Annotated in this window: 93 protein-coding genes (2 of these 93 running past the window's edge); 47 read left to right on the plus strand and 46 right to left on the minus strand. The window is 62.7% G+C overall.

All coding sequences use genetic code 11. The annotated features are described in order from the left end of the window. Window positions 1-153, minus strand: partial view of an aconitate hydratase AcnA gene (gene acnA / locus PFEN_RS09490; RefSeq protein ID WP_191486582.1) — the beginning only. It extends 2,589 nt beyond the left edge of the window; only the first 153 of its 2,742 coding nucleotides appear in the window; its start codon is at window positions 151-153; its stop codon lies beyond the left edge, outside the window. A 162-nt stretch (window positions 154-315) separates the two neighbouring features. Between acnA and rlmM the strand changes: the two genes are divergently transcribed. Further along, on the plus strand, window positions 316-1,383 hold the full coding sequence (rlmM, locus tag PFEN_RS09495) for a 23S rRNA (cytidine(2498)-2'-O)-methyltransferase RlmM (RefSeq protein ID WP_191486583.1): 1,068 nt from the start codon (window positions 316-318) through the stop codon (window positions 1,381-1,383). 26 nt (window positions 1,384-1,409) lie between these two features. Beyond that, on the plus strand, window positions 1,410-1,661 hold the full coding sequence (gene tusA / locus PFEN_RS09500; protein ID WP_191486584.1) for a sulfurtransferase TusA: 252 nt from the start codon (window positions 1,410-1,412) through the stop codon (window positions 1,659-1,661). 119 nt (window positions 1,662-1,780) lie between these two features. Here tusA and PFEN_RS09505 read toward each other — a convergent pair whose 3' ends face one another. Continuing rightward, window positions 1,781-3,193 carry an MATE family efflux transporter gene (locus PFEN_RS09505; RefSeq protein ID WP_191486585.1) on the minus strand — a complete coding sequence of 471 codons (1,413 nt, stop codon included), beginning with the start codon at window positions 3,191-3,193 and terminating at the stop codon, window positions 1,781-1,783. A gap of 304 nt (window positions 3,194-3,497) precedes the next feature. Between PFEN_RS09505 and pdxB the strand changes: the two genes are divergently transcribed. After that, the gene (gene pdxB / locus PFEN_RS09510; RefSeq protein WP_191486586.1) at window positions 3,498-4,637 is read left to right on the plus strand and encodes a 4-phosphoerythronate dehydrogenase PdxB; all 1,140 of its coding nucleotides are present in this window, start codon (window positions 3,498-3,500) and stop codon (window positions 4,635-4,637) included. 166 nt (window positions 4,638-4,803) lie between these two features. Here pdxB and PFEN_RS09515 read toward each other — a convergent pair whose 3' ends face one another. Continuing rightward, window positions 4,804-4,977, minus strand: a complete 174-nt coding sequence (locus PFEN_RS09515) for a PA1571 family protein (protein ID WP_191486587.1) — start codon at window positions 4,975-4,977, stop codon at window positions 4,804-4,806. Window positions 4,978-5,241: 264 nt separating this feature from the next. Between PFEN_RS09515 and PFEN_RS09520 the strand changes: the two genes are divergently transcribed. Beyond that, entirely contained in the window at window positions 5,242-7,014 is a 1,773-nt protein-coding gene (locus PFEN_RS09520; protein ID WP_191486588.1) for an ABC transporter transmembrane domain-containing protein, read from the plus strand. 111 nt (window positions 7,015-7,125) lie between these two features. On the opposite strand, the gene PFEN_RS09525 is transcribed toward PFEN_RS09520, so the two are convergent. Both PFEN_RS09525 and PFEN_RS09530 read right to left on the minus strand, forming a co-directional pair. After that, complete coding sequence (locus tag PFEN_RS09525; RefSeq protein ID WP_191486589.1) at window positions 7,126-7,407, minus strand: pyrimidine/purine nucleoside phosphorylase; 282 nt, start codon at window positions 7,405-7,407, stop codon at window positions 7,126-7,128. A 107-nt stretch (window positions 7,408-7,514) separates the two neighbouring features. Further along, complete coding sequence (locus PFEN_RS09530; protein ID WP_191486590.1) at window positions 7,515-8,057, minus strand: exonuclease domain-containing protein; 543 nt, start codon at window positions 8,055-8,057, stop codon at window positions 7,515-7,517. Between the two features lie 287 nt (window positions 8,058-8,344). Between PFEN_RS09530 and PFEN_RS09535 the strand changes: the two genes are divergently transcribed. Then, window positions 8,345-9,322: an IS5 family transposase gene (locus tag PFEN_RS09535; RefSeq protein WP_191486049.1), complete on the plus strand. Its 978-nt coding sequence runs from the start codon at window positions 8,345-8,347 to the stop codon at window positions 9,320-9,322. Window positions 9,323-9,508: 186 nt separating this feature from the next. After that, window positions 9,509-10,318, plus strand: coding sequence for a substrate-binding periplasmic protein (locus tag PFEN_RS09540; RefSeq protein ID WP_191486591.1), 810 nt, complete (start codon window positions 9,509-9,511; stop codon window positions 10,316-10,318). A gap of 94 nt (window positions 10,319-10,412) precedes the next feature. Here the strand turns inward: PFEN_RS09540 and dsbG are convergent, their stop codons facing one another. From dsbG to dsbD, 3 genes are read right to left on the minus strand one after another with little or no spacing between them, the layout of a single operon-like run. Then, window positions 10,413-11,192 (minus strand): thiol:disulfide interchange protein DsbG, encoded by a 780-nt coding sequence (gene dsbG / locus PFEN_RS09545; RefSeq protein ID WP_191486592.1) that lies wholly within the window; start codon window positions 11,190-11,192, stop codon window positions 10,413-10,415. After that, entirely contained in the window at window positions 11,168-12,037 is an 870-nt protein-coding gene (locus PFEN_RS09550) for a TlpA disulfide reductase family protein (RefSeq protein WP_191486593.1), read from the minus strand. Before PFEN_RS09550 ends, dsbG begins: the two co-directional genes overlap by 25 nt. After that, window positions 12,037-13,782 carry a protein-disulfide reductase DsbD gene (dsbD, locus tag PFEN_RS09555; RefSeq protein WP_191486594.1) on the minus strand — a complete coding sequence of 582 codons (1,746 nt, stop codon included), beginning with the start codon at window positions 13,780-13,782 and terminating at the stop codon, window positions 12,037-12,039. The genes PFEN_RS09550 and dsbD overlap by 1 nt, the downstream gene beginning before the upstream one ends. Before the next feature lie 330 nt (window positions 13,783-14,112). On the opposite strand from dsbD, the gene PFEN_RS09560 reads away from it, so the two are divergent. From PFEN_RS09560 to PFEN_RS09575, 4 genes are all read left to right on the plus strand, one after another. Next, a complete protein-coding gene (locus tag PFEN_RS09560; RefSeq protein ID WP_191486595.1) occupies window positions 14,113-14,793 on the plus strand; it encodes a response regulator in 681 nt (226 codons plus the stop codon). Further along, window positions 14,790-16,115 carry an ATP-binding protein gene (locus tag PFEN_RS09565; RefSeq protein ID WP_191486596.1) on the plus strand — a complete coding sequence of 442 codons (1,326 nt, stop codon included), beginning with the start codon at window positions 14,790-14,792 and terminating at the stop codon, window positions 16,113-16,115. The genes PFEN_RS09560 and PFEN_RS09565 overlap by 4 nt, the downstream gene beginning before the upstream one ends. Before the next feature lie 193 nt (window positions 16,116-16,308). Next, window positions 16,309-17,025 carry an MgtC/SapB family protein gene (locus PFEN_RS09570; RefSeq protein ID WP_191486597.1) on the plus strand — a complete coding sequence of 239 codons (717 nt, stop codon included), beginning with the start codon at window positions 16,309-16,311 and terminating at the stop codon, window positions 17,023-17,025. 311 nt (window positions 17,026-17,336) lie between these two features. Continuing rightward, complete coding sequence (locus PFEN_RS09575) at window positions 17,337-17,960, plus strand: response regulator transcription factor (protein WP_191486598.1); 624 nt, start codon at window positions 17,337-17,339, stop codon at window positions 17,958-17,960. Window positions 17,961-17,981: 21 nt separating this feature from the next. On the opposite strand, the gene dkgB is transcribed toward PFEN_RS09575, so the two are convergent. Both dkgB and PFEN_RS09585 read right to left on the minus strand, forming a co-directional pair. After that, a complete protein-coding gene (dkgB, locus tag PFEN_RS09580; RefSeq protein ID WP_191486599.1) occupies window positions 17,982-18,785 on the minus strand; it encodes a 2,5-didehydrogluconate reductase DkgB in 804 nt (267 codons plus the stop codon). Window positions 18,786-18,975: 190 nt separating this feature from the next. Further along, a complete protein-coding gene (locus PFEN_RS09585) occupies window positions 18,976-19,515 on the minus strand; it encodes a PaaI family thioesterase (RefSeq protein WP_191486600.1) in 540 nt (179 codons plus the stop codon). 261 nt (window positions 19,516-19,776) lie between these two features. On the opposite strand from PFEN_RS09585, the gene PFEN_RS09590 reads away from it, so the two are divergent. From PFEN_RS09590 to PFEN_RS09605, 4 genes are all read left to right on the plus strand, one after another. Then, on the plus strand, window positions 19,777-20,646 hold the full coding sequence (locus tag PFEN_RS09590) for a pirin family protein (protein WP_191486601.1): 870 nt from the start codon (window positions 19,777-19,779) through the stop codon (window positions 20,644-20,646). 123 nt (window positions 20,647-20,769) lie between these two features. Then, the gene (locus PFEN_RS09595) at window positions 20,770-22,212 is read left to right on the plus strand and encodes a mechanosensitive ion channel domain-containing protein (protein WP_191486602.1); all 1,443 of its coding nucleotides are present in this window, start codon (window positions 20,770-20,772) and stop codon (window positions 22,210-22,212) included. Window positions 22,213-22,315: 103 nt separating this feature from the next. Further along, window positions 22,316-23,533 carry an AAA family ATPase gene (locus PFEN_RS09600; protein ID WP_191486603.1) on the plus strand — a complete coding sequence of 406 codons (1,218 nt, stop codon included), beginning with the start codon at window positions 22,316-22,318 and terminating at the stop codon, window positions 23,531-23,533. Window positions 23,534-23,538: 5 nt separating this feature from the next. Continuing rightward, window positions 23,539-24,288, plus strand: a complete 750-nt coding sequence (locus PFEN_RS09605) for a hypothetical protein (RefSeq protein WP_191486604.1) — start codon at window positions 23,539-23,541, stop codon at window positions 24,286-24,288. Between the two features lie 85 nt (window positions 24,289-24,373). Here PFEN_RS09605 and PFEN_RS09610 read toward each other — a convergent pair whose 3' ends face one another. Genes PFEN_RS09610 through PFEN_RS09620 form a run of 3 tightly spaced genes read right to left on the minus strand, consistent with a single transcriptional unit; the run spans window position 24,374 to window position 27,355 of the window. Further along, window positions 24,374-25,198 carry a sulfite exporter TauE/SafE family protein gene (locus tag PFEN_RS09610; RefSeq protein WP_191486605.1) on the minus strand — a complete coding sequence of 275 codons (825 nt, stop codon included), beginning with the start codon at window positions 25,196-25,198 and terminating at the stop codon, window positions 24,374-24,376. Next, entirely contained in the window at window positions 25,195-26,454 is a 1,260-nt protein-coding gene (locus PFEN_RS09615; protein WP_191486606.1) for an FAD/NAD(P)-binding oxidoreductase, read from the minus strand. The genes PFEN_RS09610 and PFEN_RS09615 overlap by 4 nt, the downstream gene beginning before the upstream one ends. A gap of 16 nt (window positions 26,455-26,470) precedes the next feature. Beyond that, complete coding sequence (locus PFEN_RS09620; protein ID WP_191486607.1) at window positions 26,471-27,355, minus strand: MBL fold metallo-hydrolase; 885 nt, start codon at window positions 27,353-27,355, stop codon at window positions 26,471-26,473. 367 nt (window positions 27,356-27,722) lie between these two features. On the opposite strand from PFEN_RS09620, the gene PFEN_RS09625 reads away from it, so the two are divergent. Further along, on the plus strand, window positions 27,723-29,042 hold the full coding sequence (locus tag PFEN_RS09625) for a sigma-54 interaction domain-containing protein (protein WP_191486608.1): 1,320 nt from the start codon (window positions 27,723-27,725) through the stop codon (window positions 29,040-29,042). A gap of 59 nt (window positions 29,043-29,101) precedes the next feature. Here PFEN_RS09625 and PFEN_RS09630 read toward each other — a convergent pair whose 3' ends face one another. Beyond that, the gene (locus PFEN_RS09630; RefSeq protein ID WP_191486609.1) at window positions 29,102-30,088 is read right to left on the minus strand and encodes a threonine/serine dehydratase; all 987 of its coding nucleotides are present in this window, start codon (window positions 30,086-30,088) and stop codon (window positions 29,102-29,104) included. Window positions 30,089-30,183: 95 nt separating this feature from the next. Here PFEN_RS09630 and PFEN_RS09635 point away from each other — a divergent pair, with 95 nt between their 5' ends. Continuing rightward, the gene (locus PFEN_RS09635; protein WP_191486610.1) at window positions 30,184-31,056 is read left to right on the plus strand and encodes a LysR family transcriptional regulator; all 873 of its coding nucleotides are present in this window, start codon (window positions 30,184-30,186) and stop codon (window positions 31,054-31,056) included. A gap of 123 nt (window positions 31,057-31,179) precedes the next feature. On the opposite strand, the gene PFEN_RS09640 is transcribed toward PFEN_RS09635, so the two are convergent. Further along, window positions 31,180-32,580: a VOC family protein gene (locus tag PFEN_RS09640; protein ID WP_191486611.1), complete on the minus strand. Its 1,401-nt coding sequence runs from the start codon at window positions 32,578-32,580 to the stop codon at window positions 31,180-31,182. 256 nt (window positions 32,581-32,836) lie between these two features. On the opposite strand from PFEN_RS09640, the gene PFEN_RS09645 reads away from it, so the two are divergent. Next, complete coding sequence (locus PFEN_RS09645) at window positions 32,837-33,736, plus strand: LysR family transcriptional regulator (protein WP_191486612.1); 900 nt, start codon at window positions 32,837-32,839, stop codon at window positions 33,734-33,736. A gap of 30 nt (window positions 33,737-33,766) precedes the next feature. On the opposite strand, the gene PFEN_RS09650 is transcribed toward PFEN_RS09645, so the two are convergent. From PFEN_RS09650 to PFEN_RS09660, 3 genes are all read right to left on the minus strand, one after another. Continuing rightward, a complete protein-coding gene (locus PFEN_RS09650) occupies window positions 33,767-34,918 on the minus strand; it encodes an MFS transporter (RefSeq protein WP_191486613.1) in 1,152 nt (383 codons plus the stop codon). A gap of 13 nt (window positions 34,919-34,931) precedes the next feature. Continuing rightward, a complete protein-coding gene (locus PFEN_RS09655; RefSeq protein WP_191486614.1) occupies window positions 34,932-36,083 on the minus strand; it encodes a M14-type cytosolic carboxypeptidase in 1,152 nt (383 codons plus the stop codon). Window positions 36,084-36,410: 327 nt separating this feature from the next. Next, window positions 36,411-36,770, minus strand: coding sequence for a DUF6124 family protein (locus PFEN_RS09660; protein ID WP_191486615.1), 360 nt, complete (start codon window positions 36,768-36,770; stop codon window positions 36,411-36,413). A 129-nt stretch (window positions 36,771-36,899) separates the two neighbouring features. Between PFEN_RS09660 and PFEN_RS09665 the strand changes: the two genes are divergently transcribed. Then, a complete protein-coding gene (locus PFEN_RS09665; protein WP_191486616.1) occupies window positions 36,900-37,550 on the plus strand; it encodes a LexA family protein in 651 nt (216 codons plus the stop codon). Between the two features lie 246 nt (window positions 37,551-37,796). Here the strand turns inward: PFEN_RS09665 and PFEN_RS09670 are convergent, their stop codons facing one another. The 8 genes from PFEN_RS09670 to PFEN_RS09705 all read right to left on the minus strand — a co-directional run bounded on the left by PFEN_RS09670 (window position 37,797) and on the right by PFEN_RS09705 (window position 51,974). Beyond that, a complete protein-coding gene (locus tag PFEN_RS09670) occupies window positions 37,797-39,743 on the minus strand; it encodes an acetyl/propionyl/methylcrotonyl-CoA carboxylase subunit alpha (protein WP_191486617.1) in 1,947 nt (648 codons plus the stop codon). After that, window positions 39,743-40,558: a gamma-carboxygeranoyl-CoA hydratase gene (locus tag PFEN_RS09675; protein ID WP_191486618.1), complete on the minus strand. Its 816-nt coding sequence runs from the start codon at window positions 40,556-40,558 to the stop codon at window positions 39,743-39,745. The genes PFEN_RS09670 and PFEN_RS09675 overlap by 1 nt, the downstream gene beginning before the upstream one ends. Before the next feature lie 122 nt (window positions 40,559-40,680). Next, on the minus strand, window positions 40,681-42,288 hold the full coding sequence (locus PFEN_RS09680; protein ID WP_191486619.1) for a carboxyl transferase domain-containing protein: 1,608 nt from the start codon (window positions 42,286-42,288) through the stop codon (window positions 40,681-40,683). A gap of 11 nt (window positions 42,289-42,299) precedes the next feature. Continuing rightward, complete coding sequence (locus tag PFEN_RS09685; RefSeq protein ID WP_191486620.1) at window positions 42,300-43,463, minus strand: isovaleryl-CoA dehydrogenase; 1,164 nt, start codon at window positions 43,461-43,463, stop codon at window positions 42,300-42,302. A gap of 100 nt (window positions 43,464-43,563) precedes the next feature. Next, window positions 43,564-48,558: a dermonecrotic toxin domain-containing protein gene (locus tag PFEN_RS09690; protein WP_191486621.1), complete on the minus strand. Its 4,995-nt coding sequence runs from the start codon at window positions 48,556-48,558 to the stop codon at window positions 43,564-43,566. 755 nt (window positions 48,559-49,313) lie between these two features. Beyond that, window positions 49,314-50,213, minus strand: coding sequence for a hydroxymethylglutaryl-CoA lyase (locus PFEN_RS09695; protein ID WP_191486622.1), 900 nt, complete (start codon window positions 50,211-50,213; stop codon window positions 49,314-49,316). Window positions 50,214-50,395: 182 nt separating this feature from the next. Next, entirely contained in the window at window positions 50,396-50,797 is a 402-nt protein-coding gene (locus PFEN_RS09700) for a MerR family transcriptional regulator (RefSeq protein WP_191486623.1), read from the minus strand. Window positions 50,798-51,044: 247 nt separating this feature from the next. After that, on the minus strand, window positions 51,045-51,974 hold the full coding sequence (locus PFEN_RS09705) for a LysR family transcriptional regulator (protein WP_191486624.1): 930 nt from the start codon (window positions 51,972-51,974) through the stop codon (window positions 51,045-51,047). A gap of 151 nt (window positions 51,975-52,125) precedes the next feature. Here PFEN_RS09705 and PFEN_RS09710 point away from each other — a divergent pair, with 151 nt between their 5' ends. Next, the gene (locus PFEN_RS09710) at window positions 52,126-53,355 is read left to right on the plus strand and encodes an acyl-CoA dehydrogenase (RefSeq protein ID WP_191486625.1); all 1,230 of its coding nucleotides are present in this window, start codon (window positions 52,126-52,128) and stop codon (window positions 53,353-53,355) included. A gap of 204 nt (window positions 53,356-53,559) precedes the next feature. On the opposite strand, the gene PFEN_RS09715 is transcribed toward PFEN_RS09710, so the two are convergent. Together PFEN_RS09715 and xthA are read right to left on the minus strand one after the other, a co-directional pair. After that, window positions 53,560-54,894 (minus strand): substrate-binding domain-containing protein, encoded by a 1,335-nt coding sequence (locus PFEN_RS09715; protein ID WP_191486626.1) that lies wholly within the window; start codon window positions 54,892-54,894, stop codon window positions 53,560-53,562. 170 nt (window positions 54,895-55,064) lie between these two features. Beyond that, window positions 55,065-55,877 (minus strand): exodeoxyribonuclease III, encoded by an 813-nt coding sequence (gene xthA / locus PFEN_RS09720; protein ID WP_191486627.1) that lies wholly within the window; start codon window positions 55,875-55,877, stop codon window positions 55,065-55,067. 136 nt (window positions 55,878-56,013) lie between these two features. Here xthA and PFEN_RS09725 point away from each other — a divergent pair, with 136 nt between their 5' ends. The 3 genes from PFEN_RS09725 to PFEN_RS09735 all read left to right on the plus strand — a co-directional run bounded on the left by PFEN_RS09725 (window position 56,014) and on the right by PFEN_RS09735 (window position 62,127). Next, entirely contained in the window at window positions 56,014-56,664 is a 651-nt protein-coding gene (locus PFEN_RS09725; RefSeq protein ID WP_191486991.1) for a GNAT family N-acetyltransferase, read from the plus strand. Window positions 56,665-56,752: 88 nt separating this feature from the next. After that, a complete protein-coding gene (locus tag PFEN_RS09730; protein WP_412071420.1) occupies window positions 56,753-58,462 on the plus strand; it encodes an autotransporter assembly complex protein TamA in 1,710 nt (569 codons plus the stop codon). Beyond that, the gene (locus PFEN_RS09735) at window positions 58,459-62,127 is read left to right on the plus strand and encodes a translocation/assembly module TamB domain-containing protein (RefSeq protein WP_191486629.1); all 3,669 of its coding nucleotides are present in this window, start codon (window positions 58,459-58,461) and stop codon (window positions 62,125-62,127) included. Before PFEN_RS09730 ends, PFEN_RS09735 begins: the two co-directional genes overlap by 4 nt. Before the next feature lie 156 nt (window positions 62,128-62,283). On the opposite strand, the gene PFEN_RS09740 is transcribed toward PFEN_RS09735, so the two are convergent. Further along, on the minus strand, window positions 62,284-63,279 hold the full coding sequence (locus PFEN_RS09740) for an aldo/keto reductase (protein WP_191486630.1): 996 nt from the start codon (window positions 63,277-63,279) through the stop codon (window positions 62,284-62,286). Window positions 63,280-63,385: 106 nt separating this feature from the next. Here PFEN_RS09740 and PFEN_RS09745 point away from each other — a divergent pair, with 106 nt between their 5' ends. After that, window positions 63,386-64,297 (plus strand): LysR family transcriptional regulator, encoded by a 912-nt coding sequence (locus PFEN_RS09745; protein WP_191486631.1) that lies wholly within the window; start codon window positions 63,386-63,388, stop codon window positions 64,295-64,297. 156 nt (window positions 64,298-64,453) lie between these two features. Here PFEN_RS09745 and PFEN_RS09750 read toward each other — a convergent pair whose 3' ends face one another. Beyond that, window positions 64,454-64,594: a hypothetical protein gene (locus PFEN_RS09750; RefSeq protein ID WP_191486632.1), complete on the minus strand. Its 141-nt coding sequence runs from the start codon at window positions 64,592-64,594 to the stop codon at window positions 64,454-64,456. A 167-nt stretch (window positions 64,595-64,761) separates the two neighbouring features. Between PFEN_RS09750 and PFEN_RS09755 the strand changes: the two genes are divergently transcribed. After that, entirely contained in the window at window positions 64,762-64,950 is a 189-nt protein-coding gene (locus tag PFEN_RS09755; protein ID WP_191486633.1) for a hypothetical protein, read from the plus strand. 2 nt (window positions 64,951-64,952) lie between these two features. Here the strand turns inward: PFEN_RS09755 and PFEN_RS09760 are convergent, their stop codons facing one another. After that, on the minus strand, window positions 64,953-65,360 hold the full coding sequence (locus PFEN_RS09760) for a fe2+ zn2+ uptake regulation protein (RefSeq protein WP_191486634.1): 408 nt from the start codon (window positions 65,358-65,360) through the stop codon (window positions 64,953-64,955). 317 nt (window positions 65,361-65,677) lie between these two features. On the opposite strand from PFEN_RS09760, the gene PFEN_RS09765 reads away from it, so the two are divergent. Continuing rightward, entirely contained in the window at window positions 65,678-66,604 is a 927-nt protein-coding gene (locus PFEN_RS09765) for a carbon-nitrogen hydrolase family protein (protein WP_191486635.1), read from the plus strand. On the opposite strand, the gene PFEN_RS09770 is transcribed toward PFEN_RS09765, so the two are convergent. Continuing rightward, a complete protein-coding gene (locus PFEN_RS09770) occupies window positions 66,605-67,147 on the minus strand; it encodes a GNAT family N-acetyltransferase (protein ID WP_191486636.1) in 543 nt (180 codons plus the stop codon). A gap of 158 nt (window positions 67,148-67,305) precedes the next feature. On the opposite strand from PFEN_RS09770, the gene PFEN_RS09775 reads away from it, so the two are divergent. From PFEN_RS09775 to zapE, 4 genes are all read left to right on the plus strand, one after another. Then, window positions 67,306-68,121, plus strand: a complete 816-nt coding sequence (locus tag PFEN_RS09775) for an OmpA family protein (RefSeq protein ID WP_191486637.1) — start codon at window positions 67,306-67,308, stop codon at window positions 68,119-68,121. 15 nt (window positions 68,122-68,136) lie between these two features. After that, on the plus strand, window positions 68,137-68,778 hold the full coding sequence (locus PFEN_RS09780; RefSeq protein WP_191486638.1) for a hypothetical protein: 642 nt from the start codon (window positions 68,137-68,139) through the stop codon (window positions 68,776-68,778). A gap of 82 nt (window positions 68,779-68,860) precedes the next feature. Further along, the gene (locus PFEN_RS09785; RefSeq protein ID WP_191486639.1) at window positions 68,861-69,202 is read left to right on the plus strand and encodes a nuclear transport factor 2 family protein; all 342 of its coding nucleotides are present in this window, start codon (window positions 68,861-68,863) and stop codon (window positions 69,200-69,202) included. A 49-nt stretch (window positions 69,203-69,251) separates the two neighbouring features. Beyond that, window positions 69,252-70,382 (plus strand): cell division protein ZapE, encoded by a 1,131-nt coding sequence (zapE, locus tag PFEN_RS09790; protein WP_191486640.1) that lies wholly within the window; start codon window positions 69,252-69,254, stop codon window positions 70,380-70,382. On the opposite strand, the gene PFEN_RS09795 is transcribed toward zapE, so the two are convergent. Beyond that, complete coding sequence (locus PFEN_RS09795) at window positions 70,354-71,607, minus strand: MgtC/SapB family protein (protein WP_191486641.1); 1,254 nt, start codon at window positions 71,605-71,607, stop codon at window positions 70,354-70,356. The two genes, zapE and PFEN_RS09795, sit on opposite strands and share 29 nt — an antisense overlap. A gap of 258 nt (window positions 71,608-71,865) precedes the next feature. On the opposite strand from PFEN_RS09795, the gene PFEN_RS09800 reads away from it, so the two are divergent. Beyond that, the gene (locus PFEN_RS09800) at window positions 71,866-72,780 is read left to right on the plus strand and encodes a universal stress protein (protein ID WP_191486642.1); all 915 of its coding nucleotides are present in this window, start codon (window positions 71,866-71,868) and stop codon (window positions 72,778-72,780) included. A 52-nt stretch (window positions 72,781-72,832) separates the two neighbouring features. On the opposite strand, the gene PFEN_RS09805 is transcribed toward PFEN_RS09800, so the two are convergent. Continuing rightward, on the minus strand, window positions 72,833-73,402 hold the full coding sequence (locus PFEN_RS09805; protein ID WP_191486643.1) for a GNAT family N-acetyltransferase: 570 nt from the start codon (window positions 73,400-73,402) through the stop codon (window positions 72,833-72,835). Window positions 73,403-73,581: 179 nt separating this feature from the next. Continuing rightward, window positions 73,582-74,340: a cyclic nucleotide-binding domain-containing protein gene (locus PFEN_RS09810; RefSeq protein ID WP_191486644.1), complete on the minus strand. Its 759-nt coding sequence runs from the start codon at window positions 74,338-74,340 to the stop codon at window positions 73,582-73,584. Between the two features lie 179 nt (window positions 74,341-74,519). On the opposite strand from PFEN_RS09810, the gene PFEN_RS09815 reads away from it, so the two are divergent. Next, window positions 74,520-75,422, plus strand: a complete 903-nt coding sequence (locus PFEN_RS09815) for a universal stress protein (RefSeq protein WP_191486645.1) — start codon at window positions 74,520-74,522, stop codon at window positions 75,420-75,422. A 46-nt stretch (window positions 75,423-75,468) separates the two neighbouring features. Here the strand turns inward: PFEN_RS09815 and PFEN_RS09820 are convergent, their stop codons facing one another. Continuing rightward, window positions 75,469-76,542, minus strand: coding sequence for an NAD(P)-dependent alcohol dehydrogenase (locus PFEN_RS09820; RefSeq protein WP_191486646.1), 1,074 nt, complete (start codon window positions 76,540-76,542; stop codon window positions 75,469-75,471). Between the two features lie 283 nt (window positions 76,543-76,825). Here PFEN_RS09820 and PFEN_RS09825 point away from each other — a divergent pair, with 283 nt between their 5' ends. Next, window positions 76,826-77,746, plus strand: a complete 921-nt coding sequence (locus PFEN_RS09825) for a universal stress protein (RefSeq protein WP_191486647.1) — start codon at window positions 76,826-76,828, stop codon at window positions 77,744-77,746. 59 nt (window positions 77,747-77,805) lie between these two features. Then, window positions 77,806-78,693 (plus strand): universal stress protein, encoded by an 888-nt coding sequence (locus PFEN_RS09830; RefSeq protein WP_191486648.1) that lies wholly within the window; start codon window positions 77,806-77,808, stop codon window positions 78,691-78,693. An 86-nt stretch (window positions 78,694-78,779) separates the two neighbouring features. On the opposite strand, the gene PFEN_RS09835 is transcribed toward PFEN_RS09830, so the two are convergent. Next, entirely contained in the window at window positions 78,780-80,255 is a 1,476-nt protein-coding gene (locus tag PFEN_RS09835; RefSeq protein ID WP_191486649.1) for a basic amino acid/polyamine antiporter, read from the minus strand. Between the two features lie 265 nt (window positions 80,256-80,520). Between PFEN_RS09835 and PFEN_RS09840 the strand changes: the two genes are divergently transcribed. The 8 genes from PFEN_RS09840 to nudC all read left to right on the plus strand — a co-directional run bounded on the left by PFEN_RS09840 (window position 80,521) and on the right by nudC (window position 91,555). Further along, window positions 80,521-81,012 carry a GNAT family N-acetyltransferase gene (locus PFEN_RS09840; protein WP_191486650.1) on the plus strand — a complete coding sequence of 164 codons (492 nt, stop codon included), beginning with the start codon at window positions 80,521-80,523 and terminating at the stop codon, window positions 81,010-81,012. Window positions 81,013-81,269: 257 nt separating this feature from the next. Then, entirely contained in the window at window positions 81,270-86,000 is a 4,731-nt protein-coding gene (locus PFEN_RS09845) for a dermonecrotic toxin domain-containing protein (RefSeq protein WP_191486651.1), read from the plus strand. Between the two features lie 59 nt (window positions 86,001-86,059). Next, window positions 86,060-86,311, plus strand: a complete 252-nt coding sequence (locus PFEN_RS09850; RefSeq protein WP_191486652.1) for a hypothetical protein — start codon at window positions 86,060-86,062, stop codon at window positions 86,309-86,311. Between the two features lie 116 nt (window positions 86,312-86,427). Continuing rightward, complete coding sequence (gene gnd / locus PFEN_RS09855; RefSeq protein WP_191486653.1) at window positions 86,428-87,408, plus strand: phosphogluconate dehydrogenase (NAD(+)-dependent, decarboxylating); 981 nt, start codon at window positions 86,428-86,430, stop codon at window positions 87,406-87,408. After that, window positions 87,405-88,928 (plus strand): glucose-6-phosphate dehydrogenase, encoded by a 1,524-nt coding sequence (gene zwf, locus PFEN_RS09860; RefSeq protein WP_191486654.1) that lies wholly within the window; start codon window positions 87,405-87,407, stop codon window positions 88,926-88,928. Before gnd ends, zwf begins: the two co-directional genes overlap by 4 nt. Next, window positions 88,925-89,749, plus strand: coding sequence for an HAD family hydrolase (locus tag PFEN_RS09865; RefSeq protein WP_191486655.1), 825 nt, complete (start codon window positions 88,925-88,927; stop codon window positions 89,747-89,749). Before zwf ends, PFEN_RS09865 begins: the two co-directional genes overlap by 4 nt. A gap of 146 nt (window positions 89,750-89,895) precedes the next feature. Then, window positions 89,896-90,708 (plus strand): crotonase/enoyl-CoA hydratase family protein, encoded by an 813-nt coding sequence (locus PFEN_RS09870; RefSeq protein WP_191486656.1) that lies wholly within the window; start codon window positions 89,896-89,898, stop codon window positions 90,706-90,708. Between the two features lie 16 nt (window positions 90,709-90,724). Beyond that, window positions 90,725-91,555 carry an NAD(+) diphosphatase gene (nudC, locus tag PFEN_RS09875; RefSeq protein WP_191486657.1) on the plus strand — a complete coding sequence of 277 codons (831 nt, stop codon included), beginning with the start codon at window positions 90,725-90,727 and terminating at the stop codon, window positions 91,553-91,555. 151 nt (window positions 91,556-91,706) lie between these two features. Here the strand turns inward: nudC and PFEN_RS09880 are convergent, their stop codons facing one another. Both PFEN_RS09880 and PFEN_RS09885 read right to left on the minus strand, forming a co-directional pair. Continuing rightward, entirely contained in the window at window positions 91,707-92,483 is a 777-nt protein-coding gene (locus tag PFEN_RS09880; protein WP_191486658.1) for a TSUP family transporter, read from the minus strand. Between the two features lie 242 nt (window positions 92,484-92,725). Beyond that, complete coding sequence (locus PFEN_RS09885; protein WP_191486659.1) at window positions 92,726-93,967, minus strand: acyl-CoA dehydrogenase family protein; 1,242 nt, start codon at window positions 93,965-93,967, stop codon at window positions 92,726-92,728. 390 nt (window positions 93,968-94,357) lie between these two features. On the opposite strand from PFEN_RS09885, the gene sfnG reads away from it, so the two are divergent. Both sfnG and PFEN_RS09895 read left to right on the plus strand, forming a co-directional pair. Then, window positions 94,358-95,458: a dimethylsulfone monooxygenase SfnG gene (gene sfnG, locus PFEN_RS09890; protein ID WP_191486660.1), complete on the plus strand. Its 1,101-nt coding sequence runs from the start codon at window positions 94,358-94,360 to the stop codon at window positions 95,456-95,458. 248 nt (window positions 95,459-95,706) lie between these two features. Then, a complete protein-coding gene (locus PFEN_RS09895; protein ID WP_191486661.1) occupies window positions 95,707-96,453 on the plus strand; it encodes a sulfite exporter TauE/SafE family protein in 747 nt (248 codons plus the stop codon). A 27-nt stretch (window positions 96,454-96,480) separates the two neighbouring features. On the opposite strand, the gene soxR is transcribed toward PFEN_RS09895, so the two are convergent. Continuing rightward, a complete protein-coding gene (soxR, locus tag PFEN_RS09900; protein ID WP_191486662.1) occupies window positions 96,481-96,942 on the minus strand; it encodes a redox-sensitive transcriptional activator SoxR in 462 nt (153 codons plus the stop codon). 94 nt (window positions 96,943-97,036) lie between these two features. Here soxR and PFEN_RS09905 point away from each other — a divergent pair, with 94 nt between their 5' ends. Then, window positions 97,037-97,402 carry an antibiotic biosynthesis monooxygenase gene (locus tag PFEN_RS09905; RefSeq protein WP_191486992.1) on the plus strand — a complete coding sequence of 122 codons (366 nt, stop codon included), beginning with the start codon at window positions 97,037-97,039 and terminating at the stop codon, window positions 97,400-97,402. On the opposite strand, the gene PFEN_RS09910 is transcribed toward PFEN_RS09905, so the two are convergent. The 4 genes from PFEN_RS09910 to msuE all read right to left on the minus strand — a co-directional run bounded on the left by PFEN_RS09910 (window position 97,399) and on the right by msuE (window position 101,498). After that, complete coding sequence (locus PFEN_RS09910; RefSeq protein ID WP_191486663.1) at window positions 97,399-98,499, minus strand: sigma-54 interaction domain-containing protein; 1,101 nt, start codon at window positions 98,497-98,499, stop codon at window positions 97,399-97,401. The two genes, PFEN_RS09905 and PFEN_RS09910, sit on opposite strands and share 4 nt — an antisense overlap. Before the next feature lie 8 nt (window positions 98,500-98,507). Continuing rightward, window positions 98,508-99,695 (minus strand): acyl-CoA dehydrogenase family protein, encoded by a 1,188-nt coding sequence (locus tag PFEN_RS09915; RefSeq protein ID WP_191486664.1) that lies wholly within the window; start codon window positions 99,693-99,695, stop codon window positions 98,508-98,510. 84 nt (window positions 99,696-99,779) lie between these two features. Further along, window positions 99,780-100,925, minus strand: a complete 1,146-nt coding sequence (gene ssuD, locus PFEN_RS09920; RefSeq protein WP_191486665.1) for an FMNH2-dependent alkanesulfonate monooxygenase — start codon at window positions 100,923-100,925, stop codon at window positions 99,780-99,782. Between the two features lie 9 nt (window positions 100,926-100,934). Further along, on the minus strand, window positions 100,935-101,498 hold the full coding sequence (msuE, locus tag PFEN_RS09925) for an FMN reductase (RefSeq protein ID WP_191486666.1): 564 nt from the start codon (window positions 101,496-101,498) through the stop codon (window positions 100,935-100,937). Between the two features lie 401 nt (window positions 101,499-101,899). Between msuE and PFEN_RS09930 the strand changes: the two genes are divergently transcribed. From PFEN_RS09930 to PFEN_RS09940, 3 genes are all read left to right on the plus strand, one after another. Continuing rightward, window positions 101,900-102,169: a hypothetical protein gene (locus PFEN_RS09930; protein WP_191486667.1), complete on the plus strand. Its 270-nt coding sequence runs from the start codon at window positions 101,900-101,902 to the stop codon at window positions 102,167-102,169. Window positions 102,170-102,399: 230 nt separating this feature from the next. After that, window positions 102,400-103,569, plus strand: coding sequence for an aminotransferase class V-fold PLP-dependent enzyme (locus PFEN_RS09935; RefSeq protein ID WP_191486668.1), 1,170 nt, complete (start codon window positions 102,400-102,402; stop codon window positions 103,567-103,569). 67 nt (window positions 103,570-103,636) lie between these two features. Beyond that, window positions 103,637-105,445, plus strand: coding sequence for an aminopeptidase P family protein (locus PFEN_RS09940; protein ID WP_191486669.1), 1,809 nt, complete (start codon window positions 103,637-103,639; stop codon window positions 105,443-105,445). Between the two features lie 205 nt (window positions 105,446-105,650). On the opposite strand, the gene PFEN_RS09945 is transcribed toward PFEN_RS09940, so the two are convergent. Then, a complete protein-coding gene (locus tag PFEN_RS09945; protein WP_191486670.1) occupies window positions 105,651-105,974 on the minus strand; it encodes a hypothetical protein in 324 nt (107 codons plus the stop codon). Window positions 105,975-106,141: 167 nt separating this feature from the next. Then, a protein-coding gene (rhtA, locus tag PFEN_RS09950; protein WP_191486671.1) for a threonine/homoserine exporter RhtA crosses the window boundary here: on the minus strand, window positions 106,142-106,167 show its final stretch. 862 nt of this gene lie beyond the right edge of the window; 26 of the gene's 888 nt are visible here — the last part of the coding sequence; its start codon lies beyond the right edge, outside the window; the stop codon is at window positions 106,142-106,144.

Raw genomic sequence — 106,167 nt, forward strand, 5'->3', positions numbered from 1 at the left:
GCGCAACAGGTTTTCCAGCAGCACCTTGAGCGACATCGGCAACTTGTCCAGGTTGCCGAGGGACTTGGCGGCATCCGGGAGACTGAAATAGTGGTAGGTCTTGGTGCCTACCGCCAGGGTTCTAAGGGTTTTCAGGCTATCGAGGGAGGACATGAAATGACTCCTTGAGGCCCGCACGGCACGGGCCGGGTGGAACGAACAGAGCCTTAAACCTAGCTCCAATTGGGAAAACTGGCTAATTACTGGACTCTATGGGCAGGTCCAGGGTTCCGAACTCGGCTATGATGCGCCGGTTTTCGTGACAGGCTGAATCCAATGAACACCCTCTTTATGCATTGCCGACCTGGCTTCGAAGGTGAAGTCTGCTCGGAGATTTCCGAGCACGCCGCGCGCCTGGACGTCCCGGGCTACGCCAAGGCCAAGGCCAACAGCGCCTGCGCCGAATTCGTCTGCAGTGACGACGACGGTGCGAGCCGCCTGATGGCCGGGCTGCGCTTCGCCGAGCTGATCTTCCCCCGGCAATGGGCGCGGGGACGGTTTATCGACCTGCCGGAAACCGACCGTATCAGCGTGATCCTTGCTGAGCTGGCGGCCTGGCCGACGTTCGGCAGTCTCTGGCTGGAGGTGGTCGATACCAACGACGGCAAGGAACTGTCGAACTTCTGCAAGAAATTCGAAGGTCCGCTGCGCAAGGCCCTGATCCAGGCCGGCAAGCTGCTGGAGGATGGCCAGGGACCGCGCCTGCTGTTGACCTTCAAGAGCGGTCGAGAAGTGTTCCTCGGCCTGGCCGAGGCGGACAATTCGGCGATGTGGCCGATGGGCATTCCCCGGCTCAAATTCCCCAGGAGCGCCCCGAGCCGTTCGACCCTCAAGCTGGAAGAGGCCTGGCACCACTTCATTCCCCGCGACCAGTGGGATGACCGCCTGCACAGCGACATGACCGCTGTCGACCTCGGCGCCGCGCCTGGTGGCTGGACCTGGCAACTGGTCAACCGGGGCATGCTGGTGACCGCCATCGACAACGGCCCGATGGCCGAAAGCCTGATGGATACCGGCCTGGTCCAGCACTTGATGGCCGATGGCTTCACCTTCAAGCCGAAACAGCCGGTGGACTGGATGGTCTGCGATATCGTCGAGAAACCGGCGCGTAACGCCGCCTTGCTGGAAACCTGGATCGGCGAGGGGCATTGCCGCGAGGCGGTGGTCAACCTCAAGTTGCCGATGAAGCAGCGCTACGCCGAGGTCCGCCGCTTGCTGGATCGCATCGAAGAGGGCTTCAAGGCCCGCGGCATCCGGGTAGCGGTCGGTTGCAAGCAGCTGTACCACGACCGCGAGGAAGTGACTTGCCACTTGCGTCGACTGGATGTGAAAAAAGCTAGATAATGCCGGCCTGGTTTCAGGAGTGAAGAATGACCCAGTCCCACGACCCCGCCGTTGACGGCACCCTTGATGCCACCGGGCTCAATTGCCCGGAGCCGGTGATGATGTTGCACCAGCATATTCGCGACCTGCCGCCCGGAGGGCTGCTCAAGGTGATCGCCACCGATCCCTCGACCCGCCGTGATATTCCCAAGTTCTGCGTGTTCCTCGACCATGAACTGGTGGAGCAACGGGAAGAGGCCGGTACTTACCTGTACTGGATTCGCAAGAAGCTCGACTAGGAACGCGGAGCGCTTGTCGTGGGAGCGGAGCTTGCCCGCGAAGAACGATAACGCGGAGTTTCTGTAAAGTCGCGGCGTCCCCTTCGCGGGCCAGCTCCGCTCTCACAGATGCCCCGCTTCTACAGAGAGTGCGACTGATGCAGCCGGATCCGCCGGCGCGCACTGCGCACCAGGCGGATCGAGAGCATCACCGCCGCGCACGACAGCCCGACGATCAAGCCCTGCCACAGCCCGCTCGGCCCGCTCGGCGCCCCCAGCCAGTCGGTCAGGCCGAGAGCATAGCCCACCGGCAAGCCGATGCCCCAATAGGCGAACAGCGTCAGGATCATGGTCACCCGGGTGTCCTGATAGCCGCGCAAGGCCCCGGCCGCGGTGACCTGGATCACATCGGAAAACTGGAACAGCGCTGAATATATGATCAGCATGGTCGCCACCTGGATCACCACCGGATCATTGGTGTAGAGGGTCGCCAGATGCTCGCGAAACAGCAGCATCAGGCTGGCCGAGACACAGCCATAGACCATCGCCGTGGCAATCCCCACCCCTGCGGTGAAGCGCGCCGCGCGCGGCTGTTCGCGGCCCAGGGCCTGGCCGACCCGCACGGTGATGGCCATGCCCAGGGAGTAGGGGATCATGAACACCAGTGAACTGATATTCAGGGCAATCTGATGCCCGGCCACCACCGTGGCGCCGAGGCTGCCGATCAGCAGGGCGATGACCGAGAAAATGCTCGACTCGGCGAACACCGCAATGCCAATCGGTAGGCCAATGTTCAGCAGACGCTTGATCATTGCCCATTGCGGCCACTCGAAATGGCTGAATACCTGGCTGGGTCGGTACACCTTGGCCCAGCGTACCCAGCCGGCCATGCCGAACAGCATGCACCACATCACGATCGCGGTCGCCCAGCCGCAGCCCGGTCCACCCATGGCCGGCACGCCGAAATGCCCATAGATGAACACGTAGTTCAACGGAATATTCAGCGCCAGCCCGCACAGACCCAGGACCATGCTCGGGCGGGTACGGCCCATGCCGTCGCTGCAGCAGCGCAGCACGTGATAGAGCGCCACCGTCGGCAGGCCGCTGCCGATACCGCGCAGGTAGTCCATGCACGGGCCGATCAGCTCGGGGTCGACCTTCATCAGGTGCAGCACCGGTTCGGCATTGTAGAGGATCACACCCGCCGCCAGGCCCACCAGCAGCGCCAGCCACAGGGCCTGGCGCACCAGCGGGCCGATCTCGGCGGGGGTTCCGGCACCGTGGCGCTGGGCGACCTTGGGCGTGGTTGCCAGGAGGATGCCGGTCATCAGCAGGAACACCGGCACCCAGATCGAATTGCCCAGCGCCACCGCCGCCAGGTCCCGCGGTCCCACCCGGCCGGCCATCACCGCGTCGACGAAGCCCATGGCGGTATGCGCCAGTTGGGCAATGATGATCGGCAGGGCCAGGCCCAACAGGTTGCGCAATTCCAGGCGCACCCGGGCCGGGCGACTCAGAGGTGGAGTGGCGGATGTTGCAGTGGAGCTGTTCACCGATGAGGTATCCCGGTATGCCGCGAAAAACCGCGAATTCTACCTGTTGACGCAGTAGTCAGGAAATTTCCGCTTGTAGCTCATTTGTAAGGGGGTGGATCTAACATAGGCGCGAGCTGGCTCCGGGCGGCGTTCCGAGGATGGCCGTCAACGATGAGACGGGGCCGCTGGAAACACGGCGCTCCTGCGCTGATCATAGGCAGCCGAGTGTCGACCGGTTGCTCCGAAGGCACCGCGGCCCGACGCTTGACTGGCTCTCGGACGCCGCTGCGCCTACACTGCGCCCTCGCCAAAGGAGCCTGCCATGCTGATTGTTGCCGATGAAAATATCCCCCTGATCGATGCCTTCTTCGCCGGTTTCGGCGAGATCCGCCGCTTGCCGGGGCGCGGTATCGACCGGGCGGCGGTGGCCGAGGCGGATGTGTTGCTGGTGCGCTCGGTGACCCAGGTCAGCCGGGAGCTGCTGGAAGGCAGCGCGGTGCGCTTCGTCGGCACCTGCACCATTGGCACCGACCACCTGGACCTGGACTATTTCGAGCAGGCCGGCATTCACTGGGCCAGCGCCCCCGGCTGCAATGCGCGAGGGGTGGTCGACTATGTGCTGGGCAGCTTGTTGACCTTGGCGGAAATCGAAGGGGCCGACCTTGCCACACGCACCTATGGGGTGATTGGCGCGGGTGAAGTCGGCAGCCGGCTGATCAAGGTCCTGCGTGGCTTGGGTTGGCGCGTCCTGGTCTGCGATCCGCCGCGTCAGGCGTCAGGCGCCGACTATGTCAGCCTGGAGCGGATCATCGAGCAGTGTGATGTGATCAGTTTGCACACGCCCTTGACCCGCACGGGGCCCCAAGCCACCTGGCATCTGCTGGATCGCCAGCGACTGGAGCAACTCAAACCGGGTGCCTGGCTGATCAATGCCGCGCGCGGCCCGGTGGTGGATAACGCCGCCCTGCGTGAAGTGCTGCTGGCCCGTGAAGACCTGCAAGCGGTGCTGGATGTCTGGGAGGCCGAACCGGAGGTGGATGTCGCCCTGGCCGAGTTGTGTGTGCTGGGTTCACCGCATATCGCCGGTTACAGCCTCGATGGCAAGCAACGTGGGACCGCGCAGGTCTACCAGGCATTCTGCGCCTTCCTCGGACAGACCGCCGAGGTCCGTCTCGATGAGCTGTTACCCGAACCCTGGTTGGCGCAGGTCACCCTCAATGCCGGCAGCGACCCGGCCTGGGCGCTGGCGATGCTCTGTCGCGGTGTCTACGACCCGCGGCGTGACGATGCGGATTTTCGCCGCAGCCTGAGCGGCAGCGTCGCCGAGCAGAAAGTGGCGTTCGACCAATTGCGCAAGAACTACCCCGAACGCCGGGAAATCGAAGGCTTGCCGGTGAAGATCAACGGCGACGACCCGGCACTGCGCGAGCTGGTCCTGGCCTTGGGCGCCGTGCTGCTGTAGATGGAACATCGCCGCTCTTTGTGTGGCGCTTGCCGGCGTGAGGCCCTGGAGTCTTGTGGCGCCCATCCAGATGCCATCGCCAGCAAGCTGGCGCCCACAGGTTGGCCAATGTCGGCAGGGATAAAAAACCCGGCAGCAGGGCCGGGTCAAGGAAGAGTTCGGGCTGTCAGTCTTGCTTGGCAGGCTTGACCAATCGTTGTTCCAGTTCGCGGCAAGCGTCCTGGATCATTTCTTCAGTGATTGGCACCTCGCGACCCTGGGCGTCGATAATCGCGCAGCCCAATTTCTGGGGGCAGGGACGAATCACTGGAATCTGGTTGCTGCTGTTTTGCAAGTCCATGGCCTGTCTCCTCGCTCAGGTTTCGTCATCAGTTTCAGTCAAAGATTATATTCGCCGCATGACCAGCCTGTTACAACGCGCTGCAAACCAGCTGGCAGCACCAGTGCAACAGAAACCGTTCGTCACCGCCAGAGAGGCTTTAGATCAATGCTCTCTAGGGATTAGCATGCACGGTCATAATTAAACCGATTGATTGCGTTTTGCATAAGTTCCCTCCCTGTTCGGTGTAGGCTCTGTCTTCATCGTCTAACGGACTCATCGCCCATGCTCTCTGCACGCCATCGCCGCGCAATTCGCCTGGCCAGTCGTTTTGTCGCCCCTTATCGCTGGCAGGCGGCCGGTGCCCTGGTCGCGCTGATTGTCACCGCCGGCATTACCTTGTCCATGGGCCAGGGTATCCGCCTGTTGGTGGACAAGGGCTTGATGACTCAGTCGCCGCAGTTGCTCAACCAGTCCATTGGCCTGTTCATGCTGTTGGTCCTGGGTCTGGCGGTGGGCACCTTCGCGCGCTTCTACCTGGTGTCCTGGATCGGTGAGCGGGTGGTCGCCGATATTCGTCGGCAGGTGTTCAACCACCTGATCTACCTGCACCCCGGGTTCTACGAGAACAACCGCAGTTCGGAGATCCAGTCGCGGCTGACCGCCGACACCACGCTGTTGCAATCGGTGATCGGCTCGTCGCTCTCGCTGTTCCTGCGCAATGCGCTGATGGTCATTGGCGGGGTGGTGCTGCTGTTCATCACCAACCCCAAGCTAACCAGCATCGTGGTCGTCGCCCTGCCGCTGGTGCTGGCGCCGATCCTGATCTTCGGACGGCGGGTGCGTGGCCTGTCGCGCCTGAGCCAGGACCGTATCGCCGATGTCGGCAGCTACGTCAGCGAAACCCTCGGTCAGATCAAGACCGTGCAGGCCTACAACCACCAGTCCCAGGACGAAAAACGCTTCGCCGAGACCGTCGAACAGGCTTTCTTGACGGCCCGCAAGCGTATCGTGCAACGCGCCTGGCTGATTACCCTGGTGATCGTGCTGGTGTTGGGCGCGGTGGCGGTCATGCTCTGGGTCGGCGGCATGGATGTGATGGCCGGGAAGATTTCCGGCGGTGAACTGGCGGCCTTCGTGTTCTACAGCCTGATCGTCGGCGGCGCCTTCGGTACCCTCAGCGAGGTGATCGGTGAGTTGCAGCGGGCCGCGGGGGCGGGGGAGCGCATTGGCGAACTGTTGCAATCGAGCAATGAGATTACCGCGCCGGTTGGTGGCGGCGTGAAGTTGGCCGAGCGGGTCAGTGGCAACCTGGTGCTGGAGAATCTGCGTTTCAGCTACCCCTCGCGCCCGGACAGCCATGCCATCGACGGCCTGAACCTGACGGTCAGGGCCGGAGAGACCCTGGCCCTGGTGGGACCGTCGGGAGCGGGAAAATCCACCGTGTTCGACCTGTTGCTGCGCTTCTATGATCCGCAACAGGGCCGGCTGCTGCTCGACGGCCAACCCCTGACCGAACTGGATCCGCAGGAGCTGCGTCGTTGCTTTGCGCTGGTCTCGCAAAGCCCGGCGCTGTTTTTCGGCAGTGTCGAGGACAATATCCGCTACGGCAAGCCGAGCGCCACTGACGCCCAGGTCCGGGACGCGGCGCGTATCGCCTACGCCGATGAGTTCATCGAGCAAATGCCCGATGGCTACCGCACGCATCTGGGGGACGGCGGCCTGGGGCTGTCCGGCGGGCAACGACAACGCCTGGCGATTGCCCGGGCGTTGCTGGTGGATGCGCCGATCCTACTGCTGGACGAGGCCACCAGCGCCCTCGATGCGCAGAGCGAACACCTGATCCAGGCGGCCCTGCCGAGCCTGATGCAAGGCCGCACCACCCTGGTGATCGCCCACCGCCTAGCCACGGTACAGAATGCCGACCGTATTGCGGTGATGGATCAGGGCAAGCTGGTGGCGATTGGCACCCACGCCGAGTTGATCGCGAGCAACCCGCTCTATGCCCGGCTGGCGGCGCTGCAGTTCAATGCGCGGGAGCCTGTGGTGCAAGCGTGATGTGCTTGAACTTACGGGTTCGGGCATTAGACGGCCTTCGCCAGCAAGCCGGCGACAACGGCGCGCGCGCGTCCTTGACTGCCGGGCATCCTGACAGTCAGCGTTGCGAACTCAGCGGTATTCGCACAGGTAAGCGGTGTCCACGGCGACCTTCAGCTGGAACTTGCTGTTGGCCGGAACGTTGAACTGGCTGCCGGTTTCGAAGGTTTCCCAGGTATTGCTGTCGGGCAGCTTGACGGTCAGGCTACCCGCGACCACGTGCATGATCTCGCGTTGGGCGGTGCCGAACTCGTATTCGCCAGCGGCCATGACGCCGATGGTGGCGGCACCTTCGGCTTGTGCGAAGGCAATCGACTTGACGGTGCCGTCGAAGTACTCGTTGACTTTAAACATGGGCGATTCCTCGAAATGAGCTGAAAAAAAGGGGTCGGCCAGTATGCCCAAATTCCTGTGGGCGCGGCAAACCCGGATGGCAGGATGCTGCCACCCCTGGCCGGGCATTACAGGGGCAGGCTCAATGGCAACAGGCGCGCGGTATTGCGTGCATCCTCCAGCGCCCGGTGCTGCTGGCCATTGAATTGCAGTCCGGCCAGTTGCAGGGCGCCGTTCAGGCCCAGCGGTCGCTCCAGGCGCCGCGCCTTGGCGAAGCGCTGCTTGAGGTTGATATGCGGCACCAGGCCCAGGGCGCTGGACACGCCGAGTTGCCGCCAGTCCTGCTCCAACTGCCGACGGTCGTAGTCGCCCCAGCTGGCCCAGCCTTCCAGGCGCTCCCGATGTTGGCCCAGCCAGCGCTCGAACAGCGGCCAGACCTCGCCCAGTGGCGCGGCACTGTCGATCTGGGCCTGGCTGATATGGGTCAGTTCGCGGCAGAAGAGGGTCAGCAACGGTCGGCGCAGGGGCCTGACAAAGCGCTGGAAGTGGTCCAGCTCCCGGCCTTCACGGTTGACCAGGGTGGCGCCGATTTCGATGATCTCCATCTCCGCCAGCGGCCAGCCCCCATCATCCGTCGTGGCTTCCAGATCAATCACCAGCCAGTGGGGCATCGCAAGCTCCGAATACAGCATCCTAGTCGGACTCAAGCGTAGCCAAAGGCGCTTGATCCGCCTAGCGGCTTATTCGACTTCCAGCAGGATCGGGCAGTCTGCCCCTGGATCGGTTGGCTGAGGAGGCGTTGCTTCTGATTCTCAAAAATGACTGATGGAGCTGTGCAAGTCATTAATTAACGGGCGAAAAGTTGTTTAAATCAATAAAAACGCCTAGGGAAACTCTGAAAAACACTTCCAAATTTGGTGAAATACCCGTCTCGTCCACACTGAACGGTTGAGCCCCGATGAAACAGATGTCCTTTGCCGATGCTGAGTATGCCGGTAAACGCAAACAGACCCGGCGTGAGCGCTTCCTGATTGAGATGGATCAGGTCGTACCCTGGAAGGGCCTGATTGCCTTGATCGAACCGCATTATCCAAAAGGTGAAGGCGGCCGTCCGGCGTACCCGCTGATGGCGATGTTGCGGGTTCATCTAATGCAGAACTGGTTCGGCTACAGCGACCCGGCGATGGAAGAAGCGCTCTACGAAACGACGATCTTGCGCCAGTTTTCAGGACTTCACCTGGACCGGATTCCCGATGAAACGACGATTCTCAACTTCCGTCGGCTGCTGGAAAAACATGAGTTGGCCAGTGGGATCTTGCAGGTCATCAACGGTTATCTGGGTGATCGTGGCCTGATGCTGCGCCAAGGCACGGTGGTCGATGCCACGATTATTCACGCGCCGAGTTCGACCAAGAACAAAGAGGGCAAGCGCGACCCTGAGATGCATCAGGCGAAGAAAGGAAACCAGTATTTCTTTGGGATGAAAGCGCACATTGGCGTCGATGCCGACTCCGGCCTGGTCCATAGCCTGGTGGGCACGGCGGCGAATGTGGCGGATGTCACGCAGGTCGATCAGTTGCTGCAGGGTGAGGAAACGTACGTCTGTGGCGATTCGGGTTACACCGGTGTGCAGAAGCGTCCTGAGCACCAGGGACGCCAGATGTATTGGTCGATTGCCGCCCGGCCCAGCACGTTTAAGAAACACGGCAAGAAGAGCCTGATCACACAAGTGTATCGAAGAATAGAACGTGCGAAGGCTCAGATACGGGCCAAGGTCGAGCATCCGTTTCGAGTCATCAAACGCCAGTTCGGCCATACGAAAGTACGTTATCGCGGGTTGGCGAAAAACACAGCACAACTGACCACACTGTTTGCCTTATCGAATCTGTGGATGGTGCGAAAACGGTTGATGAATGCGGGAGAGGTGCGTCTGTAATGCGGACCGTACGCCTTGAAACAGTACGATCAGAGGTAAGAACCGTGAGTTAAAGACAGGAAGGGTCTGCTGCTCGACCGACTCAGAATTTTTTGAGCCTCAGCCAATGAGGGCATCAGAAATCGGTGGGTATTTCAGACCTTCCCTAGTTTGGAGGCCACGAGTTTTTTCCTGAGGTGTGTGCCTTTGAACGTCCTGCCTGTGCGCACGGTTTCCCGGATCCTGTTGTCGGCGCTCGCCGTGCTGGTGGTCTTGCCGGTTTCCGCGGCCCAACTGGTTCGGATCGGCGCCGCGCATTTCCCGCCCTATACCATCCGTCCCGAGCAGGGTGCCGATACCGGCTTGTTGCCGCAATTGGCCGATGCGCTGAACAAGTTGCAGAGCGACTACCAGTTCACCCTGGTGCCGACGTCGATTCCGCGGCGCTTCGGCGACCTCCAGCAGGGGCGTACCGATATGGCGATCTTCGAGAATCCGGCCTGGGGCTGGCAGGGGATCCCGCACACCGCGGTCGATATGGGCCTGGAGGATGCCGAGGTGTTTGTCACCGGGCGTGAGCCAGGTCGCGACGAAAGCTATTTCGCCGATCTCAAGGGCAAGCGCCTGGCACTGTTCAGCGGTTACCACTACGAGTTCGCCAACTTCAACGCGGATCCCAAGTTCCTGGCCGATACCTATAACGCCACCCTGACCTATTCCCATGACGCCAACCTGCTGATGGTGCTGCGTGGGCGTGCCGATATCGCCCTGGTGACCCGTTCCTACCTGTTCGATTACCTGATCCGCAACCCGGATGTGGCCAAGGAACTGCTGATTTCCGAGCGGATCGATCAGGTCTATCACCACTATGCGATCCTGCGCCCGCAAGCGCCGATCAGTGGCGAGGCGTTTGGCAAGCTGTTGCAACGCCTGCACGATAGTGGCGAGTTGCTGAAGATCTTCCAGCCTTACCGCATCAAGGTGATGCCGGCGGCCAATGTGGTGGCGGGTCAGTAGCCAGCCAATGGGAGCGTCGACTGGCGCTCCCACGGATACACTGTTTCAGCGCAAAAAATAGCCTCGGGCCCCGCGCCTGTCAGCTGCGCGCAAGTCATTTCGGCCCGAGAATTTTCACCAGCTTGTCCGGGCTCGGTGCTCCCTGTTGCTGTTGCAGGTCACCGTTCTCATCGAGATAGAAAATCGCCGGCGTGGCCGACAGCTCCAGGTCTTCCATCAACTTCATATTGGCATCGAGTTTGGCCTGGATCGGTGCCGGGATCTTGTCCAGCGGCTTGAGCGAGCTGCCCTTGCCGGCCTTTTCATGATCATGCAGGGCGCTTTGTGGATCCTTGGCGCTCAACAGCGCGGCGGACTTGGCCGCGCTGTCCGCGCGGATGATACCGACCATGATGTGCCGTAGTTGCACCTTGCCGGACTCGACCCATGGGCGCGCCTGTTCCCAGAACATGTTGCAGTACGGGCAGTTCGGGTCGCTGAACAGATAAACGATACGTGGTGCATCGGCCTTGCCATCGGCGATCCAATTGCTTTTTTCCATCTGCCCCCAGACCTGCTTGGCCATCGGCGCATACACCAGCTTCTGCAATGGGGCCTGGCTCAGGTCCTGGCCGTCGGCGTCATACAGGTTGCCGGCGATCACGTGCTTGCCATCCGGCGTGAGGTATAGCGCCATGCCCCGGTTCTGGTACTGGGCGGCATAGCCGCGCAGGCCATCCGGCGCGTCGAAGCTGCCGATGATCTTGGCGCCCTTGGCTTCGATGCTCTTGATCGGCGCGGGCAGTTCTTCGGCCTGCAATGCAGGCGCTTGGAGCAGCACCGCGCCCAGCGCGGCGCTCAGGCTCAGGTTCAGCAGGTGGCGGTTGAAGGGCATAGCGGTTTCCTTGCAGGGGCCGGTGCGGCCGAGGTGGGTTTGGGCGGACCGAAGTTTTCCAGGGCCCGGGCCAGGCTGGCCTCGGACAATTCACCCAGGTGAGTGCCGAGCAGGCGACCGTCGGCGCTGTACAACAGGGTCGTGGGCAGGGCCATGGAGCCGACGCTCTGGGCCAGTTGGCCGGTACCGTCGAACAGTACGTTGTTCAGGTTCAGGCCCTGGGTCATGAGGAAGGTGCTGACGCTCTGCATGCTTTCGGCCTGGTTGACGAACAGGAAGGTCACGTCCTGGCGTTCGTGCTGGGCCTTTTGCAGCACTGGCATTTCCCGGCGGCACGGCGGGCACCAGGTGGCCCAGAGGTTGATCACCAGCGGGCCGCCCTGGTAGCTGCTCAACTGCACCGATTGGCCCTGGGCATTGCGCAGGGTCAGTTCCGGCAGGCGCGTGCCTTGTTCATAGAGGGTGCTCGACAGGGTGGTCAGCAACCAGAATGCCAGGCCGCTGCCCAGGCCAAAGCCCAGTGGCCGGCGCAGCGCCGGGCGTCGCCAGCAGAACAGCGCGCTGCCCAGCAGCAGCGCCAGCAGCCCCGCCCAGGGCAGGAAGCCGCCATCGCGGATATCGAGCATCTGCAACGGGTCATCGCGAAAGTACGCCCAATAGGCAATGACGAAGCTGATCCGCGCCACCAGCAGGCCGAGCATGAACAAGCCGAACAGCACCGACTCCGGGTTTTCACCGCTCCTTTTGGCCACCCGCCAGCCCACCAGCGTCGCCAGGGCGAGGGCCAGCAGCAGTAACAAGTGGTTGATCGACAGGGCGAAGGTCCCGAGGGTCAGGGTGAGCATCAAAGAGCGTCCCGTGTACTGTTCCAGTTCTGGAGAAAAACCTTGGCGTCGACCTCGCCAGTGATGCGGCTGGCCCGACGTTCCTGGCCGTCGGGCGCGATCCACAGCAGGGTCGGCGGCCCCGGTACCTGATAGCGGCCCAGCAGCTCGCGGCTGGCGGCATTGTCGTCGGTCACGTCCAGGCGCACCAGTCGTACGTCGCGCAGGGCCGCCTGGACGTCGGCCCGGGAGAAGACCTGCTGCTCCATGATCTTGCACGACACGCACCAGTCGGCGTAGTAATCCACCAGCAGCCATTGGCCCTGAGCCCGGGCCGCGTCCAGCTCGCGCTGCAAGGCGGCCGGGTCGTTGACGGTGACGAAGGGCGCATGGGCCGCTGCATTACCATTGGTGGCAGTCGTGCCGGTATACACATGCAACGGTCGCCACAGCTCGGTACTGCCGCCCGCCGCACCGACCACCAACAGCGTCCCCCAGAGGCCGAGCAGGGCGCCGGCGCAGCCGCTCAGCAAGGCGCCGTGCCCCGGCTGGCGGGACTGTTGCCAGGCGCAACCGGCAATGATCAGCAACAAGGCGCCCCACAGGCCGATCCACAACGACTCGCTCACCAGCGGACGGATCATCAGCACGGCGGTGCCAAGGAACAGGAAGCCGAACACCGCCTTGACCCGGTCCATCCAGGCCCCTGGTTTGGGCAGGAAACGGTTGCCCACGGTCACCAGCAGCAACAGCGGCAAGCCCATGCCGATGCCCATGGTGAACAGCACCAGGCCGCCTTCGACGATATTGCCGCTCTTGGCGATGTAGAGCAGGGCACCGGCCAGGGGCGCGGTCATGCACGGGCCGACCAGCAGGCCGGAGAGCGCGCCGAGCACCCCGGCACCCACCAGGCTGCCGCCGCGCTGGCGACTGCCGGCCTGTTCCAGGCGATCGCGCAGGGCCGCCGGCAATTGCAGTTCGAAGAAGCCGAACATCGGCAGGGCCAGCACCACGAACAGCGCGGCGAAGCTGCCCAGCAGCCAGGGTTGTTGCAGCAAGGCCTGCAAGTTGCCGCCGAGCAGGGCCGCGAGCATGCCCAGCGCGGCATACACCAGCGCCATGCAGATCACATAGCTGCCGGCCAGGGCAAAACCGCGCCGCGCATTGGCGCCGCTACCGACCACCAAGCCGGCGAGGATCGGCAGCATCGGCAACATGCAAGGGGTGAAGGCCAGTAGCAGGCCGAGGCCGAAGAAGGCCAGCAGGCTCCACCCCAGGGCATTGTGTTGCAGACTGGCGGCCAGGGATTGATCCTGTGCCTGTACCGGGCCTGGAAGCGTGGACACGCGGCTGTTGTCGCCCAGCTTGACGGCCTGGCTTTGTGGCGGGTAGCACAGGCCGGCGTCGGCGCAGCCTTGCCAGCCGACAGTGAGCGGACCGCTGGCACCCGCCGGGATCAGCAGTTCAAGCTCGCCGCGATGGACCTGCTGGTCGCCGAAGAACTCGTCGCTGTGCTGCTCGCCCTCGGGCAGTTCGGGTTGCTGGGCGGGGGGCAGGCCATCGAACTTCAGGCGTTTCTGATAGAGGTAGTAGCCGTCGGCGATCTGCCAGGACAGCCGGGTTTGCCCGGACGGCAGGGTTTCGCTGCTGAAGGCGAACGCCTGGCCGACGGGTAGGAAGTCCGGCTTTTTCACCGCGAATGGATCGTTGCCGGCCTGGACGAGGCCGGCGAAAAGGACAAAGACAAAGGTCAACAACCAACGCATAAAAAAACCTTAAAAACCGTAGCGAGTCGAGCTAGCCTGCAAGCAGGCGATTAACCGATCATTAACCCGATCCCATCCCTGGTTATATGCGGCCCCTGTCGGAGCCAGCTTGCTCGCGAAAGGGCCCTTGAGGCTGCTAAAAGCTTGGCGGCGGTGCGGCGATCCGGTCAGTACCCACATCAGTTCGGTGGCGCTTTCAATCTCGTGCTCGAGCTCGGGGCCAGCCTGGTTACCAGCGCCCGCGACGATTAACTACTCTGGATACATTGGCGGCATAATCGTCGCTTAATCCACTTGCGTTTCAATCGGCACATTTGCACAGGTGTCCCCATGCACGTACTGGTTTGCGAAGACGACGAACTGATCGCCAGCGGCATCAAGGCCGGCCTGAGCGCCCAGGGCATGATTGTCGAGCATGTCGCCACCGCCGCGGCCGCGCGCGCCATGTTGCGCGCGGCGGAGTTCGACGTGATGGTGCTCGACCTCGGCCTGCCCGACGAAGACGGTCTCAAGTTGTTGGCGCAGTTGCGCCAGAAGGGCCTGGAACTGCCGGTGCTGATCCTCACCGCCCGCGACTCGGTCACCGACCGGGTCGATGGCCTGCAGGCCGGTGCCGACGACTACCTGCTCAAGCCCTTCGACCTGCGTGAACTTTTCGCCCGTCTGCAAACCCTGTTGCGGCGCGTGGCCGGGCGCAGCGTCAACCTGATCGAACACGGCGCGCTGAGCTACGACCCGAGCAGTCGCGTGACCCTGCTCGGCGGCCAGCCGGTGGACCTCTCGCGTCGCGAACAGGCGCTGTTGCAGGCCCTGCTGCACAACCGTGGCCGGGTATTGTCCAGTGAGCAACTGAAAGACAGCGTCTACGGCTTCGGCGATGAACTGGAAAGCAATGCCTTGAACGTGCATATCCACCACCTGCGCCGCAAACTGGGCAATGGCATCGTCGAGACCGTCCGTGGCCTGGGCTATCGCCTGGGACCGGCGGGTAGCGAGGACAGTCGGGCATGATGAGCCTGCGTTTGCGCCTGAGCCTGACCATCGGCTCGGCGTTCATCCTGATCTGGGCCCTGGCCGCGACCTGGATGCTCAGCGACCTGCGTCACCAGATGATGTTTTCCCTCGACCAGCGGCTGGTGGCTTCGGCCCGCATGGTCGCCGGGCTGCTGGAGCAATTGCCACCGATCTCGAGCAAGGGCGACGGTACCCATTTCAGCGCCGAACAGCTTAATATTCCCGGTGGCATGGCCTGCCAGGTCAGTTCGCTGCGCGGCGAGATCCTCGCCCGTAGCCACAACAACCCGGAACAGGCCCTGGAGGACCAGACCGCCGGTTTCCACGACCAGATGATCGACGGCGCGCCCTGGCGCAGCTTCACCCTGGTGCGTGGCGATGTGCATATCACCACCGCCGACCGCCAGGTGGAACGCGAGGCGCTGAACCTCTCGGTGTTACTGGCGGCCTCGGTGCCGGTCGGCGTGGCCCTGATGGGCTGCCTGTTCCTGCTCTGGCTGGGCATCGGCCGGGGCCTGGCGCCGCTCAACCGTATGCGCGACGCTTTGATGCGCCGTAGCGCCGATTCCCTCGAACCCTTGCAGGTACAGCCGTTGCCCCGCGAGTTGCAGCCGTTGCTGGACACCCAGAACCAACTGCTCCAGCGCATCGGCAAGACCATCGAGCGCGAGCGCCGCCTGACCGGCGATGCCGCCCATGAGCTGCGCAGCCCGCTGACCGCGATCAAGACCCACCTGCAAGTGGCGCGCATGACCGAAGGCGCCGCCCGTGACCAGTCCCTGGCCCACGCCGAGGCCGGTGCCGACCGCCTGCACCGGACCCTGGAGCAGTTGCTGTTGCTGGCGCGGGTCGAAGGCAGCCTGTCGTTCGATGACGGCGTGCAGTGCAATGCCGAGCAGGTGGCGCGCCTGGCCATCCAGGATTCGGCCAACGGCAACCGTGACCGCATCGCCTTGCACCTGTCGGAGAACTACTCCCCGGCACCGCTGGAAATGCCCTCGACCCTGTCCATTGCCGCCTTGCGCAACCTGCTCGACAACGCTCTGCGCCACACTCCTGGCGATGCGCCGGTGGAATTGAATGTGGAAACCATCGGCAATCGTGTGCGCTTCCAGGTTCGCGACCACGGCCCGGGTATTGCCGCGGACGATCTGCAGCATCTGACCCAGCGCTTCTGGCGCCACAGCGCGAGCAGCGGTTGCGGCCTGGGGTTGGCGATTGTCAATGCCATCGTCCAGCGCTGTGGCTGCGTCCTGCATTTCGACAGCCGTCCCGACGGACTGCGGGTCGAGCTGACCATGCCGTTGCAGGTGCTCTGAAACCCATCTCTCGGCGCCTGCTGGCCAGGCCTGGAGCGCTGGCTTCCAGGTCGCGTCAATGGGCGGCGGATCCAGTTGCGTTCTCTGACATCATCCCGTGCATCTTGATGTGCTATGTCTGCGTCACCAGTGCTCCCTTGTAGGAGCAAGCTTGCTCCTACAAGGGGCTTGTACCGTAGATATGAGAGCCTCCATGCAAGCCCTGAACAATATCAACTTCGACTCCCTGATCGACACCTTCGTCAGCCTCAGCGCCGCCTTCATCCTCGGCGGCCTGATCGGTCTCGAGCGGCAATACCGCCAGCGTACCGCCGGCCTGCGCACCAATGTGCTGGTGGCGGTGGGGGCGGCGATCTTCGTCGACATGGCCAACCGCCTGGGCGGCGTCGAAGGCGCGGTGCGGGTGGTCGCCTATGTGGTCTCCGGTATCGGCTTTCTCGGTGCCGGGGTGATCATGCGCGAGGAGGGTAATGTCCGTGGCCTGAACACCGCCGCGACCCTCTGGGCCTCGGCGGCGGTCGGCGCCTGCGCCGGTGCCGACCTGATCCTTGAAGCTCTGCTGGGGACCCTGTTCGTCCTGGCGGCGAACACCCTGCTGCGGCCGATCGTCAACAACATCAACCGTCAGCCGCTGGATGTGGTCTCGGCGGAAGTGACCAACATCATTTATCTGATTGCCCTGCGCAGCCAGCAGAAGGCCGCGTTGTCCTTGCTGGAGAAAGAGCTGGAGCGCAGCAACTACCCGGCCAGCGATGTCGATGTGCGCCCCTTTGGCGACGAAGAGGTGGAAATCGAAGCGACCCTGGCGATCACCTCGGTGGACGGCGACGAACTCGATGCCCTGGTGGCGCGGCTGTCCACCTCGAGCATGGTGCAGCAGGCGTTCTGGAGCCCGAGTACCACTGATTGACCAGGATCTCGCCGGCGGTGCCCAGTTGCCGTGGCGGGAGATGGGGCGATTGCGGGCTTCCTGGAAACGACGAGTATCTTGGGATTTTCCCTACAGATGCTTCTGAGGTCTCTCGATAAAGTGACCGACCTGGTTCAGCCCTCACGCCCTGAACGTTACATCCACGGGCCGGCATGGGCTGAGTTCCACCGTTCAGCCACAGCAGAAATTGAGACTTTTCCTATACTGTATTTCGCTTTCCCTACCTGTTTTTTCGATACAAGCACGTTCCCGTCTCAAGCAGTGGCTGGCGTACTTCTTGAGGATTTGTAATGCGCACAGCTCTGATAGTTGACGATCACCCGTTCATTCGCATGGCCATCAAGGTCTTGCTGGAGAAGGAGGGGTTCGAGGTCGTCGCCGAGGCCGACAATGGCGTCGATGCGGTGCAGCTGGCTCGGGAGTTGGCGCCCAGCCTGATTGTCATGGACCTCAATATTCCGCGGCTCGATGGCCTGGAAGCGATCAAGCGCCTCAGCGACCTGCAACTGCCGAGCAAGCTGGTGGTGCTTACCGAACAGGCTCCCGAGTTCTACTCCGAGCGCTGCATGCGCGCCGGCGCCATGGGCTATATCTCCAAGACCGCCGAGTTGGTCGAGCTGCGCCTGGCGATCCAGGCGGTGATGCTCAACAAGAGTTTCTTTCCGCGCCTGGAAGGGCACGTTCAAGGGCAGGCTGGCGGTGTCTCGGAGCCGGTGCTGATCGACAGCCTGAGCAATCGTGAGCTGAGCATCCTGCGCTACATCGCCCGGGGGATGAAAAACAAGGACATCAGTGAACTGATGCTGCTCAGCGACAAGACGGTCAGCACCTACAAGACCCGCCTGATCGACAAGCTCAACCTGAAATCGGTGGTGGCGCTGGCGGAGTTCGCCAAGCGCAACCAACTGATCTGAGGTGCCCTGGTGGGGCAGTCATCAATCCCACTGCGGCGCGAGACCTGGCGGGTTGGTCAGGCGCTGGGCGCGCTCGAGGCTGGCGATCTTCGCCATGTCCTCATCGCTCAAGCGCAGGTCGCGGGCCTTGAGGTTACTCGCCAGGTTCTCGCGCCGGGTTGACGAGGGGATCACCGCGTAACCCAGTTGCATGGCCCAGGCCAGGGTCACCTGCGCCGGTGTCGCCCGGTGCTGCTCGGCGATTTGCCGGATCAGTGGGTCCTTCAGCACTTCGCCATAGGCCAGGGTCATGTAGGAGGTGATCTGGATGCCTTGGTCCTGGGCGGCCGCGACCACGTTGCGGTTCTGCAGGTAGGGGTGCAGTTCGATCTGGTTGGTGGCGATCTGATCGGCACCGACGGCGGCAATTGCCTGTTGCAGCAGTTCGGTGGTGAAGTTGGAGACGCCGATCCGACGGGTCAGGCCCAGTTGCTTGGCCTCCAGCAGCGCGCCCATGAATTCAGCGACTGGCACCTGGTCCTGCGGCGATGGCCAGTGGATCAGGGTCAGGTCCAGGTAGTCGGTACGCAGTTTGCGCAGGCTGTCCTTGAGGCTGGGGATCAGGGCGTCCTTGCCGAGGTTGGCGACCCAGATCTTGCTGGTGATGAACAACTGGTCACGGGGAATGCCGCTGGCGCTGATGGCCTGACCGACTTCGGCCTCGTTTTCGTAGATCTGTGCGGTGTCGATGACCCGGTAGCCCAGTTCGAGGCCGCTGCTGACCGAATCGATGACGACCTGGCCTTGCAGGCGGAAGGTGCCGAGGCCGAAGGCGGGAACAGACATGAGGGACTCCTGAAGTGACAGTGGGAATGAGCAGGAGTATCCCCATCCCGATCTTTGAGAAAAAGTAAGGGAGGGGAAAATGACTCTTTACCAGTGCGCACGAATAAGCGGAGTTTCGAAGCTCGGTCCGTGGGAAGGGGCGCGCGCTCTTGGAGCTGGCAAGCCAGCTCACAAAAAGCCTATCGGTTGTTCAGCCTCGCGGTTCGAGGATCATGCAGGTGGTGGAACCTGTGGCATAAAGCCGTCCGTCGGCGTCGTAGATCCGCCCTTCGGCCAGGGCCGTGGAGCGACCGAGGTGGACCAGCGTGCCCTCGGCGCGGATCGGCCCGCTGCTGCTGGTCAGGGCCCGCACATAGCTGATGCGCAGGTCCAGAGTGGTGTAGCCCTGGCCCTTTTGCAGGCGGGTATGGATGGCGCAGCCCATGCACGAGTCGAGCAAGGTCGCGGCATAGCCGCCATGGACACTGCCCAATGGGTTGTAATGACGGGTGTCCGGGGTGCCCTGGAAGACGAACCGCCCCTCGGACCATTCGATGGGGATGAAGTCCAGCAAGCTGCCGATCGGCGGCGAGGGCAGTTCGCCGTTACCGATGCCGTTGAAGAACTGCGCCGGGGTCAACTGGCTGACCTCGGCCAGGGTCAGGCTGCCGGGGCCTTGCAAGCGCTCGCGCATGGCCTGCTCCTCGGCGATCCATTGGGCAAGCGTGACGTCGCGATTTGGGGTCTGCATGGGGCGCCTCCTGACTGAAATAAAAAATTATTGTCGTAATATTTTACTCGATATTATGTCCGAAATATAAATTAATCCAGCCCCTGCGCAGATCCTTGCCGTGCAGTAATACAAGGAATGGCCACGTTGAAAAGCCGACTTGCCCATGAGCACAAGGGCATCGATGATTGTCTCATTGGTAGAACACTGAAGCTGTTTCATGCGGTCTAGCGCTAAAAACCGGTTGAATCTAAGCTGTGCCCATGAATGACGGAGGTACCCATGAAAAAGATTCTTGGTCTCTACACCAGTCCCCGTGGCCATTGGGTCGGTGACGGTTTTCCGGTGCGCACGCTGTTTTCCTATGACCACCTGGGCCAGCACATCAGTCCTTTTCTGCTGCTCGACCATGCCGGACCCGCTGAATTCACCGCGACCACGCAACGCCGTGGTGTCGGCCAACATCCCCATCGCGGTTTTGAAACCGTGAGCATCGTCTATGACGGTGAAGTGGAGCACCGTGATTCCACCGGCGCCGGCGGCGTGATCGGCCCGGGTGACGTGCAATGGATGACCGCCGGGGCGGGAATCATCCATGAGGAGTTTCATTCCGCGGCCTTTGCCCGGAGCGGCGGCCGCTTGGAGATGGTCCAGCTATGGGTCAACCTGCCGGCGCGGGACAAGTCCGCCGCGGCTGGTTACCAGGGTATTCTCGATAGCGATATCCCCCGGATCGCCCTCAAGGACCAAGCCGGCAGCCTGCGCCTGATTGCCGGTGAGTTCGACGGACAGCGCGGGCCGGCGCGGACCTTCACGCCGATGGATGTCTGGGATATCCGCCTGGCTGGCGGGAAAACCGTGGCGCTGGACCTGCATGAAGGTCGCAGCACGGTGCTGGTGGTCCTGCGCGGCAGTGTGCGGGTCAATGACGAGCAACTGGCGCAGCCAGGGCAACTGGTGGTGTTCGAGCGTGCCGGCAGCGCGGTGTCGTTGCACGCCGGTGACGGCGAAGCGCTGGTGCTGCTTCTCAGCGGCGAGCCCATCGACGAACCGATTGTCGGTCACGGTCCCTTCGTGATGAACAGCGAAGCCGAGATTCACCAGGCCTTTGCCGACTTCCAGGCCGGACGGTTCGGGCAGATGCGCGACTGACCCCGCTACGCGGTTCTCACGCTCGCGGAGCCGCGCCGCGGCCTCGAATATAAAGCTATAACTCCATGAAGCCGTTCTGTGCGATCTTCGCGCCGTGACGGTTTCTTTTCATGGAGTGGCTCGATGCTTGACCTGTTGTCTGAACATCCCTTGTCGTGCGCTTTGCTGCTGATCGTGATCGATTTGCTGCTGTGGCACCTGATCGGCGGCAAGAGCGGCACCTGGAAACTGGCCGTGCGCCTGACGGTGTTTTCGCTGTTCAGCCTGCTGCTGTTCAACGAGGGCATGAACCCCTTGCAGACCGCGCCGTGGCCGGATGACATCCCCCGGCACCTGGCGGCCACCGGCTTGCAGATCGGTTGGTGGCTGTTCGGCGCGCGGACCCTGACGGTGCTGCTTGGCACGGTGATGATGCAGCGGGTCGGGCATGCCGGCCGGCTGGTGCAGGATGTGCTCGGGGCGATCATCTTCCTGATCGCCATCGTCGCGGCGGCGGCCTATGTGCTCGACCTGCCGGTCAAGGGCGTGCTGGCGACCTCCGGTGCCCTGGCGATCATTGTCGGCCTGGCCTTGCAGAGTACCCTCAGCGACGTGTTTTCCGGGATTGTCCTGAACGCCACCAAGCCCTATCAGGTCGATGATTGGATTTCCATCGACGGCACCGAAGGCCGGGTCGTCGATATCGACTGGCGTGCTACCCGCTTGCAGACGTCCCAGGGCAGCATGGCGGTGGTGCCCAACTCCCTCGCGGCCAGGGCCAAGATCGTCAACTTCAGCCGGCCCAGCGATATGCATGGCCTGTCCATCAGCGTGCAGGTCAGCCCGCATTCGCGGCCCCAGGTGGTGATCGAGGCGTTGGAGCGGGCCATGCTCGGCTGTCGCGCCTTGTTGCCGAGCCCGGCGCCCTGCGTGACGCTGAAAAGTTCCAGTGCCGAGGGCGCGGAATACGAAATCAATGGTTTCGTGGTGTCCATGGACGAGAAACGCGGAGTTCGCAATCAGCTCTACGACCTGGCATTCCGGCATTTGCGCGCTTCGGGAGTGAGCCTGCTGTCCAGCGGGGAGAGTGCCACCCCGGTGAATTTATCGCGCCCGCGAAGGTTGTTGGAAAGCTCTTCGATTTTCTCCACCTTGCGTTCGGAGGAGAAGGACACGTTCAGCGAGAATATGCAGGCGCAGACGTTCCGTGCCGGCAGCGAGATCATGGCGCGGGGCGAGGTCAGCGATCATCTGTTCATCATCGAGTCGGGGGTGGTCTCGGTCACGCTGTTGCGCGGCGGTGTGCCGCTGGAGGCCGGACGCATGGGACCCGGCGAGGTGATCGGCGAGGCCGGGGTGCTGGCCGACCTGGCGGTGGTGGCGGATTTCACCGCCAAGACCGACTGTGTGCTGTATCGCATTGAAAACGAGTACCTCAAGCCGTGCCTGGAGGCCCGGCACGATATCGGCGAGGCGATGAAAAACCTGCTCGACCATCGCTTGAGCGCGGTGCAGCGGTTCACCCGCGAAGTGCCCAAACCGGTGGAAAAGCGCGGGTTTATGCAGTGGTTGCGCAATCGGGCCTAGTGCTTCCGATGTTACAGAATGAAGCAGGCAATCAGCTTGAGAGGTCAGCCCGGCTGACCTATATTGGCCGCCTTTGGCCGCGATTTCAGATCAAGGAACAGTCATGACGGGTGAGCGCAATATCGACAAGGAACGGCCGGAAGATGTCTTCCGGGTCGAGGACGGTATACGTCTTTGTGAGTTCTGGATCGATAATTTCAAGTCACTGGTCGCTTTCAGAATGCGGCTGGCGGACTTCACCTGTCTTGTTGGTTTGAATGGTGCGGGTAAGTCCACGATTTTGCAGGCACTGGATTTTCTTTCCCAGCAAATCAAGGGCGACCTGTCCGGCTGGCTGAAAAACCGTGAATGGAAGCCTGTCGACCTCAAGTCAAAACTCAGTAAAAACAGCAATATCAGTTTTGAGATTAAATGTGAGTTTGCCGGCAAGCTGGCGACCTGGAATGGCAGCTTCAATCGGACATTATTGCGCTGTACTGAAGAGTCGTGGATCGTTGATCAGGATGCTATTCGCGTTTCAGATGGTCGTGTCTACATTCATGAAACGAATGTGCATGGCAGTGGCCGAGGCAATACGGGCAGTCTCATCAACTTCGAATATCAAGGCTCTATTCTCTCTGCATTGAAAGAGTCGCTGCTTCCAAAGAGCTTTTTGGCGTTCAAGCGTTTTATCGCCGGCATCACCTCGCTGGATGCACTGTCCCCTCAGTACTTGCGTAAGCAGGCGCGCGGCAGTCAAGGCGGCTTGGGTTTTGCGGGTGAGCAGCTATCTGCGTTTGTGCATCAACTGAGTCCCGATCGGCTCACCACGCTTGTTGCGATGCTGAAGAAAAACTACCCGCATCTTCATTCAATCGAAATCAAGTCCCTCAATTCCGGCTGGAAGTCCCTGGGGATACAGGAAACCTACAGCTCAGGTAGCTTCAGTACTCAAGCCCGGCATATGAACGATGGCATGTTGCGCTTGATGGCGATTCTGGCGGAAACCTTGTCGGCGCATGGGTTCATGCTCTTCGACGAGGTGGAAAACGGCATCAACTCCGAGCTCATCGAATTTTTGCTGGATTATCTGGTGGGGCTCGATCGACAGGTCATGGTGACCACCCACAGCCCGATGATTCTGAATTATCTGGAGGACGACATCGCCCGGCGGGGGGTTCAACTGATCTATAAAACCGAAGACGGAAGAACCCGGGCTATTCCTTTCTTTTCCATTCCATCGATCGCGGAGAAATTGACGGTGATGGGGCCGGGAGAGGTGTTTGTCGATACCGATCTTGTTCGTCTGCCTCAGGAAATTGGCCGGCTGATGGCGAGGTAACACGGATGTTGCTTCTGGTTAGTGGAGAGGGCCCTTCCGATATAGGTCGCTTAGCGCCGGGTGAGCAGGGACCTGAGTTTTTCCCGGGGCCGATGACGCTGGTTCTGGACAAACTGGTCGAGGAGGTTATGCAGTACTCGTTGCTCGACCTTCACACCGTGCATTTTATTCATAAAACAGAGTTGTTGGCTGTGGAGCCGAAACATAGTGGGCGCCGACTATCGGCGCCTGGAAAGCGAACAGCCAAGGAAACCGGTTACTACTACCAGAACGCTCGACGCCTGGCGCTCAAAGCTGCTGAGTTGGCGCGGGAGTCTGACGATACGGTGGTACCTGTGCTGTTCCGGGATGCGGACGGAACGCAGTCCTCGGGTCGTGGTGAATGGCTGGATAAATGGACGTCGATGATCAACGGTTTTGAGGAAGGAGGCTCTTTGCTGGGTGTTCCGATGTTACCGAAACCCAAGTCTGAAGCCTGGTTGCTGTGCGCATTTCGGACGCCGGCTTATCAATACTGTGCTGTGCTTGAGTTGGCTTCAGGTAACGACGACTCGCCTGACTCTCTCAAGGATCAGCTTGACCGCGTACGCAATGGATCATCGACAACTGAGGATATCAACCAGGCGATACGCGAGGGGGAAGTGGATCCCCGGCGAATCGATATGGCCAGTTTCAATGCGTTCAAGACACGATTGGCTGAAGTCATGCAAGGGGTTATCGGTCCTGCAGCACTGGAGTCAGGCAACCAACACTAGCGATTAGTCACTTGGGCTCAGTTGCTGCAGAATCTCCTACAGGTTCGTGTTGAGCATTATGATGAGTCAAGGCGCGGGATACGGGTCAGAAAGACAACCCCAGCGCCCCCAGTGCCAGTAGCACCGCCGCCATCACCCCGACCACTGCGAACAGTTGCTGCAGCCTGGGTCCGGCCAGGCGCCCGGCGACCTGGCGACCCAGGATCAACCCGACCACCGCCCCCGCCGCAAACGGCCCGCCCACCGACCAGTGCATGACCCCGGACAGCGTCGCCGTCACCACGCTTCCCAGTGACACCAGCGCGATCACCGCCAGGGAGGTGGCGACGATGCTCCGGTTGTCCAGGTTGGTATAGCGCGTCAGCGCCGGAATGATGACAAAGCCGCCACCGACTCCGAGCAACCCCGAGAGCAACCCCGAGAGCATGCCGGTAACGGTCAGCGCGCGGGCGCAGGGCAGGGTCCAGCGCAGTCGGCCCTGCTGGGGATTGAGCACGCAAGGCAGGAAATCGGGTCGTGGTGCCGGCTGTCCGTGCCGCAATTCCCGGTGCGCCTTGAGGAAGATCCGGCTGCAGGCGTAGACCATCACGGCGGCAAACCCCAGGGCCAGCGGTGCGTTGGGCAGGCGATGGGCGAGCCACAGGCCCAGGGGCGTGAGCAGTACGCCAATCCCGGCGATGTAGGCCGCCGCCCGATAGCGCACGACGCCCTGGCGCAAGCCGAGCAAGGCGCCGACGCCCGCCGCCAGGCCCACCGCGAGCAAGCCGATGGGTGCGGCCTCGACGATCGACAAGCCCAGCCCGAACACCAGCAGCGGCACCGCGAGGATGCCACCGCCGGCCCCGGTCAGGGCCAGGATCGCGCCAATCAGTGTCCCCAATCCCGCGCCTAGCAACAGATGTTCATTCATGGTTGCGTTCTGACCGCGGTCAAGGTGGGGCGCGCCAGCCATTCACGGCCCTTGAGCATGCCGCGCCAGTACAGTGGCGGCAGGATCCGTTCCTTCAGCCACCAGGCCAGGCGCGTCGGTTTGCGCCCATCGAGGAACCAGGGGGCGAACGTCGGTGCCAGCTTGCCGCCATAGGTGAATTCGGCGAGGACGATCTTGCCGCGTTCCACGGTCAGCGGGCAGGAGCCATAGCCATCGTAGGTGGCTTGCGTGGGCAGGCGTCCGAGGGCCACCAGAACATTGTTGGCCACCACCGGCGCCTGCTTGCGCGCCGCGGCGGCGGTCTTGGCATTGCTGGTGTTGGTCACGTCGCCGAGGCCGTGGATATTGGCGAACTGGCGGTGCCGCAGGGTGGCCGGATCAACATCGACCCAGCCGGCCGCATCGGCCAGGGGGCTGGAACGGATAAAGTCCGGGGCCACTTGTGGCGGCACCACATGCAACATGTCGAAGGGCCGGACCAGGATTTCACGGCTGCCATCGGCCAGGGTGCGGGCAAAGGTCGCCTGCTTCGCCGGGCCATCGACCGCCACCAGGCTGTGACCGAACTGCAGGTCGACGGCGTACTTGTGGATGTATTCCATCAGCGCCGGTACATAGTCGGGCACGCCGAACAGCACCGCGCCAGCGTTGAGGAAGCGGGCGTTGATTCGCCCCAGGCGCCCGCTCTTGAGCCAGTGGTCGCAGGACAGGTACAGGGCCTTCTGCGGCGCTCCGGCGCACTTGATCGGCATCGGCGGCTGGCTGAACAGGGCTTCGCCCTCCTTGAGTTCCTGCACCAGTTTCCAGGTGTAGGGCGCGAGGTCGTAGCGGTAGTTGGAGGTCACGCCATTGCGCCCGAGGGTCGCCTCAAGGCCGTCAATGGCCGCCCAGTCGAGTTTCAGGCCGGGACAGACGATCAACTGTTCGTAGCCGACCCGGCTCTGGTCGGTGAGCACGACTTCGTGGCCGTGGGGCCCGAAGGCGCTGACCGCCGCCTTGATCCAGCGCACGCCACGGGGAATCAGTGATGCCATGGCGCGGGCCGTCGACTCGGGGCGAAACACCCCGGCCCCGACCATGGTCCAGCCGGGTTGATAATAGTGGGTGTCGGCCGGGTCGATAATCGCGATATCCAGGCCCGGGGCCCGGGCCAGCAGGCTGGAGGCCACGGCGATGCCGGCCGCGCCGGCGCCGATGATCAGGATCTGGTGATGGGAAACAGCAGTCGAAGACATGGGGTCGGGTCCAGGTTCAGAGGGCATTGAGCGGGATTTTCAGGTAGCGCACGCCGTTGTCTTCCGGCTCGGGCAGGTGGCCGCTGCGCATGTTGACCTGCACGGCCGGCAATATCAGGACCGGCATGTCGAGGGTCGCGTCACGGGCCTCGCGCATGCTCACGAAGGTGTCTTCGTCGATGCCGTCATGGATATGGATATTGTCCGCGCGCTGTTCGGCGACGCTGGTCATGTAGCGCAGTTCACGGCCACCTGGCAGGTAGTCGTGACACATGAACAAACGGGTCTGCGGCGGCAGTGCCAGCAGCCTGTGGATCGAGCGATAGAGGGTACGCGCATCGGCGCCGGGGAAGTCGCAGCGGGCGGTGCCGTAGTCGGGCATGAACAGGGTATCGCCGACGAAGGCGACCAGCTCGTCGCCGGACTCGACCAGGTAGCTCATGCATGCCGGGGTATGTCCCGGTGTGTGCAGGGCCCGGGCCTTCAAGGTGCCAATGCTGAATTCGGCGCTGTCGTCCAGCAGTATGTCGAACTGGCTGCCGTCGCGGCGGAAATCGCTGCCGGCATTGAACAGCTCGCCGAAAACCTGCTGGACCACGGTGATATGGCTGCCGATGGCGACCTTGGCGCCGAGCTGCTCCTTCAGATAGGCCGCCGCGGAGAGGTGGTCGGCGTGCACGTGGGTTTCCAGGATCCACTCTGCCTGGGCGTCCAGTTCGCGGACCCGGGCGATCAGGCGGTCGGCCGACCCGGTATGGGTACGCCCGGACTTGGGGTCGTAGTCGAGCACACTGTCGATCAGCGCGCAGCGGCGAGTGCTGGTGTCCATCAGCAGATAACTGATGGTCCAGGTGTCGGGGTCGAAAAAGGCTTCTATGGCCAGCTTGTCGCCAAAGGTCATTGCGTACTCCAGACGGCTTCTTGTTGGCGCCGCCGGTCGACGCGCTTGCTTGCGATAAATGTGCGGCGTCAGATTCCCCGCGTTATCGTTCACGTCCATCGCAAGCAAGCGCGTCGACCGGCGGCTCCTACAGGTGTAGTTGACGGGTATGGATCCATCCTTAGTCTGGCAGAGAGATCAATAAGCATGCCAAACCGGCATTTTTGATTTTCGCGCAAGATAACTGACTTATATCAACGCGTTCTTCGACGTTTTCTGATCCGGGGTGGTTTTTCAGAAGAATTGGCAGTCATTTTGGCGGTCGGTGGCAGTCAATGGCAGAAAATACCGATATGCATTAAGCTGCTGCTTCCATCCGGGAGTTGCCATGACCATCCTTGCCACCGACTTTGCCCGGCCCGACATGCGGGCCCTGGTGTCTTATCTGGAACACGACCCGCGGCCGACCATCGTCCTCGATACCGACTACAACATCGTTGCCGCCAATACCGCCTACCAGCGCCAGTTCGGCGTGGAGGGCCGGCCCCATGTCGGGGCGAAATGCTTTCGGGTCTCGCACCAGTTCGCGGTGCCCTGTGATCAGGCCGGCGAGCATTGCCCCATGCGCAAGGCCCACGAAACCCGCTTGCCCGAACGCGTCCTGCATATTCATCACACCCCACGCGGCCCCGAGCATGTCGATGTGGAGCTACGCCCGTTGCTCGACGCGCAGGGCGAAGTGGTGGGCTATGTCGAGTGCTTGAATACGGTCGCCGTGGCCTCGGCCCAGCCACAGCATCAGGGCCTGGTCGGCCGCTCGGCAGCGTTCAAGGAAGCACTGGGCGCCTTGCGGCGGGCGGCCCCGTCGCCGATTCCGGTGTTGCTGCAAGGTGAGTCCGGCACCGGCAAGGAACTCTTTGCCCGCGCCTTGCACGAGGGCAGTCCGCGGGCCGGCGGACCGCTGGTGGTGGTCGACTGCACTGGCCTGACCGAAACCCTGCTCGAGAGCGAGCTGTTCGGCTACGAAAAGGGCGCCTTCACCGGGGCCTTGCAGCGCAAGATCGGGCTGGCCGAAGCGGCCCATGGTGGCACGCTGTTCCTCGACGAGATCGGCGAGGTGCCGCTGGCGATGCAGGTCAAGCTGCTGCGTCTGATCGAGTCCGGCAGCTTTCGTCCGGTGGGCAGCCTGCGCACCGTGCACTCGGACTTCCGCCTGGTCTGCGCGACCCACAAGCCGCTCAAGGACATGGTCACGGCCGGTAGTTTTCGCCAGGACCTGTTCTACCGCATCAGCGCCTTTCCGATCCGCTTGCCGGCCTTGCGTGAGCGCAGCGATGACCTGCCGTTGCTGATCGACAGCCTGTTGCAGCGGCTGGCACCGACCGCGATGCCGCGTATCGATCCGGCGGCGATGAAGGTCCTGGGGCTGCATGACTGGCCGGGCAATATCCGTGAACTGCGCAATGTGCTGGAGCGGGCCCGGCTGTTTACCGACGATGGGGTAATTCGCGTATCCGATCTACCCGCCGAACTGCGCCGTGAAACACCGATGGCGCCCCCCCAGCGGCGGCATGGGCGCAACGAGCTGGAGCAATTGGCTCACGCGCTGGCGGTGTTCGACGGCCCGCGCAGCGAGCTGGCGAAAACCCTGGGGATGAGCGAGCGCACGCTGTATCGGCGGTTGCAGGCGTTGGAAGAGAAGAGCTGATGGTCGCCGATCCGCCCAGGCCGAGGCATTGTCGAGCCAGGCCTGGGCACAGGCGCTGTTCAATCGGTGCTTAGCAGCACCTTGGCGAAGAATGCCGGATCGGCATTGCCCCCCGACAACACCACTACCGCGCAACGTCCGTCCAGCGCGATACGTCCGGCCAGCAGCGCCGCGAGGCCGACCACGCCGCCCGGTTCGACCACCAGCTTGAGGTTCTCGAATGCCCATCTCAGGGCGACCCGGACCTCGGCGTCGGTCACCGTCAGCCCGCCGCTGAGCAGTCGGCGATTGATCTCGAAGGTCAGCTCGCCCGGTGCCGCGGTGAGGATCGCGTCGCAGATCGAGTGGCCGCCCGGCGCAATACTTTGCCGGCTGCCGGCGGCCAGGGAGCGCCCGGTGTCGTCGAAGCCGTCCGGTTCCACCGCATACACCGCGATCTCTGGAAACTGGCTGTGCAGGGCCACGCTGACCCCGGCAATCAGGCCGCCACCGCCGCAGGGCACCAGCACCACTTCAGGCCGCAGCTCCAGCATCCGGGCTTGCCGGGCGATTTCCAGTCCCAGGGTGCCCTGGCCGGCCATCACCCGTGGATCGTCATAGGGTTTGACCAGCACCGCGCCGCTTTCGGCGATCAGCGTCGCGGCGAGGGCTTCGCGATCCTCCGTTTCGCGGTCGAACAGCACCACCCGCGCACCCTCTTCGCGGGTGCGGCGGATCTTTAATGCAGGGGCATCCCGAGGCATCAGGATCGTTGCCTGGATACCCAGCAGCCTGGCCGCGCAGGCCACGCCCTGGGCGTGGTTGCCGGAGGAGAAGGCCAGCACGCCACGGGCGCGTTCTTCGGCGCTCAGGCTGGCGAGGGTGTTGTAGGCGCCACGGAACTTGAACGAGCCGGTTCTTTGCAGCACCTCCGGCTTGACCAGCACCCGGCCCTGGCAGTGTTCATTCAGGCTGTGGAATTCCAGCAGGGGTGTTTCCACGGCGTGTCCCTGGATACGCCGGGCGGCCTGTTCGATATCGGCCAGTTGAATGGGGTGTGAGGTCATGTCGTGCTCCTGGATTCGCAAAGGCCTTAATCTGCGGTTTTATATGACCATTGAAAAGCGCTTGTTCGTGGTGTTGAACAACGTAAAATCCGTGGATGGACACTCGATTTCTCGAAACCTTCCTGGCGGTGATCGACTGCGGTTCCATCGCCGCGGCGGCGCGCCAGCTGGATCTGGCGCCGACCACCGTGGCCCAGCAGATCAAGGCCCTGGAGAAACAGCTCGGCAATGCCTTGCTCAGGCGCAGCGGGCATACCGTGCAGCCGACTCCCGCGGCCCATCGGATCGCCGAGCGGGCCCGGCTGATTGTCCGCGAAGCCCGCGACCTGTGCGCCAGCGCCTCCAGTGGTGTGCTGCCGGTCGGGCCCTTGCGGTTGGGGGCGACCCAATATGCCTTGATGCGCTTGCTGCCGCCGGCGCTGCATGAGTGGCGTCGCTGTTACCCCGAGGTCGAGATCTATATCGAGCCCGGCAACTCCCAGGAACTGATGGAACAGGTGGTGGGTGGCGACCTGGATGCGGCGTTGATCGTGCATCCGTTGTTCGCCTTGCCCAAGAGTTGCGAGTGGATCGCGCTGGTGGAGGAACCGCTGGTGCTGATCACCCCGTTGACGCTGCAGGTCGACGATGTGCTGGCGACTATCGCCCGGGAACCCTTTATCCGCTTCAGTCGCAAAGTGGTCGGCGGCAAGCTGGTGGAGAGCTATCTGCAAGGTCACGGTCTCAAGCCCAAGGCCCAGTTCGAGCTGGACGGCATCGACATCATCGTCAAGTTCGTTGCCGAAGGACTGGGGGTGGCGTTGGTGCCGGACCGACCAGCGGCCAATCATGAGGCGCAAGGCGTGCGCCGCTGGGAGATCCCGGGGCCCAGGCTGTTCCGCACCCTGGGCATCGTCTGGCAACGCGCATCGGTAAGGGCGCCGTTGGTGCTGGCGCTGAATGAGTTGATGGCGCGGCAGGCGACCTGACCCGCCAGGCCTGGACACGCTCCTTGAGCCAGCTTGCTGGCGACAGCGACTTTTCAGGCGACATCAATATTGGCTACTCGATCGCATCGCCAGCCAGCCGGCTCCTACCAAGTCATAGCGCGTTCAGACCAATGGCGCAATATTCAACCGGGTCGAACACGTCAGCAGCGAGCGTCGCTGCGTCGCGGCATACAACTGCAATTCATCGATGGTTTCACGCCCCAGCGCCTGATGGAACTGCTCCCGGTTGGCGTTGCCGATGTAATGCGCTTGCGCGTCATCCCCCAGGTTCGACTGGAAGATCCCCGCCGCGCTCACCGGCAGGAAGTCCTCGTACACCAGCGGCTCGAAACTGACCTGGCCGGCTTCGATCAGGGCTTCCAGCTCACGCAGCGGCAATTCGCTGCTGCGCGCCGCAATGCCTTTTTCGGTCGGGAAGTAGCGGAAGTACGCCAGGCCCTGCTTGCGCATTTCGCTGTAGCTGTCGGGAAAGGCCTTGAACGTATTTTCCATTATCTCGTTATAGCGCGCGGCATTGGCCTCGCTGGGAAAGTCGCCGAGCTCCTCGCGGGCGGCGTTCAGCAAACGGTCGTACAGCGCGCGCCCCTTGGGCGTCAGCGCGGCGCCACGTTGCTCGATTTCGCCGAACCGGGCCGAGTGGCTGCCGACTTCAGTAGCACCCTGACCGACAAAGGTGATGGCTTCCTCCAGCGCCTTGAAGCTGGTCTGACGCAGCAGGATCGGGCACTCGCGGCGGGGCGGACCTTCGATGACCGCCTTGGGGGTGATGCCCTTGCCCGGCATGGCGGCTTGTACGGCATCGATGTCCAGGGTACGCGGGGTCAGGTGGTTGATATGTGGCCCCTTGAACGCCACCACATCGGCGATCAGGCGGTGCTGGGCGTTGAGCTTTTTGTACTCGTCCAGCGAAACCGTGGCGCTGTTGTGCCAGCGAAAGGTCTCCAGCGCCTGCTCGACGAACTCGCCGGCATCGGCGCGGTCGAGGCCGCCATTCATTTCGGCTTTTTCGATCAGCTCGATGGTGCGCGGAGTGAAAATTTTCCGCCGGCTCAAGATCCATTCGGCGAATTCGCGCAAACCTGCTTCCTCGATCAGCTCCAGGCGCAGCAGCGAGGTGAAGACGCGGAACGGGCTGACCTGCAAGGCCGTTTCATGCACGGCACGAAAGGCCGTGGAGTGGACCGGGACGCCGGCTGGCGTCAGGTCGTAATAACCCACCGGCGCCATGCCCATCACCGCGAACAGCCGGCACAGGGTCGCCAGCTCCGCCGCCGTGCCGACGCGAATGGCGCCGTGGCGCTCCATGTCCAGGCGCTGGAGCTCGCCGGTTTGCCTGAGACTGTCGGCCACTTGGGCGTTGTGGCTCAGCACCTGCTCGTTGATCTGCGCGACCAACGCCATCAGCGCACCGTAGAGCGGCACTTCGGCCTTGTACATCTGCGACATGGCACGGGAAAAGTTCGCGCGGATTTCGTCAGGGGGGGCGAAGGCAACGGTGCTCATCGGGGGGTTCTCCGCAAAATCGGGATGACTGGACTTGGGCTGGATTCTGCGGCTGCCCGGCTATGGGTTCAAACGAATTAAGGTCCAGGCATCATTCCAAAAAGGACTGAACTGTGCACCCAGCTCCTTGCGGGCATCCAGGATCTCGGCTTTGCCTGCGCGCCAGATCTGGTGTGCCGCTTGGAGAGCGTGGCCAGTGACAGGAGGATTTGATGTATTAATCTAGTTGCTTGCATTTTCAGGTGGTACAAACGGGATGAATATCAATAATACCGACCTCAACCTGCTCAAAGTGTTCGAGGCCTTGCATGACGAGGGCAGCGCCAGTCGCGCGGCCTTGCAGCTCGGGTTGACCCAATCGGCCGTCAGCGCCGCCTTGAATCGCCTGCGGGCGATGTATGCCGATCAACTCTTCGTCCGTACCGGCAGGGGCTTGTCACCGACCCTGATCGCCAATCAGCTCAAGCCGGTGATCTCCGACGCCCTGAACAAATGTCGGCAGAGTTTTTCGCTGGTCCAGCCGACCCTGGCCAGCTATGAAGGACGTTCGGTGACCCTCGGCCTGTCCGACGACTTCGAGATTTCCCTGGGCCGGACGCTGATTGAAACCGTGGCGCAACGGGCGAAAAACCTGCGGCTGATCTTTCGGCAAACCCATAGCCAGATTGCGGTCAATGCCTTGATGGAGCGCCAATTCGATTTGACCATTACCGCCGGCGGCGTATCGAATCGCTTGCTGGGTCGACATCTGCTCGGGGAGGGGGGGTATGCCTGCCTAGTGGATCGCGGCAGTCTCGGCGCCAGCGCGCTACTCGATCTGGATGACTACGTCGCCCGCGAGCACATCCTGATCTCCTCGGGTGGCTTTATCGGCATTGTCGATGAGGCGCTGGCCGCCAGGCGGTTGAGCCGGAGGGTCGCCAGCGCGACGACGCATTTCGCGACCTTGCCGTTCTTGCTGAAGGGGACCGCCGCGGTCGCGACCTTGCCTACCCATGCCGCCCGGGCGATCGCCCAATTGTGCGATATCCAGATGCTGCCTTGCCCCATTGACCTGCCGCACTATCCCATCGAGCTGGGCTGGCGCACTCATGCGCAGACGGATGGGGCGGTGCTTCTGGTCAGGCAGGCCATTATCGACAGCTTCGCGCCTTAGAAGCGCGACACGGACGGGCGCGCGGGGCTTTCAGACCCGCAGAATCCTTCCGCCGACCGCCACGCCGAGCAACATCCCGGCGATCACCATAAAGGCCAGGCTCAACGAACTGGCATGGGCGATGAAGCCGATCGCCGCCGGCCCGGCCAGAATCCCCGCATAACCCAGGGTGGTAATCGCCGGTACGGCGATGCTTTCCGGCATGACCTTCTGCTTGCCCACGGCGGTGTACAGCACCGGTACGATATTCGAGCAACCGACGCCCACCAGCGCATAACCGATCAGGGCTGCCTCCCAGGCCGGCGCGAGCGTGGCCAGGGCCAAGCCGGCCGCGGCGATGAGCCCGCCGAACACGATCACGCGTTGTGCCCCCAGACGTCGCACGATAGCGTCGCCGGTCAGTCGCCCGAGCGTCATGGTCAGGGCGAAGGCCGCATAGCCGAGGCCCGCATAGGCATCCGCGACCTGGCGCTCGGCGCTGAGAAATACCGCGCTCCAGTCGAGCATCGCGCCTTCGGCGAGGAACACCACGAAACACAACAAGCCGATAAACAGCACCACGCCATGGGGCACGGCGAAGGGCGGCCCCGAGCTTTCGCTGCCATAGGGCAGCAGGTGCGGTGCGGCCTTGAACAACGCCAGCAGCAGAAACACGATCACCACCGCAATCGCCCCCAGCGGCGACAGCCCCAGGCCCAGCAACGCACTGACCCCGGCGGCCCCGGCGATCCCGCCGAGGCTGAACAGCCCGTGAAAGCCGGACATCATGGTCTTGCCGCTGGCGCGTTCGACGATCACCGCTTGCAGGTTGACGGTGGAGTCCACCGAACCGAGTCCGGCGCCGAACAGGAACAGGCTGGCCACCAGCCAGGGCAGCGAGCTGACCGTGGCCAGCAGCGGCAGCGCGATGCAGATCAGCAAGGTGCCGATGGTCAGCACCCGCCGGCAGCCGAAACGCGAGGCGAGGGCGCCGGCCACTGGCATGGCGATGATCGAGCCGACCCCGAGGCACAACAGCAGCAGGCCCAGGGTGCCTTCATCCAGTCCGGCCCGGGTCTTGGCGTAGGGCACCAGCGGCGCCCAGGCGGCAACGCCGAAACCGGCGATAAAGAAGGCGATGCGGGTCGACATCTGTTCCAGGCGCCCTGGTTTGACCGGGGCATGGAGGGTGAGGGCTGTCATGAACAATCCATTTTCAGCGCAGTTGATCGACGATATCCGCCACACTGCTGAGTACGTCCTTGGCCAACTGTTTCGAGCGCTGGCCGGACCAGCCAGTGCGTGGGTCGGGGGCATCGTCGTTGTCCTTGAAGGGCATCTCCAGGGTCAGCGACAGACAGTCGAAGTGCTGGCCGACACTGTTGCAGGCCAGGGTCATGTTGGCCTGGCCGGGCAGGTCGCGGGTGTAGCCGTGGGTGGTCTGGAAATCCACGGTGAGGGCACTCAGGTGACTGCGAAAGCGGCTTTCCAGCTCGGCGATACGCGGCGTGTAGCCGGGGTTGCCTTCGCAGCCGGCGGTGAACACGTAGGGGATTTCCTCATCGCCGTGGATATCCAGGAACAGATCGACGCCATACTTGGCCATCTGCTGCTGGACGAACAGGACTTCGGGGCTGATTTCCTGGCTGGCGTTTTGCCAGGCGCGGTTGAGGTCCTGGCCCATGGCGTTGGTGCGCAGATGCCCGTGGAAGGCGCCGTCCGGGTTCATATTGGGCACCAGGTACAGGTCGGCGCGGGCCAGCAGGTCCCGCAGCTCGGCATCGTTCTGCTGCTGCAGGCGCTCGATCAGACCTTCCATGAACCATTCGGCCATGTGCTCGCCCGGATGCTGCTGGGCGATGATCCAGACCTTGCGCCGGCCTTCGGCACCGTTGCCTTTGCGCAACAGCTGGATGTCACGGCCTTCGGCACTTTTGCCGACCGCCAGCAACTCGCTGCCGGCGTGCGTCAGGGCCTGTTCGATCAACCAGTCATGGCGCTCGCGGCTGTAGGGTTCGAAGTAGGCGAACCAGACTTGTGCTTGTTCGGCCGCGAGACTGATGTGCAGGCTCTCGCCGTCGAAACGGGTGTCGACGCGAAACCAGCTCTGGTGATCGTACGAGGCGACGGCGCGATAGCCGGTCCAGGCCTTGTTGTAGGAAGACTGACTGGCATTGCTCAATTCAAAGGCATAGGTCTCGCCCGGTAGCAGGCCTTCGACCTTGAAATGAAACCACTGGAAATGCTGGCTGCGGGTATCCGGTTCCATGGCCAGGAGCAGGTGGCGCGGGTTGCTGGCGTCCAGCGCCTGGATATTGCCGCTGTCGAAGTCGCTGCTGATTTTGAGGGAAGGTAGAGCCACGGACATCGTCTGAGTACCTGAGGAAGCTTTTTGTGGTTGCTACTGTACACCCCGTTGGGGCATTCGCCGAGGCATGAGGTCGTGGCTGCGCCAGCCAAATCGGACGCAAAAAAAGACCCGGCAAAAAGCCGGGTCAAAAACCGTGATTAGCCTGATGAGGAGATAATCCAGGAGTCCGACCTAAGGTCTCCAGGTTATCGACCGATCTCGCGATCAGTTGACTGCAATAATAATCATTATCATTTGAAGGTCAAGTCTTTCTTGTCGAATGGCATTTTCCGACGGCCTCTCTGGATCCGCTCGCCCCTTGGCGAGTAGCCGGGCCGGGCATGCTCACACCGCACCGGCCTGTACCTGCACGGCGCGGTCTACCAGGGCCTTGGCCATGTCGATCATGTACACCACCGAAAACCCCAGGTCGCGGTTCGAACCGTTCGCCGCTTCGTATGCCGCCGCCGCCGCGCAGCGCAGCAGGTCCGAGGCATGGATCATGGCCTCCTCGACGTCCAGGTCATCGCGCACGGCAAACAGCTTCTGCTGGAGGGGGTCGGTGGAATTCGCCGTGCAGGCGGCTGTTGAAATGGATGGTTTCAAATAATAGTCGAGTGCGCGTTGGGCGGCGGCGCGATCCTTGAGGGACGCGAACGGGTTTTTCGAGTCGGGTCGAGGGCTTTCTGTCGTGATGGAAGTCATGAAGGGCCTGCCTTTCAGAGGATGTTCAAGTCAGTTCCCGCAGATTAGTACTATTGGTACTGTGATGCTTGTCACAAACAATACATTTTGTGTATTGAGTGGTGAAGTACCGCCCGTATTGTTCTGTCCATGGATAAATGGATAGCGTTGGTGAAAGCCAAGCTCGAAGAGCTCGGTCTTTCGCAGGAAAAACTTGGCGAACGCCTGGATATCACCCAGGGCGGCGTCGGTCATTGGCTGAACAAAAGGCGCAAGCCCGACCTTGCGATGATGAACAAGGTCCTCCAGGCGCTGGGCCTCGCGCATCTGGAGGTGGTGCTGGTGATTCGCGACCGCGCGGTGGCGGCCCAGGCCCCCGAGGAGCAGGACGAGCAGGTCTACGACATTACCTCGGCGTTTCGCTACCCGGTCAGTGACTGGCGTTCGGTCGCTCCCGTGCAGGACTCGGCCAAGGGCGAATATGTCGGGCGTTACGAGGTGACCGATCATTACGCCCCGGCGGCGTTCTGGTTACAGGTGATGGGCGATGCGATGACGGCGCCTTCCGGCACCAGCGTGCCCGAGGGCATGATGGTGCTGGTGGATCCGGATCGGGAGGTCGAGGTCGGTAGCCTGGTGATCGCCCGCTTGCACGAGGGCGAGGAGGCGATTTTCCGCCAGTGGATGGAGGAGGGCGGGCAGCCCTACCTCAAGCCGCTGAACCCGACCTGGCCGAAGCTGGCGGTCGATGAGGATTGCTGCGTGATCGGCGTGGTGGTACAGGCAACGGCGAAGTTCTGAAGGCTGACCTACTGTGGGAGCCGGCAAGCCACGCAGTGGGGGGCCACGAGTTTGCAGGCAATCGAATACCCTGTGGGAGCGGAGCTTGCCCGCGAAGAACGATGACGCGGTGTACCTGATGCACCGCGGCGCATTCTTCGCGGGCAAGCTCCGCTCCGACAAAAGCCCTGTTCCCACAAAAGTGAACTGCTTCCACGGAAGTCCTTCTCCCACAGAAGCCCAGCTCCCACACAAACCTGGCCCCAATCAGGATTCCAGTTCCACCAAGGCACTGCCTTCGCTGACCATTTCGCCTTCCTGGCAATACACTGCCTTGATCACCCCCGCCTGCGGTGCGCGAATGCTGTGCTCCATCTTCATCGCCTCCAGCACCACCAACTGGGCCCCGGCCTCGACGCTTTGCCCGACTTCCACCAGTACCCGCACGATGCTGCCGTTCATCGGCGCGCTCAGGCCGCCCTGGTGCCCGTGACCGCTGTCGACGGCGGCAATCGGATCGAAGCGGGTGATCTTCTGGCACTCGCCCCGCCAGTGCAGATAGAGCCCCTCGACAGTGCGAATCAGACGATGCCGACGGCGAATGCCGGCGTGCTCCGTCGACAGGTATTCCCCGTGCAGTTCAAATCGGCTGTCCGCGGCCAGGGTCACGGCCCGGTCCTCGCCCGCGCAGCTCAGGTGCACTACGGTTTCCGCCGGCAGCCCGCTGCGAAAGCCGCTGCCCTGGGCCCAGGGGGAAGCGGGGTCGTCAGCCCGTATGCCGGGAGCCTGGCTCTGGATGAAGGCCTGGGCGGCAGCCTGCCAGAACCCCTCCGTCAGGGCCCCGGCAGCCGGCAGCAGCTCGTCCTGATAACGCGGAATAAAGCCGGTATCCAGCTCGGCCGCGGCAAACGCCGGGTGGGCGACGATCCGCCGGAGGAAGCCGAGGTTGGTTTTCAATCCGCCAATCACGAACTCGTCGAGCATCGCCAGCAAGCGCAGGCGTGCCTGCTCGCGGGTTTCGCCCCAGGCGATCAGCTTGCCCAGCATCGGGTCGTAGAACGGCGAGACACTGTCGCCCTCGGCCACGCCGCTGTCGACCCGGCGTCCCGGTCCCGGGGCGGATTCGCGATAGAGCTCCAGGTGCCCGGTGGCCGGGAGGAAATCATGACTCGGGTCTTCGGCGTACAGGCGCACTTCGATGGCATGGCCCTGCAACGGCACCTGCTCCTGGCTGATCGGCAGCGCTTCACCACGGGCGACGCGAATCTGCCAGGCCACCAGGTCGAGGCCGGTGATGGCCTCGGTGACCGGGTGTTCGACCTGCAGGCGGGTGTTCATTTCCATGAAGAAAAACTCGCCGCGAGCGTCCAGCAGGAACTCCACGGTGCCGGCGCCGACGTAGCCGATGGCCTGGGCCGCGCGTACCGCCGCCTCGCCCATGGCTTGGCGCAGTTGCGGGCTGAGGCCGGGAGCGGGGGCTTCCTCGACGACTTTCTGGTGGCGGCGCTGGATCGAGCAATCGCGTTCGTTGAGGTACAGGCAGTGGCCGTGCTGGTCGGCGAACACCTGGATCTCGACGTGGCGTGGCTTGAGCAGGTATTTCTCCACCAACATCCGCGAATCGCCGAAGGACGATTGCGCTTCGCGCTGGGCCGAGGCCAGGGCTTCGGCCAGTTGGCTGTCCTCCTCGACCACTTTCATGCCCTTGCCGCCACCGCCGGCGGTAGCCTTGAGCAGCACCGGGTAACCGATGAGCTCGGCGGCCTGGCGGAATGTCTCCAGGTCCTGGTTCGCGCCGTGATAGCCGGGCACCAGCGGCACACCGGCGGTTTCCATCAGGGCCTTGGCGGCGGACTTGCTGCCCATGGCGTCGATGGCGCTGGCGGGCGGGCCGAGGAACACCAGTCCGGCGGCCTCGATGGCCCGGGCGAAACCGGCGTTTTCCGAGAGGAAACCATAACCGGGGTGGATCGCCTGGGCACCGCTGGCCTGGGCGGCGGCGATCAGTTTGTCGATTTGCAGGTAGCTCTCGGCGGCCTTGCTGCCACCCAGGTCGACGCGGATATCGGCTTCACGGCTGTGGCGCGCGTCACGGTCGATGGCGCTGTGCACGGCGACGGTGGTCAGGCCCAGGGCCTTGGCGGTGCGCATGACCCGGCAGGCGATTTCACCGCGATTGGCCACCAGGATGGAAGTGATTACAGGGGCGTTCATCAACGGGGCTCCTTGGCGTTCGACTCGGCTTGCCAGCTCGGCGGGCGTTTTTGCAGGAAAGCCCGCAGGCCCTCCTGGCCTTCGGGACTGACCCGGATGCGGGCGATGGCGTTTTCGCAATAGCGCCGCCGTGCCGGGCTGAGTTCGCCGCCGCCGACTTCGCGCAGCAGTTCCTTGCTCACGCGCATCGCTTGCGGGCTGTTGAGCAACAGATTGTCGATCCAGGCCTCGACCTGCCGATCGAGTTCACTGGCCGGGTAGCTTTCGGCCAGCAGACCCAGCTCGCGGGCGCGCACGCCGCTGAAGCGTTCGGCGGTCAAGGCGTAGCGGCGGGCGGCGCGTTCGCCGATGGCCTGGACCACGAACGGGCTGATCACCGCCGGGGCCAGGCCGATGCGCACTTCCGAGAGGCAGAACTGCGCGTCGTCGGCGCCGATGGCCATGTCACAGCAACCGATCAGGCCCAGGGCGCCGCCGTAGGCCGCGCCTTGCACCACGGCCAGGGTCGGGATCTTCAGGCGGGCCAGGTTGTACATCAGCTCGGCCAGTTCGCGGGCGTCGTCGAGGTTGGTGTGGTAGTCCAGCTCGGCCGATTGCTGCATCCAGGCCAGGTCGGCCCCGGCGCTGAAATGCCGGCCACGGGCGCGCAGCAACAGAAAGCGCGGGACGGGGTTGGTCTGGACCTGGTCCAGCGCGACGATCAGTTCGCGGATCATTTCGGCGTTGAAGGCGTTGTTCTTTTCTTCGCGACTGAGCCACAAGGTGGCGAAGCCGCGTGGGTCGGTCTGCAGTTCGAGGGTGTTGAAATCGGTCATGGTCGGGGCTCCGATTGGAGAGGGGCGGCGCTCGGGCGGTCGTCATCGCGAGCCAGCTCGCTCCTACAGGGCGCTCATGGCGCTACTGTGGGAGCGCGCTGGCTCGCGGCAGGGTCTCAAGGTCACATCCGGAACACGCCGAAGCGGCTCGCTTCGATCGGTGCATTGAGGGCGGCCGAGAGCGCCAGGCCGAGTATGTCGCGGGTCTGGGCCGGATCGATCACGCCGTCGTCCCACAACCGGGCGCTGGAGTAATACGGGTGCCCCTGGTGTTCGTACTGGTCGAGGATCGGCTGCTTGATCGCGGCTTCCTGCTCTGCGGAAAAGCTTTCGCCATTGCGCTCGTGTTGCTCGCGCTTGACCTGCACCAGTACCCCGGCCGCCTGTTCGGCGCCCATCACGCCGATCCGCGCGTTCGGCCACATCCACAGGAAGCGCGGATCATAGGCACGCCCGCACATGCCGTAGTTACCGGCGCCGAAGCTGCCGCCGATGATCACGGTGAATTTCGGTACCCTGGCGCAGGCCACGGCGGTGACCAGCTTGGCGCCATGCTTGGCGATTCCGCCGGCCTCGTATTTCTGGCCGACCATGAAGCCGGTGATGTTCTGCAGGAACAGCAGCGGGATGCCGCGCTGGCAGGCCAGTTCGATAAAGTGCGCGCCTTTCTGCGCGGATTCGGCGAAGAGGATGCCGTTGTTCGCCAGGATCGCGATGGGATAACCGTGCAGGTGGGCGAAGCCGCAGACCAGGGTGGTGCCGAACAGTGCCTTGAACTCATCGAGGAGCGAATCGTCCACCAGCCGGGCGATCACTTCGCGCACGTCGAAGGGCTGCTTGGCGTCGGCGGGAATCACCCCATAAAGTTCTTCGGCGGCGAAGCGCGGGGCAATCGGCGTGCGTTGTTGCAGCTCGCCGAGCTTGCGCCAGTTGAGGTTGGCGATGCTGCGCCGGGCCAGGGCCAGGGCGTGCTCGTCGCTCTCGGCATAATGGTCGGCGACGCCGGAGATCTTGCAGTGCACGTCGGCGCCACCCAGGTCTTCGGCACTCACCACTTCACCGGTGGCGGCTTTCACCAGCGGCGGCCCGGCAAGGAAGATGGTTGCTTGCTGGCGGACCATGATCGCTTCGTCGGCCATCGCCGGCACATAGGCCCCGCCCGCCGTGCAGGAGCCCATGACCACGGCGATCTGCGGGATGCCCTGGGCGCTCATGTTGGCCTGGTTGAAGAAGATCCGCCCGAAGTGTTCGCGGTCCGGGAACACTTCATCCTGGCGTGGCAGGTTGGCGCCGCCGGAGTCCACCAGGTAGATGCACGGCAGGCGATTCTGCTGGGCGATGGTCTGCGCGCGCAGGTGTTTTTTCACGGTCAGCGGATAGTAGGAACCGCCTTTGACCGTGGCATCGTTGGCCACGATCATGCATTCGATGCCTTCGACGCGACCGATACCGGCAATCACGCCGGCGGCCGGCACGTCTTCGCCGTAGACTTCATACGCCGCCAGTTGGCTGATCTCCAGGAACGGCGAGCCGGGATCGAGCAGGCGGTTGATCCGTTCGCGCGGCAGCAGTTTGCCCCGCGAGGTGTGCCGTTCCTGGGCTTTCGGCCCGCCGCCTTGCTGGACCTGGGCCAGCAGTGCGCGCAGGGCCACGACCTGTTCGAGCATCGCCGCCTGGTTGCCGGCGAACTCGGCCGAGCGCGGATTGAGTAGCGTGTGCAGGATTGCCATGGGCGCGCGCCTCAGCGGGTTTCGTTGAACAGTTCACGACCGATCAGCATGCGGCGGATCTCGCTGGTGCCGGCGCCGATTTCATACAGCTTGGCGTCGCGCAACAGGCGGCCGGCGGGGAATTCGTTGATATAGCCGTTGCCACCGAGGATCTGGATCGCGTCGAGGGCCATCTGGGTCGCGCGTTCGGCGCTGTAGAGAATCACTCCGGCGGCGTCCTTGCGGGTGGTCTCGCCACGTTCGCAGGCCCGGGCCACCGCATAGAGGTAGGCACGGCTGGCGTTGAGCTGGGTGTACATGTCGGCGACCTTGCCCTGGATCAACTGGAACTCGCCGATGCTCTGGCCGAATTGCTTGCGGTCGTGGATATAGGGCAGCACCAGGTCCATGCAGGCCTGCATGATCCCGGTCGGGCCGCCAGAGAGCACCACGCGCTCGTAATCCAGGCCGCTCATCAGCACTTTCACGCCGCCGCCCAGTACCCCGAGGATGTTCTCTTCCGGCACTTCGACGTCATCGAAGAACAGCTCGCAGGTGTTGGAGCCGCGCATGCCGAGCTTGTCGAACTTGTTGCTGCGACTGAAGCCTTTCCAGTCGCGCTCGACGATAAAGGCCGTAATGCCGTGGGCGCCCTTTTCCAGGTCGGTCTTGGCGTAGATCACATAGGTGTTGGCGTCGGGACCGTTGGTGATCCAGGTTTTGCTGCCGTTGAGCACATAGTGGTCGCCACGCTTGTCGGCGCGCAGTTTCATCGAGACCACATCGGAGCCGGCATTCGGTTCGCTCATGGCCAGGGCGCCAACATGTTCGCCGCTGATCAGCTTGGGCAGATAGTTGGTTTTCTGCGCGTGATTGCCGTTGCGGTTGATCTGGTTGACGCAGAGGTTGGAGTGCGCGCCGTAGGAGAGGGCGACCGAGGCCGAACCACGGCTGATTTCTTCCATCGCCACGACATGGGCCAGGTAGCCGAGGCCGGCACCGCCGTATTCTTCCGGCACGGTGATGCCCAGCAGACCCATGTCGCCCAACTTGCGCCACATGTCGGCGGGGAACAGGTTGTCCACGTCGATTTGCGCGGCCCGTGGCGCCAGCTCCCGGGCGACGAAGTTCCGTACCTGGTCGCGGAGCATGTCGAGGGTTTCACCGAGGGCGAAGTTCAGGGTCGGATAGCTCATGGGGCACCTTTTGTTATGGATTGAGTAAGGCGATGCGCTGAGGGATTGTTCATCTTTACGTTAACGTAAAGGTGATGGCTCCGACTGTCAATCGGACATTTCAGCTTGCCAGCCCGTGCTCTTGTAACGTTTCTTCGGTCAGGCGTTCCATCTCGTCGCTGTATTCGCGTCCGATGGATTCGTAGAGGGCCTGGTACTCGGCGTCCGTCATGACCCGCGCAAACACCTCCTGTTCGGACTTGCCCAGTACGCCGGCCGCCGCTTTCATCGCCGTTTGCAGCGAGCTTTTTTCATCCTTCGACAGGGTAGCGTCGTTGAACCAGCGCTCCTGGGCCGCTTGCAGGTCCAGCAGGGCGTCGCTCTTGTTGTCGCGTTGCCACTTTTTCTCGCTGAGCTCCTGCAGGTACTGGATCTCCAGGTATTCCTTCCAGAACGCTTGCTTGACGATTTGCCTGACCCCATCCAGCGGCTCTCGCTCTTGTTCGAGAATCGCCTGGTATGCCGCATCCACCAGGGCCTGATCGATGCCGGCAATCCTGCCGTAATGCATCTTCGAGGCCTGCCAGGGCAGTTCCAGGCGCTGCGCCAGGCCGACGCGATAGGCCAGGTAGACTTCCGCTTCATCGGGATGCCGACCCTCGGCCCGGCGCTTGCCGATCTGTGCCCGGGCCTGCGCGTTGACGCGATCCAGGCGCGATTTGCCCCGGGCCAAGTGTAGTAGTTTGGCTTCAATTTGCCGGGCGTCCGGTTCGGCATAGGCTTCATGCAGCAATACATCGAAGCCCATGTCGCTGAACGCCACGGCGATGCCGTCGGCGCAGGCGTCCGCTTGCGGCGCATTGGCCTTGGCGAAGAGGGTCTCGCGCAGCCCGCTGTCCTTGACCGCGGCGCCGACCATGCGCCGGACTTTGTCGAGGAGCTGCGGGCGAGTGGCGTTGTCCGCGTAGTCGGCCGATTCTTTCAAGTCGCCGATCACCCGGAAAAAGGCTTCGGACTGATCAACCGGCAGCTCGCCGGCCAAGCGCATCCAGTTGTCGCGAAAGGCCTCCTGGGCCTTGCTGTCGAGCCCTTGCAGCCAGGCCCTTTCATCCCGTGACACCGGCTCCCGGGAGCCCGTCGGACTATGCGCCGGTTCATCGCTGCTGCTCAGGTAGTCATCCATATCCGAGTCGGAGGGCAGATCCAACCCCAGGTCGATTCGGGTTTCCGTATGGTAGTCCACGACGTCGCTCAGATAGTCGTCCTCGATCGGGTTGCCATAGAGATTGATGGTCCTGGCGATCCGTTGCCCCTCTTCGCTGGTATCCAGGAGCGCATCCGGGATCGTGGTCAGATGATTCGAACGCAGGTCCAGCCGGGTCAGCGCGGGCAGCCGTTGGTAGCCGGTCGGCCAACGGGTGAGCCCGGTATTGCCCAGGTCGATACGGATCAGCTCGAGCATCCCGGCGAGATCCGGCGACCGGCCCAGGCTTGGATTGTTGGCCAGGCTCAGTTCCTTCAGGCGTGTCAGTCGGGACAGCAGGGCGGCTGTTTCCATGCTCAGGACGATGCGGTTGCCGCTCAGGTTGAGATGGGTCAGTCCGGACATCGAGCCCAGCGCCGGTGGAATCTCGCTCAGGGTGCCGCCACTGATATACAGGCGGTTCAATTGAGGAAAACCCTCGAGAAAACTGTTGAGTCCGATGCTGATGTCCGAATGGGCCAGGCTAAAGAGCAATTCGCTCACATGGCTGAAGTCGGCTGAAAGGGTTGGCAGCCGGGCTGTCCGATCGTAAAGGACAAAGTTCAGCCGATAGCCCTGCTGGGCCGCGCGTTGGGACGGCTCCCTGCGCCAGCAGTCCTTGATCGTCCGCGCGATATGGCTTCTGACGGACACCGCCTCCTGGGGAAACAACGGCGCATCGACCCAGGCGTCGAGTTCCGCGCACAAGGTGCCGTATTCGTTTTCCAGCTGTTCGAGGCGCCGCACGGCCGCGCCTTCGTTCAGGCCCCGCAGTCCGAGGAACGCCTCCACCTCTCGCCAGGCATGGGCGGGGTACAGCCGTCGCGCCAGTTCGGTGAATGCCGAGGAGCGAGTGTCCAGGAATCTGCCGGGCATGCCTTGTCCACCCAGCGGATAGCCGATCCGTCCGTCGGCCAGGCGCATCGGTGGTTTGTAGCCGGGCTTGATGGGGGGCAGGCCAAGGAGTTTTTCCAGCTCATCACGGGCCGGTAGTGGCTGCTCCAGCAGCGTGCGCTTCAGACGGGCCGCCTCGTGGGGCGCGGGAAATCCCAGGGCCTTGCGCTCGACATCGGGCAGGGCGTGCAGGACGCTGCTGTACAGGTCATCGGGGCCGTGCAGCTCCTGGCCGAGGGCGTCGTGGGCTTCGTATCGCCCGGCCTTTTTTACCAGTACCTTGCGAATCCTGGCCTGGTCCGCACCGAGACTGTCGAGCAAGGGGCCGTCGAAGGAAAGCTCGCGTACTTCCAGGCGAACCTGCTTCGACCAGCCCGGCAGCTTCGTGAGCAGGTGCAGGATCAGCTTGTCGGTGTCGGGGTTGTGCGGCGCTTCGAGGTAAAGTCCCTCTTGGGCCCGTGCCAGGCGCAGGTTGCGGCTGTAATGCCGGGCTTCTTCGGCCAGTCGCAACGGTACGCGCCGCTTGTCGAGCAGGAGCCGGCGCTCGATCGGGCTGGCGTGGCGGATCAACTCCTCGGCAATCGGCGTCGCCAGGCTTGGAAAGTCCCGCTGGATCACGGCAACGCCAGGCTCGTTGGACTGGGTCCGATAGCGATAGTGCGAATTGAACAATGCCTCCCGATGATTGACGGCTTGCGCCGCGAGTTTGCGCCTGAGGGCCACGGTACGGGCCTCCAGGCTGATGGGCCCGGCCCCGAAATCCTCGCCCAGCAAGTTGCGGATTTCCGCTTCATCGAGGCTTTCCAGGACTTTGCGCAGTAGCTGGTTGGCGTCGAGCCCCGGCCATTTGAGTTCGATGCGCCGCAACGATTGCGTCTGGCCGGCGGGGTACTCTTTCAGCGGGACAGCGTACCGGTCCAGCAGCCGCAATACCTTCGCTTGCGGCCAGACCGGCTCGCTGGTCAGTAATTGCATTTCCATGTGCAGTTCGTCCAGCGAGCGGTTGGCCGCGCCACCGTTTTGCAGGCGCTGCACCAGGCGCTTGAGGTCCTGGTCGAGCTTGAAGCGGGTCAGGCTGTCTTCCAGCAAGGCCGGGAGCCGCTGCTGATCGGCGAGCAGCCGGCGCAGGACGTGGTCGTCGATCCGGCTCAGCGCCATGACCTGCTTCGCGCTGGCCGGATCCAGGCTGGCGGCATCCGGCCCCAGCCGTGAAAACAGCCGCGGTTGTTGCCACTGCCAGGGCTGTTCGAACTCGTGGAGCCAGGCGCCCTTGCCATTGTGCTGGACCAGTGGCGTGTAGGCGTCAGGGTTATTCGGGTGTTGCAGGTGAAAGCGCTTGGCGGTTGCCCCGGGGCTGATCTGGTAATGGCGGCCGTCGAGGCCCAGGTAGGTCTTGCCCTGATGATGGTAGACCCCCGTGGCGTCGGGCTGTAGTTCCGGGGTATCGGGCAACCTGTGCTCATAAGGCGTCAGGTCGGGTTTCCAGAGCGCCTGTTCACCTTGAGAGGGCTTGACCGGCCTGAGTCCTTCAATGAATGAAGAACCTTCGAAATCCTTGGCCAGCGCGGTTCCCAGCCCCAGTAGTTCAAGGTTCAGCAGCACGCCGATCAACCCGAGTACCGCCTGCCGTTTCTCGTCATGCCCCCATTCTTCGATGCCGTTGTAGATCTGCACGATCAATTGCGCGGCCGCGACCGCGAGCATCGCCTCGCCGAGCCCCGGGACCAGGAACAACAGGTTGAGCGTCCAGTTCAGCAGTGAGTGCAGGCGCGCCGTGCGGGTCTTTTTGTCCTCGTCGTCGGTGGGCACCGCTGTGACGCGGACGTCGTCGAGCTTCTTCACCGTTTGCAGGAGACAGAACTCGTTGAAAGGGTTTTCCCCCAGCGAGGTTTTTTCCAGGCGCAAGTTGGCTTGCGCAGCGGGCTTACGCTGTCCGGTAACAGGGTCAAGGGGGTTCAGGCAATCGTCGAGCGCGTGGAAGAGCGCCGGTTGGCCGCGCAGGTGAACATAGCGCTTGAAGAAGGCTTGATAGGTTTTATCCCGCAGCCGTTGCCTGAGTTCGTCGTGGAAGGCGGTGAAGGATGGGTAGCGCTTGAGGGCCTGCAGTGGATCGCCCGCGAGGTAGGCCACACAGGGAATCTCCCCGGTGTCCGAAGGTGCGCCGTGCTCGATCAGCAAGACCCCCTTGAGCAACGCGCCCCAGGCGCCGCTGTCGGGGTTCGGAAAGTCGAGCAGGGTCAGGTAGCTGCAGCGCACGGGGTGATTGTCCCAGCGCGGGGACTGCTTCGGGTCGAGCAGGCTTTGCAGCATCTGGTAGGCCGACTGATCGAGGTTGCCTTTCAACTGTGCGATCTCGGTCTGTACGGCCAACTCGTCGCGTTCCTGTTGCTCGAAGAGCATGCGATAGATCGGGCTCGGGCGACCCTGATCGGTGGGCAGGAGAAAACGTTCCACATGTTGCTTGTACTGGCCGCCCAGGTCGAGCTGGCGACACAGGGCGGCGAAGTCCGCAGGGGTGATGGGCTTTTTCAGATCGTCGGTGCTTGCGCGCAGGATGGCCGAGCCGCGGTCGAAACCGAATGGGCCGGTCTCGCTGCTTTCGAAGTTCTGCAGGGCGGCTTGCAGCAGGTTTTGCACGATCACGCGCTCCTGGCGCGGTTGGCCGAGGGTGGCCGCCGCCAGGATATGGACGTGCTTGAGTTGGTCGTTATGAATATCCAGGCCCGGTCCATAGCGCTCATCCAGGGCCCGGGTCAGCAGGGGCGCGGCAAAGTCTTTGACGCTTTTGAACCCGCGCAGATGCTGTGCCAGTGCGGTTTTTGAGGTCTGGCTTTGCCTGAGGCAATGGGCGAATACCTGGCGTCGTTCAAGAGATGCATGGGTCAGCCAGGACGGTAGCCGCTTGATGATCAGGCGCTGGTTTCTGCTCGAGCGTGGCGGCGTGGCAGGGGTGACAGAGGGGCGTTGCTCAGTATTCATGAAGATCAACTTTTTCAGTGAACAAGGCATTCAGCTTATGCTCAATGTCTTGACATAAAAGTTGAAAAAGTTGAGTTGAATCAGTGGCTTGGTATCAATAATCCAGTTCTGAAAAATAGCCGGTTATCGCCTGTTGGCGGCCGCTTCATGCTAGCGCAGCCGGCGGTTGTCCGCGGTATTGCGCCAGCGCCCATAAGGGGCTGGACAATCATTCAGGCAGGGGAGGAATCGCGCAAACACGAAGGGGAGCCGAAGCTCCCCTTGAATGTGTTGTTGTATGCTCTTTTTTTATTATTGAGGGCGGTCTGTTGTTGTTTTTGTCAACCGTGACCCTTTACCGCGGTTTTGGTGACCCCCATCCGGGGCCAAAGAGCAAACGTATTTTTTTGAGCGCTGATCTGCCTTATCAGGTGATCCAACCAGTCCGGGAGCTACCTTGAGGTAGTTTTATTGTTCTCTGTCCGGTTGCGGGTGACCCGAGGGTTCCCTGAAAGCACACCTTCTCCAAAAAAATCTGTTAGCTGCGTCTCTGCCGTGTTGTTTTTGTTATCTCAGAGTCGGTACGTCTTATTTTTATGGGTTTGCTGCTTTTTATTCTTGTTATGCAAGAGATATAGCAGGTGGCGTGCCAACTTTTTAAAACCCTTTAAAATCAATGGGTTGATATTTTTCGGGAGCCACCGGCCAAGGGCGAAGTGGTGAATCTGTTTCCGTGTTACTCGTTTGTGTTTCCAAACGGTAACACCCGGACACATTCATCCCGCCTGCCGGGCCTTGGCGACCCGTGAGCCAGTAACACGTCCCAGCACGGCACAGATTTCCTCGCCGGCGAGGATCAGCCGATCCAGGTCGACACCGGTGTCGATGCCCAGGCCGTTGAGCATATAGAGCACGTCTTCGGTGGCGACGTTACCGCTGGCGCCCTTGGCATAGGGGCAGCCGCCGAGGCCGGCGACGGAGCTGTCGAAGACCTGGATGCCTTCGAGCAGGCTGGCGTAGAGATTGGCCATGGCCTGGCCGTAGGTGTCGTGGAAGTGTCCGGCGAGCTTCTCCCGGGGCACATGGGCCGAGACGACCTCGAACATCCGACGGGTGGCGCCCGGCGTGCCGGTGCCGATGGTGTCGCCCAGGGACACTTCGTAGCAGCCCATGGTGTACAGCTCGCGGGCCACGACCGCGACCTGCTCGGCGGCGACCGGACCTTCATAGGGGCAGCCGAGTACGCAGGATACGTAACCGCGCACCGTCACGCCGTGCTGGCGGGCGGCTTCCATGATCGGCACGAAACGTTCCAGGCTCTCACTGATGGAGCAGTTGATATTGCGCTGGGAAAAGGCTTCGGAAGCGGCGGCGAACACCGCCACCTCCTTGACCCCGGCGGCCAGCGCATCTTCGAAGCCGCGCAGGTTGGGGGCGAGGGCGCCGTAGGTGACGCCGGGTTTGCGTTGGATACGGGCAAAGACTTCGGCGGAGCCGGCCATCTGCGGCACCCATTTGGGTGAGACGAAGCTACCGACTTCGATGTAACCCAGGCCGGCGTCGGTGAGGCGGTCGACCAGGCGGACCTTGTCGGCCACGCTGATGGGTTGGGCTTCGTTCTGCAGGCCGTCGCGGGGGCCGACTTCGATCAGGCGTACGTGGGTGGGCAATGACATGGCGGTACCTTGTGCAAAGAGGTGGTCTGACGCGCTCCCCTGTAGGAGCCAGCTTGCTGGCGATGAGGCCCTCAAACCCTGCGCGGCCTGTACGGACGCTATCACCAGCAAGCTGGCTCCTACAGGGGGTGTTGTGTTCACATTACAAGACTGCGTGACGGGGATGGCTGTCGCTGGAGTGCCTAAGGAACTTCGGCGGTCTGGGTTTCCAGGGTCTGCAGGGCCATCTGGCAGCGCTCCTCGGCGGTGTCGAGTTCCAGTTGCATCTGCTCGATATCCAGCAGTTGCTGCTCCAACTGCGCCCGGCGCTCGGTGATTTTCGCCAGCATGCTGTTGAGCTGCTTCTGGTTGCCGCTGGTGGGGTCGTAGAGTTCGATCAGCTCGCGGCACTCGGCCAGGGAAAAACCGATGCGCTTGCCGCGCAGGATCAGTTTCAGGGTGACCTTGTCCCGCGCCGTGTAGATCCGCTCCAGGCCCCGGCGTTCAGGGCTGAGCAGACCTTGCTCTTCATAGAAGCGGATGGCCCGGGTGGTGATGTCGAGCTCGCGGGCGAGGTCGGAGATGCTGTAGGTCTGGCTGCTCATGAAAGCGCTCGAGAAAGGTCATGGCGCTAAGCTAAAGGCTGCTTGACGTATACGTCAAGCTCGCCGGCAATAAGCGGTTAACCTTGTGGCGAGCGGGCTTGTCGGAACGCCGCACCGCCGCTCTGGGCTGCGAAGCGGCCCTGAAATCAACGGTCTCATTGTGTCAGGTGGAACGCAGTCGCAGGTTCTAGGGCTGCTTCGCAGCCCAACGCGGGCAAGCCCGCTCGCCACAAGGTCGGCGGTGTTTTCAGGCCTTGTCGAGTTTCTTCTCATGGGCGGTGACCTGTTGGCACAGCTCGATCATCTGCTCGCGCATCCAGCGGTTGGCCGGGTCCTGGTCGGTGCTTTCATGCCAGTAGAGGTGGGTTTCCACCGCTGGCACGTCGTTGACCGGCAGCGGGAAGTAATGCAGGTCATGCCGGCGGGCGAAGCGTTCCGGCACGGTCATGACCATATCGGTCTGCTGCAGCACCTGCGAGGCCATCAAATAATGTTGCGAGCGCAGGGCGATCTTGCGCTGGATGCCCATCTTGCCCAGGGCCAGGTCGACATAGCCGAGGCCGTTGCGTCGGCTGGAGATATGGATGTGGGTCAGCCCCAGGTAGTCATCCAGGGTCAGCTTGTCCTTGCCCGCCAACGGATGGGCCTTGCGCATGGCACAGACATAGCGGTCTTCCATCAGCTTGACATGGCGTACCTGCGGGTCGGTGTTGAGCGGCGCGTCGACGGCGAAGTCGATGCGCCCGGCGGCCAGCTCCTTGGTGGTCTCGCGGCGCTTGGAGAGGAAACTCTCGATCACCACCGTCGGTGCCAGGCGGCGCAGGCGCTGGAACAGCGGCGGCAGGATCACCGCCTCGGTCAGGTCGGTCATGCTGATGCGGTAGGTCTTGTTCGCCTGCAACGGGTTGAAGATCCGGCTTTCCTGGACCGAGATGCGCAGCAGCGAGAGGGCGTTGCGCACCGGGCCGATGATGTTCTGGGCCATCGGGGTGGGCACCATGCCCTGGGCGGTACGCACGAACAGCGGGTCGTTGAAGGTCTCGCGCAAGCGGGCCAGGGCGTTGGACACCGCCGGCTGGGTGATGCCGACGATCTGCCCGGCACGGGTCAGGTTGGCTTCGGTATAGATGGCGTCGAAGACGATGAAAAGGTTGAGGTCGACCTTGCTCAGATTCATTTCGCGGCGCTCTTATTGTTAGGGTTCGATCGGCCGATCATATATCGGTGATGAATGTTAATACACGCCGAGAATAGCTTTGGTAAATTTTCGTAGCTGAACTAGCATCGATTCCATGACCCCGACCACCTCCTCAAGAAGGTAGCTGCCCATGGATTTCGCCTACTCGCCCAAGGTTCAGGAATTGCGTGAACGCGTGACCGCGTTCATGGACGCTTATGTGTATCCGGCCGAACCGGTATTCGAACGTCAGGTCGCCGAGGGTGATCGCTGGCAGCCCACCGCGATCATGGAAGAGCTCAAGGCTCGCGCCAAGGCCGAAGGTCTGTGGAACCTGTTTCTGCCGGAGTCCGAGCTGGGCGCCGGGCTGACCAACCTGGAATACGCACCCCTGGCGGAAATCATGGGCCGCTCGCTGCTCGGGCCGGAGCCGTTCAACTGCTCGGCGCCGGACACCGGCAATATGGAAGTGCTGGTGCGTTATGCCAATGAAGAACAGAAACAGCGTTGGCTGGAGCCGCTGTTGCGTGGTGAGATCCGTTCCGCGTTCGCGATGACCGAGCCCGACGTGGCCTCGTCCGATGCCACCAACATGGCCGCCCGCGCCGAGCGCCAGGGCGATGAGTGGGTGATCAACGGCAAGAAGTGGTGGACGTCCGGCGCTTGCGATCCGCGCTGCAAGATTCTGGTGTTCATGGGCCTGAGCAACCCGGATGCCCCGCGTCACCAGCAGCACTCGATGATCCTGGTGCCGGTGGACGCGCCCGGGGTGAAGATTGTCCGGCCGTTGCCGGTGTTCGGTTACGACGATGCGCCCCACGGCCACGCCGAGGTGCTGTTCGAGAATGTACGGGTGCCTTATGAGAACGTGCTGCTGGGCGAGGGGCGTGGTTTCGAGATCGCCCAGGGCCGCCTTGGCCCGGGCCGGATTCACCACTGCATGCGTTCCATCGGCATGGCCGAGCGGGCGCTGGAGCTGATGTGCAAGCGTGCGGTCAACCGTACTGCGTTCGGCCGGCCGTTGGCCCGCCTGGGGGGCAATATCGACAAGATCGCCGACTCGCGGATGGAGATCGATATGGCGCGCCTGCTGACTTTGAAGGCGGCCTTCATGATGGACACCGCCGGCAACAAGGTGGCGAAAAGCGAGATCGCCCAGATCAAGGTGGTGGCGCCGAACGTGGCGTTGAAGGTGATCGACCGGGCTATTCAGATCCACGGTGGGGCCGGGGTATCCAACGACTTCCCGTTGGCCTATATGTATGCCATGCAGCGCACCTTGCGCCTGGCCGACGGCCCGGATGAAGTGCACCGGGCGGCGATCGGCAAGTATGAGATCGGCAAGTATGTGCCGCGCGAGATGATGCGCTCGGAACGCTAGGTAAGCAGTAAAGGCGACATGAAGGGAACGCGCTCTTGTGGCGAGCGGGCTTGCCCGCGCTGGGGGGCGAAGCCGCCCTGAAGCCAATGAATGCGGTGTCTCAGGGCGAACACGGTGATAGATTTTGGGGCCGCTTCGCGGCCCAGCGCGGGCAAGCCCGCTCGCCACAAAGTTCGGCCAGCTCCGAGATTGTTGTCAGGCACCTCAATAAACCCAGACCTCGACCCGGCGGTTCTTGATACGGCCTTCATCGGCGGTGTTGGCCGCCACTGGCCGCTGCGCGCCGAGGCCCTGGATGTCGCGAAACACCACGCCGCCTTTTACCAGTTCCCGGCGCACCGCCATCGCCCGCAGCTTGGACAGCAGGGCCGCGCGGGCCGGATCGTTCTTGGCATCGCCAAAACCGACCAGGGTCACCTGCTTGTTCAGCTTGCCCTGGGCCCGCAGGTACTCCAGCACCCGCAGCACATCCTGGCGTGCCTTGTTGTCCAGGCTGGCGCTGCCTTCCTCGAAGCGAAAGTTCACGGACAGTCGCTGAGCCTCTTTCGCCAGTGCCTGATATTCCGCTGACATCGACGGGTCGGCAAGCACCGGCATGGCTTGCACCGTCTGTGCGACAAAGCCGTTGCTGGCGACAATCGCCTGGCCCGCCGGGCTTTGCACGAAGCGCACCAGGGACGCGGCCCAAGGATTCTGACGGTTGGGCGGCAGGTAGAAGAACAGCCGTCGCGACAGCGGATAATCCTCGGTGGCGATCAGGCTGGCGAGCGGCAGCATCGCTTGCGAACCACCGTCGACGATGGCCACGGCCTTGGCCTGGCGGACATAAGGCAGACCGATGAAGCCGATACCCTGGTGATCCTGGCTCACCGCGTCGGACAACTGTTCGCTGGATTCGAAACGCTTCGCGCCGTTGGCCAGGGATTTGCCGCGGCGGGCCAGGACCAGGTCCTTGAAGGTGTCCCAGGTACCGGACTTTTCGTCGCGGGCATAGAGATGGATGGCGCCACCGATACCACCCAGCTCTTCCCAGGTTCTCACTTCGCCGGAAAAGATTCGCGCCAGGTCTTCGGTATTCAGTTGGCTCAACGGGTTTTGCGGATGAAGGATAATGGCCACGCCGTCGATGGCGATCACTTGCTCGGCCTCGGGGCTCTTCAGGTCGCCGAGGCCGGCGAGGTCCAGCAGCTCCGCGTCCTTGATCGGGCGCGAAGATGCAGCCAGGTCCGCGGTACCGGCTTTCAGGGCGCTGAAACCGGTGCTGGAACCATGCGCGGCGACTTCGACCCGGACCCGTCGACCCTGCTCGGTGGTGGCAAGCACGCGCTGCTCGTTGTCCTTGCCAGTATTGGCCAGGTGCACGCCATTCAGGCCTTGTTCCTCGAGCCAGCCCTTGACCAGCGCCGGTCCGAGGTTGGCACCGATGGTGTTGGAGCCCTGGATACGCAGCGCCGGGCCCTCGTCGGGCGAGGCGGGCAAGGCGGCCAGGGTCAGGGCGGGGAGGCTGCAAAGGATCAGCAGTGAGAGCGCGCGCAGCATGGGGCCTGCACCTTTAATGGGTCAAAGTGCTGCGAGAATGAGTCAGAAAGGTTACAGCTGGATGACAGGGTAGGGGGTGTCCGCTGAGGTGATGGCGCCTGTTCCGGCCTCTTCGCGGCGGTCCGGTGTCCCGGACCGCCGCGAAGAGGCCCTCAAGGTCGAACGCCGAATCAGCCCAGTTCCAGCCAGATCGGGGCGTGGTCGGAAGGTTTCTCCATGCCGCGCAATTCATAGTCGACCCCACCGGCCTTGACCCGTGGCAGCAAACCATTCGAGGCCATGATCACGTCGATGCGCAGGCCACGCTTGGGCTCGTCTTCGAAACCACGGCTGCGATAATCGAACCAGCTGAACCGGTCGCTCACCTCGGGGTGCAGGTGCCGGAAGCTGTCCACCAACCCCCAGTTCTTCAGGCGGGCCAGCCATTCACGTTCTTCCGGCAGGAAGCTGCACTTGCCGGTTTTCAGCCAGCGCTTGGCGTTGTCGGCACCGATGCCGATATCGCAGTCTTCCGGGGAAATATTGATATCGCCCATCACCACCAGCGGCTGGTCCTGCTTGAAGCGGCTTTCCAGCAACTGTTGCAGCTCCTGGTAGAAGCGTTCCTTGGCCGGGAACTTGGTCGGATGGTCGCGGCTTTCGCCCTGGGGGAAGTAGCCATTCATGATGGTTACCGGCGTGCCGTTTTCATCGGCGAAGGTGCCCCAGATGAAACGCTTCTGGGCCTCCTCGTCGTCGTTCTCGAAGCCCTTGTGCAGGCTCAGCGGCGCCCGGCGCGACAGTAGCGCCACGCCGTAATGGCCTTTCTGGCCGTGAAAGTGCACGTGGTAACCGAGGGCTTCGACTTCGCTCTGGGGAAACTGCTCGTCGGAAACCTTGGTTTCCTGCAGGCCGATGACGTCCGGCTGGTGCTTCTCGATCAGCGCCGCCAACTGATGGGGCCGGGCGCGCAGGCCGTTGATGTTGAACGAGACGATCTTCATGGGCGGCAATCCTGGCAAAACAGCGATGCTAGCCGACAAGTCCGGCGACGGCCAGTATGGCGGGAGTACCGATGCGCTGCTAACGTTGCTGTCAGATCGTTGCGACAGCACGCCGCGACCAGGGAGATTGATCGTCATGCCGGATCTGCCAGAGATCAGCGCCCAAATCCATATGCTCGACGGTGGTTATTCACGCGAAGCGCGCTCCCTGCTGTACCAGGCCTATCGGCATGAGCCGACCTTCGCCTATCTGTTCGAGGCCGAGCGCCCGGGCTACGAGCAGCGGGTCCGGGCCACGGTGCGCGAGCGGGTCAAGCAACACTTTCTCGAAGATCTGCCCGCCATCGGGCTGCTGGTCAACGACCGCCTGATCGGCATCGCGCTGATCGCTCCGCCACAACGCCGCCTGGACATCACCGAAAGCTGGGTCTGGCGCATGCGCATGCTGTTGACTACCGGCTTTCGCTGTACCCGCCGTTACCTGGAGTACCAGCAGGCGGTGCTCGCCTGCCTGCCGTCGGGGTCGGTGCATGTGCTGCCGTTACTGGGTATCCACCCGCAGTTCCAGGGCCAGCACTATGGCGAACAATTGCTGATGGCGGTGCATAACTGGTGTGCCGGGGACCCGAACTCCCAGGGCGTGGTGCTCGATACCGGCAACCCGCGCTACCTGGAGTTCTACAAGCGTCAGGGCTACGAGGAGATCGGCGAAGTGGCCGTGGGACCGATCCGCGAGCATGTGTTTTACCACTCCAACCCGCAGATGTTACAAACAGCAATGGCTTGACTGTCGAACTTTCCGGTCGGTTTCGCGTTCTATGACGGCCCTAACCCAGCCCGTGATAGCATCCGCGCCTATGATGTTTTCCAAGAAAATGACCGGCGGTTTGCTTGTGCTCTGTTGCAGCATGGCGGCCCTGGCGCAAAGTGAACTCGATGTACGGGTCAAGCCGGCGAATGACGAGTTGAAAGCCAATGTGGAAGGCTACATTGGCAGCTTGGGTAATCGTGGTGAGAATGCCTTGCGGCGCTTCAGCCGTGGCGCCCAGGAGCAGGCACGCAAGGCCGCGCAGGCGCTCGGCTATTATCAGCCGCAGATCGAGAGCGAAGTCGAAGCTGGCAAGACGCCACGGCTTATTCTCACCATCGACCCCGGCGAACCCGTGCACCTGCGTAATGTCACCGTGCGCATCGATGGTCCGGCCGCCAACCTCAAGGCCTTCCGGGTTCCCCAAAGTGACACCCTCAAACCCGGTGCCGTGCTCAACCATGGGCACTACGAGGATGCCAAGCGCCTGATCCTCAACCAGGCCTCGCGTTATGGTTTTTTCAGCGGACGGTTCATCAGCCAGAAGCTGGTCGTCGATCCCCAGGCGGGCATCGCCGATATCGAGCTGATCTATTCCAGTGGTCCGCGTTATGCCCTTGGCCCGGTGCATTTCGCCGGTGATACCCCTTTCGACGAAGACCTGCTGCACCGCATGGTGCCGTTCAAGCCCGGTACCCCTTACGATTCCGAGCTGATTGCCGAACTCAACCAGGCCCTGCAAGCAAGTGGCTACTTCGAAGGCGTGCGGGTAGACGCGGCACCGCCAGCGGCCAAGGATCAGGTGATCCCGGTCGAGGTCCGGCTCGATACCCGCAAGCCGCGCACCATGGGTTTGGGCCTGGGCTATTCGACCGATGTCGGGCCCCGCGTCAAGGCCAACTGGACCCGCCACTGGGTCAACGCCAAGGGTGACAGCTACGGCATCGAAAGCGAGGTTTCCGCGCCGCGGCAGAATATCGGCCTCTGGTATGACCGGCCGCTGGATCCGCCGCTCACCGACAAGCTGCGCTGGGCCGCCGGCTATCAGTACGAAGAAATTTCCAACACCGACAGCTTGAGCAAGTTGCTCACCGTCGGCCCGGAATGGCACAGCAAACTGCCCAGCGGCTGGCAGCGGGTGATCTCGCTCAAGTGGCAGCGCGAGGAGTATCGCCTTGGCGACGATTCGGGCCTGAGTACCTTGCTGATGCCAGGTATCAGTTACTCCTACCTGCGCAGCGACAACCGCATCGATCCGCACAACGGCTATCGCTTGCAGTTCGATAGCAAGGTCGCCAAGGAAGGGTTGGGCTCGGACAACAACCTGTTGTACGGCACGGCCATGCTCAAGGGCCTGACCACGCTCTGGGATAACCATCGCTTCCTTGGCCGTATCCAGTTCGGCGGCAGTGCCACCAACGGCTACCAGAGCGTGCCGCCGTCCTTGCGTTTCTTCGCCGGTGGCGACCAGAGCGTGCGCGGTTATGACTACCAGAGCCTGTCTCCGGAAAACGCCGAGGGGGATCGGGTCGGTGGCCGCTACATGGTTGCTGGCAGTCTTGAATACCAATATTCCATTGCCGAGAAATGGCGGGTCGCGACCTTCGTCGACCAGGGCAACTCGTTCAACACCCTGGAGTTGCCGAGCCTCAAGACCGGCGTCGGTATCGGTGTGCGCTGGGTCTCGCCGGTGGGGCCGATCCGTCTCGACCTGGCGCATGCGCTGAACGATCCCGGCGGCATTCGTTTGCACTTTTCCATGGGGCCTGAGTTGTGAAGCGTGGTTTGAAAATACTCGGCCTGGCGCTGGTCTTGCTGATCCTGTTGCTGCTGGTGGCGCTGGGTCTGCTGCTGGGGACCCAGGCCGGTAGTCGTTGGGCGTTGGCGCAAGTCCCTGGCTTGAGCGTGGAAAACTTCCAGGGTCGCCTGGGCGGGCAGTGGAGTGCCGATCATCTGCTCTGGCAACAGGGCGGCGATCGGGTCGAGTTGCAACAACCACGCTTCAATTGGTCGCCACTGTGCCTGACGCACTTGGTGTTGTGTGTCGATCAGTTGGACGTCGAGCGGATCGACCTGCGGTTCGAACCGAGTGCCCCGACCGAGAGCGGACCGCTGAGTTTACCGGCGCTGAAACTGCCGCTGGCGATCGAGTTGCGACAGGTACGCATCGGCAGCTTGTGGCTCGATGGCAGCGAGCAGCTCAAGGCGTTGCAACTGGCCGCGCATTGGACCGCGAAGGGGTTGCGGATCGATACCCTGCATCTGCAGCATGACGACCTGCGCCTGGACCTGTCCGGGCTGTTGCAACCGAGTGGCGACTGGCCGTTGAGCGCCGAGGGCCAGTTGCTGTTGCCGGCTCCGGGCGGCGAGCCCTGGGCCCTGGCGCTGGAAGTGCGCGGCGATCTGCTCAGGACCCTCAAGCTCAAGGCCAACAGCAGCGGTTATCTGCGGGGCCAACTGACGGGCGAGCTGGAGGCCCTGGCCGAGCACCTGCCGGCCCGGGTGCGGATTACCGCCGATGGCTTCAAGGCCAGCGCCGAATTGCCGGATACCCTGCAACTCAACCAGCTTGAACTCACCGGCAGCGGCAATCTGAAAGACGGTTACCAGCTTCAGGGCAAGGCGGTATTACCCGCAGAACAAGGCCCCGTCGACCTGAACCTGCAAGCTCGGGTCGATGCACAGGGCGCCCGGATCGCCGCGCTGGAGCTGACGGCCGATGCCAGGCAGCGGCTGAAACTCAGTGGCGAGCTGGATTGGCGCGAGGGCTTCAGTGCCGACGCCAAGGTCGACTGGCTGGACTTCCCCTGGCGGCGTCTGTACCCGTTGCTCGATGAGCCAGCGGTCAAGGCGCGGACCCTGGTCGGCGAAGTGCATTACCGCGACGGCAACTATCTGGGTTATGTCCAGGCCGACCTCGACGGTCCGGCGGGCAAGTTCAGTGTGCTGACGCCGTTCAGCGGCGACCTGAAACAGATTGCCCTGCCGCAGCTCGAACTGACGGCGGGGCAGGGCAAGGCCAGCGGACACCTGAATCTGCAATTCGCCGATGGCATCGCCTGGGACACCGCGCTGGACTTGAGCGCGTTCAACCCGGCGTACTGGCTGGCGGAGCTGCCCGGAACCCTGGCCGGGCAGTTGCGGAGCCAGGGCGAGTTGAAGAACCAGCAGTTGAGCCTGCAAGCTGCTCTCGACCTCAAGGGCAAACTGCGTGGGCAGCCGGCACTGCTCCAGGCCAAGGCCAGCGGAAAGGCTGAGCAATGGACCCTGGGAGCCCTGGATATCCGCCTGGGCGACAATCGCATCCAGGGCCATGGCAGCCTGCAACAACGCCTGGCCGGGCAACTCGACCTCAACCTGACGCGCCTCGGCCAGCTCTGGCCGCGGTTGCGCGGGCAAGTCAAAGGGCGAGTCGATCTCGCCGGCAGCCTCAAGGCGCCGCAGGGCAAGGTCAGCCTGCATGGCCAGCAACTGCTGTTCGCCGATAACCGCCTGCAAGACCTCAGCCTCGAGGCCAATCTCGACAGCGCCCAACGTGGCCAGCTCGACCTCAAGGGCGAGGGTATCCAGGTCGGCGACACGGCCCTGGGCACGCTGACCTTGCACGGACAGGGCGATCTCAAGCGCCAGCAGGCGCAACTCGATCTGCAAGGCCCACTGCTGAAACTGGCCCTTGGCCTGGAGGGCGGACTCGACAAGGGCAATTGGCGCGGGCGCCTGGTTTCGGGCGATGTACAGAGCGGTGGCCAGGACTGGAAACTGCAGAACCCGGCGAAACTCGAATACCTCACCGATGGTCGGCTGAACTTCGGCGGGCACTGCTGGTTGTCGGGCCCGGCCAGCCTGTGCGGCGAGGACCAGCGGCTGATGCCCGAGCCGCGCTTGCGTTATCACCTCAAGCAGTTTCCCCTGGAAAGCCTGGCGCAATGGTTGCCTCGCGATTTCGCCTGGCAGGGCCGGCTCAATGCCGAGCTGCAACTGGACCTGCCGGCCAGCGGGCCCAAGGGCCAGATCATGATCGATGCCAGCGGCGGTACGCTGCGCATGCGCGAACGGCGCAAATGGCTGGACTTCCCCTACGAGACCCTCAAGCTCACCAGCAACCTGAGCCCGCGGCGGGTCGACACGGTTCTGGATTTTCGCGGCGGCAAGCTCGGCGAACTGATGCTCCAGGCGCAGATCAATCCCCTGGCGAAGAACAAACCGCTGAGCGGCGACTTCCGCCTCAGTGGCCTGGACCTCGGCGTGGCCCGGCCTTTCGTGAAAAAGGTCGATACACTGGCCGGTCGCCTGGATGGCAGCGGGCGCTTGTCCGGCAGCTTGCTGGCGCCCCAGGTCAACGGCAGCCTGACCCTGAGTGGTGGCGAGATCTCCGGGGCGCAAGTGCCCACCGCGGTCAAGGACTTGCGGGTGCGGGCGCGGATTGCCGGGGAGCACGTCGAGCTCGACGGCAGTTGGACCGGCGGTGACGCCGGGCACGGCAGCCTGGCCGGGCACATCGATTGGACCGATGCGTTGCAACTGGAGTTGGCGATCAAGGGCTCGCAGTTGCCGATCAACGTCGAACCTTATGCCACGCTGGAAGTCGCGCCGGACCTGACGCTGTCGATGCAGGCTGACAAGCTGGCGATTGTTGGCAAGGTGCATGTGCCCAAGGGCGCGATCATCGTGCGCGAGCTGCCGCCGTCGACGGTCAAGGTCTCGGAAGACACCGTGATCGTTGGCCAGCAGACCGACGCGGGCAAGCCGCTGGCGATGTCCATGGATATCGACGTGCTGGTGGGCGAGGACAAGCTCAGTTTCAACGGTTTCGGCCTGACCGCCGACTTGCAGGGGCAGGTGCATATTGGTGACAACCTCGACACCCGTGGTGAGTTGCGCCTCAATGACGGACGTTACAGCGCCTATGGTCAGCGCCTGACCATCCGCCGGGCGCGGTTGCTGTTCGCCGGGCCCATTGACCAGCCGTACCTGGACATCGAGGCGATCCGCCAGACCGGTGACGTGATCGCCGGTATCCGCCTGAGCGGCAATGCCGAGCAACCGACCACGCAGGTTTTCTCGGAACCGGCCATGAGCCAGGAGCAGGCGTTGTCCTACCTGGTCCTGGGGCGACCTTTGAGCACCAATGGCGAAGATAGCAACATGCTGGCCCAGGCGGCGTTGGGCTTGGGTTTGATGGGCAGTTCCGGGGTGACCGGCGATCTGGCGAAGAACCTGGGCATCGAGGATTTTGCCCTCGATACCCAGGGCAGCGGTACCAGCACCGCGGTGGTGGCCAGCGGCAAGATCAGCGAGAAGCTGAGCTTGCGTTACGGCGTTGGAGTGTTCGAACCGGCCAACACCATTGCCTTGCGCTATCTGTTGAGCAAGCGCGTGTACCTGGAGGCGGCGAGTGGCGTGGCCAGTTCCCTGGATATTTTCTACAAGCGCGATTTTTGAGGGACAACTCCCATTTCCCCTGTGGAGGATGGAGCCTGTGTGAGAGTGGCGCTTTTGGGGAGCGGAGCTTGCCCGCGAAGCTTTTAGCGATCTTGAGGGCCCCTTCGCGGGCAAGCTCCGCTCCCACAGGTTCCGCAGCGTTCGACAGTTGAGTTTCTAACGATTGAGACCTTGCATCACCGCCTCCGGATAGCGCGCCCCCATCGTGGCCCCCGCCGGGAAAATCGCCTCCAGGGCCTGCAACTCCGCCGGACTCAGCCTCACCTCCAACGCCGCGACGTTCTCTTCCAGATACTTGCGCTGCTTGGTCCCGGGAATCGGGATCAGGTAGTCGCCCTGGGCCAATACCCAGGCCAACGCCAGTTGTCCGGCCGTCACGCCTTTTTCCGCGGCCAGGGCCTGCACCTGTTCCACCAGCCGCAGGTTGCGGGCGAAGTTCTCGCCCTGGAAACGCGGACTGAAACGGCGATAGTCATCGGCGGCGAAATCCTCCGGGCTTTGCAGGGCCCCGGTGAGGAATCCCCGGCCCAGCGGGCTGTAAGGCACAAAGGCAATCCCGAGGCGCTGGCAGGCGGCCAGGCAGCCATTGTCCTCCTGGTCGCGGCTCCACAGCGAGTACTCGCTTTGCAGGGCGCTGATCGGATGCACCCGGTGCGCCCGCTCCAGGGTCTCGGCCGAGGCCTCGCTCAAGCCCAGGTAACGGACCTTGCCAGCCTTGACCAGCTCGGCCATGGCGCCGACGGTTTCCTCGATGGCCACTTGCGGGTCGATGCGGTGCTGGTAATACAGGTCCAGCGTCTCCACGCCCAGGCGCTTGAGGGTGCCGTCGATGGCCGTGCGAACGTACTCCGGCCGTCCGCTGACCCCCCGGTACGCCGGGTTGGCCGGGTCGCGCAGGATACCGAACTTGCTGGCCAGGAAAACCTGCTCGCGTTTACCGACAATGGCCTGGCCGATCAGTTCTTCGTTGCTGTGGGGGCCGTACATGTCGGCGCTGTCGAGCAGGGTCACGCCCAGTTCCAGGGCTCGATGCAGGGTGGCGATGGCTTCGCGGGTGTCGCTGCCAGTGGTGTAGAAATCGGTCATGCCCATGCAGCCGAGACCGATGGCGGATACTTGCGGGCCGTTCTTGCCCAGTTGACGGGTGTACATGGCGTGAGCTCCTGTGGGATTTCCTGCAGTGTGAACCTCGATAAAATCAAGATAAACTGGCTAAAAACATCATCACTATTCGTATATTCAAAATAATGGAGGGATGATGGATCGCTTCAACGCCATGCGGGTGTTTACCCGTATCGTCGAACTGGGCGGTTTCGCCAAGGCCGCCGACAGCCTGCAAATGCCCAGGGCCTCGGTGACGGTGCTGGTCAAGCAGTTGGAGGCGCATCTGGGGGTGCAATTGCTGCACCGCACCACCCGCCAGGTCAGCGCTACCCTTGACGGCGCGGCCTATTACCAGCGCTGCGTGCGCTTGCTGGCGGACCTGGAGGAGACCGAAGCGGTGTTTTCCGCGGCCCGGCGGAGTCCGCGCGGCACCCTGCGCGTCGACATGCCGGCCGGTATCGGGCGGCTGATCGTGATTCCGGTGTTGCCCGAGTTCACTGCGCGATATCCGCTGATCGAGTTGCAAATCGGTCTGAATGACCGGCCCGTGGACCTGATCCGTGATGGTATCGATTGTGTGCTGCGCGGCGGCGAGGCCCTGGACGATTCGCTGGTGGCCCGACCGTTGGTGCTGGTCGAGCAGGTGACCTGTGCCAGCCCGGCGTATATCGAACGCATGGGCATGCCGACTTCGTTGGCGGCATTGTCGGGGCATCGGATGGTCGAGTATTTTTCCAGTGTGACGGGCAAGCGTTTTGGTCTCGAGTTCCAGCACGCCGGTCAGTTGCAGGCGATCGACTTGCCCAGGCAGCTCTCGGTCAGCAGTGCCGACGGTTACCTGGCGGCCTGTGAAGCCGGCTATGGGTTGGTGCAGATTCCCTACTATCACGTGGTCGAACAACTGCGCGATGGCCGCTTGTGCGAAGTGCTGCCGGATTATCCGCCGCCCGGATTACCCTTGAACGCACTGTATCCACCGCATCGGCAGATGTCGGTGCGGGTGCGGGTATTTGTCGATTGGTTGGTGGAGATCTGTACCCGGCCGGGTACCGGGTTTCGTCGGTGAAGCAGTGGAGTCGAAACGCAAGAAGGGAAATGGCGCGAACTCTGTGGGAGCCAGCTTGCTGGCGATGAGCTCAGTCAGTCTTGCATCGACTATCCGGCGGTCATCGCTGGCAAGCCGGTTCCCACAAAAGCGTGCGCCAACCGTCAGGTACGAATATCAGCGGCGGTAGTAGCCGCCCCCCTCATAGTAACGACGGTCATGATCGTGATCGTGCCAGCCTCCATGGGGAAAAATGATGCAACCGCTCAGGGACATAATGATCAGCAGGGGAATCAGCAGTGTGATTCGACGAAACATGGATAAATCCTCATGGGTGAAGCCGGGAAGCTAAAACATTTCCCCGGCTGTAATATGAGACCCCGTTTGTGTCGTTTCATTCGTCGACCTTTGTCGGTCATTGGTATGCATTCTGATACAAGCTGGATACATTTATCGCTTCAGGCTTCAACTTTCAGGAATAGGCAATGACTCAATCGCAGCGTTTGAAATACTCGATTCTGATTTCCCTGATGGTGCTGGGGATCATGTTCGGGCTGTCCTATCTGCAAAACACCGGGGTCATCAGCGAGAAGCTGTTCCAGTACATCGCCATTGGCGTGGCGGTGGTCGTGGTGGTGATCAACGGTGTGATGCGCCGTAAGGTCAAACCCTGACCTCAGGTGTCGAGATCCGCGGCCTGCGACGCATTATCCTGCTGCTGCAGAGTCGCGGCCGCATCGGCATGCAGGCTGTAGCTTTTGTCCGCGTTGAGCTGCACGACGCCCTCGCTGCACAAGCGCTTGAGCACTTCGCGCACGCTGAGGAAGGACAAGGGAATGCCCAACTCGAGCAAGTAACTGTGAACCCCGCGCACACCCAGCCGACGATTGTCTTGCGCGGCGCTCAGCAGCGCATCGATGACTTTGAGCCGGATCAGGCTGGTGCGCAGACCGAAGTGTTTGAGCAACTGACGGATGCGGTCATTGCTGCCACGTTCGGCAGGTTTGGCCAACATGGCGGCCGAGCTGTAGGAAGGATCGCGTTGCAAAGAATTACCGTCCGTTGACCTGTGCTGGTCGTACATGCAAAAACTCCTTTTCAGAGTCTGATCAGGAATGTGATGTCCGCTCCTTCCGATCAAGACGAGCGGGACGGATAAATCATGAAGCCTTGAATGTAGAAAATTTGTCGGCAGCAAGTCGCAGGCAGGTGATGGCCGCTGGGTGTCAGCTGAATTTTCATGAGACGACCTCGAGCGTCCCTTCCTTTGAAGCCCTTGAACCGATCGCATTTTGTCGGTCTGATATTTATTAAATTAATATTATTCAGTTCTAAAAGTGGCTTTATTCATGATTCGGCCGGCGGCGACAATCGGCGGCACACCTTCATGGAGTTCATGTCATGTCCAAGTCCGTCGTCGCCGCGTTGCAAATCGGTTCCTTGCCAGGTGGCAAGGCTGACACCCTGGAACAGATCCTCGGCTATGAAGCGGCAATCATCGAGTCCGGCGCCTGCCTGGTGGTGATGCCCGAAGCGCTGCTGGGCGGCTACCCCAAGGGCGAAAGCTTCGGTACCCAGTTGGGGTTCCGGCTGCCCGAGGGGCGCGAAGCCTTTGCCCGCTACCACGCCAACGCCATCGATGTGCCGGGCGCCGAGACCGAGGCGCTGGCGCAGTTGTCCGCGCGCACCGGCGCGAGCCTGGTGCTCGGGGTCATCGAGCGCGCGGGTCATACCTTGTATTGCACGGTGTTGTTCTTCGAGCCGCGGGACGGGCTGGTGGCCAAGCACCGCAAGCTGATGCCCACCGGCACCGAGCGGTTGATCTGGGGCAAGGGCGACGGTTCGACCTTGCCGGTGGTGGAGGGCAAGGCCGGGCGTATTGGTTCGGCGGTCTGCTGGGAAAACTACATGCCGCTGCTGCGTACGGCGATGTACGCCAAGGGCGTGGACATCTGGTGCGCGCCGACGGTGGATGAGCGGGAGATGTGGCAGGTGACGATGCGCCATATCGCCTGTGAAGGCCGTTGCTTCGTGATTACCGCCTGCCAGGTTCAGTCGTCACCGCAGGCGTTGGGGATGGAGGTGGCCAATTGGCCGGCGGACCGTCCGTTGATCAACGGTGGCAGCCTGATTGTCGGCCCCCTGGGCGAGGTGCTGGCCGGACCGTTGGTGGGCCAGGCCGGCCTGCTGAGCGCGGAGATCGACACCGAGCAACTGGTCCGCGCCCGCTATGACTTCGATGTGACCGGTCATTACGCCCGCCCGGACGTGTTCGAGTTGCAGGTCGATGAGCGGGCCAAGCCCGGTGTGCGCTTTATCCAGGATTGATCAACGCAACCGCCGCCACTCTTCGCGGCTGATTTCCCAGATGTCACAGGGTAATCGCCCGCTGACGAAGTGACGTTCCTCGCTGCGCACCCAGCGCATGCCCTCGCGCTCCGAGACCCGCCGCGAGGCGAGGTTGAGGGCCGCCTTGGGCACGCGCATCAGGTCGCGGCCCAGGGTTTCGAACCAGTAGGTGGTGACGCAGGCACTGGCTTCACCGATCAGGCCCTGACCCTGCCACTGCGGGGCGAGCCAGAAACCGCGATTGTTGTCGGTTTCCTCCATCAGGCTGATGCAACCGATCATCTGTTCCGGGGTCGTGCGCAAGCGGATCGACCAGTGCCACTCCACGCCGCGCTCGATGGCGGGCAGCGCGACATCACGCAGGTAGTTCAGGGCACCGTCTTCGGGATATGGCCAGGGTACCTGGGCATTGAGAAAACGCACCACCCGCCAATGGGGAAACAGTTGCTGGATGGCCGCGGCATCGGCCAGTTGCAAGGGCTGTAGCAACAGTCGTTCGGTGCTGAGTTCAGGCATATTCATAAGCACATCGGCTTCCTTGTCGAGTGGTACGGAATTTTGACTCTCGAGGTTGTGATCGTCGTTATATTGACGGCTCATAACTATTACCTACACTTGATTATCACCTGCTACAGCATTTTTCGCAGTCCGTTAGTTTTTCCATGTTAAGGAGAAGACAAATGGCTCGCTCGAAAAAGTGGTGGTGGGGTTTACCGTTGCTCGCTTTGCTGTGGTTGGCTGTGAATTGGATAAAAACGCCTGAAGTCGAACAGGATTTGCGGACCCGCGTGGAGAGTGCCAGTGATGGTGCTGCCATGGTTGTCGCCGGGCGTGACGTGACCCTGCCCAATGCAACAAAACCAGCCCATGACGCTGCCGACCAGACCTATGGTGTAAGACAGGTTATCGACAGCCAGGGCAGTCAACCCGTGACGCCGGTCGATGGCAGCTCCGAGCGTCCGCCCGGGCCGGCGCCAGCCATGCCGTCCCCAGCTGTTCCCGAACCCGCGTCCGCACCTGAACCCGCATCGCCCCCGACGACAACGCCTGCCGACGAACCACAAGCCAATCAACCGGGCTCGACCGGGAGTCTCGATGCCAAGGCTTGCGAACAACAGTTTGCCGCGGCGCTGAGTCAATACAAAGTACGGTTCGGCACGGCCCAGGACATCTTGTCAGCGGATTCGAAAGCCGCGCTGGATGCGCTGGTCGCCACCGCCAGGGCGTGTCCCGACGAGCAGATCGAAGTGGATGGCTATACCGACAATACCGGTCAGGCGGACTTCAATCTGGCTCTTTCCACGCGTCGGGCCGAAGCCGTGGTTGCTTATCTGGCACAACATGGCGTCAGCCCGGAACATCTGAAGGCCGTGGGGTTTGGCGAGTCCCATCCGGTGGCGGCCAATGACACGCCCGAAGGTCAGGCGGAAAATCGTCGGATAGAAATGAAGGTGATGGATGACAGTGCCGCAACGCCCCCGACTGATGCTAAATAACCAGGAGAAACCATCATGAGTTATTTACTTGAACAGTACTGGGCCTGGATGCTGCTGGCATTGCTCCTGGGTGTGCTCGTGGGCTGGATCGGCACTCGGGCCGCGGGCGATTCCCGCTGGATTGCCGGCTGGTTGCACTTGGCGTTGTGGGTATTTGCCATCGGTGTGATCGTGGCCTTGCTCAAAGGGTTGCCGGGTCGGGCGGGGCTATGGCTGGAAACCGCCTTGCTGCTGTTCGCCGCCTACCTGGTGGGTTGCTGGCTCAGTGCCTGGGTTCACGGCACGATGGCTGCCGATGCCAGTGCTACCGACGGCGGCTTGAGGCCCGAGGCCAGGGCTACGGCAACCGACGCCGCTGGTGTTGGCAGCCGTCCCCTGGTCATGGAGAAACCCAGTGGCGCGCTCGATAACCTGAAGTTGATTTCCGGTGTCGGCCATAAAAATGAAGCCGTGCTGCACGAGTTGGGCATCTACCGGTTTTCCCAGATTGCCCAATGGACGGAGCCGCAAGTGCACTGGATAGAGCATTACTTCAGCTTTCCAGGCCGGGTCGAGCGCGAAGACTGGCGCGGTCAGGCCAAGATTCTGGCGCAAGGCATTGAAACCGAGTTTGCCAAGCGGGTGAAACGAGGCGAGGTCGACACTTCCGAAGATTAAGGCCGTTGCACTCCTGACAAAAACTGACGGAAGAGTGTTCTAGGATGGCTCCACCTCTTCCCAGCAAGGAGTTGTCAACAGCATGACCACTCAAACTTCGCTGCTCGCCCCGGCCATCGAAGCCTATATCGCCGCCGCCAACGCCCGTGACAGTTCGGCGGTGGCGAGTTTCTTCGCCGAGGACGCGAACGTCTTCGACGAAGGCCATCATCGGGTCGGCCCCCTCGCCATCGCCGAGTGGATGGACGAAACCGCGCGTAAATACCAACCCCGGGTCGAAGTCCTGGATGTGGCGCAACGCACTGGCAAGGTGCTGGTCAAACAACGGGTCTCGGGGACTTTTCCCGGTGGCTCGGTGGAGTTGCGCTACGTGTTCCGGCTCAACGAACAGGGCAAGATCACCCGCTTGGATATTTCCCTCTAGGACAAGCTGGCATACTGCACGGCTCCCGGTTGCGAGCCTGTGCCAAGCCATGACTGCCGATTCTCCCCTGAGCGCCTACCGTGCTGCCGTCGAGCAGCACGGCTTTATCCATGACCAGGCCCAGTGGCGGGCGGTGCAGGCCTTGCAGCGCTGCCACGAGGCGTTGCAGCAGGGCCAGGTCCCCCCCGGCGTTTACCTCTGGGGGCCGGTCGGGCGCGGCAAGACCTGGCTGATGGATCAGTTTCACCAGACCTTGCGCGTACCGTCGCGACGTCAGCATTTCCATCACTTCATGGGCTGGGTTCACCAGCGCTCGTTCCAACTGAGCGGTATCGCCGACCCGTTGCGGGCCTTGGCCCGTGAGCTGGCCGGAGAGGTCCGGGTGCTGTGTTTCGATGAGCTGTTCGTCAACGATATTGGCGATGCGATCATCCTCGGGCGGTTGTTCCAGGTGATGTTCGACGAGGGCGTGGTGATCGTCGCCACCTCCAACCAGCCACCACGGCAGCTCTATGCCGACGGTTTCAACCGCGAGCGCTTTCTACCGGCGATTGCCGCGATCGAGCAACATATGGAGGTGGTGGATGTCGATGGCGCTGAGGACCACCGCCTGCATCCGGGCACCGGGGTGCAGCGTTACTGGGTCGAACCCGAGGGACGGTCGGCAGGACTGGCCGAAGCGTTCCAGGCGTTGACGGCCGGACAGCGGCTATCCAGCGCACCGGTCGCCATGGGCTATCGGACCCTGGCCGTGGTGCGGGCTTCGCCGAGCGTGCTCTGGTGCCGCTATGCCGAGCTGTGCGAGCAGCCCCTGGCCGCCATGGACTTCATGGCGTTGTGTGATAGCTACACGGCGATTTTCCTCAGCGAGGTGCCGAACCTCAGCGCCCGCCAGCGTCCGGGGCGGATTGCCCGCGGCACCGAGGACGCGGCCCGGCGCGTCGATGCCGGCGACCGTGAGCTGCCGCAGTTGTCGATCCACGACGATAGCGTGCGGCGCTTTATCGCCCTGGTGGACGAGTGCTACGACCGCAAGGTGCCGCTGTATATTGCCGCACAAGTGCCGCTGGATGAGCTGTACACCGAAGGCTACCTGGCGTTCCCGTTTCGCCGCACCCTCAGTCGTTTGCGCGAGATGCAGTTGCAGCGCTTCACCCCGACATCAGCCAACCCTGGATAAGGGCGCCGGTCCACAAGGCCAGCAGGATCAGCAACTGGGCCGGCACCACTCGGCGGGCGAAAGCGCCGCCGCCGCTGGACCAGGCCATCACACACTTGGATAGGGTATTGGTGCCGAAGGCCGCCAGAATCGGCCACCGGGCGTTCTCGGCCAGCAGTTGGCCAGATTTGACCAGCGCGGCCACCGACGCCGAGGCCGAGTGCACGTCGGCCAGCCCCCCCAGCATCGATGCGGCAAACAATCCGGAGGCGCCAAATCGAGCCTGCAGGGCGCTGGTCACAAAAAACAGGCCCGAAATGCCGACGACGACCATCAGCGTCAGTTTGAGGTTGAAGGCATGTCCGGTGTTGATCAGCGGGCCGATCTCCGAGTCCGTGGGTTTCATCAGCCGCAGTGCATAGGACAAGGTTACCGCGCTGCCCAGCAGGAAAGGCAACCAGAGCCGGGCAAGGGTGGCCGGGCTGATGGCGCTGAGCACCAGGCCGAGCAGAATCGTCGTGGCCAGGTTCGACAGGATCGCCGCGGTGGCGGCTTGCTGCATGAGTTCGGGTTGCTGGCGCGCCCGACTGCCCATGGCGGCGATGGTCGCGGTGCTTGAGACGAAGCCGGAGGCAATTGCGGCCAGGCTCAATCCATACCGGGCGCCGAGTACCCGGATGGCGATATGCCCCACGGCACCGACACTCATCATCAGTACTGTCAACAGGCAGATCGAGCGTGGGTTGATGGCCTGATAGGGGCCGATGAAGGCGTCAGGCACCTGGGGCATGATCACCAGCGCCGCCGTCGCCAGGATCAGCCCGTCCTTGACTTCGGTTTCGCTCAGTTGATTCAGGGCGAAGCGGTGCAGGCTCTGCCGGAAATTCAGCAACAAGGTCAGGATCACCGCAAGGGCCACCGCCAGGCCGGCCTTGCTGTTGCACAAAGCACCGAGTAGCAGCACCAGCAGCAGGGCGACTCCGGTGGTCATGCCCGGATCCTCGCTGCGCCGTTTGAAGTAGGCCATGCTGGCGAGCAACGCCAGCGCCAGTGTCAGGGCGCTGAGCAGCAGGGGACCGCCGAGCAGCAGGCCGACATAACCGAGCAGGGAGGTCAGGGCGAAGGTGCGCAGGCCGGCGAAACGACGGTCCGCTCCCTCGCCTTTCCGGCGTTCGCGCTCGAACCCGACCAGCAGGCCCAGGCCCAGGGCCGAGGCCAGGTTGGTAGCGTGAGTGAAGGTTTCCATACTGCGGACCCCTGTGTGTTGTCTCAGGGTGAGGTCTATCAGGCCCCCGGTGTTTGATATGCGTCAAGGCCGCTGAAGGGCAGAGCCGTATTCGCCTCGCCTCGCCGCTGAGTCCGCTTTGACGTAAATCAAACCGCTAGGGCCGGGGCGCTCCATCATGACCACAATGTCTCGATCTGCCGATAACGGCGAGATTTGCCGAGTGGTATTCAACCAGTGCCACTAGCGGCCGGGAGCCTGTTGCCCCAGAGGTGCGCCATGTCCGACTACCAACGTATTCTTTTGCTCGCGCCACCTGCGATGAGCCACAGTCCCGCCTTCGATCGGGCCACCGAGCTGGCCCTGTCTTGCGGGGCCGCCCTGCATATCCTGGCTTTCGACTATGTACCGACCCTTGACGTGGCCACGCTGTTCGATCAGAAGGCCATGACCCAGGCCCGCGAGGGTTATCTGGAACTGCATCGCCGCTGGCTGCACCAGGAGACCGATCACCTGCGGGGCCGGGGTCTGGATGTGAGCTGCAATATCTTCTGGTGCCAGCATCCATTGCAGTCGATCGTCGAGTACATTCGTGACCTGAACATCGATCTGCTGATCAAGGATGTCCACTTGGAACCGGGGCTCAAGCGCCTGTTCGCCACGCCACTGGACTGGCAGTTGTTGCGCGATAGTCCGGTCCCCGTGCACCTGGTGGCGGGTCACAGCCAACCGTTGCCGCGCCATGTGCTGGTGGCGGTGGATTTAGGTGGGGAGCAGGCCGAAGAGCGTTTCAACGACAGGCTGGTCCAGGCCGGGCAGGCGTTTGCCCGGCAATGCGCGGCGACGTTCAGTCTGGTGCATGTGCATGATAAGTCCCGTTCCTATATCCACGAGATGGGTTGGGGCACCTTGCCGATGGCCGAGGGCCTGGAAATGGCCAGCCGTGCCAATGAGCAGCAGGGATTCAAGGCCCTGGCGGAGCGCAACGGGGTCGAGAAAAACCAGCGGCATTTCCTCACGGGGCCGGTTATCGAGGCCCTCGGCAGTTTCGTCGAGCACAACGCGGTGGATGTGCTGGTGATGGGTACCCGCCATTCCCACGGCCTGGACAGCATCCTCGGCAGCACGGCGGAAAATATCCTCTATCGCAGTGCTTGCAGCCTGTTGGCCCTGCGCCCGGCACGTCTTGTCTGAAGAAGTGTCTGGCGAGGACCGCGCGCAACGGTCCTCGCCAAGGGGGAAGTGATCAGGCTTGCAACGACAGCCGGTGAATGACCTGGGTTGCATCGTCGGGATCGCGTTCGCGACTGAAGTGCAGGTCGTCGGCCAGTTGGCGCATGTGTACGTTGGAAGCACTGTCGATGGAGTACATCTGGGTAAAGTGATTTTGGCGTGCCGCTTCGATCAGGTGCTTCATCAGGATCGCGCCCAGGCCACGATGCTGCCAGTCATCGGCGACAGTAATGGCACATTCGCATTCGTGCTCGGCGCCCGAGGCGGCATAGCGGCTGATCCCCACTTCGCGCAACTCACCATTGTCATGGGCCAGGGCCACATAGGCCACGCGATTGTGGGTATCGACATTCATCAACTGGTTCATCAGGACCGGGCTGGGATCGACGATCTCGCCCAGGAAGCGCTGGTGGCGCGATTCCGGGGACAGGCGCTGGATAAAGGCCTTTTCCCGCTCGCGGTCTTCGGCCCGCAGTGGCCTGATCAGGACATGGGTACCGTCCTGCAGGGCTTCGATCCAGTGTTCGCCTGTCACGGAGGAAAAGTCAGGCAGGTTCAACGGGGGGGTATTGAGGTCGGGCATGATCAGAACTCCTCGAACGGGTAAGGTCGTGGGCCGGTATCGGTGTTCTGTTTCTACGCCGTGGTGGGTGTTCGCGCTTGATTCAAATCAAAGACCGGCACAACTCACGAGGTGTCGGTCGGTATGGCAAAAAGCGGCATGGCCGCTTTCGCAACCTGGGGCATTCGACAAGCGCCGGGTTACAGCGGATTGCCATGTTGGCCGCAACCGGCAATCAGCGCCTTCAAGCCGATCGGGTCAAGGATCTTCACTTCCCGCGCGTGGACTTCCAGCAGGTTCAACTCCCGCAGCCGGGCGATCCCGCGGCTGATGGTTTCCAGGCGCAGGCCCAGGTAGGAGCCGATCTCTTCGCGACGCATTCTCAGGATAAAGTTGAACGGCGAGTAACCGCGCAGGGACAAGCGTTGCGAGAGATTGAGGAAAAACGCCGCCAGACGCTCATCCGAGTTCATATTGCCCATCATCAACAGCAGGCTGTGGTCCCTGACGATTTCCCGGCTCATCAGTAGTTTGTTCAGATTGTGCTGCAAGGAGGGCAGGTCCCGGGACAAACGCTCCAGTTGGGAGAAATGGATCGGACAGACTTCGCTGTCCTCCAGCGCCACGGCATTGCAGGCGTGGCGATCTTCGCTGATGGCATCCATGCCGAGCATTTCCCCGGTCATCTGAAAGCCGGTGACCTGCTCGCGGCCATCCTCCGAGGTCAGGGTGGTCTTGAAAAAGCCCAGGCGCACCGCGTACAGGGCATGCAAGGGGTCGCCCTGACGGTAGAGCGTGTTGCCTTTCTTGATCTTCACGCGCTGCACGATCAGATCGTCCAGGCGTTTGACTTCAGTGTCGTTCAAGCCCAGGGGCAGGCACAGTTCCAATACGCTGCAATTGGCACAGGCGGACTTCAGGCCCAGGGGCTTGAGTTTGAGAGTGTCGCAATCGTTCATTTTGAAACCTCTGTATCCGGAGGGGGGCGTCCGTCCCGGGTTAATACCGATACAAAGACACTCTGCTTTGGGTCAGCGTAACAGGTGTAGTCGGTTGCTTGAGATAAATCAAGCGCCTGGCTTGTGAATGGGGTAAGTAAATCCGTGGAGTATCTTCATTCCGCCTCGGAGCCCCTGCCATGAGCGACTATCAACGCATTCTGCTGATTACCGATACCCACTGCCGGGCGACCCCCGCCCTGCATCGCGCGGCAACGCTGGCGCGCGCCTGCAAAGCGGGAGTGCATCTGGTGCTCTTCGACTTTGTCGAGGCCATCGCGGCGATGACCCTGTTCAACCACGGTGCCGGAACCCTGGCCCGAGAGGGCTTTCTGGACAAGAAACGCGAAAAACTTGCCGAACTGGCGCAGAGCCTCACCAATCAGGGGCTGGAGGTGAGCTACGACGTGGTCTGGTCGCAACATCCGCATGCGGCCATTCGCGACTATGTCAAGGACATCGAGGTCGACCTGGTGGTCAAGGATATGCGGGTCGAGTCACAGCTCAAGTGCGCGCTGATCGGCCCCACCGACTGGCATCTGGTACGTCAGTGCAGCAAACCGGTCATGTTGGTCCGGCACGATGCGCCGGCGCGGCCGAAGAATTTCGTCGCGGCGGTAGCCCTGGAGAATGTCGGCGACGGCGAAACCACGCGCGACGACCAGGTGATTCGCCTGGCCAGCGAACTGGCGATGATCTGCGACGCGGACCTGGAACTGCTGCATGCCTGCGATATTCTCGCCGGTTATGAGTTGATGCAGGAGTATCCATGGGATTCGGATGCGGCGGCGGCCCTGCAGAAATTGCGCAGCCAGGCCTTCGATGACTTGGCCAGCCGCCATCAGGTGCCGGGTCGACGCCGCCATTTCCTGCTCGGGCAGGCGATCCAGCGGGTGGAGGAGTTCGTCCGCGAACGGGAAGTGGATACCTTGGTCATTGGCCGCTCCCAGGCCGATGCCTTTCCCTGGCTGGGCAGTTTTGCCGAGTCGCTGCTGTCGCAGCCGCCTTGTTCGGTGTTGACCCTGGGTACCGACTCGATCTGAGTCCCGCGCCGTCGACCGGAGTGATCCGGTCGACGGGCGTCGCCGTTCATGGCGTGATCGACACTTTCATGACCCCGTCGCGCTGGTGGGCGAACAGCTCATAGGCGGCTTCGATATCGTCCAGTTTGAAACGGTGGGTGACCAGCGGCTTGAGGTCGACGCTACCGGCGGCGACCACGGCCATGAGTCGGCGCATGCGTTCCTTGCCGCCGGGGCAGAGGGTGGTGATGATCTGTTTGTCGCCCAGCCCGGCGCTGAAGGCATCCAGCGGAATCCGCAGGTCGGAGGAGTAGACCCCGAGGCTGGAGAGGCAGCCGCCCGGACGCAGGACGCGCAGGGCGGACTCGAACGTGGTCTGGGTGCCCAGGGCCTCGATGGCGGCGTCGACACCCCGGCCGCCGGTCAGCGCCATGATCTGCTCGACCGGATCGCCCTGGGTGAAGTCGACGATATGGGTTGCGCCCAGGCGCCGCGCCATGTCCTGGCGGGCCTTGATCGAGTCGACACCGATGATGGTACTTGCCCCTTTGAGCTTGGCCCCGGCCACCGCGCACAGGCCGATCGGGCCGAGGGCGAAGACCACCACGCAGTCGCCGATCTGGATCCCGGCTCGTTCGGCGCCGCTGAAACCGGTGGACATGATGTCGGGACACATCAGTACTTCCTCGTCGCTCAGAGCGTCCGGTACCGGGCTGAGGTTGACCATGGCATCGGGTACCCGCAGGTACTCGGCCTGGCAGCCATCGATCAGGTTGCCGAACTTCCAGCCACCGCTGGCCTTGAACCCGTGGGGGGTATCCGGGCCGTCCTGGGACGAGCAGCCGCACAGGCAGGCGTAACTGTGGCCGCTGGGAGTGATGGCGCCGGCGATGACCCGTTGGCCCTCATGGAAACCGCTGACCGCCGAGCCGAGCTTTTCGATGATGCCCACCGGTTCATGGCCGATGATCAGCCCCGGCGCCACCGGGTATTCGCCCTTGAGGATATGCACGTCGGTGCCGCAGATCGTGGTGGTGGTGATACGGATCAGCGCGTCCAGGGGGCCGATGTCCGGGATGGGCTTGTCCTGTAGCACGATCCGGTTTTTTTCGACGAATACCGCCGCTTTCATCATCGTCATGATTTCACTCTCCATGGCAGGATCGGGTGGGAGGTCCATGCTGCGACAACGCGCTTGTCGCGGTTTGACCCAGATCAAACCGAGGTCGCCCAGGGGTGGTGGCCATCGCTGTCGGCGGCGCGGACAAGCCGTCGCTACTTGATGTAAATCAAGGCCCTGTCGGCCGGGCGTCGCAGAATCGAGGATGACCGATTCTCTTCGGGTGGACACCTTCAATCCTTGCCTTGTGAAGTCGTCGCCCGCTACCCGGCGCGCTCGACAGGGCGTGCCTTGGAGGTGTTCCTTGTCTTCACGTCCACGCTTGCTGTTGGTTGCCCCCGCCGAAATGACCCACAGCCCGGCCTTCGACCGGGCCCTGGCGCTGGCCAAGGCGATGGATGCTTCGCTGAGCCTGGTGGCCTTCGTCTATCTCGATGTGTTGCATCAACTTGATCTGCTCGAAACCGATCAACGCGAGGAGATTCGCGAGGTATATCTGCAGCGTTATCGCCAGTGGCTGGAGCAGGAGGCGCAGGCCATGCGCGACGAAGGGGTCGAAGTGACGACCGAGGTCAAGTGGGACCTGCCGTCGTTGAATGCGTTGTCCAGTTACGTGCGTTCGCAGCATCCCGACCTGCTGATCAAGGATGCCCACCAGGAGTCGGCCCTCAAGCGGATTTTCTTCACCCCACTGGACTGGCGCCTGCTCTGCGACAGCCGGGCGCCGATCCATCTGGTCACCGCCCAGGGCATGCCCGCGCCACGCAAGGTGCTGGCCTGCGTCGACGTGCTGCGCGACGACGTCGCGACGCGCGAGCTCAACGACCGGATCATCGACCAGGCGGCCCGCTTCGCCACGCACTGCAAATGCCCGTTGCATCTGTTGGGGGTCTATGACTGGACGGCCTTGTATGTCGCCGATATCGGGATCGGCAAGGTGCCGGTTTCGGTCAGTCCCAGCTATGACGAGCGCAAGCTCAAATTCCTGCACCTGGCTGACAAACATGCCCTGCACAAGGACAACCGGCATTTCATTGTCGGTACCCCGACAAAGACCATCGTCGAGTTTGTTGGCCAGGATGTCTTTGACGTGCTGGTCATCGGCACCGTTACCCACCGTTCGTTCAACAAGCTGTTGGGCAGCACGACCGAGAGCCTGTTGTATCAACCCCCGTGCAGCCTGCTGGTGATCAAGCCCGCCGAACTGCCGGATTTCGCCCAGTAGATCGATGCACAACGAGCGGCGGTCCGGCGCTCCGCACATCTTGTCCGTAGAGGTATGTCATGAGTCAATACCAGCGTCTGCTGCTCATCACCGATCAGCACCTGCCCCATTCTCCGGCTGTCAAGCGTGCCGCCGCCCTGGCGGCCGCCAGTGGCGCGGCCTTGCATATCACCGCGCTGGTCCAGCCACCGCCGCGCATTCACCTGATTGAGTCGGGCATGGATGAACAGGCCCGCGCCGCGTACATGGATAAATACCGGATCTGGCTGGAAGGGGCGACCGAAAGCTTGCGCGGCAGAGGCTTGCAATTGACCATCGAAGCGCTCTGGAGCACCCGTCCATTGCGCGACATCCTGATCCATGCCCGTGAGATCAAACCCGACCTGCTGATCAAGGATGTCTACCTGGAGCCACTGCTCAGGCGGGTTTTCACCACGCCGCTGGATTGGCAACTGCTGCAGGAAAGCCCGGTGCCAGTGCACCTGGTCAACCATGTCACCTCGGCGTTGCCGCGACGGATAGTGGCGGCCGTCGATACTTCCACCGGGGACGAGGGCATCACCGAGTTCAATCGCAAGATCATCCGCGAGGCCGAGGCCATGGCGCTGCAATGCGACGCCGAACTGCACTTGCTGTATGCCTACGACCTGTCGCCGGCGTTCATGGCCGATCCCAGTGTCACGGTGGTCTGGCTCGATGAGCTGCGTGCCGCCTTGCTCGAGCCTTTCGCCAGGCTGGCGGACGACTATGGCGTGCCGGCCGATCGCCGGCATTTCCTGATGGGCTCGCCGGTGGGGGTGATCGCCGATTATGTCCAGGACAATGCGATTGATGTGGTGGTGATGGGCTCGGTCCAGCCCAAGGGGCTGGGCAAGCTGATTGGCGATACCACCGAGCGGACCCTGCAGATTCCCGAATGCAGCGTGCTGACGGTCAAGCCCGACTGAGTCGCGGCTTCTCAGATGAGGCCCATTGAAAAGCCCCTTGGCGCTCACCGCCAAGGGGCTTTTTCATGACACCACGCCAAGGCGTGTCAGAGGCTCAGCAGACCCTGCCAGAGCATCCAGGCGGCCACTGCGGCAGCCAGCCAGATCAGTGCCAGCAGGCCCTTGGCGAAGCCATTGAGTGGCTTGCGCTGCGGGGTCATCAGGTAGATCAACGAGCCGGGAGCGTAGAGCAGGGCACTGAGCAGCAGGTACTTGGGACCGGCCGCGTACAGCAACCAGAAGCAGTAGACGCTGGCCACCAGCGAGATCGCCAGGTCGCGGGCACCCAGGCTGGCGTGCCCGTCATGGGCACGTTCCTGCCAGCTGACCTTGAGCGCGTAGAGGCCGCTGAACAGATAGGGCAGCAGGATCATCGAGGTCGCCAGGGAAATCAGTGCCAGGTAGGTGGCGTTCGAATACAGTGTGAGGATCAGGAACAGCTGGATGCAACCGTTGGTGACCCAGAGGGCATTGGCCGGTACGCCCTGGCTGTTTTCCTTGGCCAGGACCGCCGGCATCACGCTGGCCTTGGCCGGACTGAACAAGGATTCAGCCGAGAGCAGAGTCCAGGCCAGCAGCGCGCCGCCCACGGAAACCATCAGGCCCAGGCTGATCATCATGGCGCCCCAGGGACCGGCCGCCGCTTGCAATACCCCGGCGGTCGAGGGGTTTTTCATCGCCGCCAGTTCGGGCTGGCCGAGGATGCCCAACGACAGCAGCGAGACCGAAATCAGCAACAACAGGGTAATGGCGAAACCAATGATGGTGGCTCGTCCGACGTTGACCCGTTCCGCCGCCCGGGCCGAATAGACATTGGCGCCTTCGATACCGATAAAGACCCAGACGGTCACCAGCATGGTGCTCTTGACCTGGTCCAGGATCGAGCCGAGGGCCGGGGCGCCCCAGAAACCGGCGACGAAGGTATCGCGATGGAAGGCGGCGGCGGCGACGCCGATGAATACCAGGATGGGCACGATCTTGGCGACGGTGGTGATGGCATTGGCCCGTGCCGCGGTACGTACACCCCGCAGGATCATGAAATGCATGGCCCAGAGCAGTAGCGAGGCGGCAATGATCGCCACCTTGTTGTTACCCTCGCCGAAGGCCGGGAAAAAATAGCTGGCGGCGGCGAACAGGATGACCAGGTAGCCGACGTTACCGATCCAGGCACTGATCCAGTAGCCCCAGGCCGAGTTGAAGCCGACGAAGTCGCCGCCCAGGGCCTTGGCGTAAGCGAAGACGCCATTGTCCAGCTCCGGTTTGCGGTCGGAGAGCATCTGGTAGACCAGGGCCAGGGACAGCATGCCGATCCCGGTGACCAGCCAGCCGATCAGGATCGCGCCGGCACCGGCACCAGCCGCCATGTTCTGTGGCAGGCTGTAGGCACCGCTGCCGATAATGGAACCGACCACCAGGGCGATCAGCAGGCTCAGGGACAAGCGGGCCGACTGCGCGACGCTCGTCGGCTTCGTTGACGGCGCGGTCGCGCCGGGGGATGAACGCTGTTGCAAGGGCGTTGCCATGATGACATCTCCATGATCGTAACTGAACGGGACGTCCGAGTGCACCGATCAGCAACGGCGCCTCGGTCTGAACGCATGGAGTAAATGTCTGCCCAAGCGGGCCCGAAGCTGTTGATCTTTATCAAGGCTTGAATGGATAGGTATCGCGCTATCGCGCAGCGGAGCCAGGTGCATGAATTTTCTTTCGTTTCCCCGCTCCGGCATGCTTATTATCCACGTACTGAAATTCAATCGATCCTGATCGATGCATTCTTCGAGGACAGACATGGACGTTGCAGACGTACTGGTATTGCAAGCGAGTTACACCAATCCGGTTCACGCCGAGGCGATTGCGCAGGTGCTCAATCACTATGCCGAAGACCCCATGGGCGGTGGCCGGAGCCTGGCCCCGGATGTGCTGCGGCAGTTGCCCGGGGAGTTGGCCAAACGGCCCCACGCCTTCAGCGTGCTGGCGTTTGTCGGTGGCGAGCCGGCCGGGCTGGTGAACTGCTTCGAAGGCTTTTCGACCTTTGCCTGCCGCCCCCTGGTGAACGTGCATGACGTCGTGGTGATGAGCCGGTTTCGCGGCCTGGGGCTGAGCCAGAAGATGCTGCAGAAGGTCGAGGACATCGCCCGCCAGCGCGGCTGCTGCAAGATCACCCTGGAGGTGCTTGAGGGCAACGCGGTGGCCCAGGGCTCGTACCGCAAGTTTGGTTTCAGCGGTGCGCAGCTCGATCCGGAGCACGGCCAGATGCTGTTCTGGAACAAGTCTCTCTAGTTCCACCGCAGCGCGCACTCGCGGTGCCCAGTAGCGCCTTCTGCCGACAGAGGGCCTATTTATCTACCGCACACGACATTTGCCTGGAGGGTTGAATCCTTCAGGAGTCGTGGCCGGCAAAACAATGCGTCAGGTGACGACTCGTTCCTATCACTCGAACGAGAACGTCATCCATGCCAACGCAGTCGCCGCTTCCAGATCAGCCAACGACAGACCCGACTCCGCTCGCGAAAGCGCTGTTCGCGACGGCTCCCACTTTGCTCTCGGTTGCCACGCCGCTGGTCCAGGGCGTGCTGGACCAGGACTATGCGAATTTCGAGCTGTCGGCCGAGCGGGTGTGTCTCGCCGTGCCTTACTGGTCATTGGCGCAGGGCATCGACGGCGCTCCGGCGGGGCACAATTACTACCACCTCGGTGAAGTGCTGGTTGAGCGCTTCGCCTTGGGCGCGGGCGTTTTCAGGGGCTCCACGAGCCCGCGCTGGGACACGCATAACCTGCTCTGGCGCGAGCGGCCAGCGATGGCGAAGAAACCCTTGGCGATTGATCTCGACGAGTTGCTCAAACGCCTGGATCAGGCCGCGCGGTCGCTGCTGGACAACTTCAAGCAGCAACTGATCGAGACCTGGAATGAGTCGCCACAAGGGCATGGCCCGAGTCGTTGGGCGCGGCTGGCTGCCGCGATTGGCAGCTTGCTCGTGCCGGGGCGCACACCGGTTCCGGGAGGACGCCCCGACCTGAGTCGCCTGCCGTTCTATATGGGTTATGGGGCTGGCGATGCGGACGGCGATCTGTCGAGACTGGATATCCGTGCCTACGAGATCCGTGTCTTCAGCGTGGATGCCCAGGGCCAACGTTACCCGGAGCTGTTTCCGGTGATCAGCTTTACCCGTTATGAACAGAATAACCCGCTGCCTTACCCCATCTATTTCCATCCAGGAGAAGGCGGTCTGCGCATGGGCAAGGAGGAGGATGCCGCACTGGTCGCGATGCTGATCGGCGCCCGAACGGCCGAGCGCAACCTGGAAATCAGAGAGACCTGTATCTGGCGCTGGGGGCAGTCCGCCGAGGTCATCGGCGAAAACCTGGTCAAGGGCTTGCTGGAGTATCAGTTGCAGGCGCTGGGTAGACTTGAGCCAGGCTGTTGGCAAGGCCGGGCCGATCTTCAGCGGCGGGTCGCGCAGATCACCGATCCTGGTCACTGGCTCGCCGTGCCCGCCAGGACCTACGACACCACGCGCTTCCAGATGATCCAGCGAGAGCGCTGCGGCACGGCGGTTCTGGGCTTGACCAGCGACTCGTTGCCGGATTGGCTGTTGACGGCAACCCTCACGGATCGCTTGACCTACAGTGCTCTGCTGACTGAGCTGGCGCGCGCGCAATGCCAGTCGCAAGGGCGGCATTATCTCGACGATATCGGTACCTTGAACCAGTTTGCCGCACGCCGCCTGCGCCGCCTGATGCGCGAGGATCATCCGCAAGTCTTGGGGGTTGCCGACCCCGACGATATTTATCTGGAACTCGACAAGACGACCGCGCTGCCGGTCCCCGTTGCCGGGGGCGCGGGCGGCGCGTTGGGGACGGTTGAAACGGTGCGGATGAGCCTGACGGAGTTTGCCCTGGAGAATCTTGGTGGCTTTCGGCATGTGAGGATGGCGCTCAGTATTCGCCGTCGCGATCTCGACGCGCCGGTTGCGCAATGGTTGACCGCGGACTACGTCAAGGACCTGGTGACTCGCGCGGATATCGGCCAGGTGTACCCCGACCTGTTGAAAAACCGGCTGCTCGGCGATGGCGTCGAGGCTCGGCGTCGTGAGGCTTTGTTCGTCGCGCAGTTACGCGTGAGTTTGCCGCTCCAGGCCCTGGAACTGAAGATCAAGGGCGCGTCGGGGTTCACCGCCAGCGGTGTTCGCTACTTGCAGGCCCTGGTCCGCCCGTTGGCCGCCGAGCGCTTCGTCGATGGCATGGAAATCGTCCTGCGTCCCCTGGCGTTCAAGGCCAAGACCGACTGGCGGGCTGACGCGGTGCTGGCGATGTTCCTGATCGGGCCACGGGATATGAGCCTCGGGCCGCTGATTCTGTATCGGCCCTTGTGCTTGCAACAGCCGTTGCAACAGTTTGAGAATTGTCAGGCGCTGCTCGCGGCAATCCGCCAGTCCGGCGATCTGCAGCGCGGTGTGCTGACCTGGATGAACGAGCCGGCGCGTGCTCGTTATGCACGGGGAGGCTTCGCCGCGCCGCATATCCAGGCGTTCCTGCCGGGAGACGAGTTCGCCCCCGAGCCGCCCAAGCCCGATCCCGCGACGCTCGCCGAGGACATCGTCAAGGGCGACTATCTGCCGGCAATCTTCGGGGCCACGGTCAAGGCCCTGGTCGATCAAGCCGACCGGCAGTCGGTGTCGAATGTCGAGCAACGTTGGGCGGACTGGAAGGAGGGGGCCTGGCTGATACTGCTGAGCATCACCCAGTTGCCGTTTGCCGGGATCTTGCCGTCTGTCGGGCGCCTGGTGGAGGTATTGAGCTGGCTGGTGGTGGTGAAGATCGCCCATGACGACCTGCGGGCCCTGGGCAGCGACAATCAACGGCAACAGTCGGCCGCCGCCGCGGACCTGTTGTTCAATCTTGCGACCCTGCTGTTGCACTATCGTGTCGCGGGCCAGCCCGGCCCTGTCGTACCGCACACGCTTGAGCCCCAGCCACCCGGGCGGGTATTGCCCTCGCCGAGCGTTGTCCGGGCGTCCGACCTGCCCCGTCCCGTGCTGGGTCGCTGGTCGGTGCCAGGCTGGCCGCTCCCCGATGCGCTGATGCGGCGGATTCGTGGTTATCGCCTGCGGACGTTCGACAAGCCGGCATCGGCCTTGGCGGAGCTGGGCCGCGTGGCAGCCTTCGGACCGGCCCGGGGATTGGTCCATATCCATGCGGACGGGCGGGGGAAATGGTGTGCGCTGATCCAGGGCGATCTGTATGAGGTGGCATGGGAAGCCGAGGGCGAGGGCATTCGTGTGGTCGACCCTGTCGGCAATGCCGGTCCCTGGGTACGCCACGATGGGGAGGGGCGCTGGAGCCTGGATCTGCGCTTGCGCGGAGGTGCTCCGAAGCGGGCCCCGGCGGTTGTGCCGGCGGGTGTCTCGCAGCAGATCGGCGCGGACTACGCGAAGCTGTATGAACTCGATGCTCAAGCCAAACAAAGCGAAGCCTCGATCCACGGCAGTATGCGGCGCTGGAAGCTGGCGAGTGAAGGCGAGACGGGCAAACGGGTGACCTATGAGCGGCGCACCGAATTGCATGACGAGTTGAGCGCATTACTGGAAAAGCGTCTGGAGAACTATCTGCAACAGTTGGCGTTGATCGACAAGTTGAAGGACCAGACCCGGGTCGGAGCGCAGATCCCGGTCATTGCCCTGCAAAATGCGGTGCTCGACCTGCAAGCCTTGACCCATGCGCAACGAACCTGGTTGTTGGAACGGTTCGCTCAGTCCCATGCCGGATTTTCCGAACTGCCCGAGGCGCAGCGGGATGTCACCTGGCTGCAAACCGAATGGGAGCGTGATGCCAGGAGTACGGACAAAATGGTCGAATGGTCTTCCATGCAAAAGGACCTGCTCGCCCGGCTGGAGAAGATACGCGATGGGCGCGAGGAGTACCGGAAGGTCATGGCAACCGTCGGCCTGGGCTCCATTGCGGTGGAAGTGCGGGTATGGAAGATTGCACAGCTTAAAAACCGTTTCATCCTGACCGAAATAACCTCCCAGGACGTCGGCCGGGAGATGTTCAACGCGACCTGGGAGCAGTTCGAACGCCTGCATCTGTCTTACTACTCGTCGCTCGATGCCCTTGAGGAAAGCGAGTTGTCCACGGCCGAACGCATCAGTCTTTTGGAGTCGGTCGTCGAGCAATCCAGTGAGCTTCAACAAAAGCTCGAATTCTGGTCGGCGAGTCTCGAGAGCCGTCAGCGCGCCACGGAGCAACTGGACGAGTTGCTCAAGACGCTGAAGACGCTTGAGCAGGAAACCGAGGAAGATCTGCGCCGGCTGCTGGGCAGCGATGACTGGGAGTTGCCGCCCTTGCCGGTTGCCCGGCCCGCGGTCAAGAAAACCAGGAGAAAAATCATTCGCACTCGCCAGCAACAGGTGCTGTCCGGCGAAGTCAGGCCAGCGACATCGGCGGAGGGCGAGGAGACGGTGCAGGTCACCGATGGCTATGGCCAGGTGATCGAGAGATTTCGCCAGAACAGCGGGGACGGGCTCTGGGACAAGGTCGATGCCGCCGAAAAGCTCGCCAGGCCCGCCGTGGTCAGGCCCGCGGTCGGGCTGGAAAAACGGGTGGCCGCCGCACGCCTGTGGCTCGACGACGAGTCATCGATCATCGAGCGGGTCATGAGTCAGGTTGGCCGCTCGAATGCGCCTCGGGCGCAAGAGGATATCCTGCGCATACGCGCCGAGATGATGGAGAACCAGGCTACGGAGATCGACAGGGTTCTGGCTATTGCACAAACGCCGGCGCGTAATCCGGATCGAGTGAAAAATGCCCGGGCGGTAGCCCAGCAACTGCGCGAGGCGTCGCCCAGGCTGAAGCTGGCCGGGCAACGCGCGCGCATCGCCGCGATCAAGGCCAACCCGCCGGAAATGTCGCGCATCGACTATCTGCTGGAGCAGGGCGAAGTGACGATCCGCAAGGAAGGCGAGCGAATCCGGCTTGGCAAGAAGGACTTTCTGCAAGAGTACGCGCTGCTCGACAAGACCGCTAAGCCGCTGTGGTACGCCCATTTTCATTACTCGACCGCGACGACGGCGGATTCGGCCTTCGAGGCCGCTCACCTGAAAACCGTCGAGCAGCGCAAGATCGGTGGCCAATACCAGTTGCTGGAGCAGGAAAGGGCGTTCAAGAAGATCCAGACGGGGCGGGGTGGCAACGCCCGCCTGGCGCTGCAGATTCATCGCAGCGTGATCGATCCGGCTTCGGCGCAGAAGCACTTTCTCCAGGTCCGGTGAAGCCCTGTGAGCGGCCTTGCCCTCCTGTCCTGGGCGACGAATGGCCGGCGATTGCGCCCGTGCCGTGTTTGCTGTTTGTCCGCCCCCCCTCAACGGTGGCGCAGTCGCTGGTCCAGGCCGTGCTGGACCAGCACTGGCCCGACCTCAAGGTCCAGGGCCAACGAGGCAACCCTCTGGCTCGGCGAGCGGGAGTCTGGTGCGACCTATCGATATACCCGGTTGGCCCGCCTATCCACCGTGGCCGGATTCTCGACAAGGCGGTGGCCCAGGCGCTGTTTTTCAACACCACGGAGCCGGATTCGGCCACTTGAAAAGCCATCGATCGGTGTCTGCAACCCCCCTCTCGACCAAGATCAAGACAGACATCCGTCCGCCGCTGGGCTAAGGTGTGACAGTGTTTTTTTTATCGCTATCGGGAGCACCCTGCATGCAACTGGGAATCATCGGACTGGGCCGCATGGGCGGCAATATCGCGCGGCGCCTGATGCTTGATGGCCATCAGACAGTGGTGTACGACCGCAATGCCGACTTCGTCAGCGCCCTGGGCAAAGAGGGCGCCAGTGGCGTTGCCGACCTGCCGGCGCTGGTGGCCGGCCTGGACTCACCCCGGGCGATCTGGGTCATGCTGCCGGCTGGCGGGCCGACCGAGGACACCATCGCCGAACTGGGCGAACTGCTGGAGGCCGGCGATGTGATCATCGACGGCGGCAACACCTTCTACAAGGACGATATCCGTCGCGGCCAGACGCTGGCGCAAAAGGGTATCCACTACATCGATGTCGGTACTTCCGGTGGCGTCTGGGGGCTGGAGCGCGGCTACTGCATGATGATCGGCGGCGATGCCGAGGTGGTCGAACGCCTTGATCCGCTGTTCGCCAGCCTGGCCCCCGGGATCGGCACGATTCCCCGGACCCGCGACCGGGTCAGCGCCGATGATCGCGCCGAACGCGGCTATATCCATGCTGGCCCACCGGGCGCCGGGCACTTCGTCAAGATGATTCACAACGGCATCGAGTACGGCATGATGCAAGCCTTCGCCGAAGGCTTCGATATCCTCAAGACCAAGAACTCGCCGAGCCTGCCCGAGGACCAGCGTTTCGACCTCAACCTGGCGGATATCGCCGAAGTCTGGCGGCGCGGCAGCGTGGTCTCGTCCTGGCTGCTGGACCTGACCGCCGACGCCTTGGCCTGCGATCCGAAACTCGACGGTTACAGCGGCGCGGTGGCCGACAGTGGCGAAGGACGCTGGACCATCGAGGCGGCCATGGAGCAGGCGGTGCCGGTGCCGGTGCTGTCCAACTCGTTGTTCGCGCGTTTCCGCTCCCGCCAGCAAAGCACCTATGGCGACAAGTTGCTGTCGGCGATGCGCTTCGGCTTCGGCGGCCACGTGGAGACACCGAAAAAATGAATGCCTCCCGCACCAAGCGCAAGGCCGAGCCCGCGCCGCCGACCACGCTGTTTCTGTTCGGTGCCCATGGCGATCTGGTCAAGCGCCTGCTGATGCCGGCGCTGTACAACCTGACTCGCGATGGTCTGCTGGGCGATGGCTTGCGTATCGTCGGCGTCGATCACAACGCCATCAGCGACGCCGACTTCGCCAAGAAACTGGAGGACTTCAGCCGTGCCGAAGTCGCGGCGAAAAGTGGCAAAGAGCCCGAAGACGCCTTGGATGCCGCGCTCTGGAAGCGCTTGGCCAAACACATCAGCTATGTGCAGGGCGACTTCCTCGACGACGCGACCTATGTTGCCCTGGACGAGAAGATCATCGCCAGCGGTACCGGTAATGCGGTGTTTTACCTGGCCACCGCGCCGCGTTTCTTCAGCGAAGTGGCGCGGCGGCTGGGCGAGGCCGGTTTGCTCGAGGAGAGCTCCGGGGCGTTTCGCCGGGTAGTGATCGAGAAGCCCTTCGGTTCCGACCTGGCCACCGCCGAAGCCTTGAACGCGCGTTTGCTCAAGGTGATGAGCGAGAAGCAGATCTATCGCATCGACCATTACCTGGGCAAGGAAACCGTGCAGAACATCCTGGTCAGCCGCTTCTCCAACGGCCTGTTCGAATCGTTCTGGAACAACCATTACATCGACCATGTGCAGATCACCGCCGCCGAAACCGTCGGCGTCGAAACCCGTGGCAGTTTCTACGAACACACCGGCGCCCTGCGGGACATGGTGCCCAATCACCTGTTCCAGTTGCTGGCGATGGTCGCGATGGAGCCGCCGGCGGCGTTCGGCGCCGATGCGGTCCGTGGCGAGAAGGCCAAGGTGGTCGGCGCGATCCGTCCCTGGAGTGCCGAGGAGGCCCGGGCCAATTCGGTACGCGGTCAGTACCGCGCGGGCGAGTTGGGCGGCAAGGCCATGCCGGGTTATCGCGAAGAGAACAACGTGGCGCCGGACAGCAACACCGAAACCTATGTCGCGCTCAAGGTGATGATCGATAACTGGCGCTGGGTCGGCGTGCCGTTCTATTTGCGCACCGGCAAGCGCATGAGCGTGCGCCACACGGAAATCGCCATCTGCTTCAAGCCGGCGCCATATGCGCAGTTCCGTGACACCGAGGTCGAGCGCCTGGAGCCGACCTACCTGAAGATCCAGATCCAGCCCAACGAGGGCATGTGGTTCGACCTGCTGGCCAAGCGTCCGGGGCCGGCGCTGGACACCACCAATATCGAGCTGGGCTTCGCCTACAAGGATTTCTTCGAAATGCAGCCGTCCACTGGCTATGAAACCCTGATCTACGATTGCCTGACCGGTGACCAGACACTGTTCCAGCGCGCCGACAATATCGAGAACGGTTGGCGGGCGGTGCAGCCGTTTCTCGATGCCTGGTGCGAGGACGATCAGGTGCAGGGCTACGCGGCCGGGGACAACGGTCCGGCGGCCGCCGACGAACTGCTGGCCCGTGACGGCCGCGTCTGGCACAGCCTCGGATGAGTGGCGTGGCGCAGTACCCCATCCGCTTGTTGCTCAGCGATATGGACGGCACCTTGTTGCGTCCCGATCACAGCCTCAGCCCGCGCACGGTCGAGGCCGTGCGGGCATTGCGCGCGGCGGGGGTGTTCTTCAGTCTTGCCACTGGGCGTCCGCCACGGGCCATGCGCGAGCAGATCGCGGCGTTGGGGGTCGACGTTCCCACGGCGGCCTTCAATGGTGGCACCCTGGTTCACCCTGATGGCCGTTACCTGGTGACCCACTACATCCCCCGTGAAGCGGCGCTCGTCACCCTGGAGCTGTTGTCGCGGCATGAAGAGGTCGAGGTCTGGGTCTTTGCCGACGATCATTGGTTGCTGCGCGACCCGCACGGCACCATGGTGCCTCGGGAACAGCATGCACTGGGCTATGCGCCGACGGTGGTGGAGGACTTCACGCCGTACCTGGAGCGTATCGACAAGATCGTCGGCGCCAGTGGCAACGGGCAATTGCTGATTGATCTGGAGGCGGTGTTGCAACCGTTGGTGGCGGACCAGGCGCTGGCCAGTCGCTCGCAGCGTTCCTACCTGGATATCACCGCGATGCAGGCCAACAAGGGCGAGGCGCTGCTGACCCTGGCGAAATACCTCGGCGTGCCACTGGCGCAGACGGCGGCCATCGGCGATGGCGGCAATGACCCGGCGATGTTCCACCGGGCCGGGTTGGCGATTGCCATGGGCCAGGCGGAGGAGGTGATCAGGCGTCAGGCGGACGTGGTCACCGGTAGCAACGGCGAGGACGGCGCGGCGCAGGCCATCGAGCAATTCATCCTGGCCAGGCGATAGATCTCCTGTGGATGGCCGCCGAAGGCGGCCATCCACCGCACTCTTGCGATGCATTGTCCGGCTTTTGGCACATCCGCTTCCTATAGCCCGAGGTGGGTCCTTGCTATAGTGGCGAATCTCTTTTCGCCCCGCCAAGGATGCCTCTCATGTCCGAATACCAAGCCTTCCACGTCGAACTGGTAGACAACATCGCCCATGTGCGGATCAACCGCCCGGAAAAGATCAACGCGATGAACGCGGCCTTCTGGAGCGAAATCAGCGAGATCTTCCAGTGGATCGACGACACCGACGCGGTGCGCGTGGTCGTCCTCAGCGGTGCCGGCAAACACTTTTCTTCCGGTATCGACCTGATGCTGCTGGCCTCGGTGGCCAACGAACTGGGCAAGGATGTCGGTCGCAACGCCCGCCTGCTGCGCCGCAAGATCCTGCAACTGCAAGCCTCCTTCAATGCCGTCGACAACTGCCGCAAGCCGGTCCTGGCGGCGATCCAGGGTTATTGCCTAGGCGGTGCGGTCGATCTGATCGCCGCCTGCGACATGCGCTACTGCGCCGAAGACGTGCAGTTTTCCATCAAGGAAGTGGATATCGGCATGGCCGCCGATGTCGGCACCTTGCAACGTTTGCCGCGTATCATCGGCGACGGCATGTTGCGGGAGCTGGCCTACACCGGTCGGTCGTTCGGTGCCGAGGAAGCGACCCGGATCGGCCTGGTCAATCGCGTCTACCCCGATCATGCCGCCTTGCTCGACGGGGTGATGGGGATCGCCCGGGAAATTGCTGGCAAGTCGCCAATTGCCGTTAGCGGAACCAAGGCGATGATCAGCTACATGCGCGACCATCGGATCGATGACGGCTTGGAATACGTTGCCACCTGGAACGCCGCCATGTTGCAATCCACTGACTTGCGCGTCGCCATCGCCGCGCACATGAGCAAGCAGAAAGCCGAATTCCCTGATTGACGCCTAGGACTCCCCGATGACTCAACGCTGGACAACCGCTGTACTGGATATCGAGCAGGCCGGTGGCTGGGCCGTGGTGCATAGCCCCGCCGGCTTTCTCCTGGACGACAACGGGGTGCTGTTTCCCCGCGAGTGGATCAAGCGCCAGGACCTGTCGCTGTTGGCCGAGCACGGCATCGGGCACCTGGACGGCGAGCCGGTCTACCTGCTGGAGCTGAAGTCCGGCTTCGAGCTACCGGGCGGCCGCTGGCAGGGCCTGCGGACATTCATGCTCGAAGGCGATCACACGATCTATCGCCTGCTCGGTTATGCCGCGCAGATTGCTACCTGGGCGCGTGAGCACCGTTTCTGCGGTAGTTGCGGCCAGGCCATGACCCAGGTGCATCTGGAGCGGGCGATGTTCTGCCAGGCCTGCGACCTGCGCAGCTACCCGCGGATCTCGCCGAGCATGATCGTGCTGGTGACCCGGGGCGACGAGGTGTTGCTGGCCCGTTCACCGCGTTTCGTGCCCGGGGTCTACAGCACCCTGGCCGGTTTCGCCGAGCCGGGTGAATCGGCCGAAGAGTGCCTGATCCGGGAGGTGCGCGAGGAAGTGCAGGTCGAAGTCAGGAATATCCAGTACATAGGCAGCCAGTGCTGGCCGTTCCCGCACTCGATGATGCTGGGCTTCCACGCCGAGTACGCCGGCGGCGAGATCGTCCCGCAGGCGGATGAGATCGAGGATGCGCAATGGTTCAGCATCCACGATATGCCGCCGTTGCCAGCTTCGCGCTCGATCGCCCGCTACCTGATCGATCTGTACCTGGCCAGGCGCCTGGGCTACGCGGAACCGCTGCTGCCGGTCTAGGCCTTGTGGGAACCGGCTTATCGGCGATGAGGCCCTTGAGCCTGGCGCTGTCCATCCGGACGCCATCGCCGACAAGCCGGCTCTCGCAGGTTGCGGCCTCAGCAAAAAATATCGCCGTACGCGGAATTTTGCGGGAGCTGGCTCCTTCAGGTTATGGCGTGAACCAGTGTTGCCAGGCCAAGCGCACGGTCAGCCCGAGGACTACGGTGATGAACACCGGGCGGATGAACTTCGCCCCACCGCTGATGGCGGTGCGGGCGCCGAAGAAGGCGCCGATCATCACCGATACGCCCATGCACAGGCCGATCACCCAGTCCACCTGGCCGGAACACACGAACACTGACAGCGCGGCGATATTGCTGACGAAGTTCAGACTGCGGGCCACGCCGCTGGCCTTGACCAGGTCGATGGGATAGAGCAGCAGGCTACTGACGGTCCAGAAGGCACCGGTGCCAGGGCCGGCCACGCCGTCGTAGAAACCCAGGGCCAGGCCCTGGGGCAACTGCCATTTCTTCTTGATCGGCGCGTTACTGTCCAGCGGCGCCTTGGGTGTGCCGCCGAACAGCAGGTACAGGCCGCAGGCGAAGACGATCAGCGGAAGCATCTTGTTCAGCCATTCGGCCGGCAGGAAGTGCGCGGTCACGGCGCCGATCAGCGCACCGACGAAGGTGCCGAGAATCGCCAGCTTCCATTGCCCCGGTTGAAACAGCTTGCGCCGATAGAAGGTGAAACCGGCGGTGGCCGAGCCGAAGGTCGAACTGAGCTTGTTGGTGCCCAGTACCAGGTGTGGCGGCAGTCCGGCGGTGAGCAGGGCCGGGGTGGTGAGCAACCCGCCGCCGCCGGCGATGGCGTCGATGAAACCGGCGATAAAGGCAACAACGGCGAGAATGGCGAGGGTAGTCAGGTCTACGCTGAGATCGAAAGGCATGGCGGTCGGCTTAGGTCGGCAGATGGCGCGGCAGGGCCGCGCTCAAGGGCCGCCATCTTACCCATTGGCGAATGTTGCCGCGACCTTATCCAACGGCTGAGACCACGGCGTCTGTCCTGACGCCTTCGCGGGCCAACTCCGCTCCTACAAGTTTCTTGTGTACGCAAAAGTGGGCGCGACTCGGACATTGTGGGAGCGGAGTTGGCCCGCGAATACGCTGGACCAGACACCACACCCCTGGGCTATGACTGTGATTGTGGCCCATTGCCGATCTGCCACACAAACGGCGGCTCGCTGCCATTGATGAGCCAATCGCCGACAATCCGCGCCTTGTAGATCAGCGGATTATGTGACGACACCGTTCGCGCATTGCGCCAATGCCGGTCCAGCGCCTTGCCCTGGCGCACATCCGAAGCGCCGAGGGCATTGAACAATTCGCTGGTGGCCCGCTGGATCAGTTCGGATACCACCACCTGAGCCGTGGCCGATTCGATTTCCGCATCGACGTTGGCTTGCCGCTCAACCTCGGCGTCAGCGCCAAACCGGGCAAGATAAGCCCGTTGCGCCGGGTGTGCGGCCCGCACCGCACTGGCTTCGGCGGCATACACCAAGGCGGCGACTTCGCCCACCACCTGCTGCACCTGGGCATCTTCGCTGGAACGCCGCGCATTGCCATGGCTATAGATCCGCTGACGTTCGCGGACCAACCGCGCCACGTCCTTGAGGGCTGAGCGGCCGATACCGGCCAGGGTGGCCAGCAACACCAACTGATAGAACGCGGTCTGGTATTTGAAACGCGTGGCAAAGTCGATGACATGCCCGGCTTCCACCACGGCGTCGACAAACCGCGAGGTACCGCTGCCCGTGGTGCGTTGGCCGAAACCGTCCCAGTCATCGCTGTGCTCGATCCCCGGCTGGCGGCTGCGCACGGCGGCAATCACATCGCCGCCGGTGTCACTGCGGCGGGCGTAGACGTCGATCCAATCGGAGAAAATGCTTCCGGTGCTGTAGAACTTCTCACCGTTGAGGCGCCACTGTTCGCCGTCCGGCGTGACCTTGGTCACGACATCGCCAATCGCCACGTTACCGATTTCGGTCCAGGCGCAGCCGACGATATCGCCCGCGACGAAGCGCTTGAACCACAGGTCGCGACTCGGCCCGGGCTCGGCATTCAGACGGTCCTCGGCAAAGGCGAAATGTCCGCGCAGAGCCTGGGGGACGTTGGAGTCGGCCTCGGCCAGTTCGATCAGCAACTGGAACAGCTGGGGCAGCGAGGCGCCGCCACCGCCATATTCCACTGGCACTCGCACGGCGCCGAAACCGGCCTGCTTGAGCCACTGGAGCGGCTCGTGGGGCAGGTCGCGGGACTGCTCGCGTTCTACCGCGCCGGCGGCGATGCGAGCAAAGATCGGCCGAAAACGTTCGGCCAGGGATTCGTAGTCGACGCCAAGGGACAGAGGGTTGATCACCTGGTGTTCGGTCATGGCACAGCTCCTTGAGGGCAGGTAGAGAAAAGTACGCTTGCCAGGGGTGTTTGCATGCTCCATGCCGAGGACGCCAGATGCGGTGGCGCGGGCGTTTGCCGGGTCCAGGCGATGGACAACTGTTGCCTGGCGAACAGTGCTTCAGCAAATCGTCCCGCCAGACCACACCTCTCCCAGCACGCACCGGCCCTTGTCGGAGCCAGCTTGCTGGCGATGAGGCTGGTGAGCGCTACATGGTCCGAGCGGTCGCTATCGCCAGCAAGCTGGCTCCGACAAGGGATGTGATCCAGGCTCGACTCATCGCTGTGACGGCAATCCGGCTCGACTCCCGCGCACTGGCACATTTGCTGCTCTGCCCCTTGGACACTCTCCACTCCGAGGTCAGATACCATGAGTCAGCAAGCCGTAAAATTCGCCTATTGGGTACCCAACGTCAGCGGCGGCCTGGTGGTCAGCAAGATTGAACAGCGCACCCGCTGGGACATCGACTACAACCGCAGGCTGGCACAGTTGGCGGAGGAGGCCGGATTCGAGTATGGCCTGACCCAGATCCGCTTCACCGCCGGCTACGGTGCCGAGTACCAGCATGAGTCGGTCGCGTTCAGCCATGCCTTGCTGGCCGCCACCAGCAAACTGAAGATCATCGCCGCGATCCTGCCGGGCCCCTGGCAACCGGCGCTGGCGGCCAAGCAACTGGCGACCATCGATCAACTGACTGGAGGGCGGATCGCGGTCAATATTGTCAGCGGCTGGTTTCGTGGCGAGTTCCACGCCATCGGTGAGCACTGGCTGGAACACGACGAGCGCTATCGCCGTTCCGAAGAGTTCATCCGCGCGCTGAAAGGTATCTGGACCGAAGATCAGTTCACCTTCAAGGGCGACTTCTACCGCTTCAACGACTACAGCCTCAAGCCCAAGCCCCTGAGCCAGCCACACCCGGAGATCTTCCAGGGCGGCAGTTCCCGGGCGGCGCGGGATATGGCGGCGCGGGTCTCGGATTGGTATTTCACCAATGGCAACAGCCCTGAAGGGATCAAGGCCCAGGTCGATGATATCCGCGCCAAGGCGGCCGCCAACGGTCATGCGGTAAAGGTCGGGGTCAACGCCTTTGTCATCGCCCGTGACACCGAGGAGGAGGCCCGCGCGGTGCTCGCCGAAATCATCGACAAGGCCGACCCGGAGGCCGTCGGTGCATTTGGCGATGCGGCGAAACAGGCGGGCAGGTCATCGCCGGAAGGCGAGGGCAACTGGGCCAAGTCCAGCTTCGAGGACCTGGTGCAATACAACGACGGCTTCAAGACCAACCTGATCGGCACGCCGCAACAGATCGCCGAGCGGATCGTCGCTTTGAAGGCGGTGGGTGTGGACCTGATATTGGCGGGGTTCCTGCACTTCCAGGAAGAGGTGGAGTACTTCGGCAAGCGGGTGTTGCCACTGGTGCGTGAACTGGAAGCGAAGAAAACCGGGCGGACGCTGGAGGCGTTGGTCTGATACGCTTTTGCAGGTCTCTCCGGGTAGCGGAGAGGTCGCTACAGTGATGAGGTCCTGGCTATCGTCGAGCGACCCTCAAAGGTTTTGGGGCCGACGATGGCCAATAAGCGGGTGTCCGTCGAGACAGAGGTCGCCGTTGTCTCTGGTACTACCACGTTCCACCCGAGCGTCGGCACCAGGGAAAGCCACTGCTATCATCGGGTCGATTCCGTATGTCCAAGTGAGTGATGATCCCGTGGCGCGGCGCAATGATTTACGGTGAATGGTTGACGGGTATCGGCTTGGTCTTGCTCGGATTGGTCACCGGCTTTGTCGGCACCAATACCGGAGGCAGTGTATTCCTGACGGTGCCGGTAATGATCTGGCTGGGCATACCGCCACAGTCGTCTATTGCCACTGCCCGCCTGGCTTCGCTGGGCACCATGGTTGCGGGCCTGAGACAGTTTCATAATCAGGGCAAGGTCGACTATATCGTCGCCATACCCGCGGCGGTCCTGGGACTGCTGGGCGCTCTTGCCGGGGCGAGTCTGCTGTTGCAAATCGATGCGTTGTTGCTGCACCGGGTGATTGGTGTGCTGACGTTGCTGCTGGTCGCGCTCTCCCTGGTCAAGAAGCCTCGCACCTCCGACAAGGCACCCTCAAGGATCAGCAGGTTTTTCGGCTACATTCTTTTCATTCCCATTGGCATGATCGGCGGCTTGTTTGGTGGACAAGCGAAACTTTCGACGTATCTGTATATCCTCTTTTTCAAGAAAAGCATCAGCGAGTCGGTGGGGACTCGAAAGGTCGGAGGGCTTGTACTGTCCGTGGGGTCGCTGATGATTTTTGGTCTGAGTGGCATCATCAATTGGCAGTATGGAGCTTGCCTGATTATCGGCACCTTGCTGGGCGCCAATGCCGGCGCGAAGTTCGCCTTGAAAAAAGGCGACGACTGGATGGAAGCGGTATTCAACGTGGTTGTGGTCGTACTGGCATTGAGGATGCTTTTTTACTGATCAACTTCAGCTGCCAGGCGCTCGGATTCACTGCGGTTCCAGCAAGCGCGCCCCGCTCCCATCGACACCCAGCACATCGCCATAGTTGCGCAACGGGCAGTTCTCCATCGACAGGCAGCCACAGCCGATACAGCCGTCGAGCTTGTCCCGCAGCCGGGTCAACTGGGCGATGCGCTCGTCCAGTCCAGTCCGCCAGTGTTCCGACAGCTGTTTCCAGTCCGCGGCCGTGGGCGCCCGGTCTTCGGGCAGGCTCCGCAAGGCCTGGTGAATCTCCGCCAGGGCGATGCCCAGGCGCTGGGCGACCTTGATCAGCGCTACTCGCCGCAGCACCTCGCGCGGATAGCGGCGTTGATTACCGGCGTTGCGATAGCTCCTGATCAAGCCCTTGGATTCATAGAAGTGCAGGGCGGTCACGGCTACGCCGCTGCGGGCCGCCAGTTGACCGACCGTGAGGGCCTTGTCCTTGGGCAGGGGAGGGTGCATCGCCATGGGGAGAAACCTCTTGACCTCTAGTTAACTGGAGGTTTTACCCTGCATGGGCTCGGATCACAAGATCCTGTTCGACTTCCTGGGGAGCTTTTTCATGCCGTCGACCGCGCAAAATCGCAGTTTCACTCAATTGATCCAGTACGAGATCGAGCCCGGCCAGCTCGAGGCGCTGGTGGCTGACCTGGCCCGGCAGACCGAGCGCCTGGCGCGGATCGAGGGTGGTTTTCTCAGCGGCACGGTGCAGGCCAGCGATGACGGTCGGCGCGTGCTCAATGCGTTGCAATGGCGTTCCAGGGAGGATGGCGAGGCGGCATTTGCCCGCTTCGAAAGCGGCGAAGAGGATTTCTGGGCATTGATCCGCGCCCACCGCGCCAAGGCGGTGACCTTCGGTTCGTTCCAGGTGCTGAAAAGCATCGAGCGCAGCCGGGACGACGCCTTGCAGTGTGCCCTGGTGGACTAGATCGACAGTTGCAGCATCCGCTCGCCCTGGAAGTTTTCTCCGGGGCGGCGCTTGTTCACCGCCAGTTCACCGATCTTGATCAGCCGGGTGCGGGTCACGTTGCGGCTCAGCCCCAGCAGTTTGGCGGTGTGCACCTGGTTGTAGTGACTGAAACGGTAGGCGGCGCGCAGCAGCGCGTCCTCGACCTTTTCATGCAGGGCCCCAGCCTGCTCCTCGAAGAGTTTCTGAAAGGCTCGGTCGAGTAAGGCTTCGGCCGAATCATCGAGGCTGCTGCTGTCGTCCTGGCGCTCGATCCGCAGGTTCGACAGGCGCAGGTCGTCGCGCTCGATCACGCCGTCGTGGCAGATCAGCAAGGTGTGGTGGATGACGTTTTCCAGCTCGCGGATATTGCCCGGCCAGCCATACCCCCTGAGCTTCTGCTCGGCGCCGGGGCTGATGCGGATAGCGCCGTAGCCCAGGCGCTGGCTGTAGCTCTCGATAAAGTGCCGGGTCAGCGGCAGGATATCGCCGGGGCGTTCGCGCAAGGGGCTGAGTTCCAGGCTGACGACGTTGAGGCGGTAGTACAGGTCCTCGCGAAAGTGCCCGGCGTTGATGGCTTTTTCCAACTGCACATTGGTCGCCGCCAGGACCCGTACGTTGATCGGGATACTTTTACGCGAGCCCAGGCGCACGACTTCGCGCTCCTGCAGAACCCGCAGCAGCTTGACCTGGATCGGCATCGGCAAATCGCCGATCTCGTCAAGGAACAAGGTGCCGCCGTCGGCCTCTTCGAACCAGCCGGCCTTGGCACTGAGGGCGCCGGTAAACGCGCCTTTTTCATGGCCGAACAGTTCAGCTTCCACCAGGGACTCGGAGAAGGCCCCGCAGTTCACCGCGACAAACGGGCGGTGCCGGCGGGTGCTGAGGTTATGGATATGCCGGGCCACCAGTTCCTTGCCGGTGCCGGTTTCACCAATGATCAACACGCTGGCTTCACTGGGGGCGACTTGTTGCAGGTGGGCGAGCAAGGCCTGGGACTTCGGATCCTCGAAGACTTGGGCGGTGGCCCGTATGGAGGTGGCGAGGGCCGGCGAGGGCGGTAACGTTAGTAGCTGCATAGGCTTCTCTAGGAATAGAAGGTGGGAATCGGTAGCGCCTGATTCAGGGCCCAGTCGCCAAGTTCTTGGAGCTTGTAGTCCAGCGGGTCATGCAGGGTCTGGGTGCGCAGGTTGCGCCAGTGACGGTCCAGACGCAGCGAGGCATGGGTCGAGCGCGCGCCGGTCACCTCGAACAGTTTGCTGCACAGCTCCAGGCCGTTGCGGCTGGCGGCGACCTTGGCGGTGGCGATGGCCGTGGCCAGGTGCCCGCGTTCCTCGGTGCCGAGGTTCTGGCCCTTGCTCCAGGCCCGGTCGAGCCCTTCGGCGGCGCGTTCGACCAGCAGGCGGACACCTTCCAGGGCGACCCAGAAATCGCCGTAGTGGCTGAGGATATAAGGGTCCTGGCGAATATCCCGGGTTGTGGACTTGAACCACGGCCGGGTCTCGGTAAGGGTGTATTGCCGGGCTTCTTCGAAGGCGCCTTCGGCAATGCCGAGGAACAGGTGGGCGAAGGTCAGTTGCGCAATCAGCGGCCGCAGGCAGGCGAAGGGCGTGCTCAGCGGGCCGGGGTCAAGCAGCAGTTCCGACTCTTCGACCCGCACCCGCTCGAAGCTGGCGCTGCCGCTGTCGGTCTGGCGCTGGCCCATATTGTGCCAATCGTTGTGCAGGGTGATACCGGAGCGTCCACTGGGAATCGCGGCGATCAGCAACTTGCCGCCAGCGCTTTCATCGACGGCCGAGGCGATCAGCATTTCCGAATCGCTGGCACCGGAACAGAAGCTTTTCTTGCCGGAAAACTCGCGCCAGCCGCCGAGCTTGCGTACCACCGTGCGGGTATCCAGCGGATTGAGGGCGTTACCCCAGAACCAGTTCTTGCGCGCGGTCTGTTCGAACCAGGGTTGCCATTGTTCCGGGCGCGAGAACAGACGCACGGTGGCCAGCATCAGGTGATGGAAGCCGAAGACATGGGCAATGGAGCTGTCGACCTTGGCGAACTCGCGGACCACGTTCAGCGTTTCGCTCCAGCTCGCGCCGAGGCCGCCGTACTGGGTCGGAATACTCAGGGCCAGCAGGCCGCTGTGGCGCAAGGCGTCACGCTGGGCCTTCGGCGTGCCGCCACGCTCGTCGCGCTCGACGGCGGTTTCGGCAAACTCGGCGGCCAGCAGGCGGGCGGTCTGCAAGGTATTCAACAGGGCGTTATGCGGTTGAGCCGTCACGCGATGTTCCTCGGATAGATGATCATTCCCGGCTAGGGCAGCAGAGGTCGTGTGGGCCCTCCGCTGCCACTGAGGGCGCGCAGGTCAGGCCCCGGCTTGGGCCGGCAACACGTCGTTGGCGATCATTTCGCCGAACGGTCCGGTCAGGTTGGTGGTGCCGCGTCCGGCCAGACTGGCATAAGGCTCGGGCAGCAGCGGGAACACCAGTTCGGCGAAACGGTAGGCTTCTTCCAGATGCGGGTAACCGGAGAAAATGAAGCTCTCGATACCCAGGTCCGCGTATTCCTTTATGCGCTCGGCCACCTGTTGCGGATTACCGACCAGCGCTGTACCGGCTCCGCCACGTACCAGGCCGACACCGGCCCACAGGTTCCGGGAGATTTCCAGGTTGTCACGCCGTCCATCATGCAGGGCGGCCATGCGCCGCTGGCCCTCTGAATCGAAACGCGAGAAGGATTTCTGCGCCGCGGCAATAGTCTCATCGCTGATATGTTCGATCAGTTTTTCGGCGGCTTTCCAGGCTTCCTCCGCGGTTTCCCGGACGATCACGTGCAGGCGAATACCGAAGCGCACGCTACGGCCTTTGCGGGCGGCGCGTTCACGAACGTCGGCGAGCTTCGCGGCGACGGCGGCCGGTGGTTCACCCCAGGTCAGGTAGACATCGACCTGATCGGCGGCCAAGTCGTGGGCGGCGTCGGAGGAACCACCGAAATACAGTGGCGGATAAGGTTTCTGTACTGGCGGATAAAGCGCCTTGGCGTTCTGCACGCGCAGGTGCTTGCCCTCGAAGTCCACCGCTTCGCCTTGCAGTACCCGACGCCAGATCTGGAGGAACTCGTCGGTCACTTCGTAGCGTTCGCCGTGGTCGAGAAAGCTGCCGTCGCCACGGTTCTCGTCGGGGTCGCCGCCGGTCACCACGTTGATCAGCAAGCGGCCGTTGGACAGGCGGTCGAGGGTGGCGGCCATGCGCGCCGAGACCGTCGGCGAGATGATCCCGGGACGGATTGCCACCAGATAACGCAGGCGTTCGGTCAGCGGCACCAGAGCAGAGGCGATAACCCAGGAGTCCTCGCAGGAGCGTCCGGTGGGAATCAGCACGCCGTGGTAGCCGAGGCTGTCGGCGGCCTGGGCGACTTGTTTCAGATAGTTGAGGGTGACCGGGCGGGCGCCCTGGGTCGTCCCCAGGTAATGGCCATCGCCGTGGGTCGGAAGAAACCAGAAAACATCCATGACAGCTCCTCAGGCGATTTTCAGCAGTGGCTTGGCGTGGCTGCCGAACAAGGCGCTGGCGCGTTCGGCGGCCAGACGGACACGCGCCCTCAAGGGCTCACTGGTGATCTGATAGTTGCTGAAGTCGGCTTCGGTGGCATAGACGCCAATGGGCAAGGTCAGCGCCTGGAAGAAGCTGAACAGCGGTCGCAGTTGGTGATCCAACACCAGTGCATGACGTTCGCTGCCGCCGGTGGCGGCCAGCAGGACCGGAGTATCGGTCAGGGCGTTGAGGTCCACCAGGTCGAACAGGTGCTTGAGCAGGCCGGGATAGGAACCACGATAGACTGGCGAAGCGACGATCAGCAGGTCGGCGTTTTCGATGGCCCGCAGTTCGGCCTCGACTTCGGCGTTCAATTCGGCCCGGGACAGTGCCGAGCCCAGCGGGCGGGCGATATCGGCCAACTCGATCAGGCGGCTTTCGATCGGCAGGTGTTGTGCCAGTTCGGCCAGTACGGCCTGGGTCAGCACCAGGGTGCGGGAGGGACGGTAGGTGCCTCCGGAGAGTGCCACGACATTCAGTGGACGGGACATGATCAGTTCCTTTTCAAACAGTTGCTCAGTGAGCAGGGATCGGTAACAGGGCTTGAGCAAGAGCTGTACCAAACCCCTCGAAGCCTTTGTTCATGGGGCTTTGCCGGAATCAATGAAGATCGCGGTGCTGGCTGGCGAACGGTTCTGTTGATCGGCTGTTGGTGGGTGAACAGTTGTCCGGGCAACAGTGGATAGGGCGTGAGAGCAGTTGTAAGGGGTTTTTTATATTCCGTAAAAGAACGTGTTTTGATATTTATAGTTCTTTTATGAATATATGATCTGCGCTTCCGAGAACCACCGAGGCGGTCGATAGCGACTATCGAACCAGGTGATTTCTGTCTTTCCGGAGCGGGGGGTAGCCTGTCTCCATTGCCTTACGCCAGGTCCTCGGGAATTGCGCCATGAAACATTCATCTGTGTTTTTACTGCTTTTCGGTCTTTCGCTGCTGGCTGGTTGCGCCACTCACCCGTCTCCCGAATTGCGCCCCTATAGCGCTGAAGAAAGCCGGGAGCTGGCGCTGGAGGCGCTGAACCGCCGTGGGCTGTCCTTCGATGAATATCAGCAGAAGAAGGCACAGCTGTTGGGGCAACCCCAGAAGGTTCATGGCTTTGATGAACAGGGTGAAATCAGTGCCGATCGTGGCAGTCACGGACACAGCCCTCAGAGCTGAAGAGTAAAGTGTTTTCTATCCCCGTCGGCGCGGGCCGCCTGAGCCTGCACGATTGATGCTCGCAACGTCTTCCCCGGGCCTGTAAAGTGGATTTCAGGAGCGTTCCTACGCACTTTTAATGAAAGTCATCTTTCCTTAATCGTTTTCCATCGGGTATAGCTGTCCATCCAGCTGAGTGGGTGGTCAGTGAGAGATTGATCCGCGGGACACGCTTTATGAGTCTTTTTGCCATGAATGAACTTCCTCTGTATTTCGACTATGCCGCCACCACACCGGTGGATGAGCGGGTCATCCGGGTGATGGTCGAGTGCCTCGGCTTTTCCGGTAATTTCGGTAACCCCGCATCCAGCTCCCACGCCTTTGGCCAGCGCGCCCGGCAGACGGTCGAGCAGGCCCGGGAACAGGTGGCGAACCTGGTGGGGGCGAACCCCGGGCAGATCGTCTGGACTTCCGGGGCCACCGAATCGAACAACCTGGCGCTCAAGGGGGTTGCCCAGGGGCGCGCGAGCGGCGGCGGGCATGTGATCACCAGCCAGATCGAACACAAGGCGGTGCTCGATACCGCCCGGCAACTCCAGGAAGCCGGCGTGGCGGTCACCTACCTGGTACCCAATGGCGAAGGACTGATCACCACGGCCATGGTCAGCGAAGCCCTGCGCGAGGACACCTTCCTGGTCTCGCTGATGCTGGTCAACAATGAGCTGGGCACCCTCAATGACATTGCGAGCATTGGCCAGCGGGTACGTGAGCACGGCGCGCTGTTTCATGTGGATGCGGCCCAGGGCGCGGGCAAGGTGGTCATCGACCTGGCCGGCTTGCCGGTGGACCTGATGTCGTTTTCCGCGCATAAGGTCTACGGCCCCAAGGGCATCGGTGCCTTGTACGTGGGGCCGCGCGCGCAACAGAAACTGCACGCGCAGATCCACGGCGGTGGTCATGAGGGTGGCCTGCGCTCCGGCACCCTGGCCACCCACCAGATTGCCGGCATGGGGAGTGCGTTTGCCCTGGCCGCCGCGCACCTGGACGAAGAGCTTGCCAGCATCCGTCACCTGCGCCAGCGCTTGCTCGAGCAACTGGCGGATGTCCCGGGCTTGCGCTTGAATGGCAGTCCGACAGCGCGTATCCCCCATACCCTGAGCCTGACGTTCGCCGAAGGCGAGTTCGATGCCGCGCGCCTGGGCCGCTCCCTGGCGTACTCGGCGACGTCCGCTTGCAACTCCGCGAGCCAGGCACCGTCCCATGTGCTGCTGGCGCTGGGGCATGATGCGCGCCTGGCCGCTCGCACCATTCGTCTGAGCCTGGGGCGCTTTACCTCCGAGGCGGATATCGACCGGGCGGCGGCGGCGATCAAGGCGAGCCTGAGCGCCCCGGCACCGTTCTGGGCGGTTGCCCAGCCGTGATGGCCCACCCGGCCTCGGTGTCGGATCACCATTGAACAATAAATACTAGTCGCTAGCAGGAGACACAATGAGCATGCAGACCCCGAGTCAAGGAACCGTCCCCCAGCGTCTGGCCCGCACGCGCGAGTTGATGCGCCGTGAAGGCGTGCAGGCATTGCTGGTGCCGTCGGCCGATCCGCACCTGTCGGAATACCTGCCCGCCTACTGGCAGGGCCGGCAGTGGCTGTCAGGTTTCCATGGCTCGGTCGGCACCTTGATCGTGACCGCGGAGTTTGCCGGCGTCTGGGCCGATAGCCGCTATTGGGAGCAGGCGACCAAGGAGTTGGCCGGCAGCGGCATTGAATTGATGAAGTTGTTACCGGGGCAACCCGGTCCCCTGGACTGGCTGGCCGAACAGGCACCGTCAGGTGGCGTGGTCGCGGTGGATGGCGCGGTCATGGCATTGGCCTCGGCGCGGACCCTGGGCGACAAGTTGCAGGCCCGTGGTGCTCGACTGCGCACCGACATTGACCTGCTCGATCAGGTCTGGGAAGACCGCGAGGCGCTGCCGAACCAGCCGATCTACCAGCACCTGCCGCCGCAAGCGACGGTCAGTCGTGGCGAGAAGCTCGCCCAGTTGCGTCAAGAGTTGAAATCTCGCGGTGCCGACTGGCATTTCATCGCCACGCTGGATGATATCGCCTGGCTGTTCAACCTGCGCGGGGCCGATGTGTCCTTCAACCCGGTATTTGTTTCCTTTGCCCTGGTCAGCCAGGAGCAGGCCACGCTGTTCGTGTCCCCGAGCAAGGTGAGTGCTGAGCTTGCGCAGGTGCTCAAGGCCGATGGTGTGAGCTTGCGTGATTACCGCGAAATCGGCGCGGCACTGGCCGGTATTCCGGCTGGCGCGGGGCTGCTGGTCGACCCGGCGCGGGTAACGGTCGGGTTGCTGGACAACCTGGCTCGGGATGTGAAGCTGGTCGAGGGGCTCAACCCGACGACCCTGGCCAAATCCCGCAAGAGCCTCGACGACGCGGTGCATATCCGTCAGGCCATGGAGCAGGACGGCGCGGCCTTGTGCGAATTCTTCGCCTGGCTGGAAACCGCGCTGGGCCGCGAGCGGGTCACCGAGTTGACCATCGACGAACGCCTGAGCGCAGCCCGGGCGCGGCGGCCAGGTTATGTGTCGCTGAGCTTCAATACCATTGCCGCGTTCAATGCCAATGGCGCGATGCCGCATTATCACGCCACCGAGCAGGCGCACGCGGTGATCGAGGGTGATGGCCTGTTGTTGATCGACTCCGGCGGCCAGTATCTGGGTGGAACCACCGATATCACCCGGATGGTCCCGGTGGGCACGCCGACGGCCGAGCAGAAGCGCGATTGCACGCGGGTGCTCAAGGGCGTGATTGCCTTGTCCCGGGCGCAGTTTCCCCGTGGGATTCTTTCGCCGCTGCTGGACGCCATCGCCCGGGCACCGATCTGGGCCGAGAGCGTGGACTATGGGCATGGCACGGGCCATGGCGTCGGCTACTTCCTCAACGTGCACGAAGGTCCGCAGGTGATCGCCTATCAGGCGGTCGCGGCGCCACAAACCGCCATGCAGCCGGGGATGATCACCTCCATCGAGCCGGGGACCTATCGTCCGGGGCGTTGGGGCGTGCGCATCGAGAACCTGGTATTGAACCGCGAGGCGGGCAAGAGCGAATTCGCTGAGTTTCTCAAGTTTGAAACCCTGACCCTGTGCCCGATCGATACCCGCTGCCTGGAGCCGTCGTTGCTGACGCAGGAGGAGCGCGACTGGTTCAACGCTTATCATGCCGAGGTGCGTGAACGCTTGAGTCCGTTGCTGGATGGCGCCGCGTTGGAATGGTTGAACACCCGTACCGTGGCGATCTGACGGTTGATCCGGGGCGTCACTTCGATCCTGTGAGCCGGCTTGCTGGCGATGGCGGTCGGACAGGCGATGAGGCTTGCTGGCCTCATCGCCGGCAAAACCGAAAGCACATTAGCCTGGCCAATAGTATGTGGAGAGGCTGGTGTTTGCGTGAATACGGGGGGTGGTGGACGGGGGCACCCGGTATAGCGGTTGAGCCAGGACGCAATCAATCGGCAGAGGGTGGGGGCGTTTTGGAGCTTAGCGTGGAGGGTTTGTTGCAGATGATGATCATGCTGCGGCTGGTATAGCCGGCCGGATTGAGGCCGAACGGATAGTCACCCGGGCCTTCCACGGCATCGCCGGATTTGGCAAGCACTCGATAACCCCGGTCTCCGCAGGAGTCAGCGGCTTTGGTGTAGCACTTTTCCCAGGAGGATGTCAGCCCGGAGCAGTTGATATGCACTCCGCGTTTACCGTATTTCGTTGGTTTTGAGGTCGCGGCGCAGCCGGCGACAGCAAGTACTGTCAGGACTATCAACAAGCGTTTCATTACCATCCCTATCTCTGCCCCCGGATCAACTTGTCCGGTTTGGCTTTTTTCGTGCCGGCCTGATTCTTCCTTGAGGCCCCTGTCCAAAATTTCCAAGGCTGGCATTGAGTTAGGTATAAACATGTCCTATTTGTGCGGCAAATACCAGAGCTGACACACACTCTGTTTCAATCGACGGCGATGGGCGGTGCGG

The sequence above is a fragment of the Pseudomonas sp. FEN genome (genome assembly GCF_904067045.1).
Lineage (GTDB): Bacteria > Pseudomonadota > Gammaproteobacteria > Pseudomonadales > Pseudomonadaceae > Aquipseudomonas.

Coding starts and splice junctions, on each gene's coding strand:
- PFEN_RS09615 (WP_191486606.1), bottom strand. CDS start 26,454: ATGTCTTCGACTGCTGTTTCCCATCACCAGATCCTGATCATCGGCGCC.
- PFEN_RS09640 (WP_191486611.1), bottom strand. CDS start 32,580: ATGAGCACCGTTGCCTTCGCCCCCCCTGACGAAATCCGCGCGAACTTT.
- PFEN_RS09770 (WP_191486636.1), bottom strand. CDS start 67,147: ATGAATATGCCTGAACTCAGCACCGAACGACTGTTGCTACAGCCCTTG.
- zapE (WP_191486640.1), top strand. CDS start 69,252: ATGACTGCCGATTCTCCCCTGAGCGCCTACCGTGCTGCCGTCGAGCAG.
- PFEN_RS09840 (WP_191486650.1), top strand. CDS start 80,521: ATGGACGTTGCAGACGTACTGGTATTGCAAGCGAGTTACACCAATCCG.
- PFEN_RS09570 (WP_191486597.1), top strand. CDS start 16,309: ATGCAAGCCCTGAACAATATCAACTTCGACTCCCTGATCGACACCTTC.
- PFEN_RS09905 (WP_191486992.1), top strand. CDS start 97,037: ATGCCGTCGACCGCGCAAAATCGCAGTTTCACTCAATTGATCCAGTAC.
- PFEN_RS09730 (WP_412071420.1), top strand. CDS start 56,753: ATGACCGGCGGTTTGCTTGTGCTCTGTTGCAGCATGGCGGCCCTGGCG.
- PFEN_RS09645 (WP_191486612.1), top strand. CDS start 32,837: ATGAATATCAATAATACCGACCTCAACCTGCTCAAAGTGTTCGAGGCC.
- PFEN_RS09525 (WP_191486589.1), bottom strand. CDS start 7,407: ATGTTTAAAGTCAACGAGTACTTCGACGGCACCGTCAAGTCGATTGCC.
- PFEN_RS09695 (WP_191486622.1), bottom strand. CDS start 50,213: ATGTCATTGCCCACCCACGTACGCCTGATCGAAGTCGGCCCCCGCGAC.
- rlmM (WP_191486583.1), top strand. CDS start 316: ATGAACACCCTCTTTATGCATTGCCGACCTGGCTTCGAAGGTGAAGTC.
- PFEN_RS09880 (WP_191486658.1), bottom strand. CDS start 92,483: ATGCCTTTCGATCTCAGCGTAGACCTGACTACCCTCGCCATTCTCGCC.
- PFEN_RS09870 (WP_191486656.1), top strand. CDS start 89,896: ATGTCCGAATACCAAGCCTTCCACGTCGAACTGGTAGACAACATCGCC.
- PFEN_RS09935 (WP_191486668.1), top strand. CDS start 102,400: ATGAATGAACTTCCTCTGTATTTCGACTATGCCGCCACCACACCGGTG.
- PFEN_RS09765 (WP_191486635.1), top strand. CDS start 65,678: ATGTCCAAGTCCGTCGTCGCCGCGTTGCAAATCGGTTCCTTGCCAGGT.
- PFEN_RS09530 (WP_191486590.1), bottom strand. CDS start 8,057: ATGCCCCACTGGCTGGTGATTGATCTGGAAGCCACGACGGATGATGGG.
- ssuD (WP_191486665.1), bottom strand. CDS start 100,925: ATGGATGTTTTCTGGTTTCTTCCGACCCACGGCGATGGCCATTACCTG.
- PFEN_RS09560 (WP_191486595.1), top strand. CDS start 14,113: ATGCACGTACTGGTTTGCGAAGACGACGAACTGATCGCCAGCGGCATC.
- nudC (WP_191486657.1), top strand. CDS start 90,725: ATGACTCAACGCTGGACAACCGCTGTACTGGATATCGAGCAGGCCGGT.
- PFEN_RS09750 (WP_191486632.1), bottom strand. CDS start 64,594: ATGTTTCGTCGAATCACACTGCTGATTCCCCTGCTGATCATTATGTCC.
- PFEN_RS09520 (WP_191486588.1), top strand. CDS start 5,242: ATGCTCTCTGCACGCCATCGCCGCGCAATTCGCCTGGCCAGTCGTTTT.
- dkgB (WP_191486599.1), bottom strand. CDS start 18,785: ATGTCTGTTCCCGCCTTCGGCCTCGGCACCTTCCGCCTGCAAGGCCAG.
- PFEN_RS09595 (WP_191486602.1), top strand. CDS start 20,770: ATGCTTGACCTGTTGTCTGAACATCCCTTGTCGTGCGCTTTGCTGCTG.
- PFEN_RS09895 (WP_191486661.1), top strand. CDS start 95,707: ATGATTTACGGTGAATGGTTGACGGGTATCGGCTTGGTCTTGCTCGGA.
- PFEN_RS09785 (WP_191486639.1), top strand. CDS start 68,861: ATGACCACTCAAACTTCGCTGCTCGCCCCGGCCATCGAAGCCTATATC.
- PFEN_RS09800 (WP_191486642.1), top strand. CDS start 71,866: ATGTCCGACTACCAACGTATTCTTTTGCTCGCGCCACCTGCGATGAGC.
- PFEN_RS09805 (WP_191486643.1), bottom strand. CDS start 73,402: ATGCCCGACCTCAATACCCCCCCGTTGAACCTGCCTGACTTTTCCTCC.
- PFEN_RS09575 (WP_191486598.1), top strand. CDS start 17,337: ATGCGCACAGCTCTGATAGTTGACGATCACCCGTTCATTCGCATGGCC.
- PFEN_RS09685 (WP_191486620.1), bottom strand. CDS start 43,463: ATGAGCTATCCGACCCTGAACTTCGCCCTCGGTGAAACCCTCGACATG.
- PFEN_RS09585 (WP_191486600.1), bottom strand. CDS start 19,515: ATGCAGACCCCAAATCGCGACGTCACGCTTGCCCAATGGATCGCCGAG.
- PFEN_RS09705 (WP_191486624.1), bottom strand. CDS start 51,974: ATGAATCTGAGCAAGGTCGACCTCAACCTTTTCATCGTCTTCGACGCC.
- PFEN_RS09535 (WP_191486049.1), top strand. CDS start 8,345: ATGAAACAGATGTCCTTTGCCGATGCTGAGTATGCCGGTAAACGCAAA.
- PFEN_RS09885 (WP_191486659.1), bottom strand. CDS start 93,967: ATGACCGAACACCAGGTGATCAACCCTCTGTCCCTTGGCGTCGACTAC.
- PFEN_RS09670 (WP_191486617.1), bottom strand. CDS start 39,743: ATGAACGCCCCTGTAATCACTTCCATCCTGGTGGCCAATCGCGGTGAA.
- msuE (WP_191486666.1), bottom strand. CDS start 101,498: ATGTCCCGTCCACTGAATGTCGTGGCACTCTCCGGAGGCACCTACCGT.
- dsbG (WP_191486592.1), bottom strand. CDS start 11,192: ATGCCCTTCAACCGCCACCTGCTGAACCTGAGCCTGAGCGCCGCGCTG.
- PFEN_RS09930 (WP_191486667.1), top strand. CDS start 101,900: ATGAAACATTCATCTGTGTTTTTACTGCTTTTCGGTCTTTCGCTGCTG.
- PFEN_RS09700 (WP_191486623.1), bottom strand. CDS start 50,797: ATGAGCAGCCAGACCTACAGCATCTCCGACCTCGCCCGCGAGCTCGAC.
- PFEN_RS09610 (WP_191486605.1), bottom strand. CDS start 25,198: ATGAATGAACATCTGTTGCTAGGCGCGGGATTGGGGACACTGATTGGC.
- PFEN_RS09775 (WP_191486637.1), top strand. CDS start 67,306: ATGGCTCGCTCGAAAAAGTGGTGGTGGGGTTTACCGTTGCTCGCTTTG.
- PFEN_RS09755 (WP_191486633.1), top strand. CDS start 64,762: ATGACTCAATCGCAGCGTTTGAAATACTCGATTCTGATTTCCCTGATG.
- PFEN_RS09715 (WP_191486626.1), bottom strand. CDS start 54,894: ATGCTGCGCGCGCTCTCACTGCTGATCCTTTGCAGCCTCCCCGCCCTG.
- PFEN_RS09590 (WP_191486601.1), top strand. CDS start 19,777: ATGAAAAAGATTCTTGGTCTCTACACCAGTCCCCGTGGCCATTGGGTC.
- PFEN_RS09660 (WP_191486615.1), bottom strand. CDS start 36,770: ATGACTTCCATCACGACAGAAAGCCCTCGACCCGACTCGAAAAACCCG.
- PFEN_RS09605 (WP_191486604.1), top strand. CDS start 23,539: ATGTTGCTTCTGGTTAGTGGAGAGGGCCCTTCCGATATAGGTCGCTTA.
- PFEN_RS09690 (WP_191486621.1), bottom strand. CDS start 48,558: ATGAATACTGAGCAACGCCCCTCTGTCACCCCTGCCACGCCGCCACGC.
- PFEN_RS09630 (WP_191486609.1), bottom strand. CDS start 30,088: ATGACCTCACACCCCATTCAACTGGCCGATATCGAACAGGCCGCCCGG.
- PFEN_RS09650 (WP_191486613.1), bottom strand. CDS start 34,918: ATGACAGCCCTCACCCTCCATGCCCCGGTCAAACCAGGGCGCCTGGAA.
- PFEN_RS09740 (WP_191486630.1), bottom strand. CDS start 63,279: ATGTACACCCGTCAACTGGGCAAGAACGGCCCGCAAGTATCCGCCATC.
- tusA (WP_191486584.1), top strand. CDS start 1,410: ATGACCCAGTCCCACGACCCCGCCGTTGACGGCACCCTTGATGCCACC.
- PFEN_RS09745 (WP_191486631.1), top strand. CDS start 63,386: ATGGATCGCTTCAACGCCATGCGGGTGTTTACCCGTATCGTCGAACTG.
- PFEN_RS09910 (WP_191486663.1), bottom strand. CDS start 98,499: ATGCAGCTACTAACGTTACCGCCCTCGCCGGCCCTCGCCACCTCCATA.
- PFEN_RS09625 (WP_191486608.1), top strand. CDS start 27,723: ATGACCATCCTTGCCACCGACTTTGCCCGGCCCGACATGCGGGCCCTG.
- sfnG (WP_191486660.1), top strand. CDS start 94,358: ATGAGTCAGCAAGCCGTAAAATTCGCCTATTGGGTACCCAACGTCAGC.
- PFEN_RS09940 (WP_191486669.1), top strand. CDS start 103,637: ATGAGCATGCAGACCCCGAGTCAAGGAACCGTCCCCCAGCGTCTGGCC.
- xthA (WP_191486627.1), bottom strand. CDS start 55,877: ATGAAGATCGTCTCGTTCAACATCAACGGCCTGCGCGCCCGGCCCCAT.
- PFEN_RS09515 (WP_191486587.1), bottom strand. CDS start 4,977: ATGGACTTGCAAAACAGCAGCAACCAGATTCCAGTGATTCGTCCCTGC.
- soxR (WP_191486662.1), bottom strand. CDS start 96,942: ATGGCGATGCACCCTCCCCTGCCCAAGGACAAGGCCCTCACGGTCGGT.
- PFEN_RS09565 (WP_191486596.1), top strand. CDS start 14,790: ATGATGAGCCTGCGTTTGCGCCTGAGCCTGACCATCGGCTCGGCGTTC.
- dsbD (WP_191486594.1), bottom strand. CDS start 13,782: ATGCGTTGGTTGTTGACCTTTGTCTTTGTCCTTTTCGCCGGCCTCGTC.
- PFEN_RS09655 (WP_191486614.1), bottom strand. CDS start 36,083: ATGTCCGTGGCTCTACCTTCCCTCAAAATCAGCAGCGACTTCGACAGC.
- PFEN_RS09675 (WP_191486618.1), bottom strand. CDS start 40,558: ATGACCGATTTCAACACCCTCGAACTGCAGACCGACCCACGCGGCTTC.
- PFEN_RS09830 (WP_191486648.1), top strand. CDS start 77,806: ATGAGTCAATACCAGCGTCTGCTGCTCATCACCGATCAGCACCTGCCC.
- PFEN_RS09815 (WP_191486645.1), top strand. CDS start 74,520: ATGAGCGACTATCAACGCATTCTGCTGATTACCGATACCCACTGCCGG.
- PFEN_RS09635 (WP_191486610.1), top strand. CDS start 30,184: ATGGACACTCGATTTCTCGAAACCTTCCTGGCGGTGATCGACTGCGGT.
- PFEN_RS09810 (WP_191486644.1), bottom strand. CDS start 74,340: ATGAACGATTGCGACACTCTCAAACTCAAGCCCCTGGGCCTGAAGTCC.
- PFEN_RS09945 (WP_191486670.1), bottom strand. CDS start 105,974: ATGAAACGCTTGTTGATAGTCCTGACAGTACTTGCTGTCGCCGGCTGC.
- PFEN_RS09780 (WP_191486638.1), top strand. CDS start 68,137: ATGAGTTATTTACTTGAACAGTACTGGGCCTGGATGCTGCTGGCATTG.
- PFEN_RS09680 (WP_191486619.1), bottom strand. CDS start 42,288: ATGGCAATCCTGCACACGCTACTCAATCCGCGCTCGGCCGAGTTCGCC.
- PFEN_RS09620 (WP_191486607.1), bottom strand. CDS start 27,355: ATGACCTTTGGCGACAAGCTGGCCATAGAAGCCTTTTTCGACCCCGAC.
- PFEN_RS09725 (WP_191486991.1), top strand. CDS start 56,014: ATGCCGGATCTGCCAGAGATCAGCGCCCAAATCCATATGCTCGACGGT.
- PFEN_RS09835 (WP_191486649.1), bottom strand. CDS start 80,255: ATGGCAACGCCCTTGCAACAGCGTTCATCCCCCGGCGCGACCGCGCCG.
- PFEN_RS09865 (WP_191486655.1), top strand. CDS start 88,925: ATGAGTGGCGTGGCGCAGTACCCCATCCGCTTGTTGCTCAGCGATATG.
- PFEN_RS09550 (WP_191486593.1), bottom strand. CDS start 12,037: ATGCTCACCCTGACCCTCGGGACCTTCGCCCTGTCGATCAACCACTTG.
- gnd (WP_191486653.1), top strand. CDS start 86,428: ATGCAACTGGGAATCATCGGACTGGGCCGCATGGGCGGCAATATCGCG.
- PFEN_RS09760 (WP_191486634.1), bottom strand. CDS start 65,360: ATGTACGACCAGCACAGGTCAACGGACGGTAATTCTTTGCAACGCGAT.
- zwf (WP_191486654.1), top strand. CDS start 87,405: ATGAATGCCTCCCGCACCAAGCGCAAGGCCGAGCCCGCGCCGCCGACC.
- PFEN_RS09710 (WP_191486625.1), top strand. CDS start 52,126: ATGGATTTCGCCTACTCGCCCAAGGTTCAGGAATTGCGTGAACGCGTG.
- PFEN_RS09795 (WP_191486641.1), bottom strand. CDS start 71,607: ATGGAAACCTTCACTCACGCTACCAACCTGGCCTCGGCCCTGGGCCTG.
- PFEN_RS09600 (WP_191486603.1), top strand. CDS start 22,316: ATGACGGGTGAGCGCAATATCGACAAGGAACGGCCGGAAGATGTCTTC.
- PFEN_RS09820 (WP_191486646.1), bottom strand. CDS start 76,542: ATGACGATGATGAAAGCGGCGGTATTCGTCGAAAAAAACCGGATCGTG.
- pdxB (WP_191486586.1), top strand. CDS start 3,498: ATGCTGATTGTTGCCGATGAAAATATCCCCCTGATCGATGCCTTCTTC.
- PFEN_RS09665 (WP_191486616.1), top strand. CDS start 36,900: ATGGATAAATGGATAGCGTTGGTGAAAGCCAAGCTCGAAGAGCTCGGT.